Annotated in this window: 94 protein-coding genes, 1 tRNA gene and 1 rRNA gene; 53 read left to right on the forward strand and 43 right to left on the reverse strand. The window is 71.3% G+C overall.

Translation table 11 applies throughout. The features are described 5' to 3' along the window. The first annotated feature begins 8 nt into the window (after nucleotides 1-8). Together rrf and BG418_RS06870 are read left to right on the forward strand one after the other, a co-directional pair. A 5S ribosomal RNA gene (rrf, locus tag BG418_RS06865) occupies nucleotides 9-125 on the forward strand. Nucleotides 126-207: 82 nt separating this feature from the next. Then, nucleotides 208-771 (forward strand): GNAT family N-acetyltransferase, encoded by a 564-nt coding sequence (locus BG418_RS06870; RefSeq protein ID WP_188272827.1) that lies wholly within the window; start codon nucleotides 208-210, stop codon nucleotides 769-771. 3 nt (nucleotides 772-774) lie between these two features. On the opposite strand, the gene BG418_RS06875 is transcribed toward BG418_RS06870, so the two are convergent. From BG418_RS06875 to BG418_RS06900, 6 genes are all read right to left on the reverse strand, one after another. After that, nucleotides 775-2352, reverse strand: a complete 1578-nt coding sequence (locus BG418_RS06875) for a type VI secretion protein (protein WP_188272828.1) — start codon at nucleotides 2350-2352, stop codon at nucleotides 775-777. Between the two features lie 103 nt (nucleotides 2353-2455). Next, a complete protein-coding gene (locus BG418_RS06880) occupies nucleotides 2456-3883 on the reverse strand; it encodes an ATP-binding protein (RefSeq protein WP_188272829.1) in 1428 nt (475 codons plus the stop codon). Between the two features lie 25 nt (nucleotides 3884-3908). After that, nucleotides 3909-5459 carry an SCO6880 family protein gene (locus tag BG418_RS06885; RefSeq protein WP_188272830.1) on the reverse strand — a complete coding sequence of 517 codons (1551 nt, stop codon included), beginning with the start codon at nucleotides 5457-5459 and terminating at the stop codon, nucleotides 3909-3911. Then, on the reverse strand, nucleotides 5456-6820 hold the full coding sequence (locus tag BG418_RS06890; protein ID WP_188272831.1) for a hypothetical protein: 1365 nt from the start codon (nucleotides 6818-6820) through the stop codon (nucleotides 5456-5458). Before BG418_RS06890 ends, BG418_RS06885 begins: the two co-directional genes overlap by 4 nt. After that, nucleotides 6810-7673, reverse strand: a complete 864-nt coding sequence (locus BG418_RS06895) for a hypothetical protein (RefSeq protein WP_188272832.1) — start codon at nucleotides 7671-7673, stop codon at nucleotides 6810-6812. Before BG418_RS06895 ends, BG418_RS06890 begins: the two co-directional genes overlap by 11 nt. Before the next feature lie 234 nt (nucleotides 7674-7907). Then, complete coding sequence (locus BG418_RS06900; protein ID WP_188272968.1) at nucleotides 7908-8216, reverse strand: hypothetical protein; 309 nt, start codon at nucleotides 8214-8216, stop codon at nucleotides 7908-7910. A gap of 387 nt (nucleotides 8217-8603) precedes the next feature. On the opposite strand from BG418_RS06900, the gene BG418_RS06905 reads away from it, so the two are divergent. Continuing rightward, complete coding sequence (locus BG418_RS06905) at nucleotides 8604-9335, forward strand: serine protease (protein ID WP_188272833.1); 732 nt, start codon at nucleotides 8604-8606, stop codon at nucleotides 9333-9335. On the opposite strand, the gene BG418_RS06910 is transcribed toward BG418_RS06905, so the two are convergent. The 6 genes from BG418_RS06910 to BG418_RS06935 all read right to left on the reverse strand — a co-directional run bounded on the left by BG418_RS06910 (nucleotide 9305) and on the right by BG418_RS06935 (nucleotide 15286). Continuing rightward, entirely contained in the window at nucleotides 9305-9847 is a 543-nt protein-coding gene (locus BG418_RS06910; RefSeq protein ID WP_188272834.1) for a hypothetical protein, read from the reverse strand. The two genes, BG418_RS06905 and BG418_RS06910, sit on opposite strands and share 31 nt — an antisense overlap. Before the next feature lie 95 nt (nucleotides 9848-9942). Further along, nucleotides 9943-11811 carry an alpha/beta hydrolase gene (locus BG418_RS06915; protein ID WP_188272835.1) on the reverse strand — a complete coding sequence of 623 codons (1869 nt, stop codon included), beginning with the start codon at nucleotides 11809-11811 and terminating at the stop codon, nucleotides 9943-9945. Between the two features lie 4 nt (nucleotides 11812-11815). Then, entirely contained in the window at nucleotides 11816-12241 is a 426-nt protein-coding gene (locus BG418_RS06920; RefSeq protein WP_188272836.1) for a hypothetical protein, read from the reverse strand. A 198-nt stretch (nucleotides 12242-12439) separates the two neighbouring features. Next, nucleotides 12440-13051, reverse strand: coding sequence for a hypothetical protein (locus BG418_RS06925; protein WP_188272837.1), 612 nt, complete (start codon nucleotides 13049-13051; stop codon nucleotides 12440-12442). Further along, a complete protein-coding gene (locus tag BG418_RS40785; protein WP_188272838.1) occupies nucleotides 13048-14841 on the reverse strand; it encodes an alpha/beta hydrolase in 1794 nt (597 codons plus the stop codon). Before BG418_RS40785 ends, BG418_RS06925 begins: the two co-directional genes overlap by 4 nt. A 7-nt stretch (nucleotides 14842-14848) precedes the next feature. Continuing rightward, a complete protein-coding gene (locus BG418_RS06935) occupies nucleotides 14849-15286 on the reverse strand; it encodes a hypothetical protein (protein WP_188272839.1) in 438 nt (145 codons plus the stop codon). A 172-nt stretch (nucleotides 15287-15458) separates the two neighbouring features. On the opposite strand from BG418_RS06935, the gene BG418_RS40435 reads away from it, so the two are divergent. From BG418_RS40435 to BG418_RS06950, 3 genes are all read left to right on the forward strand, one after another. Further along, nucleotides 15459-17168, forward strand: a complete 1710-nt coding sequence (locus tag BG418_RS40435; RefSeq protein WP_188272840.1) for a serine/threonine-protein kinase — start codon at nucleotides 15459-15461, stop codon at nucleotides 17166-17168. Between the two features lie 81 nt (nucleotides 17169-17249). Beyond that, nucleotides 17250-18251, forward strand: a complete 1002-nt coding sequence (locus BG418_RS06945; protein ID WP_317453549.1) for a bifunctional lytic transglycosylase/C40 family peptidase — start codon at nucleotides 17250-17252, stop codon at nucleotides 18249-18251. A gap of 209 nt (nucleotides 18252-18460) precedes the next feature. After that, nucleotides 18461-19195 (forward strand): phosphatase PAP2 family protein, encoded by a 735-nt coding sequence (locus BG418_RS06950; RefSeq protein WP_188272842.1) that lies wholly within the window; start codon nucleotides 18461-18463, stop codon nucleotides 19193-19195. A 20-nt stretch (nucleotides 19196-19215) separates the two neighbouring features. Here the strand turns inward: BG418_RS06950 and BG418_RS06955 are convergent, their stop codons facing one another. Continuing rightward, entirely contained in the window at nucleotides 19216-20769 is a 1554-nt protein-coding gene (locus tag BG418_RS06955; protein WP_188272843.1) for an FAD-binding oxidoreductase, read from the reverse strand. Between the two features lie 71 nt (nucleotides 20770-20840). Beyond that, nucleotides 20841-20996 carry a hypothetical protein gene (locus BG418_RS06960; protein ID WP_188272844.1) on the reverse strand — a complete coding sequence of 52 codons (156 nt, stop codon included), beginning with the start codon at nucleotides 20994-20996 and terminating at the stop codon, nucleotides 20841-20843. A 133-nt stretch (nucleotides 20997-21129) separates the two neighbouring features. Here BG418_RS06960 and BG418_RS06965 point away from each other — a divergent pair, with 133 nt between their 5' ends. After that, nucleotides 21130-21981, forward strand: a complete 852-nt coding sequence (locus BG418_RS06965; RefSeq protein ID WP_188272845.1) for a hypothetical protein — start codon at nucleotides 21130-21132, stop codon at nucleotides 21979-21981. A 163-nt stretch (nucleotides 21982-22144) separates the two neighbouring features. Continuing rightward, complete coding sequence (locus tag BG418_RS06970; RefSeq protein ID WP_223184521.1) at nucleotides 22145-22318, forward strand: hypothetical protein; 174 nt, start codon at nucleotides 22145-22147, stop codon at nucleotides 22316-22318. A gap of 98 nt (nucleotides 22319-22416) precedes the next feature. Here the strand turns inward: BG418_RS06970 and BG418_RS06975 are convergent, their stop codons facing one another. Continuing rightward, nucleotides 22417-22755 (reverse strand): metal-sensitive transcriptional regulator, encoded by a 339-nt coding sequence (locus tag BG418_RS06975; RefSeq protein ID WP_188272847.1) that lies wholly within the window; start codon nucleotides 22753-22755, stop codon nucleotides 22417-22419. Between the two features lie 230 nt (nucleotides 22756-22985). On the opposite strand from BG418_RS06975, the gene BG418_RS06980 reads away from it, so the two are divergent. Together BG418_RS06980 and BG418_RS06985 are read left to right on the forward strand one after the other, a co-directional pair. Then, entirely contained in the window at nucleotides 22986-23606 is a 621-nt protein-coding gene (locus tag BG418_RS06980; protein WP_067155188.1) for a DUF47 domain-containing protein, read from the forward strand. A gap of 5 nt (nucleotides 23607-23611) precedes the next feature. Further along, on the forward strand, nucleotides 23612-24610 hold the full coding sequence (locus BG418_RS06985; RefSeq protein WP_188272848.1) for an inorganic phosphate transporter: 999 nt from the start codon (nucleotides 23612-23614) through the stop codon (nucleotides 24608-24610). Between the two features lie 272 nt (nucleotides 24611-24882). On the opposite strand, the gene pstB is transcribed toward BG418_RS06985, so the two are convergent. From pstB to mshD, 8 genes are all read right to left on the reverse strand, one after another. Beyond that, the gene (gene pstB / locus BG418_RS06990) at nucleotides 24883-25659 is read right to left on the reverse strand and encodes a phosphate ABC transporter ATP-binding protein PstB (RefSeq protein ID WP_188272849.1); all 777 of its coding nucleotides are present in this window, start codon (nucleotides 25657-25659) and stop codon (nucleotides 24883-24885) included. Nucleotides 25660-25712: 53 nt separating this feature from the next. After that, nucleotides 25713-26789, reverse strand: a complete 1077-nt coding sequence (pstA, locus tag BG418_RS06995; RefSeq protein ID WP_188272850.1) for a phosphate ABC transporter permease PstA — start codon at nucleotides 26787-26789, stop codon at nucleotides 25713-25715. Then, complete coding sequence (gene pstC / locus BG418_RS07000; RefSeq protein ID WP_188272851.1) at nucleotides 26789-27781, reverse strand: phosphate ABC transporter permease subunit PstC; 993 nt, start codon at nucleotides 27779-27781, stop codon at nucleotides 26789-26791. The genes pstA and pstC overlap by 1 nt, the downstream gene beginning before the upstream one ends. Before the next feature lie 139 nt (nucleotides 27782-27920). Further along, nucleotides 27921-29066 (reverse strand): phosphate ABC transporter substrate-binding protein PstS, encoded by a 1146-nt coding sequence (gene pstS / locus BG418_RS07005; RefSeq protein WP_188272852.1) that lies wholly within the window; start codon nucleotides 29064-29066, stop codon nucleotides 27921-27923. Nucleotides 29067-29348: 282 nt separating this feature from the next. Next, entirely contained in the window at nucleotides 29349-29771 is a 423-nt protein-coding gene (locus BG418_RS07010) for an NUDIX hydrolase (RefSeq protein WP_188272853.1), read from the reverse strand. After that, complete coding sequence (locus BG418_RS07015; RefSeq protein WP_188272854.1) at nucleotides 29768-30781, reverse strand: CHAD domain-containing protein; 1014 nt, start codon at nucleotides 30779-30781, stop codon at nucleotides 29768-29770. Before BG418_RS07015 ends, BG418_RS07010 begins: the two co-directional genes overlap by 4 nt. Further along, nucleotides 30768-33014 carry an RNA degradosome polyphosphate kinase gene (locus BG418_RS07020; RefSeq protein ID WP_188272855.1) on the reverse strand — a complete coding sequence of 749 codons (2247 nt, stop codon included), beginning with the start codon at nucleotides 33012-33014 and terminating at the stop codon, nucleotides 30768-30770. The genes BG418_RS07015 and BG418_RS07020 overlap by 14 nt, the downstream gene beginning before the upstream one ends. 312 nt (nucleotides 33015-33326) lie before the next feature. After that, nucleotides 33327-34265, reverse strand: a complete 939-nt coding sequence (mshD, locus tag BG418_RS07025; RefSeq protein ID WP_188272856.1) for a mycothiol synthase — start codon at nucleotides 34263-34265, stop codon at nucleotides 33327-33329. Nucleotides 34266-34430: 165 nt separating this feature from the next. Here mshD and BG418_RS07030 point away from each other — a divergent pair, with 165 nt between their 5' ends. Continuing rightward, nucleotides 34431-36257, forward strand: a complete 1827-nt coding sequence (locus BG418_RS07030; protein ID WP_188272857.1) for a bifunctional UDP-sugar hydrolase/5'-nucleotidase — start codon at nucleotides 34431-34433, stop codon at nucleotides 36255-36257. Between the two features lie 54 nt (nucleotides 36258-36311). Here the strand turns inward: BG418_RS07030 and BG418_RS07035 are convergent, their stop codons facing one another. The 3 genes from BG418_RS07035 to BG418_RS07045 all read right to left on the reverse strand — a co-directional run bounded on the left by BG418_RS07035 (nucleotide 36312) and on the right by BG418_RS07045 (nucleotide 39682). Continuing rightward, nucleotides 36312-37724 (reverse strand): cell wall metabolism sensor histidine kinase WalK, encoded by a 1413-nt coding sequence (locus BG418_RS07035; RefSeq protein ID WP_188272858.1) that lies wholly within the window; start codon nucleotides 37722-37724, stop codon nucleotides 36312-36314. A 5-nt stretch (nucleotides 37725-37729) separates the two neighbouring features. After that, on the reverse strand, nucleotides 37730-38467 hold the full coding sequence (locus BG418_RS07040; protein ID WP_188272859.1) for a response regulator transcription factor: 738 nt from the start codon (nucleotides 38465-38467) through the stop codon (nucleotides 37730-37732). An 84-nt stretch (nucleotides 38468-38551) separates the two neighbouring features. Then, entirely contained in the window at nucleotides 38552-39682 is a 1131-nt protein-coding gene (locus BG418_RS07045) for a S1C family serine protease (protein WP_188272860.1), read from the reverse strand. Between the two features lie 377 nt (nucleotides 39683-40059). Here BG418_RS07045 and BG418_RS07050 point away from each other — a divergent pair, with 377 nt between their 5' ends. Together BG418_RS07050 and BG418_RS07055 are read left to right on the forward strand one after the other, a co-directional pair. Next, nucleotides 40060-40935, forward strand: coding sequence for an NUDIX hydrolase (locus BG418_RS07050; RefSeq protein WP_188272861.1), 876 nt, complete (start codon nucleotides 40060-40062; stop codon nucleotides 40933-40935). 165 nt (nucleotides 40936-41100) lie between these two features. Beyond that, complete coding sequence (locus BG418_RS07055) at nucleotides 41101-41931, forward strand: MBL fold metallo-hydrolase (RefSeq protein ID WP_188272862.1); 831 nt, start codon at nucleotides 41101-41103, stop codon at nucleotides 41929-41931. 190 nt (nucleotides 41932-42121) lie between these two features. Here the strand turns inward: BG418_RS07055 and BG418_RS07060 are convergent, their stop codons facing one another. Further along, entirely contained in the window at nucleotides 42122-42796 is a 675-nt protein-coding gene (locus BG418_RS07060; protein ID WP_017947815.1) for a Crp/Fnr family transcriptional regulator, read from the reverse strand. 251 nt (nucleotides 42797-43047) lie between these two features. Between BG418_RS07060 and nth the strand changes: the two genes are divergently transcribed. The 4 genes from nth to BG418_RS07080 all read left to right on the forward strand — a co-directional run bounded on the left by nth (nucleotide 43048) and on the right by BG418_RS07080 (nucleotide 47740). Further along, entirely contained in the window at nucleotides 43048-44196 is a 1149-nt protein-coding gene (gene nth, locus BG418_RS07065) for an endonuclease III (protein WP_398997843.1), read from the forward strand. 155 nt (nucleotides 44197-44351) lie between these two features. After that, nucleotides 44352-45092 carry a CoA pyrophosphatase gene (locus BG418_RS07070; RefSeq protein WP_188272864.1) on the forward strand — a complete coding sequence of 247 codons (741 nt, stop codon included), beginning with the start codon at nucleotides 44352-44354 and terminating at the stop codon, nucleotides 45090-45092. A gap of 12 nt (nucleotides 45093-45104) precedes the next feature. Further along, on the forward strand, nucleotides 45105-46331 hold the full coding sequence (locus tag BG418_RS07075; RefSeq protein WP_188272865.1) for a MarP family serine protease: 1227 nt from the start codon (nucleotides 45105-45107) through the stop codon (nucleotides 46329-46331). Between the two features lie 68 nt (nucleotides 46332-46399). Beyond that, nucleotides 46400-47740: a 6-phospho-beta-glucosidase gene (locus BG418_RS07080; RefSeq protein ID WP_188272866.1), complete on the forward strand. Its 1341-nt coding sequence runs from the start codon at nucleotides 46400-46402 to the stop codon at nucleotides 47738-47740. Between the two features lie 21 nt (nucleotides 47741-47761). On the opposite strand, the gene BG418_RS39625 is transcribed toward BG418_RS07080, so the two are convergent. The 6 genes from BG418_RS39625 to BG418_RS07105 form a co-directional block, all read right to left on the reverse strand. Continuing rightward, the gene (locus BG418_RS39625; RefSeq protein WP_079126084.1) at nucleotides 47762-47941 is read right to left on the reverse strand and encodes a hypothetical protein; all 180 of its coding nucleotides are present in this window, start codon (nucleotides 47939-47941) and stop codon (nucleotides 47762-47764) included. A 127-nt stretch (nucleotides 47942-48068) separates the two neighbouring features. Further along, nucleotides 48069-49025: an alpha/beta fold hydrolase gene (locus tag BG418_RS07085; protein ID WP_188272867.1), complete on the reverse strand. Its 957-nt coding sequence runs from the start codon at nucleotides 49023-49025 to the stop codon at nucleotides 48069-48071. Further along, nucleotides 49022-49480 (reverse strand): phage holin family protein, encoded by a 459-nt coding sequence (locus BG418_RS07090; RefSeq protein ID WP_188272868.1) that lies wholly within the window; start codon nucleotides 49478-49480, stop codon nucleotides 49022-49024. The genes BG418_RS07085 and BG418_RS07090 overlap by 4 nt, the downstream gene beginning before the upstream one ends. A gap of 98 nt (nucleotides 49481-49578) precedes the next feature. After that, entirely contained in the window at nucleotides 49579-50997 is a 1419-nt protein-coding gene (gene nhaA, locus BG418_RS07095; protein ID WP_317453540.1) for a Na+/H+ antiporter NhaA, read from the reverse strand. 785 nt (nucleotides 50998-51782) lie between these two features. After that, nucleotides 51783-53738 (reverse strand): acetate--CoA ligase, encoded by a 1956-nt coding sequence (gene acs, locus BG418_RS07100; protein ID WP_188272870.1) that lies wholly within the window; start codon nucleotides 53736-53738, stop codon nucleotides 51783-51785. Nucleotides 53739-53973: 235 nt separating this feature from the next. After that, a complete protein-coding gene (locus tag BG418_RS07105) occupies nucleotides 53974-56391 on the reverse strand; it encodes a bifunctional SulP family inorganic anion transporter/carbonic anhydrase (RefSeq protein ID WP_188272871.1) in 2418 nt (805 codons plus the stop codon). A 314-nt stretch (nucleotides 56392-56705) separates the two neighbouring features. On the opposite strand from BG418_RS07105, the gene BG418_RS07110 reads away from it, so the two are divergent. Then, the gene (locus BG418_RS07110; RefSeq protein WP_188272969.1) at nucleotides 56706-57995 is read left to right on the forward strand and encodes a hypothetical protein; all 1290 of its coding nucleotides are present in this window, start codon (nucleotides 56706-56708) and stop codon (nucleotides 57993-57995) included. A gap of 35 nt (nucleotides 57996-58030) precedes the next feature. Here BG418_RS07110 and BG418_RS07115 read toward each other — a convergent pair whose 3' ends face one another. Further along, on the reverse strand, nucleotides 58031-59017 hold the full coding sequence (locus BG418_RS07115; RefSeq protein WP_188272872.1) for an ATP-binding protein: 987 nt from the start codon (nucleotides 59015-59017) through the stop codon (nucleotides 58031-58033). 102 nt (nucleotides 59018-59119) lie between these two features. Here BG418_RS07115 and BG418_RS07120 point away from each other — a divergent pair, with 102 nt between their 5' ends. Continuing rightward, nucleotides 59120-59947: an oxidoreductase gene (locus BG418_RS07120; RefSeq protein ID WP_188272873.1), complete on the forward strand. Its 828-nt coding sequence runs from the start codon at nucleotides 59120-59122 to the stop codon at nucleotides 59945-59947. A 440-nt stretch (nucleotides 59948-60387) separates the two neighbouring features. Here BG418_RS07120 and BG418_RS07125 read toward each other — a convergent pair whose 3' ends face one another. Beyond that, a complete protein-coding gene (locus BG418_RS07125; RefSeq protein WP_188272874.1) occupies nucleotides 60388-61224 on the reverse strand; it encodes an HAD family phosphatase in 837 nt (278 codons plus the stop codon). A 445-nt stretch (nucleotides 61225-61669) separates the two neighbouring features. Between BG418_RS07125 and ssd the strand changes: the two genes are divergently transcribed. The 7 genes from ssd (at nucleotide 61670) to BG418_RS07160 (ending at nucleotide 66930) form a co-directional block, all read left to right on the forward strand. Next, complete coding sequence (ssd, locus tag BG418_RS07130) at nucleotides 61670-62773, forward strand: septum site-determining protein Ssd (protein ID WP_188272875.1); 1104 nt, start codon at nucleotides 61670-61672, stop codon at nucleotides 62771-62773. Then, nucleotides 62770-63966 carry a TadA family conjugal transfer-associated ATPase gene (locus BG418_RS07135; protein ID WP_188272876.1) on the forward strand — a complete coding sequence of 399 codons (1197 nt, stop codon included), beginning with the start codon at nucleotides 62770-62772 and terminating at the stop codon, nucleotides 63964-63966. Before ssd ends, BG418_RS07135 begins: the two co-directional genes overlap by 4 nt. Then, complete coding sequence (locus tag BG418_RS07140; RefSeq protein ID WP_317453541.1) at nucleotides 63963-64841, forward strand: type II secretion system F family protein; 879 nt, start codon at nucleotides 63963-63965, stop codon at nucleotides 64839-64841. The genes BG418_RS07135 and BG418_RS07140 overlap by 4 nt, the downstream gene beginning before the upstream one ends. A 104-nt stretch (nucleotides 64842-64945) precedes the next feature. Further along, entirely contained in the window at nucleotides 64946-65740 is a 795-nt protein-coding gene (locus tag BG418_RS07145; protein WP_398997921.1) for a type II secretion system F family protein, read from the forward strand. A 104-nt stretch (nucleotides 65741-65844) separates the two neighbouring features. Continuing rightward, nucleotides 65845-66042, forward strand: coding sequence for a DUF4244 domain-containing protein (locus tag BG418_RS07150; RefSeq protein ID WP_188272877.1), 198 nt, complete (start codon nucleotides 65845-65847; stop codon nucleotides 66040-66042). 52 nt (nucleotides 66043-66094) lie between these two features. Further along, on the forward strand, nucleotides 66095-66424 hold the full coding sequence (locus BG418_RS07155) for a TadE family type IV pilus minor pilin (RefSeq protein ID WP_398997855.1): 330 nt from the start codon (nucleotides 66095-66097) through the stop codon (nucleotides 66422-66424). After that, complete coding sequence (locus BG418_RS07160) at nucleotides 66421-66930, forward strand: Rv3654c family TadE-like protein (RefSeq protein WP_188272879.1); 510 nt, start codon at nucleotides 66421-66423, stop codon at nucleotides 66928-66930. Before BG418_RS07155 ends, BG418_RS07160 begins: the two co-directional genes overlap by 4 nt. On the opposite strand, the gene BG418_RS07165 is transcribed toward BG418_RS07160, so the two are convergent. Beyond that, the gene (locus BG418_RS07165; RefSeq protein ID WP_188272880.1) at nucleotides 66842-69349 is read right to left on the reverse strand and encodes a DEAD/DEAH box helicase; all 2508 of its coding nucleotides are present in this window, start codon (nucleotides 69347-69349) and stop codon (nucleotides 66842-66844) included. The two genes, BG418_RS07160 and BG418_RS07165, sit on opposite strands and share 89 nt — an antisense overlap. Nucleotides 69350-69428: 79 nt before the next feature. Here BG418_RS07165 and BG418_RS07170 point away from each other — a divergent pair, with 79 nt between their 5' ends. The 15 genes from BG418_RS07170 (at nucleotide 69429) to BG418_RS07240 (ending at nucleotide 89567) form a co-directional block, all read left to right on the forward strand. Further along, complete coding sequence (locus tag BG418_RS07170; protein ID WP_188272881.1) at nucleotides 69429-69782, forward strand: STAS domain-containing protein; 354 nt, start codon at nucleotides 69429-69431, stop codon at nucleotides 69780-69782. A 103-nt stretch (nucleotides 69783-69885) separates the two neighbouring features. Continuing rightward, nucleotides 69886-70329, forward strand: a complete 444-nt coding sequence (locus BG418_RS07175; protein ID WP_188272882.1) for an ATP-binding protein — start codon at nucleotides 69886-69888, stop codon at nucleotides 70327-70329. Between the two features lie 260 nt (nucleotides 70330-70589). Beyond that, nucleotides 70590-72983, forward strand: a complete 2394-nt coding sequence (locus tag BG418_RS07180; protein WP_188272883.1) for a sodium-translocating pyrophosphatase — start codon at nucleotides 70590-70592, stop codon at nucleotides 72981-72983. 211 nt (nucleotides 72984-73194) lie between these two features. Beyond that, on the forward strand, nucleotides 73195-73905 hold the full coding sequence (locus BG418_RS07185) for a small secreted protein (RefSeq protein ID WP_188272884.1): 711 nt from the start codon (nucleotides 73195-73197) through the stop codon (nucleotides 73903-73905). 181 nt (nucleotides 73906-74086) lie between these two features. After that, nucleotides 74087-75610: a methyltransferase gene (locus tag BG418_RS07190; protein WP_188272885.1), complete on the forward strand. Its 1524-nt coding sequence runs from the start codon at nucleotides 74087-74089 to the stop codon at nucleotides 75608-75610. Nucleotides 75611-75704: 94 nt separating this feature from the next. Then, nucleotides 75705-76712 carry a helix-turn-helix transcriptional regulator gene (locus BG418_RS07195; protein ID WP_188272886.1) on the forward strand — a complete coding sequence of 336 codons (1008 nt, stop codon included), beginning with the start codon at nucleotides 75705-75707 and terminating at the stop codon, nucleotides 76710-76712. A gap of 117 nt (nucleotides 76713-76829) precedes the next feature. Continuing rightward, the gene (locus BG418_RS07200) at nucleotides 76830-77837 is read left to right on the forward strand and encodes an ABC transporter ATP-binding protein (protein WP_188272887.1); all 1008 of its coding nucleotides are present in this window, start codon (nucleotides 76830-76832) and stop codon (nucleotides 77835-77837) included. Further along, entirely contained in the window at nucleotides 77834-78616 is a 783-nt protein-coding gene (locus BG418_RS07205) for an ABC transporter permease (protein ID WP_317453543.1), read from the forward strand. Before BG418_RS07200 ends, BG418_RS07205 begins: the two co-directional genes overlap by 4 nt. 9 nt (nucleotides 78617-78625) lie before the next feature. Continuing rightward, nucleotides 78626-79420, forward strand: a complete 795-nt coding sequence (locus BG418_RS07210; protein WP_188272888.1) for an ABC transporter permease — start codon at nucleotides 78626-78628, stop codon at nucleotides 79418-79420. Between the two features lie 246 nt (nucleotides 79421-79666). Then, a complete protein-coding gene (locus tag BG418_RS07215; protein ID WP_223184483.1) occupies nucleotides 79667-79882 on the forward strand; it encodes a hypothetical protein in 216 nt (71 codons plus the stop codon). A 331-nt stretch (nucleotides 79883-80213) separates the two neighbouring features. Continuing rightward, nucleotides 80214-83018, forward strand: a complete 2805-nt coding sequence (gene topA / locus BG418_RS07220; RefSeq protein ID WP_188272889.1) for a type I DNA topoisomerase — start codon at nucleotides 80214-80216, stop codon at nucleotides 83016-83018. 116 nt (nucleotides 83019-83134) lie between these two features. Next, nucleotides 83135-86383, forward strand: coding sequence for a dTMP kinase (tmk, locus tag BG418_RS07225; protein WP_188272890.1), 3249 nt, complete (start codon nucleotides 83135-83137; stop codon nucleotides 86381-86383). Between the two features lie 137 nt (nucleotides 86384-86520). Next, nucleotides 86521-87726 (forward strand): DNA polymerase III subunit delta', encoded by a 1206-nt coding sequence (locus BG418_RS07230; protein WP_188272891.1) that lies wholly within the window; start codon nucleotides 86521-86523, stop codon nucleotides 87724-87726. Nucleotides 87727-87852: 126 nt separating this feature from the next. Next, nucleotides 87853-89397 (forward strand): alpha/beta hydrolase, encoded by a 1545-nt coding sequence (locus BG418_RS07235; protein ID WP_188272892.1) that lies wholly within the window; start codon nucleotides 87853-87855, stop codon nucleotides 89395-89397. Nucleotides 89398-89493: 96 nt separating this feature from the next. Then, nucleotides 89494-89567, forward strand: a tRNA-Thr gene (locus tag BG418_RS07240). Nucleotides 89568-90056: 489 nt separating this feature from the next. On the opposite strand, the gene BG418_RS07245 is transcribed toward BG418_RS07240, so the two are convergent. Then, nucleotides 90057-91568, reverse strand: a complete 1512-nt coding sequence (locus tag BG418_RS07245) for an FAD-binding oxidoreductase (RefSeq protein WP_188272893.1) — start codon at nucleotides 91566-91568, stop codon at nucleotides 90057-90059. Nucleotides 91569-91933: 365 nt separating this feature from the next. Between BG418_RS07245 and BG418_RS07250 the strand changes: the two genes are divergently transcribed. From BG418_RS07250 to BG418_RS07265, 4 genes are all read left to right on the forward strand, one after another. Further along, complete coding sequence (locus tag BG418_RS07250; RefSeq protein ID WP_317453544.1) at nucleotides 91934-93637, forward strand: alpha/beta fold hydrolase; 1704 nt, start codon at nucleotides 91934-91936, stop codon at nucleotides 93635-93637. A gap of 315 nt (nucleotides 93638-93952) precedes the next feature. Continuing rightward, nucleotides 93953-97006 carry a BTAD domain-containing putative transcriptional regulator gene (locus tag BG418_RS07255; protein ID WP_188272894.1) on the forward strand — a complete coding sequence of 1018 codons (3054 nt, stop codon included), beginning with the start codon at nucleotides 93953-93955 and terminating at the stop codon, nucleotides 97004-97006. A gap of 93 nt (nucleotides 97007-97099) precedes the next feature. Continuing rightward, nucleotides 97100-97627 carry a SigE family RNA polymerase sigma factor gene (locus BG418_RS07260; RefSeq protein WP_188272895.1) on the forward strand — a complete coding sequence of 176 codons (528 nt, stop codon included), beginning with the start codon at nucleotides 97100-97102 and terminating at the stop codon, nucleotides 97625-97627. Between the two features lie 84 nt (nucleotides 97628-97711). Then, a complete protein-coding gene (locus tag BG418_RS07265) occupies nucleotides 97712-98956 on the forward strand; it encodes a hypothetical protein (protein WP_223184484.1) in 1245 nt (414 codons plus the stop codon). A 379-nt stretch (nucleotides 98957-99335) separates the two neighbouring features. Here BG418_RS07265 and BG418_RS07270 read toward each other — a convergent pair whose 3' ends face one another. Continuing rightward, nucleotides 99336-101027, reverse strand: coding sequence for a bifunctional 3'-5' exonuclease/DNA polymerase (locus tag BG418_RS07270; protein WP_188272896.1), 1692 nt, complete (start codon nucleotides 101025-101027; stop codon nucleotides 99336-99338). Nucleotides 101028-101104: 77 nt separating this feature from the next. Here BG418_RS07270 and BG418_RS07275 point away from each other — a divergent pair, with 77 nt between their 5' ends. Further along, nucleotides 101105-102271: a DUF2786 domain-containing protein gene (locus BG418_RS07275; protein WP_188272897.1), complete on the forward strand. Its 1167-nt coding sequence runs from the start codon at nucleotides 101105-101107 to the stop codon at nucleotides 102269-102271. Nucleotides 102272-102397: 126 nt separating this feature from the next. After that, nucleotides 102398-104482 (forward strand): FUSC family protein, encoded by a 2085-nt coding sequence (locus BG418_RS07280; protein ID WP_188272898.1) that lies wholly within the window; start codon nucleotides 102398-102400, stop codon nucleotides 104480-104482. Between the two features lie 190 nt (nucleotides 104483-104672). Here the strand turns inward: BG418_RS07280 and BG418_RS07285 are convergent, their stop codons facing one another. Continuing rightward, complete coding sequence (locus BG418_RS07285; protein WP_188272899.1) at nucleotides 104673-105173, reverse strand: hypothetical protein; 501 nt, start codon at nucleotides 105171-105173, stop codon at nucleotides 104673-104675. 306 nt (nucleotides 105174-105479) lie between these two features. On the opposite strand from BG418_RS07285, the gene BG418_RS07290 reads away from it, so the two are divergent. Further along, nucleotides 105480-105719: a DUF397 domain-containing protein gene (locus tag BG418_RS07290; protein WP_188272900.1), complete on the forward strand. Its 240-nt coding sequence runs from the start codon at nucleotides 105480-105482 to the stop codon at nucleotides 105717-105719. A gap of 115 nt (nucleotides 105720-105834) precedes the next feature. Here BG418_RS07290 and BG418_RS07295 read toward each other — a convergent pair whose 3' ends face one another. Continuing rightward, entirely contained in the window at nucleotides 105835-106338 is a 504-nt protein-coding gene (locus BG418_RS07295; RefSeq protein ID WP_188272901.1) for an ATP-binding protein, read from the reverse strand. A 311-nt stretch (nucleotides 106339-106649) separates the two neighbouring features. Here BG418_RS07295 and BG418_RS07300 point away from each other — a divergent pair, with 311 nt between their 5' ends. The 4 genes from BG418_RS07300 to BG418_RS07315 all read left to right on the forward strand — a co-directional run bounded on the left by BG418_RS07300 (nucleotide 106650) and on the right by BG418_RS07315 (nucleotide 110460). Then, complete coding sequence (locus tag BG418_RS07300) at nucleotides 106650-107513, forward strand: Scr1 family TA system antitoxin-like transcriptional regulator (RefSeq protein ID WP_188272902.1); 864 nt, start codon at nucleotides 106650-106652, stop codon at nucleotides 107511-107513. 122 nt (nucleotides 107514-107635) lie between these two features. Further along, on the forward strand, nucleotides 107636-109093 hold the full coding sequence (locus BG418_RS07305) for an aldehyde dehydrogenase family protein (RefSeq protein ID WP_188272903.1): 1458 nt from the start codon (nucleotides 107636-107638) through the stop codon (nucleotides 109091-109093). A gap of 178 nt (nucleotides 109094-109271) precedes the next feature. Then, nucleotides 109272-109808 carry a DinB family protein gene (locus tag BG418_RS07310; protein WP_188272904.1) on the forward strand — a complete coding sequence of 179 codons (537 nt, stop codon included), beginning with the start codon at nucleotides 109272-109274 and terminating at the stop codon, nucleotides 109806-109808. Between the two features lie 34 nt (nucleotides 109809-109842). Further along, on the forward strand, nucleotides 109843-110460 hold the full coding sequence (locus BG418_RS07315) for a PadR family transcriptional regulator (RefSeq protein WP_188272905.1): 618 nt from the start codon (nucleotides 109843-109845) through the stop codon (nucleotides 110458-110460). A 129-nt stretch (nucleotides 110461-110589) separates the two neighbouring features. Here BG418_RS07315 and BG418_RS07320 read toward each other — a convergent pair whose 3' ends face one another. Then, nucleotides 110590-112020: a glutamate decarboxylase gene (locus tag BG418_RS07320; RefSeq protein WP_188272906.1), complete on the reverse strand. Its 1431-nt coding sequence runs from the start codon at nucleotides 112018-112020 to the stop codon at nucleotides 110590-110592. A 50-nt stretch (nucleotides 112021-112070) separates the two neighbouring features. Then, nucleotides 112071-112436, reverse strand: a complete 366-nt coding sequence (locus BG418_RS07325; RefSeq protein ID WP_188272907.1) for a YbjQ family protein — start codon at nucleotides 112434-112436, stop codon at nucleotides 112071-112073. Nucleotides 112437-112621: 185 nt separating this feature from the next. Here BG418_RS07325 and BG418_RS07330 point away from each other — a divergent pair, with 185 nt between their 5' ends. Then, on the forward strand, nucleotides 112622-113323 hold the full coding sequence (locus tag BG418_RS07330; protein WP_188272908.1) for a VTT domain-containing protein: 702 nt from the start codon (nucleotides 112622-112624) through the stop codon (nucleotides 113321-113323). A gap of 312 nt (nucleotides 113324-113635) precedes the next feature. Here BG418_RS07330 and BG418_RS07335 read toward each other — a convergent pair whose 3' ends face one another. Beyond that, the gene (locus BG418_RS07335) at nucleotides 113636-115339 is read right to left on the reverse strand and encodes a threonine/serine exporter family protein (protein ID WP_188272909.1); all 1704 of its coding nucleotides are present in this window, start codon (nucleotides 115337-115339) and stop codon (nucleotides 113636-113638) included. Nucleotides 115340-115343 lie beyond the last annotated feature (4 nt).

A 115343-nucleotide genomic window follows, 5' to 3' on the forward strand; every position in this document is an offset into this window, starting at 1 on the left:
CATAGTGTTTCGGTGGTCATAGCGTTAGGGAAACGCCCGGTTACATTCCGAACCCGGAAGCTAAGCCTTTCAGCGCCGATGGTACTGCAGGGGGGACCCTGTGGGAGAGTAGGACGCCGCCGAACAATCATTGCGGGAAGCCCCGCACCATGATCCGCAAGGATTAATGGTGCGGGGCTTTTCTGCGTTTCATGGCACTATCTCGCCATGGAACGCGTGATACGCCCCGTACGGGCAGACGAATGGCGCAAGGCCAAGGAGCTGCGGCTCGCCGCGCTCGCCGATCCCGCCGCACCCGTGGCCTTCCTGGAGACCACCGAGCAGGCGGTCGCCCAGCCCGACTCCTTCTGGGAAGAGCGCACCGCCGGGGCGACCGGCGACGGCGGTGCCTGCCAGTTCGTGGCCGAGGCCCCCGACGGCACCTGGGCCGGCACGGTCGTCGCCCTGATCGAGCGGGCCGGCGGCGAGGACTTCTTCGGGGACGCGATCGAGGCCGACCAGGCGCATCTGGTGGGCGTCTTCGTACGGCCCGAGCACCGCGGCATCGGCCTCACCGAGCGGCTTTTCCAGGCCGCCGTGGAGTGGGTCTGGTCCTTGGAGACGCCGAAGATCGGGCGCGTACGACTGTACGTACACACGGAGAACCCGCGGGCCGAGGGCTTCTACACGAAGTTCGGGTTCGTGCGGACGGGGAAGAGCGCGCCTGTGGCACCCGGCGAGTCGGCGTCGCACGATGTCGAGATGGAGATCGTCCGGCCGTCGGGGACGTAGGAGTCACGGCGTCAGCGTTTCCGTCCAGCGCGCCCTGGCCTGTTCGGCCGAGCGGAGCAGGACCAGGGTCGGGAGGCCGTGGTCCTCGCCGGTCGACAGGAGTTCGGGCAGGCGGGGGAGCGGCGCCACGGCCGCGACGTCGTCCAGGACCAGCGTCATTGGTGGGTCGAGCCGACCGTCGGATGACCGTTCGGCCATGCGGCGGCCGCGCTCGACCACGTCTGAGGCGAGGGCGGTCAAGAGGGGCATCGCGGCGGGACGCGACCGGGGATCCTCAATGGCTTCACCCACCACGTAAAGCGTGCCCCCTTCGGCCGCGAATGATTCCAGGGCCAGCGAATCGGCTCGATTCGGTGTGCAGGCCTCGCGGATGTGGATGGACGAGAGGGCGTCGAGCGCGCGGGAGGTCAACTGCTGGGCGATCTCCCGGCGTTCCGGGTGCGCGGTGAGCGCCGACTCCAGCAGGCCCGCGCTGCCGCTCATGGCCTTGGGATGCGTACGGAGTATGCGGACGGCCTCGTGGGCGCCCGTCCCCTGGGCCCAGCGGTGGACCTGCTTGACCGCCTTGCCGTCCCGGCTGTCCAGCGCGGCGGCGTGCAGCCAGCAGCGCAGCAGCGTCTCGGCGGTGTCGGCCATGGCGGTGTCGATACGGGCCTGCGGGCGTACGGGCGCGAGCAGCGCGGTCGCGCGGGCGAGTGCGATGTCCGCGTCCTCGCAGCCGCTGGTGGGCGACCAGTGGAGGCGGGCCGGGGTGTCGCAGAGGTGCCCCGGGTCGTACACATGGACCGGCCCGAGTTTCGCGCGCCCGTCCTTCGTCTCCGCCCACAGCGTGGGGTCGGAGGTGATGACGAGCGCGGGGCCCTCGGCGTCCTGGATGGCCTGGACGGCCGTGGGGCGCCGGGTGTCGGGGCCGCCGTAGACGACTCTGGGCGGGCGGGCCGTACGGGGTGACGGCAGGAGGCCGGGCTGGGGCGCGACCTCAGCGACCTCTGCGACCTCCGTGGGCGCAGTGTCAGCAGTACGCACCTGTCTCGCCGCGTCCGCCGCGCTGGGCCCCTGCGGTACGGGCTCCGGCTCCGGCTGCCACGCCTGGGCGGCCACCGGCGCGGCCTCCACCGGCCCCGCAGGATTCGGCCCCGCAGCCTGCTCAACGGGTCCCGCCTGCCCCACCGGCCCCGCGCGCCCCGCCACCGCATCCCCCGACAGCCGCGCCGCCGCCTTCGCCCGCCCCCGTACAGCCCGCCATCGCGACCACGTACCCAGGGCGAAGATAAACAGGACGAACAGCACCAGGAGTTGGCCGATGAGCAGGCCCCAGAAGAGGCCGTAGCCGGAGAGCTGGGCCTTGGGGGTGTCCGGCCAGGCGGCCGGGAGGTCGTGCGGGGCCTGGACCAGCTGGCGCAGGGCCTTCGGGGTGCGCGTGAACGTTACGCCGTCCGGCCAGGCGCCATGGCTGAACAGGCCCGCGAGGCCCGTCGACGACCAGACCAGGACGGTGAGGCCGAGCAGGAACGCGAGCAGCCCGATGAGGAGGGAATCGGGGATTCCGCGCTCCTCGCCGCGGGAACGGGACTCCGGCATGTCAGGCAACCTCCGGCAGGGCAGGGCAACTTGCGCAGGTCGGGCGAGTCAAATGAAACCGCGGGCGTCGGGCCACCTCAGTACAGCAGGCCGTCTCCGCACGTCAGGCCACCGTCGACTCCGACGGCGGTGATGTGCCGGACATCTGCTGCTCCCTCAGCGCCGCCCGGCGCTCGGTCTCCGTCTCCAGCCGGCTCTCCAGCTCATGGGCCAGGACGTCGTCGGTCGCCGCCGACTCCGTCATCGCCCGGTCGGTGAAGACGAGTGGTCGTTCGCGCTCGGTGATCAGGTGTTTGACCACTTGGACATTGCCGTTGACGTCCCAGACCGCGATGCCGGGGGTGAGCGTGGGGATGATCTCGACCGCCCAGCGCGGCAGGCCGAGGACCAGGCCCGTCGAGCGTGCCTCGTCCGCCTTCTGCGCGTAGATCGTCCTGGTGGAGGCCATCTTCAGGATCGCCGCCGCCTCCCGTGCCGCAGCGCCGTCCACGACGTCCGACAGATGGTGGACGACGGCGACGAACGACAGGCCGAGGCGTCGGCCGAACTTGAGCAGGCGCTGGAACAGCTGCGCCACGAACGGCGAGTTGATGATGTGCCACGCCTCCTCCACCAGGAAGATGCGCTTCTTGCGGTCCGGACGGATCCAGGTGTGCTCCAGCCAGACGCCCACGATCGCCATCAGGATCGGCATCGCGATCGAGTTGCGGTCGATGTGCGAAAGATCGAACACGATCAGCGGCGCGTCCAGATCGATCCCGATCGACGTCGGGCCGTCGAACATGCCCCGCAGGTCGCCGTCGACAAGCCGGTCGAGGACGAGGGCCACGTCCAGGCCCCAGGCCCGGACATCGTCTATGTCGACGTTCATGGCCTCGGCGGACTCGGCCTCCGGGTGACGCAGCTGCTCCACGATGTCGGTGAGGACGGGCTGGCGATCGGTGATGGTCTCGTTGACGTACGCGTGCGCCACCTTCAGCGCGAAGCCCGATCGTTCGTCCAGGCCGTGACCCATCGCCACTTCGATGATCGTACGAAGAAGCGCCAGCTGGCCGGTCGTGGTGATCGCCGGGTCCAGCGGGTTGAGTTTGATGCCGCCGTCGAGGGCGGCCATCGGGTCGAGCCGGATGGGCGTTATCCCCAGCTCGCGGGCGATGAGGTTCCACTCGCCGACGCCGTCCTCGCCCTGCGCGTCGAGCACGACGACCTGGCGGTCGCGGAACCGCAGCTGGCGCAGGACGTACGTCTTCTCCAGCGCCGACTTGCCGTTGCCGGACTCGCCAAGGACCAGCCAGTGCGGGGCCGGCAGCTGCTGTCCGTACAGCTGGAAGGGGTCGTAGATGTATCCCTTGCCGCTGTAGACCTCGCGGCCGATGATCACGCCCGAGTCGCCGAGGCCGGGGGCGGCCGTCGGCAGATAGACGGCCTGCGCCTGGCCGGTGGAGGTGCGGACGGGCAGCCGGGTCGTCTCCACCTTCCCGAAGAGGAAGGAGGTGAACGCGTTGGTGAGCGCGGAGAGCGGATCTCGCATGAGCAGGGCCCCAATCAGCTCTCGGCTAGCGGCGGATGCCGGTCGCGAACGGCAGGGTGTTGACGAAGGCCCGGTGGTGCTCGCGGTCGCACCACTCCAGCTTCAGATACGACTTGCCGGCCGAGGCGCGGATGGTGCGCTTGTCCCGCGCCAGCGCCTCGGGGGAGCGCGCCGACACGGTGATGTACCCGACGAGGTTGACGCCCGCCGCGCCGCTGGCGAGATCTTCACCCCGTTGGTCGAGACGGCCGTGGGCGGCGATGTCGCGAGGGTCGACGGTCCGGTTCATCTTGGCCGCGCGGGAGGCCTCGGCCTCGTCGTTGGTCTTCTCGGTGAGCATGCGCTCGATCGCCACTTCGGTCGGCTCCAGGTCCATGCAGACCGCCACCGTACGGATCACGTCCGGGGTGTGGACGAGCAGCGGGGCGAGGAAGTTGACGCCGACGGGGGTCATCGGCCACTCCTTCACCCAGGCCGTGGCGTGGCACCAGGGCGCGCGCGTGGAGGACTCGCGGGTCTTGGCCTGCAGGTACGTCGGCTCGACCGCGTCCAGCTCGGCGGGCCAGGCGTTGCGCTTGGTCATCGCCTGGATGTGGTCGATGGGGTGGTCCGGGTCGTACATGGAGTGGACGAGTGAGGCGAGGCGGCCCTGGCCGAGCGGCTGGCGTACGCGGATGTCGGCCTCGGCGAGGCGCGCGCAGATGTCGGTGAGCTCGCGGGCCATGACGACGGCGAGGCCCGCGTCCTTGTCGAGCTTGCGGCCGGGCTGCGGGCGGGCGGCGCGGGCCATGGCGTGGGCCTCGGCGGCCAGTTCGCGCGAGTACTGCATACAGGCCACCAGATACGCGCGGTGCTGCTCGCTGGAGGTGGACACCATGGACTGCAGCTGCTCGTAGGACTCCTGGAGCCAGTCGGGCGAGCCGTGGTCGCCGCGCTGGGCGACGTCCTTGGCGTGCGCGTCCGGGTCGGCGGGCAGGGTGCGGGCCAGCATCTGAAGGCGCGTCACAAAGCCGTCGCCGTTGGCGACATGCTTGAGCAGCGTGCCGAACCGGTCGACCAGCGCCTCCTGGTCCTCGCTGTCGCGCAGCCCGACGCCCGGGCCCTCGATCTCGATGGCGGCGGTCACCGTACGGCGGTCGGCGTGCAGCAGTACGGCGATCTCGTCGGGGCCGAAGGGCGCCGCGAGCCAGCTGATCCGCCCGATCCCCGGCGGCGGCCCGACCTCGACCTCACGCCCGTCGATCCCGACGCCCGCCTCCATGGCGCCGGAGCGATAGGTGGTCCCGCGCCGCAGCGACCGCTTATAACTGCGGTTGATTTCAAACCACTTGTAGAAGGTGCGGTGCTTGTACGGGAGGTACACCGCGGCGAGCGCCAGCATGGGGAAGCCCATGAGCAGCATGATCCGCAGGGACAGGACGGGGACCAGCAGTCCGGACATCATGCCGAGGAACGCGCCGCCGATGATCAGCGCGATCTCGCCGGTCTCGCGGTTCTTGCCGACGATCGCCGACGGCCTGGCCCGGCCGATCAGATACGTGCGGCGGGGCGAGACCGGATGGGACTGGGTCGTCAACGCCCTCCACCTCCTGTGCTGTTGTTGCCTTTGTTGCCGGTGTTGCGGCTGCTGTGCGGGGTGCCGCTGGTGGGACCGGAGCCGTTACGGGGCGAGGGTGCGGCGGAGGGGACAGATCCGCCGCCGCCACCGCCGCCGGAGGTGCTCCGGCTGCTGTGGGCGGCCACACCGCCGGACATCGGGTTGGCGGGCCGGGCCTGGGCGTTGTTCTGGTTGCCCCGGCTGCTGTGCGTCTTGATGCCCTGCGAGACGAGGGCCGCCGGGGAGGAGATCACGGCGGCGGCCGACGCGCCGCTGGTGGCCTGCTTGCGGTTGCTGCGGGCGGCGGCGATCTCGTCGCCGAAGCCGGGGACGAAGCGGTAGATCATCGCGGAGGCGAAGATGGCCAGCAGGATGATGGCGAGCCCGGAGACGACGGCCTGGAACGAATCGGGCCCCTTTCCGGCGGACAGCGCCCCCGCCAGGCTCAGCACGATCACGATGATGGGTTTCACCATGATGATCGCGATCATGATCCCGGCCCAGCGCCGGACATGGCCCCACATGTTCTTGTCGACGAGCCCCGAGTACACGACGACGCCCAGCAGCGCGCCCACGTACAGCAGGAGCGCGCGGATGTAGAGCTCAAGGAAGAGCACGCCGGCCGCGACGATGGTGACCAGTGAGACCACGATCAGCATGATCGGCCCGCCGCCGATGTCCGTGCCCTTCTTCAGCGCGGCCGAGAACGACCCGAAGAACACGTCCGTCTGATCGCCGGTGCCGGACGCGATGACGTCGGTGACGGCGTCGGTGGCGTTGACCACGGTGTACAGGATCAGCGGGGTGAAGGCGGACGCCAGCACGGTCAGCCACAGGAACCCGACGGCCTCGGAGATCGCGGTCGTCAGCGGCACCCCCCGGATGGCCCGCTTGGCCACGGCCAGCAGCCACAGGACGAGGGTCAGGATCGTGGCGGCGGCGAACACGACGGCGTAGCGGCCGAGGAAGGCGGGGTTGGTGAAGTCCACCTTCGCGGCGGTCTTCACGAACTTGGAGAGCGTGTCGACGACCCAGACGGCGGCGTCGGCGCAGCCCTTGGAGAGGGAGGTGAGGGGGTCTGCGGGGTCGCCGGGGCCGACGGTGCCCGGCGGCGCCTTGACGTTGCTGTTGCCGGACTCGCAGTAGTCCTTGGCGGGGCCGCGGATGAGGTCGCACGCGTTGCCGCCGCCGTTGGAGTTGCTGGGCCCGGGGCTCGGAGTGGGGCTCGGGGTCGGGCTCGGAGCCGCGTACACGTACGTGGCGGCCAGCACGGCGGTGGTCTGCACCGCCGCCAGCGCCGTGGCGAACGAGAGGGCACGGCGGGGCCGCTTACCGGGCATAGGTGAACCCTCCGTACTGCTCGACGGCGTCGGCCATGTCCTTGGCGGTCGCTGCGGCCTGGTCGCGGCCCACGGGCGCCGGGCCGTCCTTCTGGGTGAAGTCGGTGACCTTCCAGTCGCCGCCGACCCACTTCAGCTGGAACGTGTTGGTGTACCAGCCCTCGGAAACCGGGTTCTTGGAGCCCTCACCGGCCAGCCCGAACAGCGCCGAGTACCAGACCGACACGCTCGCCGTGTCGTTGGCGAACTTCTCCACCTTGGCGCCGACCGGGTTGAAGCGGGAGATGAACGTCTGCCCGGCGGGTGCGCTCCCGTCCGGCTTCAGGCCGATCCGGGTCAGGAACTCCGCGCCGGAGTACGCCTTGTCGAGGTCGCCCTGACGTGCGGCGGCCACGTCCGGCGCGTACACGGTGTTCACGATGGCGTGTCGCCGGGCCGTGTTGTACATGCCGTCGGAGCCGAGCGCCACGACATAGTTGGCCGCCGCCGACTGCGCCCCCTGTTCCGTCTGGGGGAAGCCCGAGGCGATGCCGCCGGTCTTGCCCTCGACCGGCTTCGTGCCGGTCGCCGACGTCGGCTGGGCGCCCGACTGCTTGGGGTCGCCGGAGGAGCCGCCCGAGCCGCCGTCGCCTCTGTTGGCGAAGGCGATCGCGGCGACCAGGAGGGCCACCACGCCGACCACCGTGATCAGCGACCGCGAGGCGCGCACGGGGCGCCGCGCGCCGCCGTAGACGTCGGCGCCCTCGCCCTCGGGCAGCCGGGTGCGCGTCTGGCGCGTACCGCCGACGGTGCTGTACGGATCGTTGTACGGGTCCTCGGTACGCCTGGAGTCGTGCTCGTCGCCGACGCTCATGCCGCGTACTCCCCCTCGCCCCTTCGCTGTGCCGCTCGCTGCCCCGTCGTGTAGTACGACTTCGTGTAGTACGACGGTAGCCGTGCTGGTTCCCGCGCGGGCGCGGTGTGGTGACTCGACATCAGGGAGACGCAACCTCTGCCGGTGGGCACGACGGACGGATGGTGGTTGAGGGGGGCCTGGGCGGGCCCGTGGGGACGAACGCGGCGGGGTGGGTGGTGACCTGATGCCAGGTCAGACGGCCATCCCGTACACGATGGTGAAGAGTGTGCCGAGCGAGCCGATGATGAAGACCCCGGTCAGTCCGGCGACGATCAGGCCCTTGCCCTGCTCCGCGCTGAACGTGTCGCGCAGCGCCGTCGCGCCGATCCGCTGTTTGGCCGCGCCCCAGACGGCGATGCCGAGGCACAGCAGAATGGCCACCGCCATCACGACCTCGACCATCACACGGGCCTCTTGGCCCAGGCTCCCGAACGGCCCCCAGTTGGGAGCGATTCCGCCGATGATGGTGTTGATGTCGCCCTTTTCGGCTGCCAGGTACACGTAACTCACCGCCCCTGTCGGGTAGTTCGATACCCCTGCCCCACGGCATGGGTCAGGCTCTATCTTCGCTGATGAAACCGCCCGGGTATGTCGACTTGGCGGCGGTCTTTACTCGAAACCGCACAGCTGTACCGGTCGCACCGCCCTGACCTGCGGTGGACCGGTTCTCTACGGATTCGCGTATGGTCACTCTGTGTATCACGCAGGGTGACTCCGGGCAATGACTGTCGTTGGTGCACTCTGGGGCTGTTGGCCTGAGAGCGGGCGGAGTGGGGGGTGTGGCGCGCTCTCTGGGGCCCCGGGGGCACGCCGGGGCGCGGCACTTTACAGAGACTTCTCAGAAAAGTTCCATGGATGTTCTCAGTTCCGCGCGAGAGTGTCTGACCTATGAGACACGTCTCCCAGCTGCGCGCTCTGTCCGCGGTGGCCGTGCTTCTGGTCATCCCGACGTACGGGTACCGGGCCGCGACCGGCGGCACGACGGTGCCCGCGCCCGCGACGGCCGCCACCGCGCGCGTGGGCGCGCTCTTCGCGGGCGGGCTGGACGGCGACCACTTCTGTACGGCGTCGGTGGTGCACAGCCAGGGCCGCGACCTCATCGTCACGGCCGCGCACTGCCTGGACGACCAGGACGACGCGGTGTTCGTGCCCGGCTACCGGGACGGGCAGGCGCCGTACGGGACCTGGCCGGTCAAGGCGAAGTTCATGGACGACGCGTGGCAGGAGGACGGCAGCGAGGACGACGACGTGGCCTTCGCGGTCCTGGGCGCGGGGTCGCTGACGGGCGCTCAGGTGGAGGACGTGGTGGGCGGCGCGCCCCTGACCACTGCCGGCTCGACGGGCGCGGCGGTGACGGTCACCGGCTACCCCAGCGACGCGGAAACCCCCCAGATGTGCACCAACCACGCCACGGCGTACGGCGACACCCAGCAGCGCATCGAGTGCCCCGACTACTCCGGCGGTACCAGCGGCAGCCCGTGGGTGACGGCGACGGGCGCGGTGGAGGGCGTCATAGGCGGCTACGAACAGGGCGGCGACGACCCCGACGTGTCGTACAGCGTGGTCTTCGGCAAGACGACGGCGGCGCTCTATCGGTTGGCGGAGGGGAGGGTGCCCTGAGGGGTGGGGGCGCCGGGGGTGTTGGCGGACCAGAAGTCGTCGTGGATGTAGGGGCGGGGGAGAGGCTTGCCGCCCTCGTAGGCGGGGGTGTTGGTGTCGACGTTGGACGGGGTGGTGGGCTCTTGGACGGGGGAGTCGGCGAAGCAGGGGGTAGTGATGCCGAACTTGAACTGTCCTTCGCCGCCCACCGCGACCTCCATGCGGAAGTTGTCCGGGGTTGAGGCGTAAACAGCAGGGAGCGTCGCGTCGGAGTCGATGCTGGTGATCTTGAATCCACGCGCCTTCCAATTGCGCTCGACCACGCCGAGCAGGCTGCCGCGACGTTCCGGAGACACGATGGTCATGATCATGACGCCGCGAGCGACTGAGCCCGCGCCGGTAGCGGCGTTCTTCCAGTCCGGACAGCCGCTGTCGTCCGATGCCTCATGGACCCACCGGAGCCCGGGGGTGATGCCAGCAAGTGTTTCCTGGAGGATTGCGTCGGCCTTCTCGGCCGCCTGCTGCATGTTCACCTTTGAGTTGCTCCGTTCGGCGGGCCGGGAGGTGGCCAGACCGCAGCTGGTAGTGGCCAGAAGCGCAAGTGCGATGCTGACGCGAGGGAGGGGCTTCACCGGGGCTCCTGGGTTCCGATCCGCTGTGCGTTGCCCGAGACGATCTTGGCTATGTTCCGGGCGGATTCCGGGTCCTTGTTCGGGTCGAAGTAGTGCGAGTGGGCGCTGACGTCGGGGGATGGAAGCTCCAGGCCCTTGAGCTTGCCCCCGTCGATGAGCGGCGGGCCGTCCCCCGTCGCGAAGCGCTTGGCGCCGAACTCGTGGCTCGCCGGGTCGGTGCCGAAGTAGAGCTGGTCGGGACCGCCGTCCATGGCCTCCTTGAGCTTGTCTGCCAGGTAGCCGCCTATTAGGGGTCGTTCGAGTTGGGTGATGAGCGAGCTGCCGCTCACTTCGCCCTTGCTCGGCAACTGGGTCACGATGTCGTTCTTGGCGGCGCCCACATAGACGTGGTCCCGGCCGACCCCCAGGTCGTCGGCGGTCTTCGCCTCGGTGCCGGGGCTGCCCACCAGGATGATGTCGTCGGCGCCGGGGATGCCACCGTGCTGCTGTGCGGCGAGGCCGACAGTGAGGGAGCCGTAGGAGTGGCCGATGGCGGTGATGTGCCGATCGCCCGGCTCGTGCGTGGTGGAGATTCCCGCCATGAACTGGTTGTACGCGGACGCGCCGACCTTGGCGTCGTGATCGCCCATGACTTCGAAGTTCTCGGCCATCTTGTTGATCTCAAGGAATTTCACGGCGTCGAACTGCGGGGCGTCGTAGCCGAGCCAGACGATCGAAGCACTTGAAGGGTCGTAGAACCCCGCCCCCTTGGCGGTCGCGCGGGCACGATCGATGTCGTTGCGAGCGAATGACTCGTCCAGTGACGTGCTGAACCCCGGAACGTAAGCCGATACGTTCTTCGACGTGTCCGGATTGCCGAAGGCCACGATGGCCCGGCCGTTGCCCTGGTCGCCGATGCCGAGCAGGTACATCGGCGGGACACCCGGGGCCGGCACGGCCCGCAACTGCTCGTCGATGGAGCGCAGCCCGGCCAGTTTCGCCTGCGCCGCACCGTCGTCCACCCCCGACAACTTCCCGATCAGCAACTCCAGATTGTCCCGGTTGGCCTTGTCCCGGGCGACGGCCGGGATGCCGTCGAGGTTGCCGATGATGTCAGGACACAGCGCGAGGTACTCGTCGCGCTGGGACGGGGACAGGTGGGTCCACCAGTCGTGGCGTTCGGCCGGGGTGCCACTCGTCGGGATGGTCTTCTTCAGGCGATCGCCGGAGATCTGGCGCACCGCGGCCAGGTCCGCCGCCGCGTCCTTCCATGTCGCGTCGGTGACGTCCAGGCCCGGCTCGGCCTTGAGCTTGTTCAGGGCCGAGCTGAAGTGCTCGTCGGCCTGACGGGCCGCCGTGAGGACGCGCCGGATGCGGTCGGCGATGTCCTGGGCCTTGGCGCGGTTCGGGTTGGGGTCGGCCAGGCCGGGGTGGGGCGTGTTCAGGGTGGGCGGGCGGGACAGGATCGGGGTGTCGGCCGTGACGCTGCCGCCGGGGTTCGGCTGGTTCGTGACCACGTTCTGGCCACCCGCCGGATAGCTCACCGAGCCGTCCGCCGCGACCGTGAAGCCGAGGCTCGCCGCGTCGTCGAGGGCGTCCTTCAACTGGCCCTGGAAGCCGATCAGTTCGTACACGAGGGAGTTGACCGTCGTACGGACCAGGCCGCATTCGGTGTGGATGTAGTCGTAGTTGCGGTCCAGGCGCCGTAGGCGGTCGATGGCGGCCGGTGCCGCCATGCCCTTCTGTGTGGCCTCCAGACCGTGGATCATTTCGCCGCTGATCCGGGTCCGGGCCGCGTCGGCCTGGGTGCTGACGGCGCCCCAGCCGTCGGCGGCGTCGAGGAGTTCGGCGCACTTGAGGTCGTGCAGCTGCTGCCAGGTGAGCACCCCGTCACCGGCCCTTGCCGGCCGGCGCGGAGTACTGCGCCAGCGCCGACTTCACACCCGCGTCCACCTCACCCTGCGCGAACGCCGTCCGGCGCAGGATCGGCTCCACGGACCCGCACTCGGTGTGGACGGCCGTCAGCCGCGTCTCCCACGACGTCAGTACGGACTTGAGCGCGGCCATGCTGGCAAGACCGGCCGTGCCCGCCTCGGCGCCGGTGTGGGCCGTGGCCAGGGTGCCCTTCACCTTGGCGGTGTCCGTCTGGAGGCTGTGGGCGGTGCCCGCCGCGTCGGACCAGGGCTTGGCGCTGTGCTTCAGCTCGCCGCTGCCGCTGCCGCTCCCCGGCCCCGCCGAAGCCAGCGACATGGCCTTGGGCTGCCCCGCCTGGTCCAGCAACCGCTGCCAGCTCTGCGCGTACACGTACTCCCCCACCGGTCCCGTGCGGCCCCTCCGCCGCCCCGAAACGACGCTAAAGGGGCGGGTGGGGGCGTGCGCAAGCGCAGGCAGGGGCGCGGTGGAAAAAAGGGCCGCCGCGCATAACACCCAGGTCAGGGTGTGCGCAAGAGTGTTCGCGCTCAGGCGTCCACGTGCGCGCCGCCAACTTCCGTGGCGCGGCGTCTGAGTGCGACCTCAGTACTCGCCGTCCAGGTCCGTCCCCTGCGGCGCGCGGAAGTACGCCGAGACCACGGTGACCAGGATCAGCGGCTTCTTGCCTGCGGTCGGCTTGTCCCAGAGCTCGACCAGGACCGTGAAACGGTCCTCCGCGGTCGAATCGGCGTACAGCTCCTGGGTGTTGGCCTTGGTGCCGTTCGGGCCGGACTTGGTGATCTTCCAGCCGTTGCCGGGCATCCGGTCCTTGAGCCGCTGGTAGCCCGCCTGGAGTTCGCTCACCGGTACGTCGTAGAGCGACCAGGGGTGACGGACCTGGTACAGGTGGTCGGGGTCCTTGGTACTGCGCGTGATGCCCGGGCCCGGCCTGGTGGTCTGGGCGTTCTTGATCGCCAGCAGGTCGTAGATCTGGCTGGAAAGGCGCTTGGTCTTCGCCCGCGCCTCGTCGACGGCCAAGGTGGTCGGCGTGTAGCCGAGGCCGCCCGGGTCGCTTCCGTTGCTGTCGCTGTCCATCGAGCATCCCGTCGTGAGAGTGGCGAGGGCGAGTGCGCCGGCCAGCGCCGTGAGCACGCGCCGGCGGTGGCGCGGCGGTACCTGCCGGGGGCGGCGCGCTGGGGTCGTCGTGCTGGTCAATCCGCTTCCTTCACCTGGTCGTACTGCCCGGCGACGACGGCGGCCTGGTTGTGCAGGCTCACGCTGCCGGAGTCCCAGTAACCGCTGTGGCCGCTGGTGTCGGTCTGCATCCGGTGGGCGCCGAACGCCTCGTCGGAGGGCACGTACTGGATGTAGCCGGCGTTGAACGGGATGCCGTGCCACTTCTCGATGCCCCATTTGTAGCCGCCCAGTCCCGCGACCTTGCCGCCGGCCGGAACGAGGTCGTCGCCCGTGGCCTCGGACCACACGTGCTTCTTGCCGACGTCGAGATCGCCCGCGTCACCCGCCAGCATGCCGGGGCTGCCCGCCACGACGATGTCGTCGGCCGCCAGTTCGCCCCGGTTCGAGGCGTCGCCGACGACCGTCGAGCCGTAGCTGTGGCCGATGACCGTGGTGTGGCTCTTGTCGGCGCCGCCCTGGGTGGTCTGGAGGCCGTCGAGGAACTGGTTGAGCTTGGGCGAGCCGTCGTGGGCCCAGCTCTTCTCCATCGCCTCGGGGACGATGCTCTGCGGGGCGTCGTAACCGATCCAGGTGATGGTGGAGACGGACTGGCCCGGCGCCATGCCCTGGCTCTCGCGCCAGACGCTGGTCATACGGTTGATGTCGCCGCTCGCGCCTTCGAGCTTGCTCTTGGTGCCCGGCACGTACACGGCGGTGTGCTGAGCTGTGTCCGGGTTGCCGTTGGCGACGATCGCGTGGCCGTTGCCCTGCGTGTCGAAGCCGAGGAGGTACGCCTCCGGCAGCCCCTCCACGCCGGTGTCCGCGAACCGTTTCTCGATCGCGTTGATGCCCTTCAGCTGGGCGGTCAGCCGGCTGCCGCCCGCGTTGTCCCAGGCGGTCCAGCCGGGGTTGACGACGCTGACCGGGTAGCTGCCGTTGGGGTTGGCGATCTGCTTCTGGGGCTCGGGGCCGAGCTTGTTCAGGTCGAGCTGGACCTGGGCGTGCGTCTCGGCGAGCACCATCCGGTTGGCGTCGTCGCGCACCGGTGACGGCAGGCCGTCGAGGGCGCCAACCCGCTCGGGGAAGAGCGTCGTGTACTCGTCCCGCTCCTCCTGGCTGAGATGGTCCCACCACTTCTTGTTCTCCGCCGGAGACTTCCCCTTCGGTATCCCCGACTCCGGCAGGAACTTCGCGTTCTTCTGCAGATCCTTGGTGTCCGCCGCCGCGTCCACCAGCATCTCGTCGGTGACCGCGAGGCCCGCCGGGGACTTGAGGCGGCGCAGGACGCCCGCGTAGCGGCCGTCGATCTCGGCCGCGTCGCGGACCGCGCCGGAGATGCGCGCGGCGATGTCGTCGGCCTTGGCCTTGTTCGGGTCCGTGCCGCCGCCCTCGCTCTTGCCGGGGAGCAGGAACGGGGACGGTGTGCTCGGCTTCGCGACGCCCGGGCCGGGGGCGTACGGGACCGTCACAGTGACCGGGTACTTGACCGACCCGTCCGCCTCGACCGTGAACTTCAGGTTCTCCGCGTCCTCCAGCGCCTGCTGGAGCTTCTTCTGCGGGGCGGCGAGCTCGGTGGCGAGGCCGTCGAGCGCGGTACGGATCAGGCCGCACTCGGTGTGCAGATACTGGTAGTTGCGGCTCAGGCGCGCGATGTCGGCGACCGCGCCCTCGGCGGTCTTGCTCTGCTGCGTCTCGTGGAGCCGCGCGTGCATCTCGTTGTCGACGCGGTCCTTGGCGGCGTTGGCACGGCTGCTGACCTTGCCCCAGCCGCCCGCGGCCTCGGTGAACTCGGAGAGCTTGACGTCCCTCAGCTGCTGCCAGGTGGGCACTTCCGGGTCACCGCCCCTCGGTCTTCGGCGCCGGGACGGCGGCCTTCACGTCATTGCCGACCTGTACGTCCGTCTCGCCGAAGTCCTTGCCGACGCTCTTGAGGACGCCGCCCAGGCGCCCGCACTCGTCGCGCACCGAGCCGAGCCGGTCCTTCCAGGACGTACGGATCTCTTCGAGCGCGGCCGTGGCGCCGAAGCCCTCGGTGCCCTTGGTGACGCCCTCGGAGGCGGCGTCGAGGTCGGCGAGCGCGCCCGCCGTGCCGGTCCGCAGCTCGCCCGCGACCCCGCCCGCGGAGGACCAGGGGGACTTGCTGAACTGGATGTCAGGAGCACCGGAGCCGCCTGCGGACGCGAGCCGCATACGACCGTCGGACGCGGTGCCGGACCCGTCCGCCCCTCCCGGAGCGCCCGCGAAGAGCTCGTCCCACTGTGCGCTTCGTGACATGCGCTTGGTCCCCCGTTGGCTATCCCTTTACCTGTGGGGGTGAATGTAGCAACGGCCCTGGCAGGAGTGGAATGGCCGGTTCCTTTCGTTGCGAGATCACCAAACGCCGCAAGTGATCACAAGTGGGTCAACGGATGTGAGGGAAGCGGCAGTTGCGTGGCAGAGTCGTCCGGTGGACGCGCTCAAGGCCCAGGATCCGGCACACATAGGTACGTACGCCCTGCTCGCCCGGCTGGGCGCGGGCGGAATGGGCATGGTCTACCTCGGGCGCTCGCCCGGCGGACGGCTCGTCGCGCTCAAGGTGATCAAGGACGAGATCGTCGACCACCCCGAGGCGCTGGCGCGATTTCGCCGGGAGGCGGAGACGGTCCGGGCGGTGCGCAGCGCGTACACCGCGAACCTGATCGACGCGTCGCTGGCCGCGCCGCCGTACTGGCTCGCCACCGAGTACGTCTCCGGTCCGACGTTGAGCCGTGCCGTCGCCGACCGGGGCCCCTTCCCGCCGGATACCTGCCGTCGCCTGTTCGCGGCGCTCGCGGAAGGTCTCGCGAGCGTGCACGCGTACGGGGTGACGCATCGCGATCTCAAGCCGCAGAACGTCATCCTGGCGCCGCAGGGCCCCCAGCTCATCGACTTCGGCATCGCGCGCGGCGCCGCCGACACGGCCCTGACCCAGACCGGCGTCGCCCCCGGCACCCCCGGCTTCACGGCCCCCGAAGTCCTCGTCCGCAACGAGGTCGGCGACCCGGCGGACGTGTTCGCCCTGGGCGCGACGATCGCGTACGCGGCGACGGGGCGGGCGCCGTTCGGGGCCGGATCGGTGGAGGGCGTGTCGTACCGGGCCGTCCACGAGCCCATCGACGTGAGCGGCGTCGAGCCGGAGCTGGCCGCGCTGATCCTGGCCTGCGCGGCCAAGGACCCGGCCGAACGCCCGACTCCGGCGGAGGTCATCGTGCGCTGCGCGGTGACGTCGGCGCTGGTCGAGGACCCGTACTACCAGGCGCTCACGACGGGCCTGGCCGAGGCGGCTCCGCACGACCTGCCCACCGCGATGGCCGCGGGCCTGGTCCCGGCGGGCCACGGCGCCCCCACGATGCCTCCGGGCTACATCCCCACCCTGGCCCCCCAACTCCCCACCCACCCCCTCCGCCCCCGCTCCCGCCGCACCCCCTGGATGGTGACGATCGCGGTGGCGGCGGTGCTCGGCGTGGTGGCGGCGGTGTCGTTGCGGATGCTGCCGGGTGGGAAGGGGGACGGCGGCGGGGGGCAGGCCCAGGGGGCGACGAAGTCGCCGGTGGCCGGTGGTGTGCAGTCGCCCGGGCCGATGGGGAACGCCACGCCGGCCGGCACGGACACCAAGCCGGTAGGGCCGCCGCAGTACATCGAGCAGACGGCGCCCTCGCTCGACGGCTATTCGGCGCTGTCCGATCGCTGCCGCCTGCCCATGCAGGAACAGGTGGACTCGCAGTTCCAGTTCTCGGTCACGACCGGCGACATGTATCCCACGGACGACGTGCCGCCGGGGAAGGTGCAGATCGGCTACCGGCTCAAGTACGACGAGCCGGGCGCGCCCCCGTACTACATCGCCATCACTGTGAAGCCGCCCCACGAGGTCGACGCCGACGGGAACCCCACGTCCGGGACGGCACCCAACCGCCAGCTCGGCTTCGTGAGCAAGGCGGCCGACCTCTATGCGGGCAACCAGACGGAGTGGAAGTACCTGACGTACCCCGACGACTTCAGCTACCGGGTCGGCGGGAAGGTGCTGCCCGCCCTGCCGATCTCCCGGGACACGGAGACCGAATGGACCGTCGTCTACCAGCATGTGAAGGGGCCGAAGGACTACAAGAGCGTCGTCTGCAGCGGTTTCAACGCCAAATGAGACGCCACCGACATGGCTGACGAGAAACAGGCGGTGAACCGGGCCCCGATGGGGGAGGGTTGACGGGTGCGCAAATACTGGGTGGCAGGCGGGATCGGGGTCGGGATGAGCCTGGCGTTCCTCGCGCTGCTCGTCATCGGCACCTACTCGGCGGCGGCCGGTCTTGCCGGTGGCCTCGGTGGTCGCGGGCAGTCGGTCGGGCTCGCCAAGGGGGCGGTCCCGGCCAAGTACCAGCCGATCGTGCAGAAGTGGGGCAACCTCTGCCCGGCGGTCAACCCGGCGCTGCTCGCCGCCCAGCTCTACTCGGAGAGCGGCTGGAACCCGACGATCGTCAGCCCCGCCAACGCCCAGGGCATCGCCCAGTTCATCCCCGGCACCTGGGACGCGCACGGAATCGACGGCAACGGGGACGGGAAGCGGGACGTGTGGGACCCGGAGGACGCCATCCCCTCGGCCGCCTCGTACGACTGCGAACTCGCCAAGTACGTCAAGAACGTGCCGGGTGATCAGAGCAGCAACATGCTGGCCGCCTACAACGCGGGCGCGTATGCGGTGATCAAGTACAACGGGGTGCCGCCGTACCCCGAGACCCAGGGCTACGTGAAATCCATCCGCACCCTGGAGAAGAGCTTCGCCGCCCCCACCTCCCGCGTCGCCCCCTCCCAGCAGGCCGCAGGCGCCATCTACTACGCGCAGCAGAAGCTGGGGACGCCCTACCTCTGGGGTGGGGAGGGGACGCCGGAGCAGGGTGGGCGGTTCGACTGTTCGGGGCTGGCCCAGGCCGCCTACCAGAGCGTCGGGATCGAGCTGCCGCGCGTCGCCAACGACCAGTACAACGCCGGCTCGCACCCCTCCCGCAACGAACTGCTCCCCGGCGACCTCGTCTTCTTCTCCACCGATCTGTCCAACTCCCGCGCCATCCACCACGTCGGCCTGTACGTCGGTGGCGGGTACATGATCAACGCCCCGTACACCGGCGCCGTCATCCGCTTCGACAAGATCGACGCGCCCGACTACTTCGGTGCGACCCGGGTCACCAAGGACGGCGCGGCGGCGCTTCCGACGTTCAAGCCGGCGGCGTGACCGGCGGTACGCGATGGCCGGAAGTCGTCGCAACACTCCGTCAGGCCATGGCCCTGAGCTGCGACGATGAGTCACTCTTCGATAACGTCGTAGTGATCATTCCGTGGAGAGTGGAACGCACGGGCCCCGGAGGCCGTTCAGTGGACAGTGACGGCAGGAGTACTGACCACGGGGGTTGGTAGCGACACGCACAGGCAAGGGGCCGTGGCATGGCTGAACTCGCGATGGACGGGGCGAACCCGGACGTCAGCCTGCTCTACGACATCAACGGACTGGCCAAGTCCGCGCCGACGTGGTTCGACCGCGTCATGGAGTTCGTCGGCGAGTACGGAATCCTGCTCGCGCTCGTCCTCGTCGTGCTCTGGTGCTGGTGGAGCCTGCGCCGCCGGGAGGACCGGGAGAGCGCGATGAGCGCGGTCGCGGCCCTCGTCTGGGCGCCGCTCGCCGCCGGGATCGCGCTGCTCGTCAACATCCCCATCAGGGGATTCGTGGAACGGCCGAGGCCCTTCGTCGACCACAAGGGCCTCGACGTCCTGGTGGACGGCAAGACCGACTACTCGTTCGTGAGCGACCACGCCACGCTGGCGATGGCGATCGGGGCCGGACTCTTCGTCGCGCACCGCAAGTTCGGCGCCGTCGCGATCGCTCTCGCGCTCGCCGAGGGCTTCTGCCGGGTCTACATGGGCGTGCACTATCCGACCGACGTGGTCGGCGGCTTCGCGCTCGGCACCGCCGTCGCCCTTCTGCTCGCGCCGCTCGCATTGCTGCTGCTCACCCCGCTGGTGTCGCGGATCGCACGCTCGCCCCGGCTCGGCCGTCTCGTACGGTCGCGGCGCGCGGGCACGGCGTCGCTGCGGCTGGCCGTGGACCTCCCCGAGCCCCGCGCGGGCAAGGGAAGCGGGGCCTCCGGCGCCGGTCCCGGCGAGAACGACCTGGCGGCGTAAGGGAGTTCGCCCCTCGTGGGTCACAGGGCCTGCGGGAAGTCGAAGAGGCGACCCGGGTCGTACTGGTGCTTGAGGCGTACGAGTCGGGGCGCGGCGGCTCCGTAGTACGCGGTGCGCCAGTCCGTCAGCTGCGGGTCGGTGTAGTTCTGGTAGGCGGCCCCGGAGGCGTACCGGCTCAGCGCGTCATGGGTGGAATCCAGCCACGCTCGTTGGGCGGTTCCGGGGGTGCCCGGGCGCCAGGACGCGGTGTACTGCGCGAGCACGCGCGAGCGGCGGTGCACGAACGCCGTCGCGTCCGGCGCCACCCGGTTGAGCGCGCCGCCGAGCGCGGTGAGATCGATGTTCCCGCCCCCGCCACCCTGCGCCGCCGTGACGCTCGCGAACGCCTCGGCCCGGGCGAGCAGCGCCCGTACGCCGTCGGCCGGGAGCGCGCGGTCGAAGAAGGCGGACCGGGCGGCGTACGTCTCGCGCTGGAGCGCGCCCTGCGGGGTGCGGCCGGGGACGCTGCCCGCGAGATGGCACTGGGCTTCGGAGAGCGTGCTGCACCCGGCGTATCCGAGCATCGCGTCGGTGTAGCCGTGTCGGCGCAGCGACACGGTCGCGGCGGGGGCGCCCGCGCGGTCGGCGAGGCGGTCGACGGCGTTCTGGAGATCGCCGTACGAGCCGAGCGAGAACGCGGCGACGTTGACGGTCGGGGCGGCACGGGAGCCCGCCGTGCTCGCGCCCGCCGCGAGATGGCAGGCGGACCAGATCTCGTCGGGCTGGTCCGGCCCCCACTCCTGCCACGCCGCGACGACGGTCTGCGCCTTCGACCACGGCCAGGTCAGATACGCGGTGACGGACTGCGGGGCGTCGTGCGTACGGAAGGTGAGCTCGGTGACCACCCCGAAGTTGCCGTTGCCCGCGCCGCGCAGGGCCCAGAAGAGGTCGGGGTCGTGGTCGGCGTCGGCCGTGACCTTCTTGCCGTCGGCGGTGATGAGGGTGGCGCCGGTGAGGCTGTCGCACGTCGCCCCGTACGCGCGCGTGGCGACGCCGTGCCCGCCGCCGAGGGTGAGCCCGGAGATCCCGACGGTGGGGCAGGAGCCGCCGGGGATGGTGCGCCCCGCCTTTCCCAGCCCGAGATAGACATCGAGCAGCCGGGCGCCCGCGCCGATGGTGGCGGTTGTCGCATCCGTACGGATCCGGGCGAGCTTCGACACGTCGATGACGAGACGTCCGTTGCCGGACGACCAACCGGCGTACGAATGGCCGCCGTTGCGGATGGCGACGGGGACGCGGTGCGTGCGGGCGAACGCCAGGCACTCCTGGATGTCCCCGTCACCCGCCACGTAGGCGACGGCGGCGGGCGCGAGGCTGTCGAACCGGGTGTTGTAGAGCTGCCGCGCGGTGGGGTACGCGGCGTCTCCCGGCCGCACGAACAGCCCACTCAGCCCGCGCCCGAGGGCGGCCCAGTCGACGGCGGCCGAACTGGTCCTGCCGGTGGGAGTGGCCGTGGGCGGAGTACGCGTGGCCGCAGGCCCACACCCGGCCACGCCCAGCCCGACCCCGGCGACGAGCAAAGAACGCCGATGCATGGGCCAACGCCTTCCCGACCAGGGCCCGCTCAAACGGAGTGGCGTACACCGCACCCCCAGGGGCGCGGGGTCTAGCCCGACGACTCGTGCGCGGACGCGTCGACCCGGGCCTTGTCGCGGGAGCGGCGCGCAGGGCCGACCCACCCACACGTACAGCGGGCGTGCGCGAAGCTCCCGCGCTCGGTCGTCGTGGTCCGGTGCTCGGAGTCCGAGGCTTGCTGGGGCACAGAGCAACGGTACCCAGGGCGACCCGCGGCCGGGCCCCCGGGCCGGGGCCGGGCGTGACCGGGGCGGGGACGCGGTCGTTATGCGAGACGGGTGGTGCGTCGGATGTGGATGGCGTTTGGGGGTTGAGCGACGATGACGGTACGGCGGCAAAGGCGTGGGGGAGCGGGGTTCGCCGGTGCCGTCGTGGCCGGGGTGATGGCTGCCGGAATGCTGGTGACCGGGTGCGGCGAGGGCGGATCCGGTGGCGCCGGGGGCTCCGACGGGCGGACCGCCGACCCGGGCCAGGTGGTGGCGGGCGCGGTCGACGGGCTGGTGGCCGCCCATAGCTCCAAGGCGAGCACCTCCATGGAGATGGCGTCGGGCGGTACGAGGGTGACCATCCGGGGCGAGGGGGTGTACGACTTCACGCACCGCATGGGCCAGTTGAAGGTGGTGCTGCCCAAGGACGCGGCGGGCGCGGAGGAGCATCTGCCGATCACCGAACTGCTCGCGCCGGGCGCGCTGTACATGAAGAACCGGGGCGCGGGCGTGCCCGCCGACAAATGGGTCCGGGTCGACACGGCGACGCTGCCCGACGGCAATCTGGTCACCGGCGGCGTCACCGACCCGATGGTCGCCGCCGAACTCCTGCGCGGCGCCGGGGGCGTGACGTATGCGGGCGAGGAGAACCTGGCGGGCGTCCGGGTGCGGCACTACCGGGGCGTCGCCGACATTCCCCGGGCGGCGAGCGCGGCCGGACCCCACGCGCGCGACTCGCTGGCCGCCGCGGCGAAAGGGTTCGGCAGACAGAAGGGCGCGGTGCCGTTCGACGCGTACTTCGACGCGCAGGGGCTGTTGCGCAAGCTGCGGCAGCAGTTCAGTTACGTCAACCAGGGGCGTACGGTCGCGGTCGCTTCGACCACGCTGCTGTACGGGTTCGGGGTGCCTGCGGCCGTACGGCTGCCGGCGGACCGGGACATCTACGCGGGGAAGATCGAGTCGTGATCGGGTCGTAGGGGGCCGGATGCGGGGGAGTCGGCGGTGGCGTCCCGGAATCCGGTCATGGACGGTGGCGTAAATGGTCCGTCCGTGCCATGCGCGGGCTGTGTCCCTCTTCCTACTCTAGGAAGTCGACGACGGCAGAAAGAGGGGTAGAGGGGTGAGGTGCGTGGCCGGGCTCCGCAGCGCAACCGTCCAGGACCACGTGGCCCTCGTCGAGATCGAGCTGTGCGGTGAGTTGATGATCGCGGCGGCGGGGGCGGACGAGGATCGGCTCAGTCCCGACCGGATCGACGAGGTGCTCAACGTCGAGCCGGAGCGGCGTGTGGTGCCGGGGGACTGATTCCGGCCAACCCCGTCCGGCCGGTTGCCGTTCCCGGGCCCGCCCGACGGGATTCGGCCATGTGGCCGGGGCGCACGCATGCAGCGGCGCCCCCGATGTCACGTGCGCAGCAAGCGCGCGATGGCCTTTGTCGCCTCCTCCACCTTCGCGTCGATCTCGCCGCCCCCCTTCACCGCCGCGTCCGCGACGCAGTGGCGGAGGTGTTCTTCCAGGAGCTGGAGGGCGAAGGACTGGAGGGCCTTGGTGGAGGCGGAGACCTGGGTGAGTATGTCGATGCAGTAGACGTCCTCGTCCACCAGGCGCTGGAGCCCGCGGATCTGGCCCTCGATGCGGCGCAGCCGCTTGAGGTGCTCGTCCTTCTGCTTGTGGTAGCCGTGTACCGCGTGCGGCTGGTCCGTGAGGACGGTGTCCGGCTCGGCGGGCTCGGTGGTCGTCATCGCGTCCTCCCGTGGTGCGAAGAGGGGGTGGATACCCCTCGTGGGTATAGGGTAACGAATCCCGCGAAAGCGGGCCCGGTGGTGGCCCGGGGACCGGGCCTGGGGACGGGCCGGGGGCCCGTGCTGATCACTCTGCCTGATGGGCGACACTGAAGTACGCCGGTTAGCCGTGGCCGGATGATGCGCCTAGCATCAGCCTGACCGAATCCAGAGCACCCCGAGGACCCCACGTGCGCTTTCGTCTGACCCCCAGGGAGACGAGCTTCTACGACATGTTCTCCGCATCCGCGGACAACATCGTCACGGGCTCGAAGCTCCTGATGGAACTGCTCGGAGCGGATTCCGCGTCCCGGGCCGAGATCGCGGAGCGCATGCGGGCAGCGGAGCACGCGGGGGACGATGCCACCCACGCGATCTTCCACCAGCTGAACTCCTCCTTCATCACGCCGTTCGACCGCGAGGACATCTACAACCTCGCGTCGTGCCTCGACGACATCATGGACTTCATGGAGGAGGCCGTCGACCTCGTCGTCCTCTACAACGTCGAGGAGCTGCCCAAGGGTGTCGAGCAGCAGATCGAGGTCCTGGCCCGGGCGGCCGAGCTGACCGCCGAGGCCATGCCGAACCTGCGGACGATGTCGAACCTCACCGAGTACTGGATCGAGGTCAACCGGCTGGAGAACCAGGCCGACCAGATCCACCGCAAGCTGCTCGCCCATCTCTTCAACGGCAAGTACGACGCCATTGAGGTGCTCAAGCTCAAGCAGATCGTGGACGTACTCGAAGAGGCCGCCGACGCCTTCGAGCACGTGGCGAACACGGTGGAGACCATCGCCGTCAAGGAGTCCTGACCTCCGTGGACACCTTTGCACTGGTCGTGACCATCGCGGTCGCGCTCGGATTCACGTACACGAACGGCTTCCACGACTCCGCCAACGCCATCGCGACCTCCGTCTCGACGCGGGCGCTGACCCCGCGCGCGGCGCTGGCGATGGCGGCGGTGATGAACCTGGCCGGCGCCTTCCTCGGCCAGGGGGTCGCGCACACCGTCAGCAAGGGCCTGATCGAGACGCCGACCGGCGACAAGGGGATGGGCATCCTCTTCGCCGCGCTGCTCGGCGCGATCGTCTGGAACCTCGTCACCTGGTACTTCGGTCTTCCCTCGTCCTCCTCGCACGCGCTGTTCGGCGGCATGGTGGGCGCGGCGCTCGCGGGTGGCACGGAGGTCATCTGGTCGGGTGTGCTGGAGAAGATCGTCATCCCGATGTTTCTGTCACCGATCGTCGGTCTCATCGCCGGTTATCTGGTGATGTGCTCGATCATGTGGCTCTTCCGCAACGCCAACCCGCACAAGGCCAAGCGCGGCTTCCGTATCGCGCAGACCGTCTCGGCGGCGGGCATGGCGCTCGGCCACGGCCTCCAGGACGCCCAGAAGACGATGGGCATCGTGGTGATGGCCCTGGTCATCGGCGATGTGCAGGGGGCCGACGCGCCGATTCCGGTGTGGGTGAAGATCTCCTGTGCGGTGATGCTCTCGCTGGGTACGTACGCGGGTGGCTGGCGGATCATGCGGACCCTCGGGCGCAAGATCATCGAGCTGGATCCGCCGCAGGGGTTTGCCGCGGAGACCACTGGCGCGTCGATCATGTTCCTTACGGCGTTCCTGTTCAAGGCGCCGATCTCGACGACGCATGTGATCACGTCCGCGATCATGGGTGTGGGTGCGACGAAGCGGGTCAACGCCGTGCGTTGGGGCGTTGCGAAGAACATCATTCTCGGGTGGTTCATCACGATGCCGGCCGCGGCGTTGGTGGCTGCCGGTAGCTATTACGTGGTGCGGATCTTTTTCGGCTGATCCGCGGGGGCGTGCTTGGGGCTCGGGGCTTTGCCCCGGGCCCCTTTTGTTTTCGTCTGTGGGCCGGTGGGGGCTTGTCGCGCAGTTCCCCGCGCCCCTGAAAAACGTCGGTCGTCCGCGGGCGGGTGGGGGCTTGTCGCGCAGTTCCCCGCGCCCCTTAGGTGGCCCCGGACCTAAAGGCACATGTAAAACGGGCCCGCCCCCTGACACCAGGGGGCGGGCCCTTCGTCTTGCGGTGGCACCGCCATGCAGCACCGCAGACGGCTGGGGGTCTATCCGAAGCGGCCGGAGATGTAGTCCTCGGTCGCCTGGACGGACGGGTTGGAGAAGATCCGCGCGGTCTCGTCGATCTCGACCAGGCGGCCGGGCTGGCCGACGGCCGCCAGGTTGAAGAAGGCCGTACGGTCCGAGACGCGCGCCGCCTGCTGCATGTTGTGCGTCACGATGACGATCGTGAAGCGCTCCTTAAGCTCGCCGATCAGGTCCTCGATCGCGAGGGTGGAGATCGGGTCCAGGGCCGAGCACGGCTCGTCCATCAGGAGGACGTCCGGCTCCACCGCGATCGCTCGCGCGATGCACAGACGCTGCTGCTGGCCGCCGGACAGGCCCGAGCCGGGCTTGTTGAGGCGGTCCTTGACCTCGTTCCAGAGGTTCGCGCCCTTGAGGGACTTCTCGACGACGTCCGCCAGCTGGTTCTTCTTGTACGAACCGTTCAGGCGCAGGCCGGCCGCCACGTTGTCGAAGATCGACATGGTCGGGAACGGGTTCGGGCGCTGGAAGACCATGCCGACCGTACGGCGCACGGCGACCGGGTCGACGTCCTTGCCGTACAGGTTCTCGTCGTCCAGGAGCACCTTGCCCTCGACGCGGCCACCGGGGGTGACCTCGTGCATCCGGTTCAGGGTGCGCAGGAACGTGGACTTGCCGCAGCCGGACGGGCCGATGAAGGCGGTCACGGAGCGGGGCTCCACGGTCATCGAGATGTCCTCGATCGCCTTGTGGGCGCCGTAGTACGCGGTCAGGCCGCTGACGTCGATTCGCTTGGCCATCTGAATCACTGCTTCTTTCGAGCGTGCGAGAAAGGGTCGCTGATGTGGCCGCGTCAGCGACCGGTCTTGGGGGCCTTCCAGCGGGCGATGCCGCGGGCCACCAGGTTGAGGATCATGACGAAGGCGATCAGGACCAGGGCGGCGGCCCACGCGCGGTCGTACGACGCGTCGCTGCCGACCCGGTACTGCTCCCAGATGTAGAAGGGGAGCGAGGACTGAGCACCGTCGAACGGGTTGGTGTTGATCAGCTGGCTGCCGAAGACGAGCAGCATGATCGGGGCGGTCTCACCGGCGATACGGGCGATGGCGAGCATGACGCCCGTGGTGATGCCGCCGATCGCGGTCGGCAGGACCACCTTCAGGATCGTGCGCCACTTCGGCACGCCGAGGGCCAGCGAGGCCTCGCGCAGCTCGTTCGGGACGAGCTTGAGCATCTCCTCGGTGGAGCGGACCACGACCGGCATCATCAGGATCGCCAGTGCGAGCGAGCCCATGAAGCCGGACGGCTTGAGCTCGAACATCAGCATCAGGGTCAGGATGAACAGACCCGCCACGATGGAGGGGATGCCGGTCATGACGTCGACGAAGAACGTCACGGCCTTGGCGAGCGCGCCCTTGCCGTACTCCACGAGGTAGACCGCGGTCAGCAGGCCGAGCGGGGCGGAGATCAGGGTGGCGATGCCGACCTGCTCCAGGGTGCCGATCAGCGCGTGGTAGACGCCGCCGCCGGGCTGGAAGCCGGGGACGCCCGCCATCGAGTGGCTGAGGAAGTTCCCGTCGAGGACCTTCGTGCCGCGGCTGATCGTCGTCCACAGCAGGGAGAGCAGCGGGATCAGGGCGAGGATGAAGCAGACCCACACCAGCGAGGTGGCGACGCGGTCCTTGGCCTGGCGCTTGTTCTCGACGGCCGAGGTGACCACGTACGAGATGAGCACGAACAGGATCGCGGAGATCAGGCCCCACTGGACCTTGCTGGAGAGACCGAAGACGAGGCCGATGCCGCAGCCGAGCGCGATGCCGGCGGCGCCGAAGGCGGCCGTGGCCCAGCGGGGCAGGCCCCGGCGGCTCAGGCTGCCCTTGCGGGGGGCCGGGGCGGCCGGGCGGGCGTCCTGGACAACTGCGTTGGACATCAGGCGTTCGCCCCCGAGTACTCCTTGCGGCGCGCGATGATCAGGCGGGCCGCGCCGTTGACCAGCAGGGTCAGGACGAAGAGGACCAGGCCGGAGGCGATCAGGGCGTCCCGGCCGAGCTGGTTGGCCTCGTCGAACTTCGCCGCGATGTTCTGGGCGAAGGTGCCGCCACCCGGGTTGAGCAGGTGCAGCGAGATGAGATAGCTCGGGGAGAGGACCGTGGCGACGGCCATCGTCTCGCCGAGCGCGCGTCCGAGGCCCAGCATCGAGGCGGAGATGACGCCGGAGCGGCCGAACGGCAGCACCGAAAGCCGGATGACCTCCCAGCGGGTGGCGCCGAGGGCCAGGGCGGCCTCCTCGTTCATCCGCGGGACCTGGAGGAAGACTTCGCGGCTCACGCTGGTCACGATCGGCAGGATCATGATCGCGAGCAGGATGCCGACGGTGAACAGCGAGCGCGCGACGCCGACCTCGGTCTTCTGGAAGACGAAGGTCCAGCCCAGGTAGGTGTCGAGCCAGGAGTTCATGCCGTCGAGGTAGGGCACGAGGAAGAGGGCGCCCCAGATGCCGTAGATGATCGACGGCACGGCGGCCAGCAGGTCGACCACGTACGCGAGGGGCGCGGCCAGCTTGCGCGGCGCGTAGTGCGAGATGAACAGGGCGATGCCGACGGCGACCGGGACCGCGATGACCATCGCGATCAGCGAGCTGGCGACGGTTCCGAAGAGCAGCACCGCGATGCCGAAGACCGGCTTGTCGGCGGCCGGGTTCCAGTCGAACGTGGTGAAGAAGTTGCCCTCGTCCTTGGAGATGGCGATCCCGGCCCGGACGCTGAGGAAGGCGGCGATCGACGCCATCAGGACGAGCAGCAGGATGCCGGAGCCCCGGGAGAGCCCGAGGAAGATCTTGTCGCCCGCGCGTCCGGTGGACTTGGAGCGCAGGACCGGTGCCGGGGGCGCCGGTGGTGAGGTGTCGGTGGTTATGGAAGCCATGATCTTTCCGGTCTGTGGGCGGGGAGTGGATGGGTCCCCTGGCGGCGGTGCACCGGATGGAGGGGCGGGGGCCGGACGGGGCCCCCGCCCCGGGGGCGTCCAGCCGGCGGATCAGTCGCCGGCTGTCGGCCCACAGGTCCTAGGAGAGGGAGGCGACCGTCTCGCGGACCTTGGAGTTGATCTCGGCCGGGATCGGCGCGTAGCCGGCGTCCGAGAGGATCTTCTGGCCCTCGTCACCCGAGGTGTAGGTCAGGAAGGACTTGACCGTGCCGAGGGTGTCGGCCTTGTTGCCCTTGTCGCAGGCGATCTCGTACGTGACGAGGACGATCGGGTAGGCGCCGTCGGCCTTGGTGGTGTAGTCCAGGCCCAGGGCCAGGTCCTTGCCGGTGCCCTTGATCTTGGCGGCGGCGATCGCCTTGGAGGCGTTCTCCGGGGTGGCCTTGACCGGGGCCGTGGCACCCGTGTTGATGTCCACGGTCTTGATCGACTGGGCGGTGGCGTACGAGAGCTCGAAGTAGCCGATCGCGCCGTCCGTCTGCTTGACCTGCGCGGCGACACCGGCGGAGCCGGACGCGGCCTGGCCGCCCGGGGCCGGCCACTTCTTCTCGGCGGTGTACGGCCAGTCGGCCTTGGCGGTGGCGCCGAGGTACTTGCCGAGGTTCTGCGTGGTGCCGGAGTCCTCGGAGCGGTGGAAGGCCTGGATCGCCTTGTCCGGGAGCTTGGCGCCCGGGTTCAGCTTGGCGATGGCCTCGTCGTTCCAGTTCTTGATCTTGCCGTTGAAGATCTTGGCGATCGTCGGGGCGTCCAGGACCAGGCTGTCGACGTTCTCCAGGTGGAAGCCGATCGCGATCGGGCCGCCGACCATCGGGAGGTTGATGCCCTGGCCGCCGGCGGAGCAGACCTTCTTGGAGTTGGCGACCTCCTCCGGCTTCAGCGCGGAGTCGGAACCGGCGAAGCCGACCGTCGACTGGTTGAAGGCGATGATGCCCTCACCGGACGAGGAGGACTTGTAGTTGATCTCGACGCCCTTGCAGGCCGCCATGTAGTTCTTGACCCACAGGTCCATGGCGTTCTTCTGGGCGGAGGAGCCGGAGGCCAGGAGCTGGCCCTTGGCGCCGTCGCACTTGATGTTCGAGGCGGAGCTCGTCTTGCCGGTGCCACCGGTGGAGCCGGAGGAGGTGTCGTTGTTGTTGTCGCTGCCGCACGCCGTGAGGGCCAGGGCGCTGGACACGGCGATGACGCCGAGAGCGGTGGCGCGGAGCCGGTTCTTGCGCTGAAGCTTCACTTTCGGGTGTTCCTTCCAGGAGCCGCCGGTGTCCGTTCGTTGTACGGCGGCGTGCGAAGAGGTGTCCGGTGGGGCGGGACGCCGCGCACCGTGTAAGGCCGAAATTAGGCAGAACAGGTGAAGCCGCCAACGGAGGAGAGTGAACGGAAGGTGAACCGTGTCGGTCAGTGCGGTGCCGGCCGTTACCGGTTTGTGTTCAACTGATCGGGGGGAGCGCGCCGGTGCCGGTCAGGGGGCTCGGGGGCGCTCGGAAATACTGATTGCGCCCCCACCGCGCTCCCGTCACGACCGGTGCAGGGCGTCCAGGAGCGCGTCCACCAGATGGCGGTCGCGGTCCTGGGTGAGCCGGAGGCGGGCCGCCGCCGGGGGCAGCCAGAGCAGCCGGTCGACCTCGTCGCCCGGCACGAAACTTCCCGCACTCGCCTCGGCGGCCCAGTAGTCGACCACCTTGGGGCGGCCCTGCCCGTCGACGTAGTGGACGGAGGGCAGCCGCGCACCTGGCGCACACATGTGCCCAGTCTCCTCCAGAACCTCCCGCAGCGCCCCCGCGAGCGGGTCCTCACCCGGTTTGAGCTTGCCTTTCGGCAGCGACCAGTCGTCGTACTTCGGCCGGTGCACCAGGCAGATCTCCAGCCCGCCGTCCCCCCACGGCGAGCGGCGCCACAGCACGCAGCCCGCCGCGAGGACCGTGCGCGCCGGGTTCACTGCGCGCTCACCCCCGTGGTCACCGCCGCCATGGGCTGCCAGATCCGCTGGAAGGCGAACCGGGCGGCCTCCACGTCATGGCGCTGGCCGGCGTGGAGCACACCGAGCGCGTACGCGGTCGCCGGGGCGATGCGCGGGGTGCGGGCTGCGGCAGCGGCCGCAGCGGCCGCCTCGGCGGCGTCCCGGTGCCGGTCGAGGGCGGCCCCGGCCCGCACGAGCCGGTCGTCGGCCTCGTGCGGAAGGCGGCCGGTGCCCAGCACGTCCTGCGCGTACCGGTGCAGCCGCAGCAGCAGCCGCACCTGGTGCCAGGGGGCGTCCTGCGCCTCGCCGGACTGGACGAGCGCCTCCGCGTTGTACGGATGGGCCGCGCGGGCCAGCGGCAGCGCGGCCACCGCCTCGTCGAGCCGCTTCGCCGCGAAGTCGGCGGCCGGCGGCAGCACCTCCACCGCGTACGCGGCCGCCGAGCTGGACAGCGGCACCTCGCTGGCCAGCAGCGCCACCGCGTCGGCCACCGCGTGGAACCGGGACGAGCCCAGCGCCTGAAGGGCAGCCGAGTGCGCCCGGGTCCGGGCCAGCGTCAGCTGGCGTTCGAGCAGCGCCCCGGCCCGGGCCGCGCCCACGGCCAGCGCCGCCACCTCACCGCGCGGCGGCGGCACCTGCGGGGTGCCCTGCGGGGCGCCGGAGAGCCGCTGCAACCCGTCGAGCAGCCGGGCGAGCCGCGCCGCACAGGCGTGCTCGCCGCCCAGCGTCACACCGAGCCAGACCAGTTCCGTACGCAAAGTGTCGGCCCAGGCCGGGTCGAGCAGCGGGCGGAAGGTGTGCAGGGTGGCACCGATGCGGCGGCCGGCGCGGCGCAGTGCCCGCGCGGCCTCCTCGGTGCCGTCGTTGTCGGGTCCCGCCTCGCGGTGGAGGCGGAGACTGCGCAGGAATTCCCCCGCCTGCGCGTGGAGATAGGGGGCGAGCACATCCCCGGCGGTCTCCGGTCCCGGGGATTTCTCAGGGCGTAGCACGCCGGCGCCTCCGGGCGTCTATCAGCATCTCCTGTACGTGCCGCAGCGGCGCTCCGTCGGCGTCGGTCGCGTGCCGGGTCCACTCCCCGTCCGGGCCCAGGTGCCAGGACGAGGTGGTGTCCGCCATGCCGGTCTCGAGAAGCCGGGTGAGAGCCGCGCGATGGGCCGGGTCGGTGACCCGGACCAGTGCCTCGATACGGCGGTCGAGGTTGCGGTGCATCATGTCGGCGCTGCCCAGCCAGACCTCGGGCTCGCCGCCGTTCCCGAAGGCGAAGACCCGGGAGTGCTCCAGGAAGCGCCCCAGTATCGACCGCACCCGGATGTTCTCGGAGAGCCCGGTCACCCCGGGCCGCGCCGCGCAGATGCCGCGCACCCATATGTCGACCGGCACCCCGGCCTGCGAGGCCCGGTAGCAGGCGTCGATCACGGCCTCGTCCACCATCGAGTTGACCTTGATGCGTACGTAGGCGGGGCGTCCGGCGCGGTGGTGCGCGGTCTCCTTGTTGATCCGCGAGACCAGGCCGTCCCGAAGGGACTTGGGGGCGACCAGGAGACGGCGGTAGGTCTCGCGGCGCGAGTAGCCGGAGAGCCGGTTGAACAGGTCCGAGAGGTCCGCCCCGACCTGCGGGTCGGCGGTGAGCAGGCCCAGGTCCTCGTACAGACGGGCGGTCTTGGGGTGGTAGTTGCCGGTGCCCACGTGCGAGTAGCGCCGCAGGGTGTCGCCCTCCTGACGCACCACCAGGGACAGCTTGCAGTGTGTCTTCAGACCGACCAGGCCGTACACCACATGGCAGCCCGACTCCTCCAGCTTGCGGGCCCACTTGATGTTGGCCTGTTCGTCGAAGCGCGCCTTGATCTCGACCAGGACGAGCACCTGCTTGCCGGACTCGGCCGCGTCTATCAGCGCGTCGACGATCGGCGAGTCGCCCGAAGTGCGGTACAGCGTCTGCTTGATGGCGAGCACGTCGGGGTCGCCGGCCGCCTGCTCCAGGAACGCCTGGACCGAGGTGGAGAACGAGTCGTACGGGTGGTGCAGGAGCACGTCCCGCTCGCGCAGCGCGGCGAAGATGTCCGGCGCGGACGCCGACTCGACCTCGGCCAGGTCCCGATGGGTTCCGGCCACGAACTTGGGGAACTTCAGCTCGGGGCGGTCGAGCGCCGCGATACCGAAGAGACCCGTGAGGTCCAGGGGACCGGGCAGCGGATACACCTCGGCGTCGCTGATCTTCAGCTCCCGCACCAGCAGATCAAGCACGTACGGGTCGATGGACTCCTCGACCTCAAGGCGCACCGGCGGCCCGAAGCGGCGCCGCATGAGCTCCTTCTCCAGCGCCTGGAGCAGGTTCTCGGCGTCGTCCTCCTCGACCTCCAGGTCCTCGTTCCGCGTCACCCGGAACATGTGGTGCGCCAGCACCTCCATCCCCGGGAAGAGCTCTTCCAGATGCGCCGCGATGACGTCCTCAAGGGGCACGTACCGCTGCGGCGACGCCTCCAGGAACCGCGAGAGCAGCGGCGGCACCTTGACCCGCGCGAAGTGGCGATGCCCGCTGACCGGGTTGCGCACGACGACCGCGAGGTTGAGCGAGAGCCCCGAGATGTACGGGAAGGGGTGCGCGGGGTCCACGGCCAGCGGGGTCAGCACCGGGAAGATCTGCTGGCGGAAGAGCGTGAAGAGCCGCGCCTGCTCCTTCTCGGTGAGGTCGGGCCAGCGGATCAGATGGATGCTCTCGTCGGCGAGCGCCGGGGCCACGTCCTGCTGGAAGCAGGCGGCGTGCCGGGCCATGAGCTCGCGCGAGCGGTTCCAGATCAGATCCAGCACCTCACGCGGCTGGAGCCCCGACGCGGACCGGGTGGCGACACCGGTCGCGATACGGCGCTTCAGGCCCGCCACCCGGACCATGAAGAACTCGTCCAGGTTCGACGCGAAGATCGCCAGGAAGTTGGCGCGTTCGAGGAGCGGCGTCGCCGGGTCCTCGGCCAGCTCCAGGACACGCGCGTTGAAGGCCAGCCAGCTGCGCTCCCGGTCCAGGAACCGCCCCGACGGCAGCTCCTCGCCGTCCCCGGTCTGCCCGTCCCGCTCGTAGCCCTCGTACGCGTCCAGATCCGCGTCGATGTCCGGCTCCAGGTCGGAGACGGCGGCCGCGAGAGTGTGCGGCCGGTGCGCGGCTATGGAACCGACCGACGGCTGGGAGGAGGGCTGGAGGTGGACCTCGGCGCTGGGCTGCTGGCTCATGAACCCATTCTTCCGCGCCCGGGCGCTGTCGGGCGCGTCGGAGAGCACGTCGGAGCGGGCAGGAGCCAGCGTCTTGGGGCGGGCGGCGGTCCCGTTCCGGGAGGGGGGCACCTCGGGCTGCATTGGCTGAGCGTCGCAAGCGTGTCTGAATGCCCGGTAACGAGGACATGACGTGCAGGAATATGAGCCCTGACGTGGATGTCAGGCCTGCGGCGCCTCACGTTCCCGTGCGCCTTTAAGGGGCGCGGGGAACTGCGCGACAAGCCCAGCACGGTCCGCAGACGAAGAACCCACCCCCGGAAGGGGCCAGGGTCAGGACTCGGTCCGGTACATCAGATCCACCTCATGGGTGGTGAACCCAAGACGTTCATACACGGTCACGGCGGCCGTGTTGTCGGCGTCCACGTACAACATGGCCACAGGCACACCCTCCCCCGCAAGATGGCGCAAGCCAGTGGCGGTGAGGGCCTTGCCGAGGCCGCCGCCCTGGGCATCCGGCCGGATGCCCACGACGTACACCTCCCCGATCCTCTCCGCCGCATGCACCTTCGTCCAGTGGAAGCCCACGATGCGGTCGTCGCGCTCGGCGAGGAAGAAGCCCTTGGGGTCGAACCACGGCTCGGCCTTGCGGTCGTCGAGGTCGCGCTGGGTCAGCGAGCCCTGTTCGGGGTGGTGCGCGAACGCCGCCGCGTTCACCGCGAGCCACGCCGTGTCGTCCTCGCCGGGCACGAAGGTCCGTACGGTGACGCCCGGCGGATAGACCGGCTCGGGAATGTCGAGCGGGGCCAACGGCCGCCGCATCTGGCGCAGTTCGCGGAACAGGGTCAGCCCGAGGACCTGGGCGAGGTGCCGGGCAGCCGAGTGCCCGCCGTGCGCCCACACCCGCAGCCGCTTGCCGGACGCGCCCAGCAGCGCCGAGCCGAGCGCACGCCCGTGGCCGCGGCCGCGGTGCGCGGGGTGGATGACGAGTTCGGCGGCCGGTGCCTCGATCGGGTCGGTGTCCTCCAGCTGCGCGTAGCCGATGAGCTCGGTGCCCTCGGAGGAGGTGACGGTGAGGAGGAAGTGGCGGATCCCGGGCCGCCGCCCGCCCCGCAGCTGGAGCCGCCCCTGCTCGGAGACGGCCTGCTGCCCGTCGGTCCGGGCGGCCTCGGCGAGCAGCGCGAGAACCTCCTGGGCCTGCGGGTGGGTCAGCTCGTCGAGGGTCTGGATCTCACGTCCGGAGGGGCCGGGGCCGGCGGGGTCAGTCGTCATGTGTACGAGCGTACGGCGAGCGGGGGCAAAACCTGACGTACCGCCAAACGGCAACCATCCCGTGACCCCATCCCCCTGTCACGCTACGCGCGTTGACCCTAGGCTTCCGCACACGGCGGACCTCACCCGTCACGCTGAACGACCACTGAACCACCTAGGGGAGAGATGTCAGCGACACCCCGGAAGAACCGCGGCGGCCGCGCCGGCCGCCGGGTCCTGGCGGCCGCCGCGGGACTCACCACGCTCGGCGCGCTCGTCGCCGCGATGCCCGCCGCCGACGCCCACGACAAGGGGCACGGCCACCCGAAGCCCGCGCGGACGGTGGACGTCCAGCTGCTCTCCTTCAACGATCTGCACGGCAACCTGGAGCCGCCGGCCGGCTCGGCCGGGACCGTGGCCCAGAAGCAGGCCGACGGCACGGTGAAGTCCATACCGGCCGGTGGTGTCGAGTACTTGGCGACCTCGCTGCGCACCGCGCGCAAGGGCCACCCGTACTCGATCACCGCCGCCGCCGGTGACATGGTCGGCGCCAGCCCGCTGCTGTCGGGGCTCTTCCACGACGAGCCGACCATCGAGGCGCTGAACGACGTCCACCTCGATGTCACCTCGGTCGGCAACCACGAGTTCGACGAGGGCGCGGTCGAGCTCGCCCGGATGCAGAACGGCGGCTGTCACCCGGTCGAGGGCTGCTACGAGAAGGGAAAGAAGTTCCCGGGCGCGGACTTCCCGTATCTCGCGGCCAATGTGACCAGCGAGAAGACCGGCAAGCCGATCCTCAAGCCGTACACGGTGTGGAAGAAGAACGGCGTCAAGATCGGCTTCATCGGTGTGACCCTCAAGGGCACGCCGGACGTGGTGACCGCCGAGGGCGTCAAGGGCCTGAAGTTCCACGACGAGATCGAGACGATCAACAAGTACGCCAAGGAGCTCGACCGGCAGGGCGTGAAGTCCATCGTCGCCCTGATCCACGAGGGCGGGCTGCCGACGAGCAACGCGTACAACTACGACTGCGACTCGGCGGGTCCCGGCAGCGGTCTGTCCGGCCCGATCGTCGACATCGCCAAGGGCGTCACGCCCAAGGTGGACGCGCTGATCACCGGCCACACCCACACCGCGTACGCCTGCACCATCCCGGACCCGGCGGGCAACCCGCGCATGGTCACCTCGGCGGCCTCCTACGGCAAGCTGTTCACCGAGACGACGCTGACGTACGACAAGCGGACCAAGGACATCGTCCGTACCGCCGTGAAGTCGCCGAAGTCCGTGAACCACATCGTCAGCCGTGACCAGGCCAAGGCGCCGGACATCAGCGCGCTGATCGCCCGCTGGAACAAGCTGGCCGCGCCGGTCGCGAACCGGCCGCAGGGCTACATCTCGGCCGACATCAACGGCCGTGGCTCCGAGGCGCCCGAGAAGCCGCTCGGCGACCTGATCGCGGACGCGCAGCTCGCGGGCCTCGCTCCGAGCGACAAGGGCGGCGCGCAGATCGCGTTCATGAACCCCGGAGGCATCCGCTCCGACCTCGTCTACAAGGCGAGCGGCAGCGAGGGCGACGGGGTGGTGACCTACGGCGAGGCGTTCACCGTCCAGCCGTTCACCAACATGATGAACGTCGTCTCCCTGACCGGCGCCCAGCTGATCCAGGGCCTCCAGCAGCAGGTCAGCGGCGGCAACCAGGCCGAGCCGAAGATCCTCCAGGTCTCGAAGGGCTTCACCTACTCGCTGGACATGACGAAGACGGGCGCGGCCCGGGTGCTCGTCGACACGGTGAAGCTGAACGGCGTCGCCATCGACCCGGCGAAGTCGTACCGCGTCGCGATGAACGCGTTCCTCGCGGGCGGCGGCGACGGCTTCACGGCACTCGGCCAGGGCACGAACAAGCTGGTCGGAGCCTCCGACCTGGACGTCTTCAACGCCTACCTGAAGGCGAACTCGTCGGCGTCCGCGCCGATCGCCCCGCCGGCCCAGAACCGGATCACGGTCGTGAAGTAGTCAGTTCCGGTTTTACGTGAGGGGGCGGCGGGCCGTTTGGCTCGCCGCCCCTTTTTACGTGTACTCCGGCGGCGGGGTCGGGGCGCCCGGGAGGCGGATGGTGGCGACCGTGCCGGGGCCGTCCGGGGCCGGGCCGAGGCCGATGGCGCCGCCCGCGTGCTCGACCGTACGGGCCACGATCGAGAGCCCGAGGCCCGAGCCGGGCAGTGAACGGGCCGACTGCGAGCGCCAGAACCGCTCGAAGACGTGCGGGAGTTCATCGGCCGGGATGCCGGGACCCTGGTCGCGCACGGTCAGCACACCCCGGTCGAGGGCGACCGTGATGGTGCCGCCGGGCGGGCTGAACTTCACCGCGTTGTCCAGCACGTTGACGACCGCGCGCTCCAGCTTCGCGGGCTCGGCCCGTACGTACCAGGGCGCGAGCTCGGCCGTGATGGTGAGCTCCGGGCCGCGCAGCCGGGCGCGGTCGAGGGCGATCCGGGTGATGTCGTGGAAGCCGACGACCTCCAGCGGCCCTTCGCGTACCGCGTCCGGCCGGGACAGCTCCTGCAAGTCGCCGATCAGGGAGGCGAGTTCGGACATCTGCGCCTTGACCGAGACCATCAGCGCCTTGCGGTCGGCGGGCGGGATGATCCGCCCGGTCTCGTCGCTGCGCGCGAGCAGCTCGACGTTGGTACGCAGCGAGGTCAGCGGGGTGCGCAGCTCGTGGCCCGCGTCGGCGATGAGCTGCGCCTGGCGGTCACGGGAGGAGGCGAGGGCGGCGGTCATCGCGTTGAACGACCGCGACAGCCGGGCGATCTCGTCCTCGCCCTCGGCGGGGATACGGACGGTGAGGTCTTCCGTGCGGGCCACGTGCTCGACGGTGTCGGCCAGTTCGTCGACGGGGCGCAGCCCGGTCCGGGCGACCCAGAACCCGGCGATGCCCGCTCCGAGGGCGCCGACCCCGGCGACGACCGCGAGCACGAGGGTGAGCGTGTTCAGCTGGCTCGTGACCTCGGTGAGCGGCCGGGCGACGGTCAGCGCGCTGTTCGTGCCCCGGATCTGGGTGGTGAGCGCACGGTACTCGGTGCCGTCGGCGCCGGTGGTGTTGTGCGTCGTCTCGCGCTTGTGACCGGCGGCCACGGAAATGTCGGACGTGCCGACGACGAGCGACTCCGTCCCCGCCAGGATGCAGCTCTGGCCGGTGTCGGTCACGACCTGGATCGTGTACTTGAACAGGCTCGGACGTTCCTGCGCGGGTGGCGGGGCGACCGTGCAGGCGCCCCTGCCGTACAGCTCCAGGACCTGGCGGTCGCCCGGCCGGTTGCTGCGCAACGCGCTGTCGAGCGAGTCGATCAGCGTGCTGCGGACGACGAACCAGCAGGCCAGCGCGGAGGCCGCGACCGCGACCGCGACGGCGGTGGCGACCAGCAGGGCCAGGCGCGAGCGCAGCGGCAGCCTGCGCAGCCGCCGCACGGCTCTGTTCACCGTTCTCACTCCGCCCCGCCCGCACGCAGCGCGTACCCCACCCCGCGCACGGTGTGCACGACGCGCGGCTCGCCGCCCGCCTCGGTCTTGCGGCGCAGATACATGACGTACACGTCGAGGGAGTTGGACGACGGCTCGAAGTCGAAGCCCCAGACCGCCTTGAGGATCTGCTCGCGGGTCAGCACCTGGCGCGGATGGGCCAGGAACATCTCCAGGAGCGTGAACTCGGTACGGGTCAGCTCCACGACCCGCTCGCCCCGGGTCACCTCGCGGGTGGCGAGGTCCATACGGAGGTCGGCGAAGGTCAGGACGTTGTCGTCGTTCTCCTCGCCCGCGGTCGTCGGCGCCGCGTACGAGCTGCGGCGCAGCAGCGCGCGGATCCGGGCGAACAGCTCGTCCAGCTCGAACGGCTTGACCAGGTAGTCGTCGGCGCCCGCGTCGAGCCCGGTGACGCGGTCGCCGACCGTGTCGCGGGCGGTCAGCATCAGGACGGGCGTGGTGGACCCCGAGCCGCGCAGCCGCCGCGCGGCCGTGAGTCCGTCCATCCGGGGCATCTGGATGTCGAGGACGATCAGGTCCGGCTGGTACGCCTCCGCCTTGGCCAGCGCGTCCAGACCGTCGACGGCGACCTCCGTCCCGTACCCCTCGAAGGCGAGACTGCGCTGCAGCGCCTCGCGGACGGCGGGCTCGTCGTCGACGATCAGGATGCGCTGGGTGTCGTCCTCGGCGGGTGCGGGGCTCATCGGTGTGGGGTCTTCCTCGGGGGCGAGTGTCGGGGTGTACGGGTTCGCGCTGTCCAGCGTCGCATGCCGGACGGCCGCCGGGCGTCAGCTGTTGGCGCCGCTGCCGCCGCCGGAGCCGCTGCCCGACCGCAGGCTGTCGAGGTCGGCCTTCACGGTGTTGATCGGGATGGCGAACCCGAGCCCGACACTACCGGCCGACGAGCTGGAGGCACTGGCGGAACTCGGGCTGTACATGGCCGAGTTGATGCCGATGATGTTGCCGTTCATGTCGATGAGCGCGCCGCCGGAGTTGCCCGGGTTGAGGGAGGCGTCGGTCTGGATGGCCTTGTACGTGGTCTTCGAGGAGCCGGTGTCGCCGTTGAACTGCTGCCCGCCGAACTCGAACGGCCAGCCGCCGCGTCCCCGTCCCTGGCCCTGCCCCTGTGTGTCTCCCTGCCCCTGGCCCTGCCCCTGCTCCTTGGCGACGGTGACGTCGCGGTTGAGGGCGGAGACGATGCCGCTGGTGACGGTGCCGGTCAGGCCCTCGGGGGAGCCGATCGCGACGACCTGGTCGCCGACCTTGAGGTTGTCGGAGTTGCCGAGGCTGGCGGGCTTCAGACCGCTCGCGCCCTGCACCTTGATGAGCGCGAGGTCCTTGTCGGGGTCGGTGCCGACGACACTCGCGGTGTACGTCTTGCCGTCGCTGGTACGCACCTTGACCTGGTCGGACCCGGCGACGACGTGGTTGTTGGTGATGATCTCGCCGCCCGCGGTGACGATCACGCCGGAGCCGGTGGACTCGCCGGAGGACGAGGTCGCGCTGATCTCCACGATGCTGGGCGAGACGGCCTGGGCGACCCCGGCGACGGTGCCGTTGGTGCTCCTGGAGGCGTTGGTGCCGCTGACGCCGGGGGCGCTGGCGGTGGTGCCGTTGCCGGCCCACCGCTCTATGAGCGTGGCGGTCCCGCCGCCGACGGCCGCAGCGGCGATGGCGACGGCGGCGATGAGCCCGACGGAGCGGCGGGCGCGGCGGGGGCGGGGGCCGTCGGGGGCGCCTGCGGGGGTGCCCGCCAGGTTGCCCGGGGGCACGTCCCCGTGTCCCCCTCCGGGCCAGATGGTGGTCCCGGGCCCGGCGTGCACGGGCGCGGCGGGCTCGTACGGCGGCGGGGGCGGGTAGGCCCCGGACGCCTGCGGAAACGGCTGCGGCTGCTGCGGCTCGTGCTCGGGGAGGCTCATGTCCTTCACCTTCGCGGCGCTTGATGAGAGCCGTCTGAGGACGGGGTGAGAAGCCCGGCAGAACCGTGTTTGCCCGAAATAAAGAGCCCCACGGCGGATCGTGCTGGGTTGCTCGCGCAGTTCCCCGCGCCCCTAGGAGGGCCCGAAGGGCCCATTAAGGGGCGCGGGGAACTGCGCGACAAGCCCCCACCGGTGGTCAGTCAAAGAACCCGGCCGCCCGCCCAGGGCTTTCGGGAAGGGGCGGGGTGGGGACTGCCCGCCGCAGGCGGGGCGCGCGGGGATCGGGGCGCAGCCCCGGCAGGGGGTCCGGGGGCGTAGCCCCAGGCGCGGGCAGGTGGGGCCTCGAACATGCGCGCGCCAGCGGATAGCCTCCCGCCATGCCCAATGGTCAGTGGTACCCGCCGGAATGGCCCGACCGGATCCGCGCCCTCGCCCACGGCGACCTGGTCCCCGTACAACCCCGCCGCGCCGCAACAGTCCTCCTCCTGCGGGCACGGCAGGACACCCTCGCCGTACACATGCTCCGCCGCCGCACCTCCATGGCCTTCGCCGCCGGCGCGTACGCGTACCCCGGCGGCGGCGTGGACCCCCGCGACGACGCACACCGCATCGGCTGGGCCGGCCCGACCAGAGAGACGTGGGCGGAACGCCTGGGCGTGGGCCCCGACGACGCCCAGGCGATCGTCTGCGCCGCCGTCCGCGAGACGTACGAGGAGTCCGGCGTCCTCCTCGCCGGCCCCGACGCCGAGAGCGTCGTCGGCGACACCACCGGCGACGACTGGGAGGCCGACCGCCTCGCCCTCGTCGCCCGCGACCTCTCCTTCGCCGAGTTCCTGGACCGCCGCGGCCTCGTCCTGCGCTCGGACCTGCTCGGCGCGTGGGCGCGCTGGATCACCCCCGAGTTCGAGCCGAAGCGGTACGACACCTGGTTCTTCGTCGCCGCGCTCCCCGAGGGCCAGCGCACCCGCAACGCCTCCACCGAGGCCGACCGCACGGTGTGGATCGGCCCCGCCGAGGCCACCGCCGGGTACGACCGGGGCGAGCTCCTGATGATGCCCCCGACCGTCTCGACCCTGCGCGCCCTCCTCCCGTACGCCACCCCCGCCCAGGCCCTGGCCGCCTCGGCGACCCGTGACCTCACCCCCGTACTCGCCCGGGCGAGCCTCGGCGACGACGGCGAGATCGTGCTGAGCTGGCCCGGCCACGACGAGTTCACCAAGCACATCCACACCGCCGAAGGAACAACCTCATGACGCAACCAGCCGCCCCCCACGGCTCGATGGAAGGCACCACGGCGTGACCGACGCAGCCGCCCGCTTCTCTCTTCGTGCGCCCCTCGCACCGCTGCGCGGGCTTCGGGTCGCTGTGCCGGCCTCCGACCGGCGGTCCGGCCTGTTCTCGATGGAAGGTGCCCCCGCGTGACCGACGCAGCCGCCCTCCCCGGCCAGCCGCGTGGCGGGGTGCTCTCCGGGCCCGCCACCGACCGTGCCGTCAACGTCCTCGCGCCCAACGCGTCCGCGATGACCCTCGACGGCACCAACACCTGGATCGTGGCCGAGCCCGACTCGGACCTCGCGGTCGTCATCGATCCCGGGCCGCTCGACGACGCCCATCTGCAGAGCGTCGTCGAGACCGCCGAGCGGATGGGCAAGCGGGTCGCGCTCACCCTGCTCACCCACGGCCACCCCGACCACGCCGAGGGCGCGGCCCGCTTCGCCGAGCTGACGCGTACGCACGTACGCGCCCTGGACCCGGCGTTGCGCCTCGGCGACGAGGGCCTCGCGGCCGGTGACGTGATCACCACCGGCGGTCTGGAGATGTGGGTGGTGCCCACGCCCGGCCACACCGCCGACTCCCTCTGCTTCCATCTCCCCGCCGACCGGGCCGTGTTGACGGGTGACACGGTCCTCGGGCGCGGCACGACCGTCGTCGCGCACCCCGACGGCCGCCTCGGCGACTACCTCGACTCACTGCGCCGGCTGCGCTCGCTGACGGTCGACGACGGCGTGCGCACCGTACTGCCGGGGCACGGTCCGGTCCTCGACGACGCCCAGGGCGTCATCGAGTTCTACCTGGCCCACCGGGCCCACCGGCTGGCCCAGGTGGAGACGGCCGTGGAGGCCGGCCACACCACGGCGGCGGACGTGGTGGCCCGTGTCTACGCGGACGTCGACCGTTCCCTGTGGCCGGCCGCCGAACTCTCCGTACGCGCCCAGCTGGAGTACCTGCGCGAGCACGGCCTCATCTAGCAACCCCCCGCGCCCACAGGGGCGCGGGGCTGTGTCGATTTGCGGCTCCGCCGCGTGGGCGCGACCAGCCACGCACGGTCCGCAGCCGGTCACGTACACAAAGCTAGACCCGACCACTGACAACGCCGATGGGCCCGCCTCCCCGAGGGGAAAGCGGGCTCATCAACACGTACAGGCAGAAGCAGGCGCGTCAGCGCGACCGCTTGGCCAGCCGCTCGACGTCCAGCAGGATCACCGCGCGGGCCTCAAGCCGCAGCCACCCGCGCTGCGCGAAGTCCGCGAGGGCCTTGTTGACCGTCTCGCGGGACGCGCCGACCAGCTGGGCCAGCTCTTCCTGCGTCAGGTCGTGCACCACGTGGATGCCCTCCTCCGACTGCACGCCGAAGCGGCGCGACAGGTCGAGGAGCGCACGGGCGACGCGGCCCGGGACGTCCGAGAAGACCAGGTCGGACATCTGGTCGTTGGTCTTGCGCAGTCGGCGGGCGACGGCGCGCAGCAGCGCCGTGGCCACCTCCGGGCGCGCGTTCAGCCAGGGCTGCAGGTCGCCGTGGCCCAGGCCCAGCAGCTTGACCTCGGTCAGCGCGGTCGCCGTGGCGGTGCGCGGGCCCGGGTCGAACAGCGACAGCTCGCCGATCAGCTCGCCGGGGCCCAGGACGGCCAGCATGTTCTCGCGGCCGTCGGGCGAGGTGCGGTGGAGCTTGACCTTGCCCTCGGTGACCACGTAGAGGCGGTCGCCGGGGTCGCCCTCGTGGAAGAGGGCGTCGCCGCGGGCGAGCGTCACCTCACTCATCGAGGCGCGGAGCTCCGCGGCCTGCTCATCATCGAGCGCCGCGAAGAGCGGGGCGCGCCGCAGAACGTCGTCCACGAGTTCTCTCCTTGTCGACCGGTACAGGGGACCGTGCTCCCCATTTTGCCGGACGGGGTAAACAGTGCGATCAATCACAAGGATGACGCACCCGGGCGCCGGACTGTGCGGCAGGGGGCCGATTGGGGTGCTGATTCGCTGTGGCCGGGGCGGATGTCAGTGCGTGGCTTTAGGCTGGCCGGGTGTCCAATTCGCCGGTGAGAGCGCAGGCCAGGGGGGCCGTACGAGTGTCCGCAGGCAGTGATTCCGCTGTGGGCGAACAGCCCGCTGCTAAACCGAAAAAAGCCGCGAAAGAATCAAAATCAGCCAATCGGGCCGCGTCGACGGCGTCCACGCCGCCGTCCGCCCCGGGCGCGTCGCCCACCCCGGCCACGCGCGCGAAGGCGCCGGTGAAGAAGGCGGCGGCAGGCAAGAAGACCGCATCGGCAGCAGCAAAGAAGGTCTCGGTGGCAGAGAAGGCCTCGGCAGCCAAGAAGGCTTCGGCTGCGAAGACGGCCCCGGCCGCGAAGAAGGCCACGTCGGCGAGCCAGGCCACCGCCAAGAAGGCCGCTGCCAAGAAGCAGGCCGCCAAGAGCGCCACCGTCACCAAGAAGCCCGCCGCCACCAAGCCCACCACCCAGCAGACGGCCGCCAAACCCGAGTCCCACCTCGCCATGGTCCGCCGCGCCCGCCGGATCAACCGCGAGCTCGCCGAGGTGTACCCGTACGCCCACCCCGAGCTCGACTTCCGTAACCCCTTCGAGCTGCTGGTCGCCACCGTCCTGTCGGCCCAGACCACCGACCTGCGGGTCAACCAGACGACACCCGCGCTGTTCGCCGCGTATCCGACTCCGGAGGAGCTGGCGGCGGCGAACCCGGAGGACGTCGAGGAGCTGATCCGGCCGACCGGGTTCTTCCGGGCCAAGACCAAGTCGATCATGGGCCTCGCGGCCGCCCTCCGCGACGACTTCGGGGGGAACGTGCCGGGCCGTCTCGACGACCTGGTGAAGCTCCCGGGAGTGGGCCGCAAGACGGCGAACGTGGTGCTCGGCAACGCCTTCGGCGTTCCCGGCATCACCGTCGACACGCACTTCGGCCGTCTCGTACGCCGCTGGAAGTGGACGGACGAGGAGGACCCGGTCAAGGTCGAGGCCGTGGTCGCCGAGATCTTCCCGAAGAGCGAGTGGACGATGCTCTCGCACCGCGTCGTCTTCCACGGCCGCCGCATCTGCCACGCCCGCAAGCCCGCCTGCGGCGCCTGCCCGATCGCCCCGCTCTGCCCGGCGTACGGGGAGGGCGAGACGGACCCGGAGAAGGCGAAGAAGCTCCTGAAGTACGAGAAGGGCGGCCTCCCGGGCCAGCGCCTCACCCCGCCCCCGGACTACCCGGGCCTGTCCGCGCGCCCACTGGGGGCCGGATGACGGGAGCCCCGACGGCACAGGCCCGATGAGGGCACAGACCCCAGGACGGCGAAGGCCCGATGACGGCAATGACTCGATGGCACAGGCCCGATGACGGCGACGGAACGAATGCGACCGGCCCGCACGTTGAGACCGGTGGAACGACGGGGGTGCCCATGACGCACGCGAGCGACACCAGCAAGACGTACGACAGGTTCAAGGGCGGCGACGGCCGTGGCGGCGGCGACAGCGGCCCCGCCGTCAGCCGCGACGGCCTGCCCGACTGGCTGGACCCCGTCGCGCGCGCGGCCGACGACATCGAGCCGCTCCAGCTGAGCCGGTTCCTGCCGCCGGAGAGCGGGGACGGGCGGCAGTCCGCCGTCCTCATCCTGTTCGGCGAGGGCCCGCGCGGGCCCGAGCTGCTGCTCATGGAGCGCGCCAGCCAGCTGCGCTCGCACGGCGGCCAGCCCTCCTTCCCGGGCGGCGCCCTCGACCCCGAGGACGGCGACCCGCAGACCACCGGCCCGCTGCGCGCCGCCCTGCGCGAGGCCGAGGAGGAGACGGGCCTCGACCCCGAAGGGGTCCAGATCTTCGGTGTGCTGCCCCGGCTCTACATCCCGGTGAGCGCCTTCGTGGTCACGCCGGTGCTCGGCTGGTGGCGCGAGCCGAGCGCGGTGCGGGCGGTGGACGCGGCGGAGACCGCCCGGGTCTTCACGGTCCCCGTGGCGGATCTCACGGACCCGGCCAACCGTGCGACCGCCGTGCACCCGCGCGGCCACGCAGGACCGGCCTTTCTGGTCGAATCCGCCCTCGTCTGGGGCTTCACGGCCGGGGTGATCGACCGGTTGCTGCACTTCTCGGGCTGGGAGCGGCCCTGGGATCGCACCAGGCGGGTCCCGCTCGACTGGCACGCGTGACAGGCTGACCCCGTGAACGTGCTGGACATCCTGTTGCTGGTCGCCGCCGTGTGGTTCGCGATCGTCGGCTACCGCCAGGGCTTCGTCGTCGGCATCCTGTCGGTGATCGGCTTTCTCGGCGGTGGTCTCATCGCCGTGTATCTGCTGCCGGTCATCTGGGATCAGCTCACCGACAAGCGGGAAGTGTCGACCACCGCCGCGATCGTCGCGGTCGTGGTCGTGATCGTCTGCGCCTCCGTGGGCCAGGCCTTCACCACCCATCTGGGCAACAAACTGCGCCAGCACATCACCTGGTCGCCCGCGCGCGCCCTGGACGCCACGGGCGGCGCGCTGGTCAACGTCCTCGCGATGCTCCTGGTCGCCTGGCTGATCGGCACCGCGCTCTCCCCGCTGGCCGACCCCCAGCAGGACCCCCAGCGGCCCGGCAACGCCCTGGGCAGGGCCGTCGACGACTCGCGCATCCTGCACGGCATCGACAAGGCGATGCCCAAGCAGGCGCACACCTGGTTCTCGGACTTCTCCTCGATGCTCGCGAAGAACGGGCTGCCGCAGGTCTTCGCCCCGTTCACGCACGAGTCGATCACGCAGGTCCCGGCCCCCGACCCGGCGCTCGCGGGCAGCCCGGTCGCGGCCCGCGCCAAGAGCTCCATCGTCAAGATCACCGGCACCGCCCCGAGCTGCGGCAAGCGCCTGGAAGGCACCGGCTTCGTCTTCGCCGATCGCCGCGTGATGACCAACGCCCACGTAGTGGGCGGTGTGGACGACCCCAAGATCCAGATAGGCGGTCAGGGCCGGACGTACGACGCGACGGTCGTGCTCTACGACTGGCGCCGCGACATCGCCGTCCTGGACGTCCCGGACCTGCGCGCCCCGGCGCTGCACTTCACCTCCGAGGCCGCCCACAGCGGCAGCGGCGCCATCGTGGCGGGCTTCCCCGAGGACCAGCCGTACGACGTGCGTGCCGCGCGCGTCCGCGGCCGCATCACCCCGCCCGGCCCCGACATCTACCACCGCGGCACCGTGACCCGCGAGGTCTACTCGCTGTTCACGACGGTCCGCCCCGGCAACTCCGGCGGCCCGCTGCTCACCCCCGACGGCAAGGTCTACGGCGTCGTCTTCGCCAAGTCCCTCGACGACCCGAACACCGGCTACGCGCTGACGGCCGCCGAGATCCGCGAGGACGTCCAGCTGGGCCGCACCGCCAACCAGCAGGTCGACAGCCAGCAGTGCGCCCTCTGACCCGCCGCACGGCCGCCCCGACGGCCCTCTGACGCCCCCGCCTGACCCTGGACCCTGGAGAGGCCGGAATGCGACTGACGATCCTCGGCGGCGGCGGTTTCCGCGTCCCGCTGGTGTACGGCGCCCTGCTGCGCGACCACGAGCCCGGCCGGATCACCGAGGTCACGCTGCACGACGTGGACGCGGCCCGCCTCACCGCCATCGCCAGGGTCCTCGCCGACCAGGCGCACGGCATCCCGGACGCGCCCCTCGTGCACGCCACCACCGACCTCGACGAGGCGCTGACCGGCACCGACTTCGTCTTCTCCGCGATCCGCGTCGGGGGCCTGGCGGGCCGCGCCGCCGACGAGCGCGTGGCGCTGGCCGAGGGGGTCCTGGGCCAGGAGACGGTCGGCGCGGGCGGCATCGCGTACGGACTGCGGACCGTGCCCGTGGCGGACGCCGTCGCTCAGCGGATCAAGGCGCTCGCCCCCGACGCCTGGGTCATCAACTTCACCAACCCGGCCGGTCTCGTCACCGAGGCCATGGCCCGCCACCTGGGCGAACGCGTCATCGGCATCTGCGACTCACCGGTCGGCCTGGCCCGCCGCGTGGCCCGCACGGTCGGTGCCGACCCCGACGTCGTACGCCTGGACTACGCGGGCCTGAACCACCTGGGCTGGCTGCACGGTCTGTACGAGGGCGAACAGGACGTACTGCCGCGCCTGTTCGCCGACGACAAGCTGCTGACCTCGTTCGAGGAGGGCCGCCTCTTCGGCGCCGAGTGGCTGCGCTCGCTCGGCTCGGTGCCCAACGAGTATCTGCACTACTACTACTTCAACCGCGAGGCCGTGGCCGCGTACCAGCAGGCCGAGCGCACGCGCGGCGCGTTCCTCCTCGACCAGCAGGCGCGCTTCTACACGACCGTCGCCGACGGCGCGCACGCGTGGGACGCCTGGGACCGTACGCGGGCCGAGCGCGAGGCCACGTACATGAACGAGAACCGGGAGGTCTCGGGCGCGGGCGAGCGCGCCGCCGACGACATGCAGTCCGGTGGGTACGAGAAGGTCGCCCTCGCGCTGATGCGCGCCATCGCGCGCGACGAGGCCGCCACGCTGATCCTCAACGTGCGCAACGGCGCGTCGCTCGACGCCCTCGACACCGAGGCCGTCATCGAGATCCCGTGCCGCATCGACGCGTCAGGCCCGCGCCCGCTGCCCGTCACCCAGCTGACCGGCCATGAGGCGGGCCTGGTCAGCGCGGTGAAGGCGGTCGAGCGGTGCGTCCTGGAAGCGGCCGAGAGCGGGTCCGCGCGGACGGCGGTCAAGGCGTTCGCCCTGCACCCGCTGGTCGACTCCGTCCAGGTCGCCAGACGGCTCCTGGACGGCTACCGCGCGGCCCACCCGGGCCTCGCCTATCTGCGCCCGTAAGTTCTGTTGCGTACGTTCTCGTTACGTACGTGAATGGCGCAGCCGGGCCGAGACCCAGCGGGCCCGGCGACGGAGGATGCGCGGAATCCCGAGTTGGGGATCATGGCCCTGACCTTGCGGGCCGCCCCTCTCGTGCGAAATCGGCGCGGTGGCCGAGCGGCGGTTGCGTGCTGCGTCACCGTAGTCGTGCGTCCAGCCCATACCCCGACGTCTGCCCGTGCCCCAAGGTCGGTAATCGCCTCTCGGGGGGCCAATTGGCCTATGCGCCGGGCATTTGGCTGTTCGTCAGACAACTGTTCCTGTCCGCTCACGGGAGCGTTTGGCCGGATCAGCGGTCGGGTTCGGGATCCTTCAGCCAGTTGACCAGTTCGGTGGAGAACGCGGCCGGGTCCTCCTCATGGGGGAAATGCCCCAGGCCGTCGAACAGCCGCCAGCGGTACGGCGCTTCGACGTACTCGCCGGAGCCCGCCGCGCTGCGGGTGCGCATCACCGGGTCGAGTGAACCGTGCAGATGCAGCGTCGGTACCCGTACCGGGCGCTTCATGCGGCGGTTGAACTGGATGCCGTCGGGCCGCGCCATCGAGCGGACCATCCAGCGGTACGGCTCGATCGAGCAGTGCGCGGTCGACGGAATGGTCATCGCGCGCCGGTAGACCTCCACCGCGTCGTCGTCCGGCGCCACCGGACCCGACCACTCCCGCATCAGCCGCCCCACCAGCGCCGCGTCGTCCGCGACGAGCTGACGCTCCGGCACCCACGGCCGCTGGAAGCCCCACACATACGAGCCCGCGCGCGACTGTGAGACGTCGGAGAGCATCGCCGAGCGCCAGCGCCTGGGGTGCGGCATCGACGACACGGCCAGGCGGCGCACCAGCTTGGGCCGCATCACGGCCGCCGTCCAGGCGAGATAGCCGCCCAGGTCGTGCCCGACGAGCGCCGCGTCGGGCTCGCCGAGCGACCGTACGACCCCGGTGATGTCCAGCGCGAGGTTGGCCGGGTCGTAGCCCCGGGGGGTGCGGTCGCTGCCGCCGACGCCCCGCAGGTCCATGGCGACCGCCCGGAAACCGGCGTCGGCGAGCGCGGTCAGCTGGTGGCGCCAGGTCCACCAGAACTGCGGGAAGCCGTGCAGCAGCAGCACCAGCGGCCCGTCGCCCAGCTCCGCGATGTGGAAGCGCGCACCGTTGGCGGCCACGTCCCGGTGGGTCCAGGGGCCGTCGATGCGGACGGGGCTGCCGTTGCCGCCGGGACTGCCCGTGGCGCCGTTACCGGTATCGGTTGCGGTCATGCAGACGAGCGTGCCACAGCGGGGGCCGCTTCCGTGACCGGGCGGGGATGCGGCTTGACGCTCCCGAGCACCGCGGCCGTCTGCTTGGCCGAGGCGATCGACTTCTCCGGCGGCTTGACCTTCTTGAACTTGGTCACCGCGAGCAGCCCGAGCAGCGCCGCGAGCAGCAGATACGCCCCGCCCACGATCAGGAACGACCAGGCGAGCCCCAGCCCCAGGTTGTGGATCCCGTACGCCGCCGCGAAGCTCAGCACCGGCAGCGAGAACAGGACGAACACGCCTGCGGTGCTGATGGCGAGGCCGCCGATCGCGCCGCGCTTGACGTCCTGGCGCAGCTCCGCCTTGGCGAGGGCGATCTCGTCGTGCACCAGCGCGGACATCTCGGCGGTCGCCGAGGCGACCAGCTGGCCGAGGCTGCGCTCGGCGCCGCCGGCGGTGTTGCTGGGGTCGCTCATTCGCTGACTCCCTCTCCTCTTCTGCGGTCCCGTCGTCCCGGGTTCGTGCGGTCCCGGTCTCCCGGTCCGGATGTTCGTACTCCGGCCCAGATGTCAGATCATGCCGGACGGCCGCCCTCGTCGCTCCCCGCCCCCGCCAGTTGCGCCAGGCGGCGGTGCTCGGCGGCCTTCTCCTCGTGGATCGCCGCCATCCGCAGGTGGTAGGCCGGATTGTCCTGTTCGTAACAGTCCGGGATGCCGTCGTGGTCCTCGTCGCGCTCCTCCTCCGCCACGAGCGCCTGATACCGCTTCACCCGCAGCTTGAGCAGTACGGTCGCGAGGGCGGCAGCGATCAACGACCCCATGAGTACGGCGGCCTTGATCTCGTCGGTCAGCGCCCCGGCGCCGTCGAAGGCCAGCTCGCCGATGAGCAGGGAGACGGTGAAGCCGATCCCGGCGAGCGTGGCCACGGCGAACACATCGGGCCAGGCCAGGTCGTCGTTGAGCTCCGCCTTGGTGAACCGCGCGGCGCACCACGTACCGCCGAAGATGCCCACCGCCTTGCCGACCACGAGGCCGAGCACCACGCCGAGCGTCTCCGGCCGGGTGAAGACGTCGGCGAGCGCCCCGCCGGTGATCCCGACCCCGGCCGACATCAGCGCGAACAGCGGCACGGCGAGCCCGGCGGACAGCGGCCGCACCAGGTGCTCGATGTGCTCGCCGGGCGAGTGCTCCTCGCCCTCGCGCCGGGTGCAGCGCAGCATCAGACCCATGGCGACGCCCGCGATGGTGGCGTGGACGCCGCTGTTGTACATCAGCCCCCAGATGACCAGGGCCAACGGTACGTACACGTACCAGCCCCGTATGCCCTTGCGCAGCAGCAGCCAGAAGACGGCGAGCCCGACGACGGACCCGCCGAGCGCGGCGTAGTCGATCTCCTTGGTGAAGAAGACGGCGATGATGAGAATGGCGAAAAGATCGTCGACGACGGCGAGCGTGAGCAGGAACGCGCGCAGGGCGCTGGGCAGCGACGTCCCGATGACGGCGAGCACGGCGAGCGCGAACGCGATGTCGGTCGCGGTCGGCACCGCCCACCCGTCCATCGACCCGCCGCCCACGGTGTTGACCAGCGCGTAGACGAGCGCGGGCACGGCCATGCCGCAGATCGCGGCGATCACCGGCAGCGCGGCGGCCTTGGGATCCCGCAGCTCCCCGGCGACCAGCTCGCGCTTGAGCTCGATCCCGGCGACGAAGAAGAACACGGCGAGCAGCCCGTCGGCGGCCCAGTGCTGCAGGGAGAGGTCAAGCCCGAGCGAACCGATCCCGACATGGAAGTCCCGAAGGGCGTCATAGCTCGCCCCCAGGGTGTTGGCCCAGATCAGCGCGGCTATGGCGGCGACGAGGAGCAGCACGCCACCGACGGTCTCGGCCCGCAGCGCATCGGCGACGAAGTTCCGCTCGGGCAACGAAAGCCGCCCAAGAAACTTCCGACGGCTGTCGCTGTCGCTGCTGTCATTACGGGATACGGGCGCGGCCACGGGGGACGACCTCCGGTCGGTTCGGCGGGCATGACAAAGCACATTGCCGACCAGACTTCCCGGCACACCTGGGTCTCGCTGACAGATCCCTTTCGCGGATCACTCGGGTGTGGTCCCTCTGGGGGATCCCTCTTGTCGCGCCATTGACGCGATCCTTACTTTACCTAACTCTTTACTCGGCCGCAGGGATGAATCCGGCGATCTTCACTTTATGGGCTGTGAAGGCGTGCGGCGCGGGGGCGCGGGTGGGGGGGGAGGGGGCCGGGTGGCCCGGGGCGCCGGTGGGGTGCGGGCGCGGCAAATTCAGCCCCTCTGGTGGGTGAGGAGCGGGGTCGGGGGCGGAGCCCCGAGGCGGGGTGCGGGGGCCGCAGGCCCCGCCTACCCACCTACCCGGGCGGGGTGCAGGGGCCGCAGCCCAGTTCACGCACCCACATAGGTCTGGGTCCGGGGCGAGAGCCCCGAGATGGAGCAGGGGCGGAGCCCGGGCCTACCCACCCACCCAGCGGGGCGCAGCCCTGTTCACCCACCCACCCGCAGCCGGGGTCCGGGGTGGAGTCCCGCCGCCCACCCACCCCAGCGGGGTCCGGGGCGGAGCCCCGAGGTGGGGTGCAGGGGCCGCAGGCCCCGCAAAGGGGGCCGGGGCGCAGCCCCGGGAAACTCTCCTCCTCCCACCTCAACCCCCACCCACCCCCGGAGGGTTAAGGGAACGGGCGGGGTGGGGAAAACGCCGGAGGCCCAGCCACGCACCACGCGCAGCCGGGCCTCCACGACCTCCCAGGGGGCCGTCAGTCCTCGCTAGACGCGCTCGGCAGCTTCGTCTGGATCAGATCCATCACCGACGAGTCCGTGAGCGTCGTGACATCCCCCAGCTCCCGATTCTCGGCAACATCCCGCAGCAACCGCCGCATGATCTTCCCCGACCGGGTCTTCGGCAGCTCCGCCACCGGCAGCACCCGCTTCGGCTTGGCGATCGGCCCCAACGTGGCCCCGACGTGCGCCCGCAGCTCCTCCACGAGCCCGTCCGACTCCGCCGCCGACCCCCGCAGGATCACGAACGCCACGATCGCCTGCCCGGTCGTCTCGTCGGCCGCACCGACCACCGCCGCCTCGGCGACCGACGGGTGCGAGACGAGCGCCGACTCGACCTCGGTCGTCGAGATGTTGTGCCCGGACACCAGCATCACGTCGTCGACGCGCCCGAGCAGCCAGACGTCCCCGTCGTCGTCCTTCTTCGCCCCGTCACCGGCGAAGTACTTGCCCTCGAACCGCGACCAGTACGTGTCGATGAACCGCTGGTCGTCGCCCCAGATCGTGCGCAGCATCGACGGCCACGGCTCGGTGAGGACGAGATAGCCGCCGCCCCCGTTCGGCACCTCGCGCGCCTCGTCGTCGACGACGGTCGCCGAGATACCCGGCAGCGCGCGCTGCGCGGAACCCGGCTTCGTCTCGGTCACCCCCGGCAGCGGCGAGATCATCATCGCCCCGGTCTCGGTCTGCCACCAGGTGTCCACGATCGGGCACTTGTCGGCCCCGATGTGCTTGCGGTACCAGATCCACGCCTCGGGGTTGATGGGCTCGCCCACCGACCCCAGCACCCGCAGCGACGACAGGTCGAACTTCGCGGGGATGTCGTCGCCCCACTTCATGAACGTACGGATCGCCGTCGGCGCCGTGTACAGGATCGTCACCCCGTACTTCTGCACGATCTCCCAGAACCGCCCCTGGTGCGGGGTGTCCGGCGTGCCCTCGTACATGACCTGCGTCGCGCCGTTCGCCAGCGGCCCGTAGACGATGTACGAGTGACCGGTCACCCAGCCGATGTCGGCGGTGCACCAGTACACATCGGTCTCGGGCTTGAGGTCGAAGACCGCGTGGTGCGTGTACGCGGCCTGCGTCAGATAGCCGCCGGACGTGTGGAGGATCCCCTTCGGCTTCCCCGTCGTCCCGGACGTGTACAGGATGAACAGCGGGTGCTCGGCGTCGAACGCCTGCGGGGCGTGTTCGGCGGACTGCCGCCCGACGATGTCGTCCCACCACACGTCGCGGCCCTCGGTGAACGCGGTCTCCTGCCCCGTACGCCGCACCACCAGCACATGCTCGACCTGCGGGCACTTGGCCACGGCCTCGTCGATCGCGGGCTTGAGCGCCGACGGCTTGCCCCGGCGGTAGCCGCCGTCGGCCGTGATGACCAGTTTGGCGTCGGCGTCCTGGATACGGGAGGCGACGGCGTCGGCCGAGAAGCCGCCGAAGACGACGGAGTGCGCCGCGCCGATCCGCGCGCAGGCGAGCATCGCGACGGCCGCCTCGGGGATCATCGGCAGATACACCGCGACCCGGTCACCGGCCCGGACACCCAGCTCGGTAAGGGCGTTGGCGGCCCGCGAGACCTCGTCCTTCAGCTCCGCGTAGGTGATGGCCCGGCTGTCGCCCGGCTCGCCCTCGAAGTGGATGGCGACCCGGTCACCGTTCCCGGCCTCGACGTGCCGGTCCACGCAGTTGTACGCGACGTTGAGCTTGCCGTCGGCGAACCACTTCGCGAAGGGCGGGTTCGACCAGTCCAGCGTCTCGGTCGGCTCGGTGGCCCAGGTCAGGCGCCGGGCCTGCTCGGCCCAGAAGCCCAGCCTGTCCGCCTCGGCCCGCTCGTACGCCTCCGCCGTCACGTTGGCGTTCGCGGCCAGCTCGGCCGGCGGTGCGAACCGCCGGTCCTCCTTGAGCAGGTTGGCCAGGCTTTCGTTGCTCACGACATCTCCCTTTCCCAGGGCGTCCTATGTGCCTATGTGTCCCGAGCCATAGCTCATCAGGCCAATCGCCGGGTGACAAGAGTCTCCCGAAAATTGGTTTAGACCTGTAAGCGTTCCGGCTCGTCGGCGCGTCGTCAGACGTTCTCACGAACGCGCTCACGCACGCACACAGGCACATTCTCTCGGACGTTTCCTCGGACGCTCTCAGGGTGCGGGACAGGGGGATGCTGTGAGCTCAGGCGTACGACTGCGCCGGTGTCGTCGGCCCCACCCCCTCGAAGACCTCCTGGACGTCGTCGTACGCCAGCAAGTACGCCTGGGCCTCGCCCACATGGAAGTACATCCCGTGCAGCGTCAGCGTGCCCTCGGCGAGCCGCCGCGCCACCGACTCATGGCGGCGCAGATGCTCCAGCTGCTGCACCACATTGGTGAGGCAGAGCTGTTCGACCGCGTCGGCGGGCAGCCGCCCGGCGATCCGCGCCCAGGCGTGCCGGCGGCTGGCCATCCGTTCCAGACTCGGCAGCCCGTGCCGCAGCCAGCGGGCCAGCGGCGTCTGCGGGGCGCCCGGCCGGGTGTTGAGGAGCGCCTGCATCGCCCCGCAGCCGGAGTGTCCGCACACCGTGATGGACTCGACCCGCAGCACCTCCACCGCATACTCGATCGCCGCCGCCACCGAGTCGTCCGCGCTCTCCGCGCCGGGCGGGGGTACCAGGTTGCCCACATTGCGCACGGTGAACAGATCCCCCGGGCCGCTCGACGTGATCATGCTGGTGACCAGCCGGGAGTCCGCACAGGTGAGGAAGAGCTGGGACGGCTTCTGCCCCTCCCGCGCCAGCCTCGCCAACTCGTCCCGCACCAGCGGCGCGGTGTTGCGCTGGAACGCGCTGAGCCCGCTGGCCAGTTGATGTCCATGCGGCCGCTGAGCTGGCGGCTTGTCGTGGCAATGGTGGTTGCGCCACGGCGTCCACGGCCGACAGCAGCCATGCCCGTCCGCCGCCGCCTCGGCGGCATTCCCCTCGGCGTGGGCCTGAACCCCGGCCTTCTCCCCGGCCCCCGGCTCGGCCCGGTCGGCCGGGCCTGCCTGGGTGGGCGCCCCCTGGTGGGCGGGGGAGGCCCCGATCCCGGAGCGCCCGGTGATCCGCACCCCACCGCCCCGCGCGATGTGGGCGTCCTGCCAGCCCTGGAGTGCTTCGTAGGCCGCGTGGTCCATGAAGGACCCGTTCAACTCCACCACGGCGTTCACCCCTTGGGGCACCTGGTTCAGTGCCCGGGTCAGCCTCGGCACCGCCAGGAACGTCAACTGACCTCGGGCGCACACCACATACGTCCCGTCATCCAGTGGCCGCACCGTGATCCGGGTCCGCGTCAGCCGGTGCAGCGCGACCGCGACGGCCACCGCGATCCCGATGGCCACGCCCTGGAGCACCCCGAACAGGAGCACCCCGGCCACCGTCGCCACGTACACCAGGAACTCGCGGTGCTTGTGGACGTTGCGGATGTGCGCGAAGGACACCATCTGGATGCCGACCACCATCACCAGCGCGGCGAGCGCGGCCAGCGGGATCCATTCCAGGACGGCCACGAGCAGCCCGGCGGCGAGCAGCACCCACACCCCGTGCAGCACGGTGGAGGCCCGGCCGACCGCTCCGGCCCGTACGTTCGCACTGCCCCGCACCGCGCCTCCGGAGATCGGCATTCCGCCGAGCAGGCCGGAGACGGCGTTGGCGATGCCCTGCCCACGCAGCTCCCGGTCGAGGTCGGCCCGGGTCGGTGCGGCGCCCGGCCGCTCGGCGGCGAGCCTGTCCACGGCGACGGCGGAGAGCAGCGACTCCAGGCTGGCCACGAGTGTCACCGTCAGCACGGCGGCGGCCAACCCGGCCACCGTCCCCCGCGGCAGCTCGGGCAGTACATGCGCGTCCCAGGAAGGCAGTTGGACGCGCGCCACGCTCGGTGCGGCGAGGGCGGCCACCGCGGTGGCGACCACCACACAGGCGAGCGCGGCCGGGACGCGGCGCACCGCCTTCCCGATCCGCCCCGGAAGGCGCGGCCAGGTGATGAGCACGGCGATGGTGAGCGCCCCGACGAGGGGTGCGGCAGGGCCGACCTTGGCCAGTTGGCCGGGCAGGGCAAGGGCGTTGTCGACGGCCGAGCTCTGCGGGGAGCCGCCCAGGACGATGTGCAGCTGGGCGAGCGCGATGGCGGCACCGATGCCGGCGAGGGTGCCGTGCACGATGGCGGGGCTCACCGCGAGCGCGGAGCGCGCGGTCCTCAGTGAGCCGAGTGCGATCTGGAGAAGACCCGCGAGAACGGTGATGGCGCAGGTCGTGCGCCAGCCGTAGGTCTGGATCAACTCGGCCGTCACCACCGTGAGTCCGGCGGATGGGCCACTGACAAGGAGCGGTGAGCCGCCGAGCAGCCCGGCGACGATTCCGCCGACACCGGCGGCGATCAGAGAGGCTTCCAGCGGGGCGTCGATGGCGACGGCGAGACCGAGCGACATCGGCACGGCGAGCAGGAAGACGGTGACGGATGCGGACAGGTCACGGCCCGCGATCCGGAAGCGGCGGCCTTCGGGGGGTGGCGGGCTGTGCGGGCGGTGTGCGTGATCGGGGTGAGTGAGGGGCTGGGTGCGAGTGGGGACGCAGGCAGACATGGTTCCCGTCTCCTCCGGGGCAGCGCGGTCGCGGATGTGGGGTCGCGGCCGTGGGTCACGGCGTGCAGCGGCGGGATTCTCAACTCTCGGTAAACGAATCGTAATGCAGAGTAAAGGTCGGCGCCTCGCATTCCCGGCAAATAGGGCAACGATTCACTCGTAACAGTGAATAAGCAGCTTTTCGTTCGGCACGTCGCGGCCTCTTCCCTCACGCTGCATGTCACTTTTGCGGCGATTTGATGGCATTCAGCGCGAGAGATCTGCGGGTCTACGGGTCTTCGGATCAGCTGATCTGCGAGGAAGAGGGTGGGCGGATGATGGCCGCCACGAAGAGGATCACCACCGGGGTCGTCGCCGCCGCGCTGGTCGCGGGGGTAGCCGGGTGTTCGGTGGGCAACCCCACCAAGGCGGGCTCCCACGGTGCGGGTCAGCCCGGTGCCGCCGCCCCGAAGAGCGCCGTGCGCCTGATCGGGGACGGCTCCACCGCGTTCACCGGACTCCAGCCCCATCTGCTCAAGCCCCGCAAGCTGGCGGCCGGTCAGCAGCCGCCGCAGTTCGTGGTGTTCTCCTGGGACGGCGCGGGCGAGGACAGCCAGCGGCTCTTCTCCCACTTCCGCGAGGTCGGCAAGAAGTACAACGCGACCATGACGTACTTCCTCAGCGGCGTGTACATGCTCCCGGAGGAGAGGCGTGAGCTCTACACCGCGCCCAAGCACTCCCCGGGCAGCAGTGACATCGGCTTCAACGACCTCAAGGGGATCAAGGACACCGTCGCCCAGCTGCGCGACGCGTGGCAGGAGGGCAACGAGATCGGCACCCACTTCAACGGCCACTTCTGCGGGAACGACGGCGGCGTCGGCACCTGGTCGGTGGAGGAGTGGAAGAGCGAGATCGCGCAGGCCAAGTCCTTTGTGAAGAACTGGAAGTCGAACTCCGGCCTCAAGTCGGAGGCGCCGCTTCCGTTCGACTACGACAAGGAGCTCATCGGCGGCCGCACGCCCTGCCTGGAGGGCCGCAAGAACTTCGTGACGGCCGCCGGCGAGCTCGGCTGGCGCTATGACACCAGCGCCGTCGACGACCAGGTGTGGCCCAAGAAGAACGACAACGGCGTCTGGGACCTGTCGATGCAGCTGGTCCCCGTCCCGGGCCGGGGCTTCCAGACGTTGTCGATGGACTACAACTTCTACATGAACCAGTCGAACGCGATGACCGGCGACGCCGATCAGTTCGAGTACTGGGGCAACCAGATGCGCGACGGCCTGCTCCAGGCCTTCGACCGTTCGTACAACGGAAACCGCGCGCCGCTGATCATCGGCAACCACTTCGAGTCCTGGAACGGCGGCACCTATATGCGGGCCGTCGAGGATACGATCAAGACGGTCTGCGTCAAGCGTGACGTCCACTGTGTGTCGTTCCGTCAGCTCGCCGACTGGCTGGACGCCCAGGACCCGTCGACACTCGACAAGTTCCGTCAGCTGAAGGTCGGTGAGGCGCCGAAGGGCGGCTGGACGGCCTTCCTGGCCGCCCAGCCCGCCGTACCGGCGCCCATCCAGCCGGCCAAGCCGCTCCACCAGCCGGGCCTCAAGCAGGCCGCGGCGCACTGACCGGCTGACCGGCCGAGGACTGCGCCGAGGGGCTGTCAGCTCGGCTGCGGAACCGCCAGTTCCTCATTGAGCACGAAGACGGGGTCGACCTGCGCCGCCAGGTCGGCACCCGTCTTCGCGTTCCCCCAGCTCTCCGCGTTCTTGAGATGGAAGTGCACCATCTGACGCGTGTACCGCTCCCAGTCGCGGTGTTCGTACGAGTCGTCCGCCGCGTCCTGGAGGGCTTGCAGGGCGAGGCGGTTGTCCGCCTCCAGGAGCTCGAAGCGCGGCGGGCGCCCCTTCTCCATCGCGCGCACCCAGTCGGAGTGGCCGACCGTGACCAGCAGGTCGTCGCCGACCTCGCCGCGCAGGAAGTCCAGGTCGTCCTGGCCCTGCACCTTGTTGCCCACGACCTTCAGCGCGACACCGAAGTCGCGCGCGTAGTCCTTGTACTGGCGGTAGACGGAGACGCCCTTGCGGGTCGGTTCGGCCACCAGGAAGGTCATGTCGAACCGGGTGAACATGCCGGAGGCGAAGGAGTCCGAGCCGGCCGTCATGTCGACGACCACGTACTCGTCCGGCCCGTCCACCAGGTGGTTCAGGCACAGCTCGACCGCCCCGACCTTCGAGTGGTAGCAGGCCACGCCCAGGTCGGAGTCGGTGAACGGGCCGGTCGCCATCAGCCGGATGTCCCCGTCGTCGAGCACGACCCGCCGCGCGCACCCCTCGTACACCGGGTTGGACTCGCGGATCCGCAGCAGCCGCGAACCCCGGCCGGGGGGCGTGGTCTTGATCATCGTCTCGGCGGAGGCGATCCGGGGGTTGGTGCCCCGCAGGTACTCCTTGATCAGGGGCAGGTGCGCGCCCAGCGCGGGCAGCGCGGCGGCCTCCGCCTCGTCGAGCCCGAGCGCGGCTCCCAGGTGCTGGTTGATGTCGGCGTCGACGGCGAGGACGGCGGCTTCGTTGGCGGTGAGGTGACGGATGAAGAGCGAGGACAGCGTGGTCTTTCCGCTGCCGCCCTTGCCCACGAAAGCGATCTTCATGTTCACCAACGGTAATCGCATCACTGCGGAAAGTAGGGGTATCGAGTGAAGAAGACCACTCGAAGGTGGGGTGTGGGCCCGGGGCGCGTAGCCTCCCTACTTATGAGTACGAACGCCTCGTCGGCCGCCGATCCGCTTGTCGCCCTGGGCTCGCTGCCCGGTGTGCCGGACGCCGTGGACTCCGTACGCAAAGCCGTCGACCGGGTCTACGGCCACCGCGTCATGCGACGCCGCAGCAACGAGATCACCTCGGAGGCGGCGCTGCGCGGGGCGCGCGCGAGCGCCGCGCTCTCCGGCGCCGACTGGGCACTGGAGGAGGTGCGCCGGCGCACCGACTTCGGCTCGGAGTCCGAGGCGCGCACGGTCGGCGCGGCCCTGCGGCTGAGCGCCGAGGCGGGCCAACTGCTCTCCATCTGGCGCCAGTCGCCCCTGCGGGTGCTCGCCCGACTGCACCTGGTGGCGTCCGCCGACTCCGCCGACACGGTGGGCCGGCCCCGGCTGCACGGCGAGCCGGTGGACGAGCCGCTGATCGAACTGCCGGTGCCGGACGCGGACGAGGTGGCGGGCCGGCTGGAGGGCCTGTCCCAGCTGATCATCGCGGGGTCCTCGGCTCCGGCGCTGGTCACGGCCGCCGTGGTGCACGGCGAACTGCTCGCGCTGCGCCCCTTCGGCTCCTGCAACGGCCTGGTGGCGCGGGCCGCCGAGCGGATCGTGCTGATCGGCAGCGGCCTTGACCCGAAGTCGATCTGCCCGGCCGAGGTCGGCCATGCGGAGCAGGGGCGGGCGGCGTACGCGGCGGCGCTCGACGGCTATGTGGCGGGGACCCCGGAGGGCATGGCGGCCTGGATCACCTTCTGCGGCCGCTCGGTCGAGCTCGGTGTGCGGGAGTCGACGGCGGTCTGCGAGGCGTTGCAGCGCGGAGCGGCTTAGGGGCCTGCGGCGCAGGGCCCACAAAGGGTGGCGCTCAGAAAGGCAGGGCCCACAAAGGGTTGCGGCGGTACCGGATCGGTACCGCCGCTGGCATGTTCACCGTGTTACCAAGCGTCCTCGATAGTTTGCCCATCAGGTCGGGAACTTCTGCCCGTCACCTGGTGCGGCTGGCCCGTAATCGACGGGTCGACGTCGCGTGGGTGCTCGATGTTCATGCTCGGTCCGTGGGGCCGTGTTGCGTAGAAGGTGATCCTCTCGGATGTCCCAGGTCTCGCGGGCCGTTGCCTTATTTGTACTCCTGACCGCGGTGAAGCGGAACCCCTGACTGCACTTCTTTACTTTTACGTTCAAACAGGACTAAACGGTCACGGCTGGTCGAGCGGCGGTATCCGCCGGTGTGCAGCGGTGTCCGTGGGCCGGCGCGCGCGGTGTAACGCGAGTCAGCTCGCGGCACCCGCACGGCGACGGCTCGCGTACCAGACGAGCCCGGCGGTGGCAGCCGCCGCTCCGACGGCCGCCGCCGCGACCAGTGCCGGGCGGGGCGGCATGGAGATCGCGGGGAGCCGCTGCTTGAGCCGAACGGGTCGGTTAAAGACGAGAACAGGCCAATCTCGAATGGCCGCTTCGCGCCTTAGCGCCCGGTCCGGGTTGACCGCGAAGGGGTGGCCCACCGACTCCAGCATCGGCACATCGGTCGCCGAGTCGCTGTACGCGTAGCAGCGCGCCAGGTCGTACCCCTCGGACGCGGCGAGTTCCTTGACCGCCTCCGCCTTGGTGGGGCCGTAGGCGTAGTACTCGACGTCTCCGGTGAAGCAGCCGTCCGGGCCGACGACCATCCGGGTGGCCACCACGCGGTCGGCCCCGAGCAGCTCGCCGATGGGCTCGACGACCTCGGCGCCCGAGGTCGAGACGATCACGACGTCGCGGCCGGCGGTGTGGTGCTCCTCGATCAAGGAGGCGGCCTCGTCGTAGATGATCGGATCGATCAGATCATGGAGGGTCTCGGCGACGATCTCCTTGACCTGCTGGACGTTCCAGCCCTTGCAGAGCGCCGACAGGTACTCGCGCATCCGCTCCATCTGATCGTGGTCCGCGCCACCGGCGAGGAACACGAACTGTGCGTACGCCGTGCGCAGCACGGCCCGGCGGTTGATGAGTCCCCCTTGATAGAAGGACTTGCTGAACGTGAGAGTCGACGACTTGGCAATGACTGTCTTGTCCAAGTCGAAGAAGGCGGCGGTCCGCGGCAAGGAGTGGTTTTCCACGAAGGCGAGCATAGGCGCCCACCATTCGGCGTACGCTGGGGCGTGTGGGTTTGCCTGAGAAGGCTCTCGGGTACACCATGGAAGTCACGGATCGTTCGCGACCGTGCTAACCCGGTCCGGCTCCTCCCCCCCCGAGTCGGCCGGAGAGACGACCCCCGCTCTCCCCCCCGGCGGGGGTCGTCGCATGTCCGGATGCATTTTCGGGTCCCGCGCACGATCCTTCCCCCCTCCCTCGGGCCGCGATGGCTCCTCCCTCTGCACGGTCTGACTCGTCACTGAGCGTAATGGTTCCGGTGCGCTCTGGAAGTCACCGGTATAGGTGAACGGAATATTCACAACCGGCGAGTTGTCCACAGGTTTTGACCAAGATCCACTTTATTTCCGGAACGCCTCCACCGTGATTCCAGTTCGCGAAGTCCGCGGACGCCAGGAATCGCAGTGAGAGGAGGCGGACATCATGGACGGACCCATGACGTCCGACCGGCCGGCGGGTGCGGAGGGGCGCCGCGCGAGGCCCCTGATCGTCACCGAGGACGAGGCGCTGCTCGACGATCTGCTGCGGCTGTGCGCCGCCGCGGGGGCCGAGCCGGAGGTGCGCCACGCGGTGCCCGAGCGCAGCGCCGGATGGGAGAGCGCGCCCCTGATTCTGGTCGGGGACGACGCGGCGCCCCGGGTGCGCGGCGCGGCCCGAAGGCGCGGCGTCCTGCTCGTCGGGCGGGACCAGGACGACCCCGGGGTGTGGCAGCTCGCGGTGGAGATCGGCGCCGACCATGTCTTGCGGCTGCCCGACGCGGAGCAGTGGCTCGTCGACCGGATCGCGGACGCAGCCGAGGGCGTGGGCCGCCAGGCGCTGACCGTCGGAGTGATCGGCGGGCGGGGCGGCGCCGGCGCGTCCACGCTTGCCTGCGCCCTCGCGGTGACGGCGGCCAAGGCCGGCCGGCGCACCATGCTCGTCGACGGGGACCCGCTGGGCGGCGGTCTGGACGTGCTGCTCGGGGGTGAGCAGGCCGAGGGCAGGCGATGGCCGGATTTCGCCGCTTCCCGGGGCCGGGTCGCCGGGGGCGCCCTTGAGGAGTCCCTGCCCTGGCTGCACTCGCTGCGGGTGCTCAGCTGGGACCGGGGCGACTCGGTGGTGATCCCGGCCGAGGCGATGCGGGCGGTCCTCGCGGCCGCGCGCAGGCGCGGCGGTGTGGTGGTCGTCGACCTGCCCAGGCGGGTGGACGACGCGGTGGCCGAGGCGCTCGCCCAGCTCGACCTCGGCCTGCTGGTCGTCCCCGGCGAACTGCGCGCGGTCGCCGCCGCCAACCGGGTCGCGTCCTCGGTCGGCATGGTCCTGCGGGACCTGCGCGCGGTGGTGCGAGGCCCGTACGCGGCGGGCCTCGACGAACAGTGGGTGGCGGCCGCCCTCGGGCTCCCTCTGGCAGGCGAACTGCCCATGGAATACGGCCTCTTGGAGGCCCAGGAGAACGGGGCGCCGCCGGGCAGTCAGACGCGCGGGTCCCTGTCCCGCTTCTGCACGGCCTTCTGGGAGCAGGCCCTGACGGGAGGTGCGGTCTCATGAGTACGGATGTGTCCCCGGGCGGCACGGCGGGCGGGCTCGCAGGCTCGCCCGGGCCGCTGCTCGACGCGGTACGCCGACGGCTCGCGGAGAGCGGCGCCGAGCCGACCCCCGCGCGCGTGGCGGCCGCGCTGCGGGCCCAGGGTCGGCTCCTCGGCGACGCGGAAATCCTGGGCGGCGCCGAGCGGTTGCGCTCCGAGCTGGTCGGGACGGGGCCGCTGGAGCCCCTGCTCGCCGATCCGGCCGTCACCGACGTCCTGGTGTCCGCGCCGGACCGGGTGTGGGTGGACCGGGGCTCCGGACTGGAACTCACCAGCGTCCGCTTCAGCGACACGGCCGCGGTGCGCAGACTGGCCCAGCGTCTGGCGGCGGTCGCGGGGCGGCGCCTCGACGACGCCCGGCCGTGGGTGGACGCGCGACTGCCGGACGGGACGCGGATGCACGCGGTGCTCGCGCCGGTCGCGGTCGGGGCGGACTGTCTGTCACTGCGGGTGGTGCGGCCCAGGGCGTTCTCGCTGGACGAACTGGTCGCCGCCGGGACGGTCCCGCCGGGCGGGGACGGGGTGCTGCGGGCACTCATCCAGGCCCGGGTCTCGTTCCTGGTCAGCGGGGGCACGGGCACGGGCAAGACGACCCTGCTCTCCACCCTGCTCGGCCTGGTGGGCGAGCGCGAACGGATCGTACTGGCGGAGGACTCGGCCGAGTTGAGGCCCGACCATCCGCACGTAGTGCGGCTGGAGTCGCGGCCCGCCAACCAGGAAGGCGCGGGTCTGGTGACCCTGCGGGACCTGGTGCGCCAGGCCCTGCGGATGCGCCCGGACCGGCTCGTCGTGGGCGAGGTGCGCGGCGCCGAGGTCACCGATCTGCTGGCCGCGCTCAACACCGGCCACGACGGCGGCTGCGGCACCGTGCACGCCAACACGGCGGCGGACGTCCCCGCCCGTCTGGAGGCGCTGGGCACGGCGGCCGGGCTCGACCGGGCGGCCCTGCACAGCCAGTTGGCGGCGGCGCTGTCGGTCGTCCTCCATCTCGTACGGGACAGGGCCGGGCGGCGCCGGGTCGCCGAGGTCCGGGTGCTGGAGCGCGACGAGGCGGGGCTGGTGGTGGCCGTTCCCGCGCTGCGCTGGGCCAAGGGCGGCTTCGCCCAGGAGCGCGGCTGGGAACGGCTGCGGGTGCTGCTGGGAGGAGCGTGGTGACGAACTGGACGGCGGCGGACTCGGCCGCCCTGGTCACCCCGGCCTCGGCGGCGGCCGTCTGTGCCTTCGCGGCGGCCTGGCTCTCGGTGGGGCGGGACCAGGGGCTGCGCAGGGCACGGCTGGTGCTCGTGGGGGCTGCGGTCGAGCCGGAGGAGCCGCCGTGGGGGCGGCTCTGGGAGCGGCTGCGCGATCGGGCACGGCCGGAGTGGCTGTGCCTGCCGGTCGCGGTGGTCGTGGCGGTGCTGGCGGACTCGGTGCTGCCGCTGGCCGCCGGGGTGGTGGCGGTGCCGCTGATGGGGCGGTGGCTGCGGGCCCGGGAGCGCGAGCGGGCGAAGTGGCGGCGCGGCGACGAGGTGGTCGCGTGGTGCGGGGTGGTGGCCGGGGAGTTGCGGGCGGGACGCCAGCCCGGCCAGGCGCTGGCGGTGGCTGCGCGGGACACGGAAGCGCTGGGCGAGGCCGAGGCGCAGGTGCTGGCGGCCGCGAGGTTCGGCGGCGATGTGGCGTTGGAGCTGCGGGTGGCGGCCCGGGAGCCGGGCGCGGAAGGGCTCGCCGGGGTGGCCGCGTGCTGGCAGGTGGCGGTCGACGGCGGCACGGGCCTCGCGGCCGGCCTGGAGCGCCTGGAGGCCGCGTTACGGGCCGATCGGGAGCAACAGGAGGAGCTGCGCGCCCAGTTGACCGGGCCGCGCACCACGGCCGTGCTGCTGGCCCTGCTCCCGGTGCTCGGTCTGCTGCTCGGCACCGCGATGGGCGCGAGCCCGTTGCGCGTACTGCTGCACACCCCGGTCGGCTTCGGCTGCCTGGTGGTCGCCGGGGCCCTGGAGTTCGCGGGGCTGTGCTGGACGGCGCGGATCGTCAGGACGGGGGAGAAGGGGTGAGCGGGGTGTGGGTGGCCGCTGCCGGGCTCCGGGGCGCCGGACTCGCGAGCTCGGTCTCGGACGCGGCTCAGGAAGTTCTGCGGGATGTTTTCCACAGGCTGGGGGTGGTGACGGCGATCGTGGCCCTGCTCCTGTGGACAGGGCTGGAGGCGGCGCGCCGTAGACGCGAACGGGCGGTCCGGCGACGGGGAGTGGCCCTGTTGGCGGCGACCGAGGACGCGCTGTCCATGCTCACGGGACGCGGCCGAGTGCGGGACCGGATGCAGGCGTGGCTGCCGAGTCAGGCGTCGGGGCGATCGATGCGCTTACGGGACTGGGTCGGGCCGCTGGGGGTCCTGGCCGGTGCGTACGTACTGATCGGCGGGGTGCCGGGGGCGGCGGTCGGGCTGGCGGGGGCGTACGGGGTGAGGCGCTGGGGGCGGCGCCGCAAGCCGGAGGGGGCGCGTGCCGAATCCGGAGTGGCGGACCCCGAACTGCCGCTCGCCGCCGACCTGCTGGCCGCCTGTCTGTCCGCCGGGGCTGGGCCCCGCGAGGCGGCGGGCGCGGTCGGGGAGTCGCTGGACGGCCCGGTGGGACGGCGGCTGGCGCAGATCGCGGCGGAGCTACGGCTGGGCGGCGACCCGGCCGAGGCGTGGGGGAGGTTGGGGGAGATACCGGGCGCGGCGGGGCTGGCCCGCTGTCTGGAGCGGGCCGGTTCGTCGGGGGCGCCCGCGGCGGGGCCGGTCGGGCGGGTGGCCGAGCGCTGTCGGGCCGAGCGGGCCCGTACGACGGCGGCCCGGGCCAGACGGGCGGGCGTACTGATCACCGGCCCACTGGGCCTCTGCTTCCTGCCCGCGTTTCTCGCGGCCGGGGTGGCCCCGGTGGTCATCGGCCTGGCGAGCGGGCTGCTCAAGCACTGAGTCCGGCGCCGCGAGCGGCCACCCACACGGGATCCACAACGGGCAGTTCACAGCGGGCGATTCACCACACACAAGCAACAACGGGCAACCAACAAGGGGTTGAGATGAAGACGATGAAGGCATGGATGCGGCGTGCCGCGCACGGGCTGCGCGGGGACGCCGGGATGACGACCAGTGAATACGCGGTCGGAACGATCGCCGCGTGCGGCTTCGCGGCGGTGCTCTACAAGGTGGTGACGAGCGGGGCCGTCTCCTCGGCTCTTCAGTCGCTGGTGGAGAGGGCGCTCAATGTCCAGTTCTGAGGGCGGGTGCGCCCGTCCAGCCGAACCCAGTCCAGGCGCTGACCGGGGCTTTGTGACGGCGGAGGCGGCCGTGGCGATACCGGCACTGGCGTTGTTCGCCCTGGCCCTGCTCTGGGCGGTGATGGCGGCCGCCGCGCAGATCGAGTGCGTGGACGCGGCCCGGGCGGGGGCGCGGGCGGCCGCACGGTCCGAGGCCGAGGGCGCGGTGCTGGCGGCCGCGCGCTCGGCGGCGCCGGACGGGGCACGGGTCATGCTCGGCCGCAGCGGCGACCTGTGGCGCGTCCGGGTGGAGGCTCCGACGCCCGGTCCCGGCGCGCTGGCCCTCACGCTGACGGCCGACGCCGACGCCCTCGCCGAGGACACGGTCGGGGAGGAGCAATGAGGGCGGGGGTGGGCCGGGCGCTGAGAGGGTTCCGGGACGGCGGCCAGGGCCGTGATGTGACTCGATGGCGGCGCTGGCACCGGCCCTGGCGCCGGGACCGCCACCACCCTGGCCCCCGCCACAACGACCAGGGCTTCGCGACCGTCTGGGTGGCTGTCGCCGTCTCCGCGCTCTGTGTGGTGTTCGCGGGCGTCCTCGCGCTGGGGCAGGCCGTCGCGGCCCGGCACCGGGCGGGCGGCGCCGCGGACCTGGCCGCGCTGGCGGCGGCCGACCGGGCACTGTGGGGCACGGCCGACGCCTGCGGCGCGGCGGCCCGGGTCGCCGGTGCGCAGGGCGGCCAGGTGGTGCGGTGCGCGGTGACCGGGGAGATCGCCGATGTGACCGTACGGGCCAGGTTCGGCCCGTACGGCCCGGCGGTCAGGTCCCGGGCGGGCCCGGCGGCTCCGCCCCCGTACCGGCTTCCGGAACGGGCTCCGGGGCCGGGGCCTCCCGGAGCAGTTCGGTGAGCAGGCGCACCGCGCCCCGCTTGTGCAGGGGGTCGTTGCCGTTGCCGCACTTGGGGGACTGCACGCACGACGGGCAGCCGGCCTCGCACTCACAGGAGGAGATGGCCTCGCGGGTCGCGGTCAGCCACTCCCGCGCGGTGTGGAAGGCGCGTTCGGCGAATCCGGCGCCACCGGGGTGGCCGTCGTACACGAAGACCGTCGGCAGCAAGGTGTCCGGATGGAGCGGCACCGAGACGCCGCCGATGTCCCAGCGGTCGCACGTGGCGAAGAGCGGCAGCATCCCGATGGAGGCGTGCTCGGCGGCGTGCAGGGCGCCGCCCAGGATCTCCGGGTTGATCCGGGCGGCATCCAGCTGGTCCTCGGTGACCGTCCACCACACGGCCCGGGTGCGCAGGGTGCGGGGCGGCAGGTCCAGCTTGGACTCGCCGAGCACCTCGCCGGTGATGAGTTTGCGGCGCAGAAAGGAGACGACCTGGTTGGTGACCTCGACGGAGCCGTAGCAGAGGCGGCCGGCTCCCCACGGGATCTCGGTGTCGGTTTCGAGAACGGAGATGGAGGTGGTGTCCCTGGCGACAGTCGAATAGGGCGGATTGGCCTCCTCGACGAGGGCGGCGGAATCCTCCAGGTCCAGATGCTTCACCAGGTACGTACGGCCCTGGTGGAGGTGGACGGCGCCGTCGTGGACGGTGGTGTGGGCGGCGGACGCGTCGACCGTGCCGAGCAGCCGTCCCGTCGAGGCCTCGACGATCTGGACCGGGCGGCCCCCCTCGCCCCGGATGTCGGCGAGGTCGGCGGCCCGCTCGCGGCGGGTCCAGTGCCAGCCCGACGCCCGTCGCCGGAGCAGCTTCGCGGCCTCCAGCTGCGGCATCAGCCCCGGGCTCGCCGGGCCGAAGAGCTCCAGGTCGGCCTCGGTGAGCGGGAGTTCGGCGGCGGCCGCGCACAGGTGCGGGGCGAGGACGTAGGGGTTGTCCGGGTCGAGCACGGTCGACTCGACGGGCTGCTGGAACAGCGCCTCGGGGTGGTGGACGAGGTAGGTGTCCAGCGGGTCGTCGCGGGCGACCAGGACGGCCAGCGCGCCCTCGCCCGACCGTCCGGCCCGGCCCGCCTGCTGCCACAGGGAGGCCCGGGTGCCGGGATAGCCGGAGATGATCACGGCGTCGAGGCCCGACACGTCGATGCCGAGTTCCAGGGCGGAGGTGGCGGCCAGGCCCAGGAGTTCCCCGGAGTGCAGGGCCTGCTCCAGGGCCCGGCGCTCCTCGGGCAGGTAGCCGCCCCGGTAGGCGGCGACCCGGCGGGCGAGGGCGCGGTCCACCTCGTACAGCCGTTCCTGGGCGATGACGGCGATGAGTTCGGCGCCGCGCCGCGAGCGTACGAAGGCGACCGTGCGCACGCCCTGGACGGCCAGGTCGGTGAGGAGGTCGGCGGTCTCGGCGGTGGCGGTGCGGCGTACGGGCGCGCCCTTCTCGCCGTGGAGTTCGGTGAGCGGCGGCTCCCACAGGGCGAAGACCAGTTCGCCGCGCGGGGAGGCGTCGTCGGCGACCTCGACGACGGGCAGGCCGGTGAGGCGGTGGGCGGCCACGGAGGGCTGCGCCGCCGTGGCGGAGGCGAGGAGGAAGACGGGATCGGCGCCGTAGCGGGCGCACAGACGGCGCAGGCGGCGCAGGACCTGGGCGACATGGGAGCCGAAGACGCCCCGGTAGGTGTGGCACTCGTCGATGACCACGTAGCGCAGTGAGCGCAGGAAGGAGGACCACTTGGGGTGGGAGGGGAGTATGCCCCGGTGCAGCATGTCCGGATTGGTGAGGACGTAGTTGGCGTACTGGCGTACCCATTCGCGTTCCTCGACCGGGGTGTCGCCGTCGTAGACGGCGGGCCGGATCGCGTTGCCCAGGGGCGCCGCGAGGGCCTTCACCGAGCGGCGCTGGTCGGCCGCGAGGGCCTTGGTGGGGGCAAGGTAGAGGGCGGTGGCGCCGCGTCCGTTGGGGGCCTCGGAGCCGTCGAGCAGGGTGGTGAGGACGGGGGCGAAGTATGCCAGGGACTTGCCGGAGGCGGTGCCGGTGGCGATGACGACGGACTCGCCGGCCAGGGCGTGCTCGGCGGCGGCCGCCTGGTGGGCCCAGGGATGCTCGACGCCGGCCAGCTGAATGGCGTTGATCACTTCTGGGCGGATGCGGTGGGGCCAGACGGCATGGCGGCCCTCTCGTGGGGGCAAGTGCTCCGTATGAGTGATGCGCGCAGCCCGGTCCGCACCCGCGGCGAGCCGGTGCAGGACGGTGCCCGGGTCGGGTCGTTCACCCGTGCCCGTGGCGGGTGTTCTGGGGTACTGATTCCTGGCCATCGGCACCGAGTGTGTCACTGGCGTGACGGACAATGGTCCGAAGGCGTCGTGCATGGCTGCTGGTAAGTGATTGAATGCCATCGCGGCTGGCGATCCGTTCTCTGGCTCCGCCGGGGAGACTCAGGGGGCGGCCGCTCGATAGCAAGGTGCTGGAGGATCCGTGGACCTGTCCCTGTCGACTCGCAATGTGTCCGGCCCTGGTGGCGACCGTACGGTCGTCGAGGTCGGTGGCGAGATTGATGTGTATACCGCGCCCAAGCTGCGCGAGCAGTTGGTCGAGTTGGTGAACGACGGCAGCTACCACCTGGTTGTCGACATGGAGGGCGTGGACTTCCTCGACTCCACCGGTCTCGGCGTGCTCGTGGGCGGACTCAAGCGTGTCCGCGCCCATGAGGGCTCGCTGCGGCTCGTCTGCAACCAGGAGCGCATTCTGAAGATCTTCCGGATCACCGGGCTCACCAAGGTGTTCCCGATCCACAGCTCGGTCGATGAGGCCGTCAACGCGACCGACTGACGGCGGCCGTCCCTGGACGGCTCCGGAGGAAGGACAGGGGCACCGGGCCTCACCAAGGCCCGGGGCCTCTGAGACGCACGCCCGTATGCCCGAGGGGGATCGCATGGCCACCGTTGAACTCCGCTTCAGCGCCCAGCCCGAACATGTCCGGACGGCCCGCCTGGTGGCGGCCGCCGTGGCGCGCCGGGCCGGAGTGGACGAGGCGGTCCTCGACGAGGTGAGGCTGGCCGTCGGCGAGGCGTGCAGCCGCGCCGTCGGGCTGCACCGTGCGTACGGGGTGGCCGCGCCGGTGCGGGTCGTGCTGACCGAGGAGGAGAAGGCGTTCTCCATCGAGGTCGGCGACGAGGTGCCCGGTACCGGTTCGGGGGGCGCCGCACCGGGTGCCCGGGACGCCGCGTCCCAGGACGAGCTGGACGACGCGGGCGAGGACGAGATGGGCCTCGCGGTCATCAGTGGCCTCGTCGACGACGTGGAGGTCACTTCGGACGAGTCCGGCGGTGTCATCCGCATGACCTGGCCGACGACCGAGGCCCCTGCCATGCCCTGAGCGTGCCCTGACGTTTTTCTTGATCCCCGCTGTGGAGGCCCTGCTGAGCAGGGCCTTTTTCTGTTGTAAAGATTATTTTCGCGATCCCGGATGAGGCGTCAATGCTTTTGCCCCATTACCGCTTTCGGGGGCCTTTGTGTGGCGCGATCATTTGCTGAGGAGCAACTGAAGGTCAATTCCGCTGGCCGCGCCCTGTTTTGATCGTGTTCCGCTCCCTACAATCCGTCCACATCTTGAGCTCTGAGCGTCAAGGAGGACGAATGGCGGGGCTCTTCAACCCACAAGAACTCGATCACCCCACTTCACTCGCGGCCGCGGTTCTGACCGACGGCAACCGGTTGATCGTGATCGTCATCGCGGCCGTGGCCCTCGCGGCCCTGGTCGTGGCCCAACTGCTGGTCCGTCAGGTACTGGCGGCAGGCGAGGGCACCGAATCTATGAAGAAGATCGCGGCGGCCGTACAGGAAGGCGCTAATGCCTATCTGGCCCGGCAGTTGCGCACCCTCGGCGTCTTCGCCGTCGTGGTGTTCTTCCTGTTGTTCCTGCTGCCGGCCGACAACTGGTCGCAGCGCGCGGGCCGATCGGCCTTCTTCCTGATCGGCGCGCTCTTCTCGGCGACGACCGGATACGTCGGCATGCGTCTCGCCGTTCGCGCGAATGTGCGTGTGGCGGCCGCCGCCCGCGAGGCGACCCCCGCGGAAGGCGAACCAGAAAAAGATCTCACGGCCGTCTCGCACAAAGCCATGAAGATCGCTTTCCGTACGGGCGGCGTGGTCGGCATGTTCACGGTGGGCCTCGGCCTGCTGGGTGCCTCCTGCGTCGTCCTGGTCTACGCGGCCGACGCCCCGAAGGTGCTGGAGGGCTTCGGTCTCGGTGCGGCGCTGATCGCCATGTTCATGCGTGTCGGCGGCGGCATCTTCACCAAGGCCGCCGACGTCGGCGCCGACCTCGTCGGCAAGGTGGAACAGGGCATTCCGGAGGACGACCCGAGGAACGCCGCCACCATCGCCGACAACGTGGGCGACAACGTCGGCGACTGCGCCGGCATGGCCGCCGACCTCTTCGAGTCGTACGCCGTGACGCTGGTCGCGGCCCTCATCCTCGGCAAGGCGGCCTTCGGCGACTCGGGCCTGGCCTTCCCGCTGATCGTTCCGGCGATCGGCGTGGTCACCGCGATGATCGGCATCTTCGCGGTCGCCCCGCGGCGCGCCGACCGCAGCGGGATGTCGGCCATCAACCGCGGCTTCTTCATCTCCGCGGTGATCTCGCTCACCCTGGTGGCGGTGGCGGTCTTCGTCTATCTCCCGTCGTCGTACGCCAAGTTGGACGGGGTCTCCGACGCCGCCATCAAGAACCACGGCGGCGACCCGAGGGTCCTCGCGCTGGTAGCGGTGGCCATCGGCATCGTGCTCGCCGCGGTGATCCAGCAACTGACCGGGTACTTCACCGAGACCACCCGGCGCCCCGTCCGCGACATCGGCAAGTCGTCGCTCACGGGCCCCGCGACGGTCGTCCTGGCCGGTATCTCCATCGGCCTGGAGTCCGCTGTCTACACGGCGCTGCTGATCGGTCTGAGCGTCTACGGCGCCTTCCTGCTCGGCGGTACGTCGATCATGCTCGCGCTGTTCGCGGTGGCGCTGGCCGGCACCGGCCTGCTCACCACGGTCGGCGTGATCGTCGCCATGGACACGTTCGGCCCGGTCTCCGACAACGCGCAGGGCATCGCCGAGATGTCCGGCGACGTGGAGGGCGCCGGCGCCCGGGTCCTCACCGACCTGGACGCCGTGGGCAACACCACCAAGGCCATCACCAAGGGCATCGCCATCGCCACCGCGGTCCTCGCGGCGGCGGCGCTGTACGGCTCGTACCGCGACGCCATCGCCACGGCGGTGGGCGACGTGGGAGCCAAGACCGACGCGATGACGCTCAGCATGGACATCTCACAGCCCAACAACCTGGTGGGCCTGATGCTGGGCGCCGCCGTCGTGTTCCTCTTCTCGGGCCTCGCGATCAACGCGGTCTCCCGGTCGGCGGGCGCGGTGGTCTTCGAGGTGCGGCGCCAGTTCCGCGAGCACCCCGGGATCATGGACTACAGCGAGCAGCCGGAGTACGGGCGAGTCGTCGACATCTGTACGAAGGACGCGCTTCGGGAGCTGGCCACCCCCGGTCTGCTCGCGGTGCTCGCGCCCATCGCGGTCGGCTTCACCTTCGGTGTGGGCGCGCTCGGCTCGTATCTCGCGGGCGCGATCGGCACCGGCACGCTGATGGCCGTCTTCCTCGCCAACTCCGGTGGCGCGTGGGACAACGCCAAGAAGATGGTCGAGGACGGCAACTTCGGCGGCAAGGGCAGTGAGGCCCATGCCGCCACCGTGATCGGCGACACCGTCGGCGACCCGTTCAAGGACACCGCCGGACCGGCCATCAACCCGCTGCTGAAGGTGATGAACCTGGTGGCGCTGCTCATCGCGCCCGCCGTGGTCAAGTTCAGCTACGGAGCGGACGCCAGCCCCGGTGTGCGCGCGGTCGTCGCGGTCCTCGCGACGGCCGTCATCATCGGCGCGGTGTACGTCTCCAAGCGGCGCGGAGTGGCCGTGGGCGACGAGGGAAACCACGAGATGACCGCCAAGTCACCTGACCCTGCGGTCGTTTCCTAGCGACACCTCGACAAGAGCGGGCGGGCAGTGCGAATTGACGCACTGTCCGCCCGTCGCGTTGTCCGGCAAGCCCCGTCGTACGGGCGCCGTGAGCCTTGTCTCCCTTGGTGCAAATGGCTGCAAAAGCCAGCAGATCCGGCGTACGACACGCGGTTGTCGCCCACTTGGCGTGTATGTTCCGGGGCCGAGAGCCTTGGAAGGGACCGATCCGGTGAACAAGAAGCTTGCGGCCGCACTGTCCGGCGGTGCGGTACTGGTGCTCGCGTTGTCGGCATGCAGCAGCGACGACTCGGGCAAGAAGGTGAACGACTGGGCCAAGACCTTCTGTGACCAGGCCCAGCCGCAGATCAAGAAGATCACTGACGCCAACGCCGCCATCGAGAAGCAGACGGCGGACGAGAGCAAGCCGGCCGATGTCCAGAAGACGGACTCGACGGCCTTCCAGCAGATCTCGGACGCGTACAAGGCGCTGGCCGACAGCATCAACAAGGCCGGTGCCCCGCCCGTCAAGGACGGCGACAAGACGCAGCAGGAGGCCGCCAAGGAGCTGACCGCCTCCTCCGCCTCGTACGCCGACCTCAAGAAGAAGGTCGACGCGCTCGACACCGGCGACCAGGCGAAGTTCGCGGACGGCCTCAAGGGCGTCGCCGACCAGCTGAACACCATCAGCAAGAGCAGTGACGACGCCCTCAAGAAGCTGGAGTCGGGCGACCTCGGCAAGGCGATGCAGAAGCAGCCCGGCTGCCAGAAGCAGACGCCCTCCACGACCTCCTCGCCGGCGGCCGGTGGCGGCGCCTCCAAGGATGCGTCCCCGGCGGCCTCCGCCTCCAAGGGCGCCAAGCCGTCGGATTCCGCGAAGCCGTCGGAGTCGGCCAAGCCGTCCGACTCGGCCAAGCCCTCGGCCTCGTCGAGCGGCCAGTAGCACCGGCGGAGACCAGCTCCACGCGCGCGTCCGCCGCGCGGGGCCCCGCGCCTCGTGCGGCGGACGCCACGCGCGCGTGGAGCGGCACGACGCCCCGCGCGCACTCCCCTTTCGGACGGCCCGGACCCATGTGGGTGCCGGGCCGTGGGTGTTTGTCAGTGCCAGCCGCCACAATGGCCGGGTGAGTACGACCAGTGATTCCGCCAGTTCGCCCGCCGGCCTGCCCGTGCCCGACCGCGCCGCGCGGCTCCGCGACGCCCTGATCGCGGCCGACTTCACCGCCGACGGGCTGCTCGACCTGCTCGGCGCGCCCGCCTACGCCGCGCTGGCCCGCAGCGAGACGGTGCCCGCCCTGCGCGCCACGCGCGGCGGATCGCCGCTCGACACGCTGGTGCGGCTCTTCCTGCTCCAGCAGCCCGTCGCGTACGAGGCCGCCCGCGCGGCCCTGCCGGGCGACGAGGCCCTGGAGGACGGCTGGATCACCCGTACCGGTGATGAAGTGCGGGCCGCGGTTGACGTGCGTCCGTACGGCGGACCGGAGGGCGAGGACTGGTTCATCGTCTCCGACCTCGGCTGCGCGGTCGGCGGCGCCGGCGGCGCGAGCGGCCGCGACGAGGGCATGGTCCTCGGGGTCGGCGGCGCGTCCACCACGCTCGCCGGGCTCACCGTGCGCACGCCGGTCGCGTCCGCCCTGGACGTCGGCACCGGCTCCGGAATCCAGGCGCTGCACGCCGCACAGCACGTGACCCGGGTCACCGCCACCGACCTCAACCCGCGCGCGCTCGCCTTCACCCGGCTCACCCTCGCCCTGTCCGGCGCGCCCGAGGCGGAGCTGATCGAGGGCTCCCTGTACGAACCGGTGGGCTCCGCCACGTACGACCTGATCGTCTCCAACCCGCCGTTCGTCATCTCGCCGGGCGCGCGCCTGACGTATCGGGACGGCGGGATGGGCGGGGACGATCTGTGCCGCTCGATCGTTCAGCAGGCGGGGGCACGGCTGAACGAAGGGGGGTACGCGCAGTTCCTCGCCAACTGGCAGCACGTCGAGGGCGAGGAGTGGCAGGAGCGGCTGCGCTCCTGGGTGCCGCGCGGCTGCGACGCCTGGATCGTGCAGCGCGAGGTCCAGGACATCACGCAGTACGCGGAGCTGTGGCTGCGGGACGCCGGGGACCACCGCACCGACCCGGAGCAGTACGCGGCGCGCTACGAGGCGTGGCTCGACGAGTTCGACGCACGCAAGACCAAGGCGGTCGGCTTCGGCTGGATCACCCTGCACAAGTCCGGCTCCGAGCAGCCCTCGATCACCGTCGAGGAGTGGCCGCACCCGGTCGAGCAGCCGCTCGGCGACACCGTGCGCACCCACTTCGCCCGCCAGGAGTACCTGCGCACCCACGACGACGCGGCGCTGCTCGCCTCCCGCTTCCGCCTCGCCGACGAGGTGGTGCAGGAACAGGTCGGGCTGCCGGGCGCCGAGGACCCCGAGCACGTGGTGCTCCGGCAGAACCGGGGCATGCGCCGGGCCACCACGGTGGACACGGTGGGCGCGGGCTTCGCGGGCGTCTGCGACGGCCAGCTGGACGCCGGGCGGATCCTGGACGCCATCGCCCAGTTGCTCGGCGAGGACGCGGTACTGCTGCGCGACCGCACGCCGGAGGCGATCCGGATGCTGGTCGGACAGGGGTTCCTGGAGCCGATGGACGACTGACGGGGGCCGCGTGGGGGGTGCGGGGGAGCGGCGGGCCGAAACCGGCCGCGCAGGGGCAGCGGCGGGATGACGGACTGACGGGAGGGGGAAACGCATGATCCGGATCGAGCTGGACGAGGCGGCGCTCGGGGCCACCCGCATAGCCGTCAGCCCGCTGTGGGAGGCGTTCTGCAGCCTGCACCTCCTGGGGCCGCAGCGCCGGCCCTCCTGGCCGTACCAGGAGTGGGCGGTACGCGCGCGCGAGGTGCTCCGTGAGGACGAGCGCGTGCGCCCGCTGCGGCAGCTCCTTGAGGGGCCGCTGAACTTCCCCGACTTCATCCTGCCGCAGCCGACCGGCACCCACTCGGTGTACGAGGAGATCGCCCAGGTCCGCGCCACCCCGCCCGAGGTCGTCCGTACGCAGCTGGCCGAGCACTACCCGGACCTGGACGACCACCCGCTGGTGCGGCCCTACCGCGAGGACCCGCAGGCGGCCTGCGCGGCGCTCGCCGACGCGTACGAGGCGTACTGGGAGGGGGCGCTGGCGGACCTGTGGCCGACCATGCGGCGCCTCGTCGAGGACGAAGTCCTCGTCCGGGCGCGGACGTTCGCGACCGAGGGCGTCGACGCGCTGTTCGCCGGGCTTGAGTCACGGGCCCGGTGGGAGCCGCCTGTCCTGGAGCTGACCAAGCACATAGACGCCGAGTACCGGGCCGGGGAGCGGCGGCTGCTCCTGGTGCCGCTGGTCTTCGCCGAGGGCTGCCGGCTCTACTCGACGGACGACCCCGAGGTGCTGACGGTCTCCTTCCAGGCGCGCGGCGCGGGCGCCCTGCGGGAGTCGCCCGAGTCCCTGGCGCCCGCCGAGGACCGGCTCGGGATGCTGCTGGGGCGCGGACGGGCGGCGGTGCTGCGGCAGTTGGGCGGCCCGCTGACCACCGCCGGGCTCGCGGACCGGCTCTCGCTGGCCCCGAGCACCGTCTCGGAGCATCTGTCGGGGCTGGCCGAGGCCGGGGTGGTCACCCGGCACCGGGTCGGCCGCAGCGTCTACTACCAGCTGACGGACACGGGCCGCTCGCTGCTCGCCCTGCTGTCGGGCGAGGACGTGCTGCGGGCGGTGGGCTGAGGGCGGCCGGGCCTGGGACCAGCCCGCCTCCCCGCGCCCGGCGAGCGTGCGGAGGCGACGATTCGGGGCGCGCCGAATCAATGGCCGGAGGTGACACCCGCCCCTAGCGTCGCGGACATGACAGCGATTGAAGTACGTGAACTGCGCCGCACGTACACCTCCCGCACGGGCTGGCTGCGGCCCCGCCGGGTGGAGACCGAGGCGGTGCGCGGAGTCAGCTTCGACGTCGGAGAGGGGGAGCTGTTCGGGCTGCTCGGGCCCAACGGCGCGGGCAAGACCACCACCATCAAAATGCTCAACACCCTGCTGCTGCCGACCTCCGGCACGGCCCGGGTGCTCGGCCACGACGTCGCGCGCGACCCCGTCGCCGTCCGCCGACGCATCGGGTACGTCTTCGGCGGCGACCGGGGCCTGTACGAGCGGCTGTCCGCCCTCGACAACCTGCGGTACTTCGCCGAGCTGTACGGCGTCGAGCCGCGCGAGCAGAAGGCGCGGATCGCCGAACTCCTCGAACTGGTCGGGCTCGACGGACGCGAGCGCGAACGCGTCGAGGGGTACTCGCGCGGCATGCGGCAGCGGCTGCACATCGCGCGCGGCCTGCTGCACCACCCCGACGTGCTCTTCCTCGACGAGCCGTCCATCGGCGTCGACCCGGTCGCCGCGCGCGACCTGCGCCGCACCGTCGCCGACCTGAAGGCCGTCGGCACCACGGTCCTGCTCACCACGCACTACATGGCCGAGGCCGACGAACTCTGCGACCGGATCGCCGTCATCGCGGGCGGCACCATCCGGGCCCTCGGCACCCCCGACGAGCTCAAGTCCCGTATCCAGGAGCGCGACGTCGTCGAGCTGGAGGCGTACGGAGCGGACGAGGCGGCCCTCGAACGGCTGCGGCGGCTGCCCGGGGTACGCGGCGTCGCCGCCGAGGACCGGGGCGCCGCACAGGCCGTCACCGTACAGACCGACCGGGGCGCCGACGTGCACGGACAGGTGCTCGCCGCGCTCGACGGCATCCGTGTCGGCCGCGTCGTCACCCGTGAACCGACCCTGGAGGACGCCTACATCGCGATCGTCGAGGACGCCGACACCTCCGCGCGGCCGACGGTGCGCGAGGTGACCGCGTGAGGCGGCTGCTGAGGATCGGCCGCCTCGTACGCGTCGGCGTGCGCACCCACGTCACCTATATGTCGCGCTCGCCGATCGAGATCACCTTCGCCGTCCTGGTCCCGCTCGTCTACGCCACCCTCGCCGTCTACCTCTTCCGCGCCGCCGGCGATCCCGACCGGCTGCTCACCGCCTCCGTCGGCGCCGGCCTCATGGGCATCTGGTCGTCGGTGCTCTTCGGCTCGGGCGGCGCCGTGCAGAACCAGCGCTGGCTCGGCACCCTGGAGACGCTGGTCGTCTCCCCGACCAGGCTGCCGCTGATCCTGCTGCCCATCACCCTCGCCACCGCCGTCATCGGCACGTACGCCATGGTGGCCACGGTGGGGTGGGGCTGGCTGCTGTTCGGCGTGCCGCTCGACTTCGCCCACCCCTTCCTCTTCCTTCTCGCCGTCCCGGTGTGCGTGCTCGCGCTCGGCATGATGGGGCTGCTCCTGGCGGCCACTTTCGTCCTCCTGCGCAACGCCAACGCCCTGGCCAACCCGCTGGACGCACCCGTGTGGATGCTGTCCGGAATGCTCGTCCCGATCGGCTCGCTGCCCGGCTGGACCCGGCCCATCTCCTGGATCCTGCCGACCACTTGGGGCTCCCGGGCCGTCCACGCGGCGACCTCCGGCGGCGACGTGCTCGGCCCGACGGGGCTCGCCCTCGCCCTCGGCGCCGCGTACGCGCTGCTCGCCGTCGCCGTCCTCGGCCGGGTCGAGCGCCGGGCCCGCGCCGCCGCCACCCTCGCCCTCGCCTAGGAGCCACCGATGCTGCGTCAACTCATCCGCACCGGACGCCTCGTGGTCGTCGGCGGCGCCATCTCCTACCGGGCGCTCTTCAACTGGACCACCCCGCCCATGTTCATCGGAACCCTGCTCGTCGGCCCCGTCCTGCAACTTCTCTTCTTCGTCTTCCTCGGCCGGGAACTCGGCGTCGCCGACGACCGTTTCTACCTCATAGGAAACGCCGTACTCGCCTCCTCCACCGCGTGCGTGTACGGCGGCACGATGGCCGTCTCGAACGAGCGGCGGTACGGCACGCTGGGTGCCGTCCTGCTCTCGCCGAGGCGCCGCGCGCCCCTGTGGTTCGGCCGCGCCCTCCCGTACGTCCTCAACGGGCTGGTGGTCAGTGCCTTCACGCTCGCCGCCGCGTGTCTGGTGCTGGGACTGAGCCTGCCCGCCGGGGCCGTGCCCGGGCTCGCCCTGGTCCTGGTCGCGGCAGCCGTCGCGTGCTCGGCGTTCGGGCTCGCCCTCGGCGCGCTGGGGCTGCGTTTCCGCGATGTGTTCCTGGTGTCGAATGTGGCCAGTTCGGCACTGCTGTTGCTCACCGGTGCCAATGTGCCGCGTGCGTCCCTGCCGGGATGGATGCGTACGACAGGTGAGGTACTGCCGCTCACCCATGCGGCGGGTGCGGCCCGGCGGCTCGCGTCGGGTGGTGCTACCGCATGGCGCCAGGTCGGGGCGGAACTGGCGGTGGGCGTGGGCTGGGCCGTGCTCGCGGTGCTGCTGCTGACCGTCTTCGAACACGGCAGCCGCCGCCGGGCCACGCTCGACGTGATGTGACCTGGGGCGGGGAGGGGGAGTGGGGTGGGTGGGGGGGGAGGAGGATCCCCCCCCAGAGTCCGATGAGGGTCCGATTTCAGCCAACAAATGCCCCCACCCAACCCCCTTCCCGCACCGCACCAGCCCCCCTCCCCATCACCCCCGACACGCCCCCCGCCCCCGCTGGGCCGGATGGAGGTGTGCCGAGGTGTGCCCGTTCACCTGGAGTTCGCCGGGACTCCGCCCGGGAGTGCCAGGATCCGCGCCATGAACGGGATGGGTGGGGCGGAGGCGGCTCCGGCCGTGTTCGCGGGGACGGTCTTCGTACTGTTCGGGGGCGCGCTGCTCGCCTGGACGGGGGCGCGTGTCCGGCATCGCGAGCCGGTCGCGGACGGGGGCAGTCCGGCCGTGTCGGCGGCGCTGGCGACATGCTTCGGCGTGGCGTTCCTCGTCGCCGGGGTGTGGTGCTTCACACGCATGTGATGTCTCGGCGCGCCGTTGAGCGGGTCGTCGGCGATCACGCCGAACCGTCGCGCCGACCCGCCGGGCCGGTGGGCACTCTCCCGGGGACCATGCCCAGGTCGGCGACCGAGTAGACGCCCGGGCCGATGGCCGGCTCCGCGCTGGGACGAAACGCTTTTCACAACGTTGTCGGGCGGTCCGGGCGGCAGACTCGCCGTAAGTCGGGTTACCGTTCGAGTGGCCGCTGCGGGCTTTTGCTGTTTGACACGGGGGCGGGTTGTACCGTCACACTCCGCAGCGACCGTACAGCTCGTACGTGCCACCCGAGTGCCGACCGGAGAGAAGAGCGAAGTTGTCCCCGACCAGCGAGACCGCAAAGGGCGGCCGCCGACTCGTCATCGTCGAGTCTCCTGCCAAGGCGAAGACGATCAAGGGCTACCTGGGCCCCGGTTATGTCGTCGAGGCGAGTGTCGGGCACATCCGCGACCTGCCGAACGGCGCCGCCGAGGTGCCGGACAAGTACACCGGCGAGGTGCGCCGCCTCGGCGTTGACGTCGAGCATGACTTCCAGCCCATCTATGTCGTCAACGCCGACAAGAAGGCGCAGGTCAGAAAGCTCAAGGAGCTGCTGGCCGAGTCCGACGAACTTTTCCTCGCCACCGATGAGGACCGCGAGGGCGAAGCCATCGCGTGGCACCTTCAGGAAGTCCTGAAGCCCAAGGTCCCGGTCCACCGGATGGTCTTCCACGAGATCACCAAGGACGCGATCCGGGACGCCGTCGCCAACCCGCGCGAGCTCAACCAGCGCATGGTCGACGCCCAGGAGACCCGCCGTATCCTCGACCGCCTCTATGGCTACGAGGTCTCGCCGGTGCTGTGGAAGAAGGTCATGCCGAGGCTCTCGGCGGGCCGCGTCCAGTCGGTGGCGACCCGACTCGTGGTGGAGCGGGAACGCGAGCGCATCGCTTTTCGTTCTGCTGAGTACTGGGACCTGACCGGGACGTTCTCCACCGGCCGGGCGGGCGACGCCTCCGACCCGTCCTCGCTGGTGGCACGGCTCGCGACGGTCGACGGCCGCCGGGTGGCGCAGGGCCGCGACTTCGGTCCCGACGGAAAACTGAAGAGCGACGTCCTCCACCTCGACGAGGCGAACGCCCGAGCCCTGGCGGCCGCTCTCGCCGACACGGCCTTCGCCGTGCGCTCGGTGGAGTCCAAGCCGTACCGCCGCTCGCCGTACGCCCCGTTCCGTACGACGACGCTCCAGCAGGAGGCCTCCCGCAAGCTCGGCTTCGGGGCCAAGGCCACCATGCAGGTCGCCCAGAAGCTGTATGAGAACGGCTTCATCACCTATATGCGTACGGACTCCACCACGCTGTCCGAGACGGCGGTGTCGGCGGCCCGTGCGCAGGTGACGCAGCTGTACGGCGCGGACTATCTGCCGGAGAAGCCGCGTACGTACGCCGGGAAGGTCAAGAACGCGCAGGAGGCGCACGAGGCGATCCGCCCGTCGGGTGATCGTTTCCGCACTCCGGCCGAGACGGGTCTGACCGGTGACCAGTTCCGGCTCTACGAGCTGATCTGGAAGCGGACGGTCGCGTCCCAGATGAAGGACGCGGTCGGCAACTCCGTGACCGTGAAGATCGCGGGCCGGGCGAGCGACGGGCGGGACGCGGAGTTCACCGCGTCCGGCAAGACGATCACCTTCCACGGCTTCATGAAGGCGTACGTCGAGGGCGCGGACGACCCGAACGCGGAGCTGGACGACCGCGAGCGGCGCCTTCCGCAGGTCGCCGAGGGCGACGCGCTGTCGGCCGAGGAGATCACGGCGGACGGCCACGCGACCAAGCCGCCGGCGCGCTACACCGAGGCGTCGCTGGTCAAGGAGCTGGAAGAGCGCGAGATCGGGCGGCCGTCGACGTACGCCTCGATCATCGGCACGATCCTGGACCGCGGCTATGTCTTCAAGAAGGGCACGGCGCTGGTCCCGTCGTTCCTGAGCTTCGCGGTGGTCAACCTGCTGGAGAAGCACTTCGGCCGGCTGGTGGACTACGACTTCACCGCGCGGATGGAGGACGACCTCGACCGCATCGCGCGTGGCGAGGCGCAGGCGGTGCCGTGGCTGAAGCGTTTCTACTTCGGCGAGGGCGAGGCCGGCGCGGCCTCCGACGCCGGTAACGGCGACGGGGACCACCTGGGTGGTCTCAAGGAGCTGGTCACGGACCTCGGTGCGATCGACGCGCGCGAGATCTCCTCGTTCCCGGTGGGGAACCAGATCGTGCTGCGGGTGGGCCGCTACGGGCCGTACATCGAGCGCGGTGAGAAGGACGCCGAGGGTCACCAGCGTGCGGACGTGCCGGAGGACATGGCGCCGGACGAGCTGACGGTGGAGCTGGCGGAGGAGCTGCTGGCCAAGCCGAGCGGCGACTTCGAGCTGGGCGCGGACCCGGTGAGCGGCAACCAGATCGTGGCGAAGGACGGCCGGTACGGGCCGTATGTCACCGAGATCCTGCCCGAGGGCACGCCGAAGACGGGCAAGAACGCGGTGAAGCCGCGTACGGCCTCGCTGTTCAAGTCGATGGCGCTCGACACGGTCACGCTCGATGACGCGCTGAAGCTGATGTCGCTGCCGCGTGTGGTGGGCGCCGACGCCGAGGGCGTGGAGATCACCGCGCAGAACGGGCGCTACGGGCCGTACCTGAAGAAGGGCACGGACTCGCGGTCGCTGGAGTCGGAGGACCAGCTCTTCTCCATCACCCTGGAGGAGGCGCTGGCGATCTACGCCCAGCCGAAGGCCCGTGGGCGTGCGGCCGCCAAGCCGCCGCTCAAGGAGCTGGGCACGGACCCGGTGAGCGAGCGTCCGGTGGTCGTGAAGGACGGGCGCTTCGGCCCGTACGTCACGGACGGCGAGACCAACGCGACGCTGCGGACCGACGACAGCGTGGAGGACATCACTCCGGAGCGCGGCTACGAGCTGCTGGCGGAGAAGCGGGCGAAGGGGCCGGCCAAGAAGACGGCCAAGAAGGCGCCCGCCAAGAAGGCTCCGGCGAAGAAGACCGCGGCCAAGAAGACGGCCGCAAAGAAGACGGCGGCCACCGCCAAGAAGGCGCCTGCCAAGAAGACGGCGGCGGCCGCGAAGAAGGCGGCCGCGGCCGAGTAAGGCCTTGGACGGGCTCCGCTTGCCCGTGGTCCCGGTGGGGGCCATAGGCAGGCGGAGCCCGCCCGTATGTTCGGGCGGGCCCGCAAGGACCCGGAGGGTCCGGATAGGCTGGGCGGATGACGCGAGCCGAGCAGCCCCACAGCTCTGAAGGCGCAGGGGGGACCCCCACGGGCGTGAGCCCCACCTCCGACGCCCTAGCCGCAGACTCACGCGAGCGCGCCGTACGTGCGTTGTTGCGCATCCCGTCGCTGAGGCGGCTGTGGAGCGCCCAGTTCGTCGGCGGGGTCGGTGACGCTCTCGCCGTACTCGTCCTGCTGCTGTTGGCGCTCCAGGCGGCAGTCTCCGAGGACGCTCTCGGCGGCGGCTACCGGGGCGCGGCCTTCGCCGTGGCCGCGGTGTTCGGCGCCCGGCTCGTCGCGACGGTGCTGTTCGGGGCGGTGCTGCTCGGTCCCGTTTCCGCGCTGATCGTGCCCAGCGGTCCGCTGGACCGGCGCTGGACCATGATCGGGGCGGACGGCGTACGTGCCGCGCTGTTGATCGTCGCGCCGCTGTGGATCGACTGGACGCCGGACAACGCGCTGGTGTTCATCCTGGTCACGGCCTTTGTGGCCGGGATCGCCGAGCGGTTCTGGACGGTCGCCAAGGAGAGCGCGGCGCCCGCGCTGTTGCCCGCGCCCCCGCTGGAGGGTGCTTCCGTGCGCCCCCTGCCGGACCACCTGGACGCGCTGCGGCGCCTTTCGCTGCGTACGACGTTCGCGGCGATGCCCACGGCGGCCGTCGCGCTGCTCGTCGCGGCCCTCGTCAGCAAGGGCCTCGGCAAGGGCATCGACTGGTTCGACCTGCACCAGGCGGCCCTCGGCTCGTATGTGGCGGCGGGTCTGTTCGCCGCGTCCGTCTCGGTCCTGGCGATGCTCCAGCTCCCCGGCACACAGACGCCACGCGCGCGTTCCCCGCTGGAGGGGCTGCGCAGGCCGTCGACCGGCGCCGGGCCCGACAAGGGGCGTACGGGCGCGGTTCCGCTGCTCGTGCTGGCCTGCGGCGCGGTCGCCGGGGCGATCGCCGCGGCCGCCGCTGTCGCCGTGCTGCACGCCGCCGACCTGGGCGGCGGCCCGGCCGCGTTCGCGCTGCTGATCCTCGCGCTGGTGGGCGGCACGGGTGTCGGCGTCCGCGTGGCGCCGAAGGTGCTGCCGGTCCTTTCGCGGCGGCGCCTCCTCGCGCTGGCGATCGCCCTCACGGGTGTCGCGCTGCTCGCGATGGGCCTGGTGCCGGACACGGCGACCGTGCTGTTCATCGCGTTGGGCGCCGGTGTCGCGGCCGGTATCGCCGCCAACAGCGGGCACACGCTGATCGACCAGGAGACCGAGGAGTACCGGCGGGCCCGCACCACCGATCACCTCCAGGCGGTCGTACGGGTCGCGATCGGCCTCGGCGCGATCCTCGCCCCGCTGGTCGCCGCCGCCATCGGCCCGCACCGGCTCGCCGGGGACGGTTTCGTCTTCGCGCACGGCGGCGCAGGCTTCACGCTGATGCTGGCCGGCGCGCTGCTGTTGCCGGTCGCCGCCGTGGTCCTGGCCAAGACCGACGACCGCCAGGGTGTGCCGCTGCGGCGCGATCTGCGGGACGCGGTGCGCGGCGCCGACCCGGCGCAGGCCCCGGCCGCCACCGGCTTCTTCATCGCGCTTGAGGGCGGCGACGGCGCGGGCAAGTCCACGCAGGCGCAGGCGCTGGCCGAGTGGATCCGGGCCAAGGGCCACGAGGTCGTGGTGACCCGCGAGCCGGGCGCCACGCCGGTCGGCAAGCGGCTGCGGTCGATCCTGCTCGACGTCTCCAGCGCCGGGCTCTCCAACCGCGCGGAGGCGCTGCTGTACGCGGCGGACCGCGCCGAGCACATCGACTCGCTGGTGCGCCCCGCCCTGGAGCGCGGCGCGATCGTCATCTCGGACCGCTACATCGACTCCTCGGTCGCCTACCAGGGCGCCGGACGCGATCTGTCCCCGACCGAGATCGCCCGTATCAACCGCTGGGCGACCGGCGGTCTCGTACCGCATCTGACGGTGCTCCTGGACGTCGCGCCGGAGACCGCGCGCGAGCGGTTCACGGAGGCGCCGGACCGGCTTGAGTCGGAGCCGCCCGAGTTCCACGCGCGCGTACGTGCCGGGTTCCTGACGCTCGCGGCCGCCGACCCGTCCCGCTACCTGGTGGTGGACGCGGGCCAGGAGCCGGAGGCGGTCACCACGGTCGTACGCCATCGGCTCGACCAGATGCTGCCGCTCTCCGAGGCCGAGGTGAAGGCCCAGGAGGAGGCGCGCAAGGCCGCCGAGGAGGAGGCCCGCCGCAAGGCGGAGGAGGAGGCCGCGCGCAAGGCCGAGGAGGAGCGGCTGGAGCGCGAGCGCCAGGAGCAGCTCGCCAAGCTGCGCGCCGAGGAGGAGGAACGCAAGCGGCGCGAGCTGGAGGAGGCGCGCCGCCGCGAGGAGGAGCGCCAGGCCGAGGAGGCCCGCCGCAAGGCCGAGGAGGCGCGGCGGCTCGCCGAGGAGGAGCGCGTACGGCGCGAGGCGGAGGCCAAGGCCGCCGCGGCCGAGCAGGAGCGTCTGCGCAAGCTCGCGGAGGAGCAGGCCCGGCTGCGCGCCGAGGCGGAGGAGCGCCGCCTGGAGAAGCAGCGCAAGGCCGAGGAGGCGCTGGTGCGGGCCGAGGAGGCCCGGCGTCTCGCGGAGGCGGCTGCCGCGGCCGCCGCGGCGACGGCTGCCACGGTGACCGAGTCGGCTTCCGCGCCGGCTCCGGCCACGCGCGCGAGGCCGAAGGCCGCGCCGGAGTCGGACTCCGAGATCACGGTCCCGACGCCGGTGGTGAGCCCCGAGCCCGCGAGCGACAGCGAGGTCACCCAGGAGGTGCCGGTGCCGGGGGCCGGTGCCGGACCGGCCGCCGGGGACGCCAAGGCGGACGCCGACGCGACCACCGTCCTGCCGCAGATCCCGGCCGACGCCGCCGAGACGACGGTGCTGCCGCCGGTGCGGGACGCCGACGAGACGGCTGTGCTGCCGTCCGTACGCGATGAGGCCGCGGGTCGCGGTGCGCAGCAGCCCGTACGGGGCACGGACGCGGACCGTTTCCCGCCCGGCATCTTCCGCGACGAGCAGGCCGCGCGCGGCGAGCAGGGGGACGGCCGGGAGAACGACCGGACGCGGGAGCTGCCGCAGGTCGACCCGGAGCAGCTGCGGGCGGAGCCGGAGCAGAAGCGTCCGTCGCGGCCCCGGCGGCGTTCGGACTGGGCCGAGGAGACCCCGCTGGACGATCTTCCGACGCTCGCCGACGAACTGCTCGGGCCGCACGCCGACGACGATGACGACCGGCGGGGCCGCCGCCGCTGACCAGCGGGGCAGCCGCGCGGGACGGGATTGTCAGACCCCTGCCCCACAATGGGGTGCGTAACGGGGACGTACGGGTCGGAACGCGGAATTCAGCACTCTGAGCGCTGTATTCCGAACAGAGCGGGAGGCGGTGAGCCATGACGGTGTGGGACGACCTGGTCGGGCAGGACCGGGTGCAGGAGCAGCTGGCCGCCGCCGCGCGCGACGCCGACGCGCTGGTCACCGCCACGTCGACGGGTGCGCCGGTGCCCGACGCGTCGAGGATGACGCACGCGTGGCTGTTCACCGGGCCGCCGGGTTCGGGCCGTTCCACGGCGGCGCGCGCGTTCGCCGCCGCGCTGCAGTGCGTCAGCCCGGACCGGGCGCTGGGCGGCGCGCCGGGGTGCGGGTTCTGCGACGGCTGCCACACCAGCCTGGTCGGCACGCACGCGGACGTGGAGATCGTCCGTACGGATCTGCTCTCCATCGGCGTCAAGGAGACCCGCGATCTCGTCCGCAGGGCTCAGCTGTCCCCGGCCGTGGGCCGCTGGCAGGTGATCGTCCTGGAGGACGCCGACCGGCTCACTGAGGGCGCCGGCAACGTGCTCCTGAAGGCCGTCGAGGAGCCCGCCCCGCGCACGGTGTGGCTGCTGTGCGCGCCGTCGCTGGAGGACGTGCTGCCGACGATCCGCTCGCGCTGCCGCCATCTGACGCTGCGGACGCCGTCCGTGGAGGCCGTGGCCGACGTGCTGGTCCGCCGTGACGGCATCGCGCCGGAGATCGCGGCGGCCGCCGCCCGCGCCACGCAGGGACACATCGGCCGGGCCCGCCGCCTGGCCACCGACGAGGGCGCGCGCGCCCGTCGCGCCGCCGTCCTGAAGGTGCCGCTGCGGGTCGAGGACATCGGCGGCTGCCTGAAGGCCGCGCAGGAGCTGGTGGACACCGCCGCCGAGGACGCCAAGCAGCTCGCCGAGGAGGTCGACGTCAAGGAGACGGAGGACCTGAAGCAGGCCCTGGGCGCCCAGGCGGGCGGCCGGATGCCGCGCGGCACCGCCGGGGCGATGAAGGAGCTGGAGGACCGCCAGAAGCGCCGCAAGACGCGTACGCAGCGGGACAGCCTGGACCTCGCGCTCACCGACCTGACCGGCTTCTACCGCGACGTCCTGGCGATACAGCTCGGCGCCCGTACGGAGCTGGCGAACGCCGACGCGCGGGACGCGGTGGACCGGATCGCCCGGGGCTCCGGTCCTGAGGCGACCCTGCGCCGCATCGAGGCGGTCCTGGCCTGCCGCCAGGCCCTGGACCGCAACGTGGCACCGCTGCTCGCGGTGGAGGCGATGACGGTGGCGCTGCGGGCGGGGTGACGGACGCGTGTCGGGCGCGTCCGGCACGGATGGTGTCCGCACACCGGGTTGACCGCCTCACTCGTACGAGCCGTCGTCCGCCGACGGGCAGGGCACCAGGTGTCACTCGGCGGTTACGCTCCCGGGATGGACTCCAGGCGTCTGCTCCGTTCCTCCGCCATCGCCGCCGTGACCGCCGGACTGCTCGTCTCCGGATGCTCGTCCTCAAGCTCGTCCACCACCGCGACCGCGTCCACCACGTCGGCGGGCGGTGCGCAGACGTCGGCCGCGCTGCGCACGTACTACCAGCAGAAACTCAGCTGGCGGGCGTGCGGCGTGCCCGGCTTCGAGTGCTCCACGATGAAGGCCCCGCTCGACTACGCCAAGCCCGCGAGCGCGTCGGTGAACCTGGCGGTCGCCCGTAAGAAGGCCACCGGCCCGGGCAAGCGGATCGGCTCGCTCCTGGTGAACCCGGGCGGCCCCGGCGGCACGGCGGTCGGCTACCTCCAGCAGTACGCGGGGCTCGGCTACCCCGCTCCCGTACGGGCCCGGTACGACATGGTGGCCGTCGACCCGCGCGGGGTCGCCCGCAGCGAGCCCGTCGAGTGCCTGACGAGCCAGGAGATGGACGCGTTCACGCAGGTCGACCAGACCCCGGACGACGCCGCCGAGAAGACGGCGCTGGAGAACTCGTTCAAGAACTTCGCGGCGGGCTGCGAGAAGCACTCCGGCAGGATCCTTCCGCATGTCTCCACGGTGGAGGCGGCCCGTGACATGGACATCCTGCGGGCGCTGCTCGGCGACGAGAAGCTGCACTACGTGGGCGCTTCGTACGGCACGTTCCTGGGCGCGACCTACGCCGAGCTGTTCCCGGACCGCACCGGGCGCCTGGTCCTGGACGGCGCGATGGACCCGTCCCTGCCGGCGCTGGAGATGAACCGGGACCAGACGGCGGGCTTCGAGACGGCGTTCCAGTCGTTCGCGGCGGACTGTGTCCAGCGCAAGGAGTGCCCGCTGGGCACGAAGTCGGTGGCGGACGCGTCGACGCGGCTGAAGGCGTTCTTCGCCGAGCTCGACGCGAAGCCGATCGAGACGGGCGAGAGCCGCACGCTCGGCGAGGCGCTGGCCACGACCGGGGTGATCGCGGCGATGTACGACGAGACGACCTGGCCCGAGCTGCGCACCAGCCTCAGCCGCGCCCTGCACGGCGACGGCGGCGGCCTGCTGACCCTCGCCGACTCGTACTACGAGCGGGACGCCGACGGGAAGTACGCCAACCTCATGTACGCCAACGCGGCCGTGAACTGCCTGGACCTGCCCCCGGCCTTCTCCGGCCCGGACGCGGTCGCCGCCGCGCTCCCGTCCTTCCGCAAGGCGTCCCCGGTCTTCGGCGAAGGCTTCGCGTGGGCGGCCCTGAACTGCGCGTACTGGCCCCTGAAGGCGACCGGCGCCCCGCACCGGATCGAGGCGAAGGGCGCGGCGCCGATCGTGGTGGTCGGCACCACCCGCGACCCGGCCACCCCCTACAAGTGGGCCCAGTCCCTCGCCTCCCAGCTCTCCTCCGGCCGCCTCCTCACGTACGAGGGCGACGGCCACACCGCGTACGGCCGGGGCAGCGACTGCATCGACACCGCGATCAACACCTACCTCCTGGAGGGCACGCCTCCGCCCACCGGCAAGAAGTGCACCTGAGCTGCGCGAGTCCCTCGAACAGGCGTGGTCAGGAGCACCCCCGGAAACTGTGTAGACTTGGCCGCGTTGCTGATCGCACCATGGTGCGGACGGCGCGCCGCCTTAGCTCAGTTGGCCAGAGCAACGCACTCGTAATGCGTAGGTCTCGGGTTCGAATCCCGAAGGCGGCTCGGATTAACCCCAGGACTCACTCGCCGTGACCTGGGGTTTTTTCATGCCTGGATCCGGCGGGGGCGAATCTCGATGATCTTCGCGCCGTCATGTGTGGCCGTTGTGTGGCCATCGGTGTCTGCGACTGCCCCGGCTCCCCGCCCGGCGAGGTGGGCGGGGCTGTCTGAAACGATCGAGCTGCTCGTACGCGAGGGAACGGCTGACGACGCCAAGTGGACGAAGGCCCACCAGCTGGCCAGTGCGGCGCGTGATGCCTTCTACGTGTCCTCGCGGCGCGACCTGGGGATCGCTGGCGCACCCCCTCCCTCTGGAGAGTGGCCGCGGCCCTGGCGGGTCGAACTCTCCGGGACGGACAGGTAGATCATCATCCCCTGACCCGGGGCGGATCACGGGGTGCCGCTCTTTTCTGCCGGGAAGGGCCAGGTGGGATTGAGAATCCCACCTGGCCCTTCCCCCGCGCGTACCCGCCCCGTCAGGCGATCAGGTCGTCAGTCGATCCCCTGCGCGAACGAGAACACCCCGTACGGGTCGTACTTGGACTTGAGGTAGGACAGGCGGTCGTAGTTGACGCCGTAGTACGCCTCGCGCCAGTTCGGGAGTTTCGGGTCGATGAAGTTCTGGTAGGACTCGCCGCGCGAGATCGGGTCCACCGCCGCGAAGCCGTTGTCGCAGAAGCGCTGGGCCGAGTCGAGCTCGGCGCCGGACAGGACTCCGTTCGCGAAGCTGTAGTACGACGTCAGGAGCGTGCTGTCGCGGTGGACGTACGCCGTCGCCGTGCGCGAGACCGTGTTCGCGGCGCCGCCGAGCGCCACGATCTCGAACATGTGGAAGTGGCCGGCCGTGCGCTCGGTGTCGAAGACGCCGACCATCCGGGCCCAGTCGGACTCGCTGGGCGTGTCGCTCAGCAGGCGGCCGCGGCCCAGCGCGTTGCCGAACGGGGCGAGCTTGCCGTTCGTCGGGTCCCAGGTGTTGTTGTGGCACTGCTGCTGCGAGTACGTGCCGCAGCCGAAGATCTTCATCATCGCGGACCGGTAGGTGTCCGTGTAGATGTTCTGCTGGACGGGGTTCGTGCCGGTCGCGGCGATCAGGCGGGCGATCTCGGTGTCGAACTCCGCGCGCGTGCCGACCGACGCCACCTGCACCACCACCAGCGGCGCGGCACCCGGCGTCGCGTCGAACAGGTCGATGTTGGAGCGGCTGCCGAACGTCGTCGGCGCGCCTTCCAGCCACTGGGTCAGGCCGTGCAGCGCGCCGACCGCGTGGTCGTAGGTGAAGGTCAGCTCGGCGAAGTGCAGGGTCGGGACCGCCGACGGGGTCACCGTGTACTGCGTCACGATGCCGAAGTTGCCGCCGCCACCGCCGCGGATCGCCCAGAACAGGTCCGGGTTCGAGGTCGCCGACGCCGTGACCTGGCGGCCGTTGGCCAGGACCACCTTCGCCGCCGTCACGTTGTCCAGGCCCAGGCCGTGGGAGCGGGTGAGCAGGCCGACGCCGCCGCCCTGGAGGAAACCGCCGAGCCCGACGGTCGGGAACAGGCCGCCCGGGATCGCCAGGCCGCTCGCGCCGAGGCCGTTGACGAGGTCGACCAGTTGCGTACCGCCGCCGACGGTCGCCGTGCCGGACCCGGCCGTCACCGCGTTCAGACGCGAGACGTCGATGATCATGCCGGTGGTGGTCGAGTAGCCGCCGCCGCTGTGGCCGCCGCTGCGCGCGGCGACCGGAATGTCGTGGTACTGCGCGAAAATCAGGCTGTTGGTCACGTCGTTGGCGTTCGCCGCGTACACGACGGCCTGCGGATTGGTGAGGCTGAACTGGGCGTACTCGACGGTCTTGGCCGTCTGGTACGAGGAGTCGGACGGCAGCACCAGCGTGCCCGTCAGATTCGCCCGCAGCCGGTCCCACTGGCTGGTGGTCGTGGCGGTCGCGGTGGTGAAGCCCGACAGGGACAGGGCCGCGGCCCCGGCTCCCGCCATTCCGATGAGCGACCTGCGTGTGATCATTCCGTGCTCTCCCCTGTGATGCCGAATGACATGAAGGCGACCCATGTCATGAACGCGATCCCCGGCCCGTATCCCTCCACCCCAAGGGCTGGGAATCCTGCCATGTTTCCGTCAGACGCGTGGGGCAGTTGGCCAGTACGGCGAGAGCTCGCCTACCGCTCAAGTCCCGCTAGAACCAGAGGGATTGGGGCGCGACCGGATGAGGTGCGGCGTTCAAGTGTGGACCTTGAACCGGGGAGCGCACCTGGTGTTCCGCCGCCCTCCTCCGGGCGCTGCGCGAGGCCGTACGGGACGGGCGGCTCGCGCCCGCGCCGTGAGATTTAGGGTGTTACGGGATAGGCACGTGTCGAGGGGGAGTGGCGGAAGTGAACGATGTGATGAGCGAGTTCGGCTGGGAACGGCTCACGGGCGAGTTCGACGGCGAGCGCATCAGCTGCGCGACAGCCGAGCCGACCGAAGCGATCCCCTCCCTCACCGTCGTCCTGCTCCACGGCGCCGGACTCGGCGACAAGGCCCGGCTCGTCGAGCTGGGGGAGGACTTCCGGGCGAGGGGCCACCGCGTCCTCGCCCTCGACTTCTCCGGGCACGGCGAATCCAGCGGCGAACTCGGCGAGTTGAGCCTGGAGCGGCGGTTCGTGCAGGCGCGGGCGGCGATCGACGCGTACGTACCGCCGCAGCACAGCCTCGTCCTGACCGGCTTCAGCATGAGCGGCCAGACCGTCGCCGACCTGGCCGCGCACTACGGCTCCCGGGTGGCGGGCATCGGGCTCTGCGCGCCCGCCGTGTACGCGGACGATGCGTGGTCCGAGCCCTTCGGGGCGGAACCGGGCGCGCCCGGAATCCCGCCGGACGCGCCCGTCTCCCGCTTCACCGAGATCCTCCGCACGCCCGACAGCTGGCGCGACTGCCGTGCCCTGGACGTCCTGCGGTCGCTGCGCACGCGCGCGGTGCTGGCCGTACCGGCGGTGGACGAGATCATTCCGTACGCCGTCACCGAAGCGGTGGCGACCGCGCTGACCTGCGACAACGAGGCCCGCGTCACGCAGCTCGTCTTCGAGGGCGCGCACCACCGCCTCGGCGTGTGGTTCCGCGAGAACCCCGTCGAGCGGGCCCGGTTCGTGGACGCCGTCCTCGACGACCTGGGCGCGGACGGCTGGGAGCTGACCCGGGCGTGGGTCGACAAGACGTTGCCGGAGGGCGAGCGCGTACGGGACGCGGTGGCGCTGCGGGGCGGGTGGACGTCGCAGATGCGACGCGTACGTACGGAGGCCGAGGGCAGCGGCAGCGGAAGGGAGTTGGTGCTGCGGTCCTTCGCCAAACCCTTCTACCGCCGCCACGCACCCGGCCTCCTCGCGCGCGAGGCCGCAGTCCTCACGCTCCTGGCCGACACGGACGTACCCGCCCCCGCCCTGCTCGCGGCCGACCCGCACGGCGAACACTGCGACCACCCGTCCCTGCTGATGACCCGCCTGGAGGGCGAGGTGCGCCTGGACGAACACGGCCTGGACCACCGCATCCCCCTCCTCGCCCGCCAGTTGGCGACGATCCACCGGGTACGGGCGGAGGGCCCCGACCGCCCCCGCACCTACGAGCCCTGGACCGCCCCCGACCGCGTCCGCATCCCGGCCGCCACCCGCCGCCCCGACGTCTGGCACCGCGCGATCGACGTCCTGCGCCAAGGGCCGCCCGCGTACGAGGGGTGCTTCCTGCACCGCGACTTCCACCCCGGGAACGTGCTGTTCAGCGGCACGGGCGACCAGACGCGGATCACCGGCGTCGTCGACTGGGTCGAGACATCCTGGGGCCCGGCCGACCTGGACGTGGCCCATTGCTCGACGGCTCTGGCGCTGCTGCACGGCGTGAGCGCGGCGACGGCATTCCGCCACCATTACTGGACCGAATCCGCCCATCCCGCCCAAGGCACCCCGTACTGGCTGCTATTGGACGCCCTCACCTACGCACCCGACGCAGAAAAACTGGCCACTCCGTGGCGCGCTCTGGGTCGCACGGACCTGACGCAGGAGGTGTTGGCGGCGCGGCTGGAGGAGTACGTGGCAACGATCCTGTGACGGCGGTCGACACCTGAACCGGCCCAAAGGTTGTACGTCCACGTAAAATTGCCGCAAAAAGTCCCGCCCGCCGACAGCGGTCACCTCGGCCCGGGGGCGGGCCGGAAACGGACGAGATCCCCGGGCTCCACCGTATGGAGCCCGAGGATCTCTCTGTCCTTCGGTTCCGGCCGGACGGTGACACTCCCCCGAGTGTGGGCATCCACCGAGCACCGGCTGGCCGGAACCGATGCACTGATCAAACCAGGCGGCACCAACAGATCGCTAACATGTGGCCAACGGTCAACGGTCAAGAGGGCAGCCGCTGGACGGTCGATGGGGCAACCGGTGGAGGTCGGTGTGTGCATTCGGTTCGGCCTGCTCGGGCCATTGACCGTGCGCGGGGAGCCGGTCGGAAGTGGCAAGATCCGGTCCCTGCTGACCGCCCTGCTGATACGGCCGGGCCGGGTCGTCCCGATCGAGGACCTGAAGCTGGCGCTGTGGGGCGACGAACCGCCCGCGTCGGCGACCGCGTCGCTGCACAACCATGTCGCCCGGCTGCGGCGGCTGCTCGGCGGTGAGGACCGGGTACGCGCCGTGCCGCCGGGGTACGCCCTGCGGGTCGACCCGGGCGAGCTCGACTCCCAGGTCTTCGAGGCGCACGCGCGCGCGGCCCTCGCCGCGTACAACACGGGCGACTGGCCGGTGGTGGCCGAGGAGAGCGCCGCCGCCCTCGCCCTGTGGCGCGGCGCGCCGCTCGGCGGCCTCTACGACCCGGCCGACGGCGAGCCCGCCCTCGTGCAGCGGCTCGGCGAGACGAGACTCCTGGTCCTGGAGTGGAAGTACGAGGCGGAGCTGCGGCTCGGCCGGTATGAGGGGATCGGGCCGGAACTGGCGGCGCTGACCGGGGAGTTCCCGCTGCGGGAGGCGTTCCATCGGCAGCTGATGCTGGTGCTGCACCGCACCGGGCGGCAGGCGGAGGCGCTGGCCGTGCACCAGCGGCTGCGGCGCACCCTGGTCGAGGAGCTGGGAGTCGACCCGGGCCCCGCCGTCCAGGAGGCGTACCAGGAGATCCTGCGCGAGCCCGCCCGGCCCGTCGAGCTGCCCGCCCCGGCCCAACTGCCGCCCGGGCCCGCTCACTTCACCGGTCGCGCCGATGTGCTGGCCGCGCTGCGCACCGCGCTGACCGGGCGCCGGGAGGACGCGTCCCTGGGCGCCAAGGACCTGGAGCTGTCCGGAATCGTGCGCGCCGGATGCGCCCCGGCCGGACCCACCTATCCCGCCGCCTTCGCCGCGCTGTCCGCGCTCGCCGGTCCCGGCGCACCGGTGCTCGCGGGGCGCGCGGGGGCCCGCCCCGACCCCGTGAGCACCCCGAGCGCCGCTCCGATCGCCGTGGTCACCGGCATGGCCGGGGTCGGCAAGAGCGCGCTCGCCCTGCATGCGGCGCACACGCTGCGCGAGGAGTTCCCGGACGGGCAGCTCTATCTCAATCTGCGCGGCGCGACCCCCGGGCTCGCCCCGCTCCCGCCGATCCAGGCGCTCGCCGCGCTGCTCAGCGCGCTCGGCGTCGACTCCCGGCAGGTCCCGGACGTGCCGGACGCGGCCGCCGCGCTGCTGCGCTCGCGGCTCGCCCCGACCCGTACGCTCCTCGTCCTCGACGACGCGGCCTCGGCCGCGCAGGTGCGGCCGCTGCTGCCCGCCGGGGACGGCTGCGCGGTGGTCGTGACCAGCCGTTCGCCGCTGGCCGCGCTGGACGGCGCGACCCGCTTCCCGCTCACCCCGATGACCCCGGCCGAGAGCCTGGGGCTGCTGCGGGCCGTCTCCGGGCGCCAACTGCCGGACGGCGCGGCCCGGTTGGTCGAGCTGTGCGGCCGCCTCCCGTTGGCGCTGCGCGTCGCGGCCGCCCGCCTCGCCGCCCGCAGCGCGCTCAGCCCCGACGCGCTCGCCGGGCTCCTCGACGCCGAGGACGGACGCCTGGACCATCTGGAGTACGACGACCTGAGCGTGCGGCGCTCGCTGGCCGTCGCGCTCGGAGCCCTCGACCCGGACGCGGCCCTCGCGCTGCGCCGCCTGGGCGCGCTCGACCTGCCCGCGTACGAAGTCCCGGTCGTCGCCCGCCTGATGGGCTGCGACGAGCAGCGGACGGGGGCCGCGCTCGACCGGCTCGTCGAGGTCGCGCTGCTCGAAGAGATCTCGTACGGGCGGTACGCGCCGCACGACCTGGTGCGGGACTTCGCCCGCGAGCTGGCCGCCCAGGACGGGGAGCGGGAGGAGGCCGTCGAGCGCGCGCTGCGCTGGTACGCCGAGGCCGCCCGGCAGAGCAGCCTGGTGCTCGCCCCGCCGCACCGCGAGGGCCCGGCGCGGGTGCCGGACCCGGTCGGCGACGCGGCGCCGTTCGCGGACACCGAGGCCGCGCTGGCCTGGGGCGACCGCGAGATGCCCGCCGTCCTCACCCTGACCGAGCGGTACGCGCGTACGTCGCCGACCGTGTTCCTGCTGGTCCGGGCGTATTTCAGCCATCTCCAGTACCGGGGCCGCTACGGCGCGCTGCGCCACCTCAACCGGTTCGTCCTGACGGCCGCGCGCGCGTGCGGCGACCGCGTCGCCCAGGCGCACGCCATCGGCGACCTCGCCGGGGCGCACTTCCTGGCCAGCCGGATCGAGGAGGCGCTCGCCCTCAACGACGAGGCGATCGCGCTCTGGCAGGAGCTCGGCGAGCGGCAGCGCACCCAGCGCACGCTGGCCAACCGGGGCATGCTCCTGGAGCGCCTGGGCCGCCATGCCGAGGCCGCCGAGCCGCTGGAGCAGAGCCTCGCGCTGACCCGTGAACTCGACGACGCGTACGGCGAGGCGATCATCCTCAGCCATCTCGGCAACCTCCATGAGCACACCGACGCGCGCGTGGCCATCGGCTACCACGAGCGCAGCCTCGCCGCCGGGCGCCGCATCGGCAGCGACCTGCTGACGTCCACCGCCCACTGCAACATCGGCTACGCGCACATCACCCTCGGCGAATGGGCGGCCGGCGTCGTCCACTTCGAGGACGCGCTGCGCATCCTCGGCGAGAACGGCGACTGGCACGGCCGCTCCCAGTCCGGCGTCGGCCTGGTCCGGGTGCTGGGCGAACTGGGCCGCACCGACGAGGCGTTCACCACCTGCACGGTCCTGATCGACCAGGCGGCCGAGCGCTGCGACAACTACACCGTGGGCCTGGCCCGCCGCGAGTACGGCCGCCTTGAGTACGGGCGCGGGCGCATCGCCGAGGCGCGCACCCAGTGGCGCCTGTCGCTGACGGCCCTGGAGGGCCGCGACCCGAAGGGGTACGCGGAGGTCGAGGCGCTGCTCGCGGCTCTGGAGCCTGATGGCGACGAGGTCGCCGAACGCGTGTGACACACGGAGCCGACAAACTCGTGTGAAACATTCTGCGACCCCCGTCGCGTCAGTGAGGTGTAGGGGCGTGAGCGGTACGGGGGTCGGGGGAGCATGGGAAAGCCGGGGCAGCAGCGGCAGTCGCGCGCGGAGGAGTTCATGGAGTTCGCGGCGGGCCGCGCGAACCACCTCTTCCGTTCCGCGTGCCTCCTGACCAGCGGAGACGTCCATCTGGCCGAGGACCTGGTGCAGGAGACGCTGGGCCGGATGTACGCGCTGTGGGGCCGGATGTCCCGTATCGACAACCCGGCGGGCTACGCCCAGACCGTTCTCGTACGCACCTTCCTCACCCACCGACGGCGGCGCTCGGCCACCGAACGCCCCCTCGGGGAGCTGCCGGACCGCGCCGAGCACAGCGACGAGGACCCGGCGCTGCGCCTCGCGCTGCTCGACGCGCTCGGCCGCCTCGCGCCCAAGGACCGGGCGGTGGTGGTGCTGCGGTACTGGGAGGACCGCAGCGTCGAGGAGACGGCGGACGCGATGCACGTCAGCTCGGCCGCCGTCCGCACCCGCTCGGTGCGCGCGCTGGCGAAGCTGCGCGAACACCTGGGCGGCAGCCTCGCGGAGCTGTCGGCGCACTGAGGACTGAGCACTGAGTACGGAATACGGAATTTCCGGCATTCGATCATGATGCTTCGATCACGACGCAAGGAGTGGGGTCCCACCATGCCTTTTGAAGACCAGCTCGGCGAGGCGATGCGCCGCACGGGCGACAGTTTCGACCCACAGGACCGCCGCGCGCTGCTCGACCGGGGCCTGCGCAGCGGCCGCCGCCGGTTGGCACGTCGGCGGGCGGCCACGGTGACCGGGAGCGTGGTGGCACTGGCGGCGGTGGGCCTCGGCGGCGCATGGGCGGGCGGCCTGACCGACGGCTCGTCGTCCGGCTCGGGATCCGGTTCTGGCTCCGGCGCGACCGCGTCCGTGGCGGCGCCGCCGAAGACGTCGCTCCCGGACGGGGTGGTGGTCACGTCCGACCAGATGATCAAGAACCTCAAGGGGCTGCTCCCGGCCGGTAAGACCAGTCAGGAGATGGGGCAGGGCGCGGGCCCGGACGACAAGTCCGCCATGCCCAGCGCGTCCGTCGTCCTCGACGACGGCAAGGGCGCGGCGGCCGTCGGGATCGCGCTGAGCACGGTCGACCCGGCGGGCCAGAGCGCCGCGCAGTTCGTGACCTGCCCGTCCAAGGCGATCGTGGACTACGACCAGTGCACGACCGAGGTGCTGCCGGACGGCTCCAAGTACATGTTCTTCCAGGGATACGAGTACCCCGACCGCCGCGAGGAGACCAAGAACTGGCGGGCCACGCTGCTCACGCCCAAGGGCGTACTGGTCGACGCGACTGAGTACAACGCGCCCGCCGAGAAGGGCGCGAAGATCAGCCGGGTCAGCCCGCCGCTGACCGGGGCGCAGATGAAGTCGCTGGTCACCGCCGAGGTGTGGAAGACGGTCATGGCGGGCGCGAAGGTGCCGGGCCGGGAGAAGGTGCCGAACAACGAGCCGAGTGCGGCGGCGATGCAGCGGGAGTTGGCCGCCTCGATGCCGAAGGGGCTGACCGTCGAGGACAAGGGCGGCCAGAGCGGCTACGCGTTCCTGGTCGTGAACGACGGCAAGGGCAAGAGCCTCGTCCAGATCAACGTCCAGCCCGGCATGCGCGACCTCCCCCTCCAGGGCACGGTGTGGAACCTGCCCGACGGCACTCGGGTCGCCGAGGACCAGCGCCCGGGCGAGAAGGGCGGCGCGGGCGTGGTCTGGTGGACGGTCGACACGGTCCGCTCGACCGGCCTGCGCGTAGTGGTCAGCGCCTTCAACACGGGCAACGAGAACTCCCCGTCCACGCGTGAGGCTCCCGCCCTGACGATGGCGCAACTTAAGGCGATTGCCCTGGACAAGAAGTGGGCGATGCTGCGGTAGGGCTGCGCCTTTGTGTGGTTTTCGTCTGCGGGCCGGTGGGGCTGGTCGCCCTTCTTTTCCCCACCCCACCCCTTCCCGAAAGCCTCCGGCGGTTGTCGGTCGGCTGCGGGCCGGTGGGGGCCGATCGCGCAGTTCCCCGCGCCCCTTGGGTAGTCCGCCGCAGCCGGAGAACGCGGCTCAGCCACAGTCCTTTAGGAGCGCGGGGCTGTGACATGTGCGGCTCCGCCGCGCGGGCGCGAGCAACGTCCGGGCCCCGTTAGGGGCGCGGGGAACTGCGCGAGCAAGCCAGCACGGTCCGCACTGAACCACTGGCCTGTTAGGGGCGCGGGGAACTGCGCGACCAGCCCCCACCGGTCCGCACCCGAAGCGCCGCGCCCACTCACTTCGCCTCCGAGTACCGCTCCACAACCGCCGTGGTGAACGGAAACCGCACCGGGGTGTCCCCGAAGGCGATCCGCCCAGCAAGCTCCCCCGCCGAGCGGATCGCCGTCACCACATCCGCCGCCTCTTCAAGAGGACAGTGCACGATCACCTCGTCGTGCTGGAAGAAGACCAGCTCGGCCCGCATCCCGGCGGACGCGAGCGACGCGCGGAGCGCGGCGAGCAGCAGCAGTGCCCAGTCGGCCGCGCTGCCCTGCACCACGAAGTTACGAGTGAACCGCCCCCGCGCACGCGCGTTGCTCGACGCGTACCCCGGGGTGAACTCGCCGTCCGAGGACGGCAGTTCACCCTCCTGGGGCAGCCCCGCCTCACCGTCCTCACCCGCACCGGCAGCCGGCGGGCTGGTACGGCCGAGCCACGTCCGTACGAGCCGCCCCTCCTCACCCGCCTTCGCCGCGTCGTCGACGTACGCCACGGCCTTGGGGAACCGACGCCGCAGCGCGGCGAGGTTCTTCAGGCCGTCGCCGGACGTCTGCCCGTAGATCGCACCCAGCAGCGCGAGCTTCGCGTGCTCGCGGTCGCCGGAGAACGCGCGGTCGGACAGCGACGTGTACAGGTCGCCGTCGTGACCGGCCACCTCCATCAGCCCCGGGTCGCGGGAGATCGCGGCGAGGACGCGCGGCTCCATCTGGTCGGCGTCCGCGACCACCAGCCGCCAGCCCTCGTCGGCGACGACCGCCTGCCGTATGACCTTGGGGATCTGCAGCGCGCCCCCGCCGTTGGTGGTCCAGCGGCCGCTCACCGAGCCGCCCGGCGTGTACTCCGGGCGGAAGCGCCCGTCGCGCACCCAGTCCTGCAGCCAGCTCCAGCCGTGCGCGGTCCAGATCCGGTACAGCTTCTTGTACTCGACGAGCGGTGCGACGGCCGGATGGTCGATCTCCTCCAGGGCCCATCGTCGGGTCGAGGTGATACGGATCCCGGCCTCGGCGAACGCCTTGATGACGTCGGCCGGCAGATCGGGCCGCACCCGGCGGCCGAACGCGGCCGACACCTCGTCCGCGAGCTCGGCCAGGCGCCGGGGCTCGCCACCGCCCGCGTACCGCTCGCCGAGCAGGCCGTGCAGCATCTCGCGATGGACGTCCGCCCGCCATGGCAGGCCCGCCCGGTTCATCTCGGCCGCGACCAGCATCCCGGCGGACTCGGACGCGGTGAGCAGCCGCATCCGGCCGGGGTGCAGCGCCGCATCGTGCCGCTTCTGCTGGTCCGCGTACACCTCGACCAGCGCCTCAAGCGGCAGCCCGGTGCCGCTCGGCGGCTCGAACAGCGGGGACTGGCGGCCGGGCTCGGCGGCGCGGGCGGGGGGATCGGGCGGCACCGGGAGGCGGTGCAGCCGGGCCCACGCGGCCGCCGCCGAACGCGGCTCGCCGAGGCGTCCCTCGTGGCCCAGGAGCAGCAGCTCCGCGTCCTCGATGTCGTAGCACCGCTCGACGCGCACGCCCGCGGCGAGCAGGCGCGGGTAGATGTCGGCGGTCGACCGCCACACCCACCGCGTCACCTCGGGCCGCCCCCGCACGGCGGCGGCCAGCTCGCCCTCGTGCACCACGGCCCCTTCGGGCAGCCCGTCCCGCCCGAGGGCGACGAGCCGCGCGCCGCCGTCCTCGGTGGGGTCGATTGCCCACTTTCCGTCCACGAGTGCGAGTGTGACACCGGGCACTGACAATGCCCTGGTGAGCGCGGCGCGCACGGATACGCAAGGGAGACACTTCGATGCCAGCGGGGCACGCGGGGAACACGACGGTCGAGCGGGCACTGGCCGCCGCGCTGTACGCGGAGACGGACGCGGGCCTCGACACGGGCGCGTCGTTGCTGGCCGCGGACCCGTCGTCGGACACGGAACTCGCCCTGCGCGGACAGGAGTTGATCGAGGGGGTGTGGGGGAGGGGCTGGCAGCCGGCGGATGTGATCCGTATGGTCCGCCGCGAACTCGAGGAGCCGCACGTACGGCTGGCGGGCGAGCTCGTACGCGTACAGCTGAAGCGGTACGAGCAGCTGCCGCCGCGCTGGCGGGAGCAGGTGGACGCGCTCGGGGAGCCGGAGCCGTCCGGTCGGGCGGAGGACCGCTTCACGCGCGCGACGACCGTCCTGGAGCTGTACCGGCTGCTGCTGCGGCTGCCCGCGATCGAGCCGGTGGGGCCGGTGCCGGGCGCCACCGTGCACGCGCCGCCGCCGCACGGCGAGCCGAAGGCGCTGACGCGGATCCGGGCGCTGCTGGTCAAGGCGGAACGGACCGAGTTCCCGGACGAGGCGGAGGCGCTGAGCGCCAAGGCGCAGGAGCTGATGGCGCTGCACAGCATCGACGAGGCGGTGCTGGCGGCGGGCGGGCGGCGCGCGGACGGGCCGGGGGCGTGCCGGATCGGGGTGGACGCGCCGTACGAGACGTCCAAGGCGATCCTGCTCGACGCGGTCGCCTCCGCCAACCACTGCCGCGCGGTGTGGAACGGCGACCTCGGCTTCTCCACGGTCGTCGGCTTCGAGCCGGACCTGGAGGCGGTGGAACTGCTCTACACCTCGCTGCTGGTGCAGGGTACGGCGGCGATGACGCGCGCGGAGGCCGCGCAGCGGGCGGGTGGTCGTAAGCGCACGAAAACGTTCCGGCAGTCCTTCCTGCTGGCGTACGCCCACCGCCTGGGCGACCTGCTCGCGGCCACGGCCCGCTCGGTCGAATCTGCCGCCGAGGCCGCCGACGACAGCCTCCTCCCGGTCCTCGCCACGCGCGCGGTGGCGGTCTCCGACCGCACGGACGAGATGTTTCCGCGGACGGTACGGACGCGGGTGCGGGGCGCTTGGGACGAGGCGGGGTGGCAGGACGGCGTCGCCGCCGCCGACCGCGCGCACCGCTCCCCGGGCCGTGGCGCGCTGCCCCCAGCGGGGTGACGCCCACAATCGGGGCTGCGCCCCGACCCCCGTTTTCGTCTGCGGACCGACTTGGGTTGCTCGCGCAGTTCCCCGCGCCCCTAACCCCCTAGGGGTGGGGTGGGGGATTTGTCCTAGGCTCGGGGCATGAGCTGGCTCCGGTCACTGAAGCACACCGCCCGCTCGGGCCTGACCGTGGAGCGCAGGCGCCTGGAGCCCGCCATCGCCCTGCGCGGGGCCGCAGGACTCGCCCTAGTCGTCGGGGTCAGCCTCGCACTGCTCGGCCCCACCGCCGCCGTCAGCTCCGCCTTCGGCGCCTACCAGGCAGCCATCGCCACCTTCCAGAGGAGCTGGCGCCCCAGGCCCGTACTCGCGCTCGCCTCCGGCGCCAGCCTCGCGATCTCCACCTTCCTCGGCTACCTCGTCGGCGCCCACTCCCCGTTCTTCCTGCTCCTGCTCGCCGCGTGGACGTTCGTGTCGGGACTGGCCTGGGCCGTCGGCCCGACCGCCGGCATCATCGCGTCCTCGAACGTCGCGATCATGCTGGTCACCGTCACCCTCCCCACCGACCTCGCCGCCGCAGCGGGCCACGCCGCGATGATCGCGGTCGGCGGGATCGTCCAGGCGGCGCTCATCGTGCTGGTGCCCGTACGCCGCTGGGGCGCCCAGCGCGACGCGCTCGCCGACGCCCTCGCCGCCGAGGCCGACTACGCGCGCCGGCTCAGACACGACCCGCGCGCCCCCTTCGACCCCGAGCCCCTGATGACCGCGCGCCTCGCCGCCGCCGTCACGCCTCGCGAGGCCCGTCGCCGCCCGGCCCAGCTGCACGGCACGCGCGGGGTCGCCGAGCGCATCCGCCCGGTCCTGGCCTCGCTCGCCGACCCCGCGCTCGGCGTGCCGGAGGAGGGCCCCGAGCGCGACCGGGTGCGCGAACTGCTCGGCGCCGCCGCCTCCGTGCTCGACGCGGCCGCCCGCGCCATCCGGCACGGCGTGGCCGTCGACATCCCCGCCCCCGCCGAGGCCGCGCTGCGTACGCCCGACACCGGCGCGATCCTCTCCGGTCCCGCGTACCGCGCGGCCACCCGCCTGACCGCGCTCCTGAAAGACGTCGTGGAGACGGCCGCGGGCACCGGCGGCGCCGGGTCCGAGCCGCTGCTGCGGCCCACTCTGCCCCGACTGATCCCGCTCGCCCTGCGCACGATGCGCACCGAGTGCGGCCGTCGCGACTCCCCGGTCTTCCGGCACGCGGTGCGCGTCACCGCGGTCGCCGCCGCCGGCTACCTGCTCGCCAAGACCCTGCCGCTGGGCCACGGTTACTGGGCGCCGATGGCTTCGGTCATGGTGATGCGCCCGGACTTCTCCCAGACGTACGAGCGCGCCGTCGCCCGCTTCGGCGGCACCCTCGTCGGCGTCGCCCTGGCCACCGGGATAGTGCGCCTCACCCACCCCGGCACCGCGCTCTCCGCCGCCCTCGCGGTGCTCTGCGCGTTCCTGATGTACCTGCTGATGCGTACGGGATACGCGGCGGCCAGCGCCTGCGTCTCCGCGTACGTCGTCTTCCTGCTCGGCATGGGCGGGCTGCGGTGGACGCAGACCGTGCCCGACCGTGTGCTGCTCACCCTGCTCGGCGGGCTGCTCGCGATGGTCGCGTACGCCCTCTACCCGGCCTGGGAGACGCCCAGGCTGCGCACCCGGCTCGCCGACTGGCTGGCCGCCTGCGGGCGTTACGCAGCCGCCGTCGTCACCCGGTACGCCGACCCCGCGGCCCCCGCCGACGAGGTGCGCCGCGCGCTGCTCGCCACCCGCGCGGCCCGCCTCGCCTGGCAGGAGGCGCACGACCGCGCCACCCACGAGCCCGTACGCCACCGGGGCCTGTCGCGCGCCGCCGCCGACGAGGCCGCGCACGCGGTGAGCCAGCTCGGCCGGATCGCGATGCTGATGGAGGCGCATGTGCCCGAGAGGGGCGCGACCCCGGTCCCGGCCGCCGCCGCGTACGCCGGGGCGCTGCGCCGCGCCACCGAGCGGGGCGCGAAGGCGGTACGCGAGCGCCGCGTCCCGGACTGGGACGAGGTCGAGCAGGCGCTGGCGGCCTGGGACGGGGAGGGAGTGCCCGATCGCGTCGTACGCAAGGGAGCGGGGCTGCTGCTCCGCTCCCTCGACGACTTCTCCGAAGCGCTCACCGCGCCCGCCCCGCCGATGTCCGTCAAGGACGCCGAACCGGCCGGCGGTTAGGGCCTGTCCGGTGGATCTTGCCTGGGACGCGCGGGGCTGGCACGCACATCTGCTGCGTTGTCGTCGGTTGCCGACGCTCCGCGTCGACGCCCTCCTCCGCCTTGCAGCTGCACGCACCAGCCCCCCGCTCACCAGCACCGAAAGGGCCTCCGGGACCGCAGGCGGCCAGATCCACCGGACAGACCCTAGGTCAGGGCTTCGGCAGCCCGGTCGTCGGCACGCTCGTCGGGAACTTGCCGTCGAGCGCCGACTTGGCGAACTTGTCCGTCGTCCCGCTCTCCCACTTCACGGTGAGCGTCTTGCCGTCCGCGCTCAGCGTGGGCATGCCCGCGACGCGGTCGGTGTTGCCGTCCGCGCACTTGAGCTCGATCATCGCCATGCCGTTGTCGTTGACCTTGCCGGTGCACGTGTGCTCGCCGCCGAGCGCCACGGTCGTCCCGCTGATCACCAGCGCGGTGGGCTTGCCATTGGCGATGGTCGCCCACGCCCCGGCGATGTCCTTGGCGCTCACCTTGGCGCTGTCGCCGCCGCTCTGCCCGCCGCCGTTGCCGGGGCTCGCGCTCTGCGCGCCGCCACCGGTGTTCTTGTCCTTGGACTTGTCGCCGCCGCTGTCGGAGCTGGAGCACCCGGCCAGGGCGAGACAGGCGGCGAGGGCCACGGCGCCCGCCCCGGTACGTACATGCCTGCGCACTGCGAAATCCCCTTGCTTCCACGCTTCCCGGACCGCGACAAGCTACCAGCCAGTGGCCTTCACCACGTTGCCGCCGCCATCGCCCATTGGTTTGAACCAGAGTTGCCCGCCAGGCGTCTCTTCTGTGGGGGGAGGGCCCGTGCCCGTACGCCGTGGACGTGCCCCGGAGCGTACGGAAACGACTGTAACGGCCCGAGCACCCCGCGTGCACGTGCATATGCTCATGCAGGCGCACATGAACACGGCTATGATCCGGGGCAGTTGACCTTTCACAGATGCACGTCTGCACATCCCCCGGGAGCGACCTTGCACCACGCGTACAACGGCATGGCGGCAACAGAGCTTCAGGGTGTCGTCTGGCAGAAGAGCCGGCACAGCAACTCCCAGGGGACCTGTGTGGAGTTCGCCAGACTGCCGGGCGGAAGGGTCGCCGTCCGCAACTCGACGTTTCCGGACGGACCCGCGCTGGTCTACACCCGGGCGGAGATCGAGGCGATGCTGCTCGGCATCAAGGACGGCGAGTTCGACCACTTGATCGTGGACTGAGTGGACTGAGTGGACTGAACTGAATGGGCTGATCAGCCGCTACGAATGACCCGTAAGAAGCAGAGAAACCGGCCGCCCCGCGTCGGACGGCCGGTTCAGTCGGTATGCCGCGGTCTCAGTCGACCGGTTGGAGCCGGAACAAGGCCCAGACCACCTTGCCGCTCAGCGTGCCGGTGAGCGGGTGCCAGCCCCAGGAGTCGCTGAACGAGTCCACCAGGAACAGGCCGCGCCCCGACTCCGCGTCGCAGTCGTCCGAGCCGGGCGAGGACGGGCTGTCCACACTGGGGTCGCGCACCGCGCACACCAGCCGGCTCGTCCAGCGCATCAAGTGCAGCCGCACGGGCGGCGCGTCCGACTCGCGGGCGGTGTCGGCGGGCAGCGCGTGGCGCAGGGCGTTGGTGACGAGTTCCGAGACGACCAGGGCCACTTCGTCGAACCGCTCCGAGAGATCCCACTGGCCGAGGGTCTTCTTGGTGAACTGCCTGGCTCCGCGCACCGCTTCATAGCGGGCGGGCAGCGCACACGAGGCGGAACTGGCCACGGCGGACGGGTCGATGGGCGGGAGGGCATGCCTTAAAGGCTCCAACGGCTCCAGCATGGTCGATCCATTCGTCCCCATGCGAGGCACTCCCGGGATTCGCGGCCGTGGCGGTACAGGCGAACGTGGCGTACAGCAGAACAGAACGCTGGGCAGAGCAGGACACAAGACGAGCACGCAGGTGCGCGGGGACCATGGTTCCGAATGCCCGCTCCTGATGCAAGGGCAGATGCACGTGCACGCGCCGGACCCGTCCCACCCCGTGGTGATTCTTGCTCATTTCTTCCCGAGGCCGATTTCCGAGCTTGACCATTTCCGTAATCGATTGAGTACGGGGTGAAGCGTTTTGGTGGCAGACTGCCGTGCACCGTCGGTTGGGGAGGGACAGCGAAGTGACCGCAGGAGAGTCGAGCGGGTCGGTGGTCCGGCGCATTCTGCTGGGATCACAGCTCAGGCGCCTGCGCGAGTCCCGGGGCATCACCCGTGAGGCCGCCGGGTATTCGATCAGGGCGTCCGAGTCGAAGATCAGTCGTATGGAGTTGGGGCGGGTGAGCTTCAAGGCAAGGGATGTCGAAGACCTGCTGACGCTCTACGGGGTCACCGACGACGCCGAGCGCGCGTCGCTCCTGGGGCTGGCCAAAGAGGCCAACATCGCGGGCTGGTGGCACAGTTACGGCGATGTGCTGCCCGGCTGGTTCCAGACGTACATCGGTCTGGAGGGGGCGGCCTCGCTCATCCGGATCTATGAAGTGCAGTTCGTGCACGGCCTGTTGCAGACCGAGGCGTACGCGCACGCCGTCGTCAAGCGCGGGATGCCGAACGGGTCGCACGCGGAGATCGAGCGCCGCGTCGCGCTGCGCCTGGAGCGGCAGAAGGCCCTGGTCTCCGAGCGCGCCCCGAAGTTCCACGCGGTGCTCGACGAGGCCGCGCTGCGCCGCCCGTACGGCGAACGGGACGTGATGCGCGGCCAGTTGAAGCACCTCATCGAGGTGTCCGAGCAGCCGAACGTGACCCTCCAGGTCATGCCGTTCAGCTTTGGCGGCCACGCGGGCGAGAGCGGGGCGTTCACCTTGCTGCGCTTCCCCGAGTCGGACCTCTCCGACATCGTGTACCTGGAGCAGCTCACCAGCTCGCTCTACCTGGACAAGCCCGAGGAGGTCGCCCAGTACGAAAGGGCGATGGAACGCCTCCAGAAGGACAGCCCGGGACCGGAGGAGAGCCGCGATCTTCTCCGTGGACTACTCCAACTCATCTGATACGTCAGTACGATGACGTCACATCAGGGTTGTGCACCAGAAGCGGGGGACACAGTGGACGCGACGACGAACACGTTCGCGACGGACACGGTGGCGGCGCAGTGGCAGCAGTAAGGGATGGCATGTCCTTCTTCACCGACCTGGCCCACCAGTACATCGACGGCGAGTGGCGCACCGGCAGTGGGTCCTGGGACATCATCGACTTCGATCCGTACAACGGGGAGAAGCTCGCCGCCATCACGGTCGCCACGGTGGAAGAGGTCGACCAGGCGTATCGCGCGGCCGAGCGGGCCCAGACCGGCTGGGGCGAGACCAACCCCTACAGCCGAAGACTGGTCTTCGAGCGCGCCCTGCGGATCACCGAGGAACGCGAGTCCGAGATCGTCGAGGCCATCGTCACCGAACTGGGCGGCACCCGCCTCAAGGCCGGTTACGAGGTGCACCTCGCCAAGGAGTTCCTGCGCGAGGCGATACAGCTGGCGATACGCCCCGAGGGCCGCATCCTGCCCTCCCCGGTCGACGGCAAGGAGAACCGCGTCTACCGGCTGCCGGTCGGCGTCGTCGGGGTGATAAGCCCCTTCAACTTCCCGTTCCTGGTGACGATGAAGTCGGTCGCACCGGCCCTCGCGCTCGGCAACGCCGTCGTCATCAAGCCGAACCAGAACGCGCCCGTGGTCGGCGGCGGGCTCATAGCCAAGATCTTCGAGGACGCGGGTCTGCCCGCCGGGCTGCTGAACGTGCTGGTCACCGATATCGCCGAGATCGGCGACGCGCTGATAGAGCACCCGGTGCCCAAGGTGATCTCGTTCGCGGGCTCCGACCGCACCGGCCGCCATGTGGCCGCCGTCGCGGGCAGCCACTTCAAGCGGGCGATCCTCGAACTCAGCGGTAACAGCGCGCTGGTGGTCCTTGAGGACGCGGACATCGACTACGCGGTCGAGGCGGCGGTTTTCAGCCGATTCGTGTACCAGGGTCAGGTCTGTATGGCCGCCAACCGGGTGCTGGTGGACCGCAGCATCGAGCAGAAGTTCACCGAGAAGTTCGTCGCGCGCGTGCTGGCCCTCAAGACCGGCGACCCGTCCGACCCGGCGACCGACATCGGCCCGGTGATCAACAACTTCCAGGCGGACGCGCTGACTTCACTGGTCGACCAGGCCGTCGCCGAGGGCGCCACCGCGCTCGTACGGGGCCGCACGCGCGGCAACCTCGTCGAGCCGACCGTCCTGACGGGCCTGCCCGACGACTCCCCGCTGCTGCGCCAGGAGATCTTCGGCCCGGTGGTGCTGCTGCTCTCCTTCGACGGCGAGGAGGAGGCGGTACGGATGGCCAACGACAGCCCGTACGGACTGAGCGGCGCCGTCCACACCGCGAACGTGGAGCGCGGCGTGCGGTTCGCGAAGCGGATCGTCACCGGGATGATCCACGTCAACGACTCGACGATCCAGGACGAGCCGCTGGTGTCGTTCGGGGGCGAGAAGTACTCGGGCCTCGGCCGGCTGAACGGCGACTCGACGATCGAGGCGTTCACCACCCAGAAGTGGATCTCGGTCCAGCACGGCAGGAGCCGCTTCCCGTTCTGAGGACGGGTCCCGGCTGTCCGGCGAACGCGGCGGCTGTGCGGGCGAACCCGGCGGCTGTGCAGCGGACAGTTCCGCAGTCGCACGCGGTTCGCCGCCCGTCTAGGACGGAACCTGACCTCATTGGTCCCTAACGTGGTGTTCACCAGCACGGCAGGAACCCTGGAAGGGCGTACGGATCATGGTCACTCACGTTCCCTCTGAGCAGTCCGGTGACGAGCGCGGCGCGCTGCTCGCCTTCGTCGAGGCCCAGCGCGGCGGTCTGCGCCGCGTGGTGCTCGGCCTCACCGAGGAGCAGGCCGCCAGCCGCCCGAGCGCCAGCGAGCTGTCGCTCTCCGGGCTGCTCAAGCACGTCGCCGAGGTGGAGCTCAACTGGCTGCGGCTGGCGCAGCAGCGGCCGAACGAGAAGCAGCGCACGATGGAGACCTGGGGCGACAGCTTCCGGCTCGTCGAGGGCGAGTCGATCCCGCAGACGCTGGCCTTCTGGGACGAGGTCGCGGCGGAGACCACGGAGTTCATCCGATCGGTGCCGTCCCTGGACGACACCTTCCCGCTGCCCGAGGCGCCGTGGTTCCCGAAGGACACGTCCGTCTCGATGCGGTGGCTCATGCTGCATCTGATCGAGGAGATCGCCCGGCACGCCGGGCACGCGGACATCATCCGCGAGTCGCTGGACGGCAAGACGGCGTTCGAGCTGGTCGCGGAGGCGGGTGCCTGACCGTCCGGGGGGCCGGGCGCCCTAGGGTGGTCGTATGTCAGCGATCCGCCTCCTCGTACTCGGTGCGGTCCGCCAGCACGGGCGGGCGCACGGGTACCAGGTCCGCAACGACCTGGAGTACTGGGGCGCCCATGAGTGGTCCAACGCCAAGCCCGGTTCGATCTACCACGCGCTGAAGCACATGGCGAAGCAGGGCGTGCTGCACGCCCACGAGATCGCGCCGAGCCCGGCGGGCGGCCCGCCCCGCACCGAGTACGAACTCACCGACGCCGGCCGCGAGGAGTTCCTGAACCTTCTGCGCACGGCGCTCACGTCGTACGACCAGAAGATGGACCTCCTGTCGGCCGCGATCGGCTTCATGGTCGACCTCCCACGCGCCGAGGTGGTGACCCTGCTGCGCGCCCGCCTGGAGAAACTGGAGGCTTGGCGCACCTCGGTGACCGAGTACTACACCCCGACGGAAGGCCCCCAGTCCCTGGGCCACATCGGCGAGATCATGAACATGTGGGTCCACTCGTCAGACGCGGACGCGGAATGGACGAGGGGCCTGATCGCCCGCATCGAGGCGGGCGCGTACGTGTTCGCGGGGGAGGGGGAGCCGTTCGTGGGTGTGCTGGAGGAGGGGGAGGAGAACCCGTACGCGGTCCCTTAGGGGCGCGGGGAACTGCGCGACAAGCCCCCACCGGCCCGCAGACAACAGCGCACCCAATAAGGGGCGCGGGGAACTGCGCGACCAGCCACGCACGGCCTGCGGCCAAGCGACGCACCCCGCACGACGCGCTCAGTGATGGAACGCAGTGGCCACCGAAGAATCCCGGTCCAGAGGGCCGGTCTGCCGCCGCAGCTCGGGCAGGAGCCGATCCAGGTCCTCGACCAGCATCGCCGCAAGGTCCGACGAGAACCCGTTGCGGCACACGACCCGCAACACGGACAGATCCTCCCGGTTCGCCGGGAACGTATACGCGGGCACCAACCACCCCCGCTCCCGCAACCGACGCGACACGTCGAACACGTCGTACCGCTTGACCTCCGCGGCCGTGGTGAACGCGAACACCGGCAACTCATCGCCCCGCGTGAGAAGTTCGAAGTCCCCCAGCGCCTCCACCCCCGCCGCCAACGTCCGCGCGACGTCCCGCGTGGTCTGCTGCACCGCCCGGAACCCCTCCCGCCCCAGCCGCAGGAACGTGTAGTACTGCGCGACCACCTGCGCCCCCGGCCGCGAGAAGTTCAGCGCGAACGTGGGCATGTCGCCGCCCAGATAGTTCACCCGGAACACCAGCTCCTCCGGGAGCTCCGCCGCCGAGCGCCACAGCGCCCAGCCCACGCCGGGGTACACCAGGCCGTACTTGTGCCCCGACGTGTTGATCGACGAGACCCTGGGCAGCCGGAAGTCCCACACCAGGTCCTCGTCCAGGAAGGGCGCCACCATCGCCCCGGACGCGCCGTCCACATGGACCGGCACGTCCAACCCCGTACGCTCCTGCAACGCGTCGAGCGCCGCGCAGAGTTCCCCGATCGGCTCGTACGATCCGTCAAAGGTCGAGCCGAGCACCCCGACCACACCGATCGTGTTCTCGTCGCAGAGCTCGGCCGCGGCCTGCGGGTCGAGGTGGAAGCGGCTGCCCTCCATGGGGACCTGGCGCGCCTCGACCTCCCAGAAGGCGCAGAACTTCTCCCAGCAGACCTGGACGTTGACGCCCATCACCAGGTTGGGACGGGCGTCCTTGCCCGGGTAGCGGTCCGCGTTCTTCTTCGCCCAGCGCCGCTTCAGCGCCATCCCGGCCAGCATGCACGCCTCACTCGACCCCGTCGTCGAGCAGCCGACCGCCCCGGCCGGGTCCGGCGCGTGCCACAGATCCGCGAGCATGGCCACGCACCGCCGCTCCAGCTCGGCCGTACGCGGGTACTCGTCCTTGTCGATCATGTTCTTGTCGCGGCACTCCGCCATCAGCACCGTGGCCTGCGGCTCCATCCACGTGGTGACGAAAGTGGCCAGATTCAGCCGGGAGTTGCCGTCCAGCATCAGTTCGTCGTGGACGATCTGGTACGCCGTCGACGGCACCATCGGCCGGTCCGGCAGCCGGTGCCGGGGCGGCGCGGACGTCATGGAGCCGACCGGGTCGGCGTCCCCGAAGAACGGGTTGAGGGCGAGCCGCCCGCCCTCCTTCTCGTGCTCCTGGTCCTTGTCACTGCCGCCCCGGTGCAACGCCATGGGTGCCGATCCTCCCTCTCGCTTCGGATGCGCTCGGACGGGATCCGGCCTCAGAGCTTCGTGATCACCACGGCCGTCCCGTAGGCGCAGACCTCCGTGCCCACGTCGGCCGCCTCCGTGACGTCGAACCGCATCATGAGGACCGCGTTCGCCCCACGCGCGCGTGCCTGCTCCACCAGCCGCTCCATGGCCTGGTTACGGGTCTGCACGAGGGTCTTGGTCAGCCCCTTCAGCTCACCGCCGATCATCGACTTCAGGCCGGCCCCGATCTGGCTGCCGATGTGCCGGGAGCGCACGGTCAGACCGAAGACCTCGCCGATGACCTGCTGTACCTGATAGCCGGGTACGTCGTTCGTGGTCACGACCAGTACGTCGGACTGCGCACCCTGCCCGCCGCCGAAATCCTCGATGCCCATCGCGTCTTCCTCCTGGGGTCCTGCTTGAGATCCTGGGACACAGCTTTGTACCGGTCCGAGCACGGCGCATCCCCAGGCACACTCCGGAACCTGGATTGAGCCGAACGCGTTGATAACTTTGGCCCGTCAACACGCGCTTACGCACCTGTTCGCCTCCCTACCCCTCACCCAGGAGCCCGGAACCCGTGACCAACCTCGCACTCGGTCCGAGCTGGCTGGACCCCGACCAGTTGCTTTCGTCCTTCGGGCTGGCCGGTCTGCTGGTGATCGTCTTCGCCGAGTCCGGCCTGCTCATCGGCTTCTTCCTGCCGGGCGACTCGCTGCTCTTCACCACCGGCCTGCTGGTCACCACGGGCAAGATCAGCACCCCGCTGTGGCTGGTGTGCCTGCTGGTGGTGGCCGCGGCCGTGGTCGGCGACCAGGTGGGCTATCTGTTCGGCCGCAAGGTCGGCCCGTCCCTGTTCAACCGGCCGGACTCCAAGCTGTTCAAGCAGGAGAACGTGGAGAAGGCCCACGAGTTCTTCGAGAAGTACGGCCCGAAGTCGCTGGTCCTGGCCCGCTTCGTGCCGATCGTGCGGACGTTCACGCCGATCATCGCGGGCGTGAGTCGGATGAACTACCGCTCCTTCATCACGTTCAACGTGATCGGCGGCGCGATGTGGGGCGCGGGTGTGACCCTGCTCGGTGCGGCGCTGGGCAACGTCGAGTTCGTGCACAAGAACATCGAGCTGATGCTGGTGGCGATCGTGCTCGTCTCGGTGGTCCCGATCGGGATCGAGTTCCTTCGGGCGCGGGGCAAGGCGAAGAAGGCGGGTCCGGGTACGCCGTCCCCGTCGGAGATGTCCCAGCCCCGCCCGCCGCAGCGCAGGCGCCACGCGAAGCGCTGACGCAGCCCCCACCCCGCCCCTTCCCTAAACCCTCCGGGGGTGGGTGGGGGTGGAGGTGGTTTCTCGGGGGCTACGCCCCCGGGCCCCGTTCGCGGGGCCTGCGGCCCCTGCACCCCGCTCGGGGCTCCGTCCCGGGCCCCGGCTGGGGTGGGTGGGTAAGCGGGGCTGCGCCCCTGCGCCCCGCTTCGGGTGCGGATCGTGCTGGGTTGCTCGCGCAGTTCCCCGCGCCCCTAAAGGGGGGCCCGAAGGGCCCATCAAGGGGCGCGGGGAACTGCGCGGCCAGCCCCCACCGGGCCGCAGACGAACAACCGGTCAGAACCCTCGCGTCCGCTTGGCCGCCTTGCGGGCCTCCACGCCCGGGGCCTTCAGGAACATTCGGGACATCTCGCTGCCGAGATTCACCCCGATCGCGATCGCCATCGCCAGCGCCGCCGCCTTGGCGATACTGGCGAGGCCCTGATCCCGATGGTTCTGGGCGATCGCGAGGACGCCGAAGTACGTCGCGGAACCGGGCAGCAACGGCCCGATCGCCGCGGTCACGTACGGCAGCGCCGACGTGTTCCGAATGCGCGCGATCAACTGCCCGAACAGGCCGACCAGACCGGCGGCGACAGCCGTGGCCATGATCGGCGACCCCTTCGCGGTGACCGCGATCGACGCGTAGATCACCCACGCGATCCCGCCGTTCACCGTCGCGATCCACACGGTGGATCGTTCCTGCTGGAGCAGTACGGCGAAGGTCAGGCACAGCACCATCGACGCGAGCGTCTGCACGATCGGCCGCTCGATGGGGCTCAGGGCGCCTTCGGGGTTCAGCTTGGCGTCGACCTGGAGCCCCCCGTACAACACGGTGAGCACGCCGATCACGATCGCCACGAAGAAGTACCCGACCTCCAGGAGGCGGGCCGAGGCGGTGATGTAGAAGCCGGTCAGGCCGTCCTGCACGGCGGCCACCAGCGCCCGTCCGGGGATCAGCGCGAACAGGCCACCGGTGATCACCGCCGACGGCCGTAGGTCCCAGCCGAGCAGGCTGAGCGCCACACCCATCGCGGCGGGCGGCATCGCCGCCACCACGAACTGGTAGAACTCCGGCAGCCCGCGCGCCGCGCACAGCCAGGCCAGCCGGTCGCCGAGGATCGCACCCGCCGCCGCCACCAGGAACACCGTCACGCCACCGCCGACCAGCACCGAAGCCGCCCCGGCGAGGCCGCCCGCGGCGAGGGTGAGGAGCCAGCCGGGGTACGGGTGCCGGTTGCGGCGGATCTCCGCGAGCCGGCGGTAGGCCTCTTCGAGCGTGACGTCGTGGTCGTCGCTGGTCATGTCCGTGACGAGCCGGTGCACGGCCGCGAGCCGCGTGTAGTCGGTGCCCCGGCGGCGTACCGTCCGGTTCGCCGTGACCGGGTCCTCCACCAGCGACGGCTGATGGGTGATCGACAGCAGGGTGAAGGTCACCGTCGGCTCGCAGCGGTCCAGACCGTACGAACGGCAGATCGCGAACATCGCCGCCTCGACGTCCTCCGCGCCCTCGCCACCCGCGAGCAGCAACTCGCCGATACGCAGCGTCAGGTCGAGCACGCGCGGCACGGCGGGCCCGGAGTCGTCGGAGCGCTGGGCCGACTCGGGCACCGGCCGCTCGCCCACCGGCATCCGCAGCATGGTGCGCATCCGGTCCTGCCAGGGCGCGTCCTTGGAGAGCCGCACCAGTGGCAGCCCGGCGGTGGTGATCAGCGCGGGCGGCGCCTCGCGGGCCGAGTAGGTGCTCGGGCGCGCGAAGGCGGAGGCGGGCTGCTCGACGACGGGCTCGGGCTCCGGGACACCGGCCGGCAGGGCGAACTCGGAGGTCGGCGCGTCCTCCTCCGGCGGTCCGGGCTGCTCCACCCCCTCGGGGGCCGAGAAAGCGCTGCGCGCCTCGTCGGACGACGGCTTCCGGTCCTCCGCGGCCTGCTGCTCAGCCACCGCTTGCCTCCCTCCAGCCCCTTCAGTACGTATGCGTGTGCCCAGTATGTGGGCGCGCATGACC

It is taken from the genome of Streptomyces sp. CBMA152 (genome assembly GCF_014596475.1).
Lineage (GTDB): Bacteria > Actinomycetota > Actinomycetes > Streptomycetales > Streptomycetaceae > Streptomyces.

Coding starts and splice junctions, on each gene's coding strand:
- BG418_RS07135 (WP_188272876.1), top strand. CDS start 62,770: ATGAGTACGGATGTGTCCCCGGGCGGCACGGCGGGCGGGCTCGCAGGC.
- tmk (WP_188272890.1), top strand. CDS start 83,135: ATGACGCGAGCCGAGCAGCCCCACAGCTCTGAAGGCGCAGGGGGGACC.
- BG418_RS06935 (WP_188272839.1), bottom strand. CDS start 15,286: ATGTCACGAAGCGCACAGTGGGACGAGCTCTTCGCGGGCGCTCCGGGA.
- BG418_RS06975 (WP_188272847.1), bottom strand. CDS start 22,755: ATGACGACCACCGAGCCCGCCGAGCCGGACACCGTCCTCACGGACCAG.
- BG418_RS07040 (WP_188272859.1), bottom strand. CDS start 38,467: ATGAGCCCCGCACCCGCCGAGGACGACACCCAGCGCATCCTGATCGTC.
- BG418_RS07335 (WP_188272909.1), bottom strand. CDS start 115,339: ATGCGCGCCCACATACTGGGCACACGCATACGTACTGAAGGGGCTGGA.
- pstB (WP_188272849.1), bottom strand. CDS start 25,659: ATGGCCAAGCGAATCGACGTCAGCGGCCTGACCGCGTACTACGGCGCC.
- BG418_RS07200 (WP_188272887.1), top strand. CDS start 76,830: ATGACAGCGATTGAAGTACGTGAACTGCGCCGCACGTACACCTCCCGC.
- BG418_RS07315 (WP_188272905.1), top strand. CDS start 109,843: ATGTCAGCGATCCGCCTCCTCGTACTCGGTGCGGTCCGCCAGCACGGG.
- BG418_RS06890 (WP_188272831.1), bottom strand. CDS start 6,820: ATGCCCGGTAAGCGGCCCCGCCGTGCCCTCTCGTTCGCCACGGCGCTG.
- BG418_RS07085 (WP_188272867.1), bottom strand. CDS start 49,025: ATGACCGCAACCGATACCGGTAACGGCGCCACGGGCAGTCCCGGCGGC.
- BG418_RS07125 (WP_188272874.1), bottom strand. CDS start 61,224: ATGCTCGCCTTCGTGGAAAACCACTCCTTGCCGCGGACCGCCGCCTTC.
- BG418_RS07090 (WP_188272868.1), bottom strand. CDS start 49,480: ATGAGCGACCCCAGCAACACCGCCGGCGGCGCCGAGCGCAGCCTCGGC.
- BG418_RS07215 (WP_223184483.1), top strand. CDS start 79,667: ATGAACGGGATGGGTGGGGCGGAGGCGGCTCCGGCCGTGTTCGCGGGG.
- BG418_RS07030 (WP_188272857.1), top strand. CDS start 34,431: ATGTCAGCGACACCCCGGAAGAACCGCGGCGGCCGCGCCGGCCGCCGG.
- BG418_RS07080 (WP_188272866.1), top strand. CDS start 46,400: ATGCGACTGACGATCCTCGGCGGCGGCGGTTTCCGCGTCCCGCTGGTG.
- BG418_RS07320 (WP_188272906.1), bottom strand. CDS start 112,020: ATGGCGTTGCACCGGGGCGGCAGTGACAAGGACCAGGAGCACGAGAAG.
- BG418_RS06965 (WP_188272845.1), top strand. CDS start 21,130: ATGACGGTACGGCGGCAAAGGCGTGGGGGAGCGGGGTTCGCCGGTGCC.
- BG418_RS07195 (WP_188272886.1), top strand. CDS start 75,705: ATGATCCGGATCGAGCTGGACGAGGCGGCGCTCGGGGCCACCCGCATA.
- BG418_RS07070 (WP_188272864.1), top strand. CDS start 44,352: ATGACGCACGCGAGCGACACCAGCAAGACGTACGACAGGTTCAAGGGC.
- BG418_RS06895 (WP_188272832.1), bottom strand. CDS start 7,673: ATGAGCGTCGGCGACGAGCACGACTCCAGGCGTACCGAGGACCCGTAC.
- BG418_RS07310 (WP_188272904.1), top strand. CDS start 109,272: ATGGTCACTCACGTTCCCTCTGAGCAGTCCGGTGACGAGCGCGGCGCG.
- BG418_RS06950 (WP_188272842.1), top strand. CDS start 18,461: ATGGCTGAACTCGCGATGGACGGGGCGAACCCGGACGTCAGCCTGCTC.
- BG418_RS07105 (WP_188272871.1), bottom strand. CDS start 56,391: ATGTCTGCCTGCGTCCCCACTCGCACCCAGCCCCTCACTCACCCCGAT.
- BG418_RS07305 (WP_188272903.1), top strand. CDS start 107,636: ATGTCCTTCTTCACCGACCTGGCCCACCAGTACATCGACGGCGAGTGG.
- ssd (WP_188272875.1), top strand. CDS start 61,670: ATGGACGGACCCATGACGTCCGACCGGCCGGCGGGTGCGGAGGGGCGC.
- mshD (WP_188272856.1), bottom strand. CDS start 34,265: ATGACGACTGACCCCGCCGGCCCCGGCCCCTCCGGACGTGAGATCCAG.
- BG418_RS07175 (WP_188272882.1), top strand. CDS start 69,886: ATGGCCACCGTTGAACTCCGCTTCAGCGCCCAGCCCGAACATGTCCGG.
- BG418_RS07160 (WP_188272879.1), top strand. CDS start 66,421: ATGAGGGCGGGGGTGGGCCGGGCGCTGAGAGGGTTCCGGGACGGCGGC.
- BG418_RS06905 (WP_188272833.1), top strand. CDS start 8,604: ATGAGACACGTCTCCCAGCTGCGCGCTCTGTCCGCGGTGGCCGTGCTT.
- BG418_RS07180 (WP_188272883.1), top strand. CDS start 70,590: ATGGCGGGGCTCTTCAACCCACAAGAACTCGATCACCCCACTTCACTC.
- BG418_RS07210 (WP_188272888.1), top strand. CDS start 78,626: ATGCTGCGTCAACTCATCCGCACCGGACGCCTCGTGGTCGTCGGCGGC.
- BG418_RS06875 (WP_188272828.1), bottom strand. CDS start 2,352: ATGCCGGAGTCCCGTTCCCGCGGCGAGGAGCGCGGAATCCCCGATTCC.
- BG418_RS07245 (WP_188272893.1), bottom strand. CDS start 91,568: ATGATCACACGCAGGTCGCTCATCGGAATGGCGGGAGCCGGGGCCGCG.
- BG418_RS07150 (WP_188272877.1), top strand. CDS start 65,845: ATGAAGACGATGAAGGCATGGATGCGGCGTGCCGCGCACGGGCTGCGC.
- BG418_RS07295 (WP_188272901.1), bottom strand. CDS start 106,338: ATGGGGACGAATGGATCGACCATGCTGGAGCCGTTGGAGCCTTTAAGG.
- BG418_RS07235 (WP_188272892.1), top strand. CDS start 87,853: ATGGACTCCAGGCGTCTGCTCCGTTCCTCCGCCATCGCCGCCGTGACC.
- pstA (WP_188272850.1), bottom strand. CDS start 26,789: ATGTCCAACGCAGTTGTCCAGGACGCCCGCCCGGCCGCCCCGGCCCCC.
- BG418_RS07230 (WP_188272891.1), top strand. CDS start 86,521: ATGACGGTGTGGGACGACCTGGTCGGGCAGGACCGGGTGCAGGAGCAG.
- BG418_RS07280 (WP_188272898.1), top strand. CDS start 102,398: ATGAGCTGGCTCCGGTCACTGAAGCACACCGCCCGCTCGGGCCTGACC.
- BG418_RS07325 (WP_188272907.1), bottom strand. CDS start 112,436: ATGGGCATCGAGGATTTCGGCGGCGGGCAGGGTGCGCAGTCCGACGTA.
- pstC (WP_188272851.1), bottom strand. CDS start 27,781: ATGGCTTCCATAACCACCGACACCTCACCACCGGCGCCCCCGGCACCG.
- BG418_RS07050 (WP_188272861.1), top strand. CDS start 40,060: ATGCCCAATGGTCAGTGGTACCCGCCGGAATGGCCCGACCGGATCCGC.
- BG418_RS39625 (WP_079126084.1), bottom strand. CDS start 47,941: ATGGGCTGGACGCACGACTACGGTGACGCAGCACGCAACCGCCGCTCG.
- BG418_RS07260 (WP_188272895.1), top strand. CDS start 97,100: ATGGGAAAGCCGGGGCAGCAGCGGCAGTCGCGCGCGGAGGAGTTCATG.
- BG418_RS07110 (WP_188272969.1), top strand. CDS start 56,706: ATGATGGCCGCCACGAAGAGGATCACCACCGGGGTCGTCGCCGCCGCG.
- BG418_RS07045 (WP_188272860.1), bottom strand. CDS start 39,682: ATGAGCCTCCCCGAGCACGAGCCGCAGCAGCCGCAGCCGTTTCCGCAG.
- BG418_RS07255 (WP_188272894.1), top strand. CDS start 93,953: ATGGGGCAACCGGTGGAGGTCGGTGTGTGCATTCGGTTCGGCCTGCTC.
- BG418_RS06955 (WP_188272843.1), bottom strand. CDS start 20,769: ATGCATCGGCGTTCTTTGCTCGTCGCCGGGGTCGGGCTGGGCGTGGCC.
- BG418_RS07020 (WP_188272855.1), bottom strand. CDS start 33,014: ATGAGCCAGCAGCCCAGCGCCGAGGTCCACCTCCAGCCCTCCTCCCAG.
- BG418_RS07120 (WP_188272873.1), top strand. CDS start 59,120: ATGAGTACGAACGCCTCGTCGGCCGCCGATCCGCTTGTCGCCCTGGGC.
- BG418_RS07165 (WP_188272880.1), bottom strand. CDS start 69,349: ATGGCATTCAATCACTTACCAGCAGCCATGCACGACGCCTTCGGACCA.
- BG418_RS06870 (WP_188272827.1), top strand. CDS start 208: ATGGAACGCGTGATACGCCCCGTACGGGCAGACGAATGGCGCAAGGCC.
- BG418_RS07265 (WP_223184484.1), top strand. CDS start 97,712: ATGCCTTTTGAAGACCAGCTCGGCGAGGCGATGCGCCGCACGGGCGAC.
- BG418_RS07115 (WP_188272872.1), bottom strand. CDS start 59,017: ATGAAGATCGCTTTCGTGGGCAAGGGCGGCAGCGGAAAGACCACGCTG.
- BG418_RS06880 (WP_188272829.1), bottom strand. CDS start 3,883: ATGCGAGATCCGCTCTCCGCGCTCACCAACGCGTTCACCTCCTTCCTC.
- BG418_RS07275 (WP_188272897.1), top strand. CDS start 101,105: ATGCCAGCGGGGCACGCGGGGAACACGACGGTCGAGCGGGCACTGGCC.